The organism is Streptomyces sp. NPDC050617 (assembly GCF_040654795.1).
Classification (GTDB): Bacteria; Actinomycetota; Actinomycetes; order Streptomycetales; family Streptomycetaceae; genus Streptomyces.
In genome coordinates this window covers 1-115,343 of sequence record NZ_JBFAIS010000024.1, presented here as the reverse complement: position 1 = coordinate 115,343, position 115,343 = coordinate 1, and the positions used below count along the sequence as shown (strand labels likewise).

Here is a 115,343-nt window from a genome sequence, read left to right as displayed (position 1 = left end):
CGCGGGGTTCGAGCCGTCGTTCACCGTGGCGGGCGGCGAGATGGACGCGGTACTGGGGTTCGTACGCGCCGGGCTCGGGCTCGCGGTCGTCCCCGGCATGGTGGCCGCCCGCTCGGGGCTGCGCGTCACGCCCTTTGACCCCGCCGAGGACATGCGCCGCACCATCGCCGTCGCCCACCGCAAGGACGTCGCCCCGCCCCGCTCGGCCCGCGAGCTGAGGCGCGTACTGCTGGAGCACCTGCACGCCGCGGAGGGGGCGGGGGCGGGGCTGTGAGGGGGCGCGGCCCTACCGGCTGGAAGCCGTCGCCGCCTTCCAGCGGCCGATGATCTCGCCCTTGGCGGCCTCCAGGGCGGAGTCGAACTCGCCGCCCGCGGGCGCGGGCAGGCAGAAGGTCTCGCCGCCCTTCAGCGTCACCCGGATCCGGTAGAGGGGGATGCCGCGGCGCCAGGGGACCCCGTCCTGCTGCACGTCGGCGGAGATGCTCTGGATGTCGTGCCAGGGAACGAAACGGCGCCGCAGCGGGGTGCTCGTCCGGATGCCGTCGGGTCGGAGGCGGGTGCGGCCGGCGGTGAAGTTGTAGCCCACGAGTGCGGGGACCGCGATGATCAGCCCGATGAGGAGCAGTACGGCGACCTGGTTCTGCGCGCTGCCGCGCGGCCGCTCGGCGACGTGCTCGCCGAGCGCTCCCCAGCCGAGCACGAACGTGACCCAGCAGAAGGAGAACACGCCCGCGGCGGACGCGACGGCGGCGCACCACTGCCACCAGCGGGAGATGGGGCGGTATTCGATCGTTTGCACGCTTTTACCTTACGTGCACCGGCGTCCGCTTCCCGCGCCGGAAGCGCGGGCGGCCCGGCCCCGGCGCGTACGCCGGAGAACCGGGCCGTCACCAGCCGCCCCAGGGGCGTCAGTTCACCTTGATCTCCGGCTTGTGCAGGTCGAACCAGGTGGCCACGTCGAGCGCGCGCTCCATGCGGGTGCGCTCCTGCGAGGTGATCGTCGCCTTGTCGGCGGTCGCCGCGGCGCGGACCTGGCCCTGGTCGAAGAGGTCCAGGGCCGGGTGGCCCGAGGAGAGGAGGTCCATGGTCTGGGACTGGATGGCGGCGACGTAGCGGGGGTCGAAGCTGCCGGGGTAGCCGCTCTTCTTGCGCTGGACGACGGAGTCCGGCAGCAGATCGCGGGTGGCCTCGCGCAGGATGCTCTTCTCCCGGCCGTCGAACGTCTTCAGCGACCAGGGGGTGTTGAAGACGTACTGGACGAGGCGGTGGTCGCAGAACGGGACCCGGACCTCCAGCCCCACCGCCATGCTCATCCGGTCCTTGCGGTCCAGCAGCGTCTGCACCATGCGCGTCAGGTGCAGGTAGCAGACCTGCCGCATGCGCTTCTCGTGGCCGCTCTCGCCGTCCTTGAGCGGGGCCTCGGCGACCGCCGAGGCGTAGCTGTCGTTCAGATAGGTCCGCAGGCCGAGGCTCTCGGTGAGCTCGCCGGAGAGGGCGCCCGAGAGGTCGAGTATCGAGCCCTTGGCCATCCACGGGAAGACGTCCGCCTTGGCGCGCTCGTCGTGGAACCACGGGTAGCCGCCGAACACCTCGTCCGCCGACTCGCCCGACAGCGCCACCGTGGACTGCTCGCGGATCGCGGCGAACAGCAGATAGAGGGAGTTGTCGCGGTCGCCGAGCCCGACCGGCAGGTCGCGCGCGCCGACGGCGGCCCGGCGCACGGCGGGGTCGGACAGCGCCGTGCCGTCCAGCACGATGTCGCTGTGGTCGCAGTTCACGTGGTCCTTGACGGCGTGCACGAAGGGGGTGTCCTGCGTGGGGGCGATGTCCTCGGCCCGGAAGTTCTCGGCCTGGTCGGGGAAGTCGACGGCGAAGCTGCGCACGGTCTCGCCCTGCGCGCCGAGCTGCTTGGCGGCGAGCGCCGTCATCGCGGACGAGTCGAGCCCGCCGGAGAGCAGGGAGCAGCGCGGCACGTCGGCCACCAGCTGCCGGGCGATGATGTCCTCCAGCAGCTCGCGCACGTGCGCGACGGTGGCCTCCTTGCTGTCGGTGTGCTCGGTGGCCTCCAGCTTCCAGTACGCGCGCTCGCGCAGGCCGTTGCGGTCGAGTACGGCCAGGTGACCGGGGCGCAGTTCGCGCATCCCGTCCCAGATGGCGAAGCCGGGGGTCTTGGTGAAGGAGAAGATCTCCCGCAGCCCGTCCGCGCCGACCACGGGGGCGGCCAGCGGGTTGGCCAGGATCGCCTTCGGCTCGGAGCCGAACAGGACGCCGTCGTCGGTCTCGTAGTAGTAGAAGGGCTTGATGCCCATCCGGTCGCGGATCATGACGAGCTTCTCGGTCCGCGGGTCCCAGATGGCGAAGGCGTACATGCCGTTGAGCTTGTCGGGGAGCTCTTCGCCCCACTCCAGGTAGCCGCGGAGCACGACCTCGGTGTCGGAGTCGGTCTCGAACCGGTGGCCGCGGCGGCGCAGTTCGTCGCGCAGCTCGACGTAGTTGTACGCCTCGCCGGAGTACACCATCGCGACCGTGCCGTTCTCGGTGCGCGCCTCCATGGGCTGCGCTCCGCCGGGGAGGTCGATGACGGCGAGCCGGCGGTGGCCGAGGGCGGCGCGCGGGGTGACCCAGGAGCCCTGGGCGTCGGGTCCCCGGCAGGACATCGTCTCGGTCATGGCGTCCACGGACTCCTGGTGAGCCGTCAGATCACGTCGGTAGGAGATCCAGCCAGTGATGCCACACACAGCGATCAACTTCTTTCGCCACGGGTACAGGAGGTTGCCTGTAGCTACCATCTACCTGTCGGCGACGGCTCCACTACCCACCGCAGCGAATCGGCCCTGTGGCGTTTCTCACCGGTAAATTCCTGTTAACGGGACGTTTCGGGACGGGAGTTGGGGGTCCTCGGCACGGTGGCCCCGCTGGTCCCTGGGCGGTTGTTCAGCTCCACAGCGCCTGGGCGAGCGCGGCCCCCGTGAAGGCGGCCCCGAGCCCGGCGACGACACTGGCGACGGCGTTCACGACTGCGAAGAACCGCGCCCCGGTCTCGGCCAGCCGCAGCGTCTCGTACGAGAACGTCGAGTACGTCGTCAGCGCCCCGCACAGCCCCGTGCCGAGCAGCGCCTGCGCCGCGGAGGAGGCGGCCCCGGCCGTCACGGCCCCCGTCACCAGCCCCAGCACCAGGCAGCCCACCACGTTGACGGTGAAGGTGCCCCACGGGAAGAGCGAGTCGTGGCGGCGCTGCACGCTCCGGTCGGTGAGATAGCGCAGCGGGGCCCCGGCCATGGCCCCGACGACGACCAGCAGCCAGTTCACGGACGGCCCTCCTTCGTGTGGCCTTGCTTCGTGTGGCTTTGCTTCGCCCGGCCTTCCTCTGCATGGCTTTGACTCGTGCCGGCCTCCGGCCGTGTCCTGCCGTGTGTCCTTCGGCCGCTATCCGTGATCGCCCGGCGGGTCAGCCGTGCCGCGGCCCAGACCGCCGCCAGGGCAGCGAGCAGGGTGGTGGCCAGATAGGCGAGGCCGGTAGCGGCGCGGCCGCCGTCCACCAGGCGCTGGATGTCCACGGCGTAGGTGGAGAAGGTGGTGAAGCCGCCGAGCACACCGGTCCCGAAGAAGGGCCGTACGAGCGGGTGGGCGGCCCACGCCTCGGTGACCAGCACCAGGAAGACGCCGATCACCGCGCAGCCGGCCACATTGACGCAGAACGTCGTCCAGGGGAACGCGCCCGCCTCCGTGGGCCACAGCAGGGACGCGCCATACCGGGCCGCCGCGCCGACGCCGCCGCCGACGGACACGGCGCAGACGACCGGGAGCTGCCCGCGGGCGCGGGCGCTCGGGTCGCGGTTCCGCACGGGCGGGGCGATGTCGGGATCGACGGGCTCGACGTAGTCATTGACGGGCTCGCCGGACTCGACGAGGTTTACGGGCTCATCGGGGTGCACGGAATCGCTGGGTCCGTCCACCGCCGGGGGCCGTGACTGGCCCATGGGCATGCCTCCTACTCGCCGGGCGTCCGGCCGGGCCGTGGCTCCGGCTCCGGACGCGCTCCATCGCAAGTAGGGACCGTTGGCGGCGTCCGTGCCGCGGTTCGGTACGGCGGGCCCCACCGCCGTGGCGGCGGCCGCCGCACGGATGCGGGCGGCGGTGATCGCTGCCGCTCACCAGCGTACATCGCGCCTTTCGGGGCCGCCCGGCCGCTGTGGAGGGCGCCGCCGGTCAGGGCCGCCCGACCGCTGTGGAGGGCGCTGCGCGTCAGGGCCGGCAGACCGCTGTGAAGGGCGCCGCGCGTCAGGGCTGCCCGACCGCCGCGAGATAGGCCGCGGTGCGCTCCGGGTCCATGATCCACTCCGGGGCGTCGAAGGGGTCGACGTAGACGCCGGCGAGGCGGTGGGCGACCTCGGGGTGCCGGGACGCGGCGTCCAGGGCCCGCGCCACGTACTCGGGCGGTTCGAGCATCAGATTGCTGAACGCCGACGAGTGCCGCGCCCGCTCCCAGAATGCCGCGAAGGCGCCCTGCATCCACGGCCGGTCGAAGGGCTGCTCCCCGTGGTCGAGGATCGAGCGCAGATAACTCGCGGCGCAGTGCGCCGCGTTGTTGGCGCCCTGCCCCGCGATCGGGTCGTTGACGACGACCGTGTCGGCCATGCCCAGCACGTACGAGCCGGGCCCGACCTCGGCGACCGGGTGACGGACGGTCGGCGTGATGGACCCGAACAGCGTGGCCTGCGCGTCCGTCGGCTTCGCGGCCGCGAATCGCTCGTACTCCCAGGGCGCGTGCGTACGCATCAGCTCCAGCGACCGCCCGGTGAGCGCCTCGGCGCCGGGGCGGTCCTGCCAGCAGTCGTACGGACCTCCGGGCGCGGCCTCCCAGAGCAGGATGTCGCACGGGCCGCTCATGGTGAGCGCGGGCATCACTATGCACTCGCCCGCCCCGCGTGACGTGAGCACCCGCATGCGCGGACCTACCGCGTCCGCGGGCCGCTCGGCGGGCGTCACGCCGTGCAGATAGACGCAGGCCAGGACGCGCCGCGGCGCGTCGAACGGGCTGTGCCGCTCGTCGCGCGTGAAGACCTCCGCGAGGTCGCCCCGCCCGGCGGCGACGAGCGTGAGGTCGTACTCGGCGGCGAGGGCGCCGAGGCCGTCGGCCGGGACCGCGCGGTGCTCGACGCGCCCGCCGCGCTCCTCGAAGAGCTCCAGCCAGCGCGCCATCTTCATCCGCTGGTCCACCGACTGGGCGGCCCCGTCGAACGACGTGGAGAAGGAGAGGGACGGGATGCCGGGCTCGGCGGCGAAGCAGAGGTCCAGCCCGTCGATCCTGGGCGCCTGCTCCTCCCACAAGTTCAGCCCGGCCGCCCGCTCCAGGGCGAGCGCCGGCCCGAACATCACCTGCGTGGACAGCACCCGCCCGGCGCGGATCTCCTCCGCCGTACGGGCCGACACCACCGTCACCTCGTAGCCCTCGGCCCGCAGCCCCAGGGCCAGTTGCAGCCCGGCCTGCCCGGCGCCGACGATCGCGATCCTGCGCATCGCTGCCTCCGCGGGCCCGGAGGTCGTTGGCGGATTGGGTCGTCGGTGCTACCGGGCCCTCACCCGTTGTAGCGGCGTGCGCAGGTCGTGTACAGGGCGCGGCCCGGAGAGCGGGGCGCGCCCGGGGAGCTGCCGTTCGGGGAGCGGGGCGCGGCCCCCGGGGCGGGCGAGGGCCGGAGACCGTCCGGGCGCGGTCCGGAGATCGGGACTACTGCTGGGCGCGCCGCCGACGTACCCTCGGCTGATGCGTCAAGGAAAGCTCATGGGCATCAGCGATCTGCACATCGCGCACCAGGACAACCGGCGCATCGTCGAGGAGTTGCGCCCCGACGACCCCGCCGACTGGCTGATCGTCGCGGGCGACGTCGGCGAGCAGCTCGCCGACGTCGAGTGGTCGCTGAAGACGCTGAGCGAGCGGTACGCGCAGGTGGTCTGGGCCCCCGGCAACCACGAGCTGTGGACCGTGCCCAAGGACCCCGTCCAACTGCGCGGCGAGGCCCGCTACCACCGCCTCGTGGAGATCTGCCGCGGCCTCGGGGTGCACACCCCGGAGGACCCCTACCCGGTGTGGTCCGGCCCCGGCGGCCCCGTCGTCGTCGCCCCCCTCTTCGTGCTGTACGACTACACGTTCCGCACCCCCACGGCGGCCACCAAGGAGCAGTCGCTGAAGCAGGCGTACGACGCCGGGGTCGTGTGCACCGACGAGATGCTGCTGCACCCCGACCCGTACCCGACCCGCGACGCCTGGTGCCGCGCGCGCGTCGCCGAGACCGAGCGGCGGCTCGCCGCGATCGACCCCGGGCTGCCGACCGTCCTGGTCAACCACTTCCCGCTGGTACGGCAGCCCACCGACGTGCTGCGCTACCCCGAGTTCGCGCAGTGGTGCGGCACGGAGCGCACCGCCGACTGGCACACCCGCTTCCGGGCCGCGGCCGTCGTGTACGGGCACCTGCACATCCCGCGCACCACGTACTACAACGGGGTCCGTTTCGTGGAGGTCTCGATCGGCTACCCGCGCGAGTGGCGCAACAATCCGCGCCATCCGGGGAAGGTGGCGCGGCAGATCCTCCCGGCGCCGGGCTCCGCTTCCTGACCCCGTCGGCAGCGCGCGAGGGTTCCCTGCCCCCTCCGCCAGTCGCGTGCGAGGGCGAAGGGCCGCCAAGCCGGTCGGGTCAGCCGACCGGTGTCGACGCCCCGCGCGGCCGGACCGCCGGTTCGAGCAGTGACAGCGTCCGCTGTCCCGCGTCGAGACCGGCGCGGATGCCCACCGGCATCGGGAGGTTCGGCCCGGCGTGCCCGAAGTCGACATTGCCCAGTACCGGGATGTCGCGGTCGCCGAGGACATCGAGAATGATCTCGGGGAGGGTCGGCGCGTCGTCGGCCGGGCCCAGTCCGCCGATCGCCGTCGGCACGCCGACGACCATGCCCGCGATCCGGTCGAGGACGCCGCAGTGCCGCAGCACCTGGAGGTCGCTCCAGACCCATGACGCCTCGCCGCCCAACTCCTCCCAGAACAGCACCGCGCCGTCGAACCGGTCGAGCGGCAGCGCGAACCGCGTCGCCTGGGTCCGTACGATGCGATTGAGGACCCCGCCGACCAGCGGCCCTTCGGCGCGTCCGGCACGCCAGCACTCCCACGACGGCCCGGTCGGCAGGCCGCCGATCGGCTCCGAGCCGGTCAGCAGCGCCGAATACAGATCCTCCAGCACCTGCCTGCGCGCGGCGGGCGCGGCCTGCCACGCCTCGCCGAGGCCGGGCGTGGCCACATCGGCGTGGAAACCGACGAGGCCCGTGCGCGAGTGAAGCACCAGATGCAGCAGGGAGATGTCGCTGTACCCGAGAATCGGCTTGGGGTCGGCCGCGATCGCCTCGACGTCGATCAGGTCGAGGTAGCCGAGTACGGTCTGCCCGCCGTCGTGCGCGATCACCGCGCGCACGTCCGGGTCCCGCAGCAGACCGTTGAACTCCTCCGCGATCTCCGCCAGCGGGGCCGAACTCCACCAGTGCCTCCGCCCGGCCTCCAGCAGCGGCGAGCAGCGCACCCGGAACCCCATGCGCTCAAGCGTGGCCACCGCCCGTTCGAGTCCCGGAACTTGACTCTCCTGGAGCGGCCCGGACAGCGCCGCGATGGCGACGAGATCTCCGGAAACCAGGGCATGAGGGCGAAGCAGCGCGGGCGTCTCAGGGGGCATCCGCGCAGTATTCCGGCACCCGCGGCCACGCGGTACTCATTTATCGCCGGTGACAGCCGCTCGGATGACAGCCGCTCGGACGGGGATCGGCGGCACGGACCGTTGGACCGTGCTACTCGGCGATCTCCACGACGACCCCCGCCGACTCCAACTCGGCCATGGTGCTGGGCCAGTCCTCCCAGGTGGCCCGCATCCGGTCGCGGATGCCGGCGCCCGGGATGACCAGCACCCGGATGCCCTCACTCCGCAGGAACGCCGCGATCCCGCCGGACGGCCGCAGGACGGACCACATGTCGTACCCCGGCCGGGCGTACCCGTTGCGCTCCGCCCACTGATGGATCATCGCGAGCTGCGCGTCCCAGTCCTTCTCGAAGTCGGTGTAGAGAGCCGGTCCGTGCTCCGGCTCGTCCACCTCCCGCGCCCCGAACACCCAGCCCCAGGCACGGGGTTCGGCCCCCCACCCCGCGTCGGGCTCCTCGGGGGACGTGTCCGCAACGGACCGGTGTACGTCAGCCATGCCCCGACGCTACTGCCCCGGCGCGGCGCCGTGAATGGGGCTGGTGGGCAGCGGGGCTGAGGGGACGGGGGAGGCAGGGGAGGCATCAGGGCAGCACCTGGGCAGCACCTGGGGCCGCCCGCCGCGCGGCGGCTCGTAAGGCGGCTCGCAAGGTGGCCCGTATGGCGGCTCGCCCGGCGGCTCGTACGGGCCGGTCGGCTGTCGCCCGTACGAGCCCGGCTGTCAACCGTCAGCCGTGAGCCAGCGGCCGTCAGCCGTGGGTCAGCAGGAAGTCGACCTGGCGGACGGCGGTCGGGTCCGGGCCGGCGGGGAGCGTGATCGGGGTGGTGGCGGGGGCGTACCCGGAGGTCAGCACCGTGTACTGGCCATCGGCGAGGTCGGTGAAGGCGAAGCCGCCGCGTTCGTCCGTCACACACCGCGCGACGACGTCGCCCGCCGCGTCGAGCAGGGACACGCGGGCGTCCTCCTGGGGACGCCCGCCCCGGTCCCGTACGGTGCCGCGCACCGTGACCGCGGAGGGCAGCTCGACGTCGATCCGCTGCGTCGCGCCGCCGGTGATCTCGACCTGGACGGCGTACGGGCGGTGGTCGGCGGCGGAGACCGTCAGCGCGTACGGGCCGGGGGCCAGCTGCGGCAGGCCGAAGGCGCCGTCGTCGCCCGTCACCGCCGAGGCCGCCACCTCGCCGCGGGCGTCGGTCGCGGTGACCGCCGCTCCGGCCAGCACCGGCCCGCCCGCGGTCCGTACGGTCCCGTTCACGCCGTCCCCGCCGTCCAGCAGCAGCTCGCAGGCCACGGGCCCGTCGGCCACCGACAGGGTGGTGGCGCGCGGCCGGTGGCCCGCGGCCGAGCCGATGACCACGAAGGAACCGGCCTCGGGGGCGGGCACGGAGTACCGGCCGCCGCCGTCGCTGAGCGTACGGCCGAGCTGCCGGCCCGCCGTGTCGATCAGCGTGACCGCCGCGCCCGGCACCGGCGCGGCGTCCGGGCCGAGGACCCGGCCGTGGATCACGCGGCCGGCCGGGGGAGCGGCCTCGGCCGCCGAATCCGGGGAGGCCGGCGCGTCCGCGATGGTCGCCGTGTTCGCGACGGTCGTCGCATCGCCCACCGCCTCCGCCGGGACCGCCGCCTCGATGGGGTCGGCCGTGACCGTGGCGGCGGCCACGGCCGCCGCCCGCCGGGCCGGGAGGAAGAAGGCGATCAGCAGCCCCAGGACCGCGGCGGCGCAGGCGACCCCGACGGCCGTCCGGAACGCGGTCATGTCCGGCACCTCCACCGACCCCAGCCGCGTCGTCTGGCGCGCCAGGATCACGCCCACCACCGCACTGGACGTGGACGTTCCGATCGACCGCATCAGGGTGTTGAGCCCGTTGGCCGCGCCGGTCTCCCCGGCCGGCACGGCGCTGATGATCAGCGTCGGCATCGCCGAGTACGCGATCCCCACGCCCGTGCCGATGACCGCCGAGCAGATGGCGATCTGCCAGACGGAGTGCAGCATCGCCATCCCGCCGCCGTACCCCGCGCCGATCACGACGAGCCCCGCCATCAGCGAGACCTTCGGCCCCCGGGTCGTGTTGATACGGGCGGACAGCGGCGACACGAGCATCATCGCCGCGCCCATCGGGGCGACGCACAGCCCCGCGACGACCATCGACTGGCCGAGCCCGTATCCGGTGGCCTTGGGCAATTCGAGCAACTGGGGGAAGACCAGCGACATCACGTAGTAGGAGAAACCGACCAGGATCGAGGCGAGGTTGGTCAGCAGCACCTGGCGGCGCGCGGTGGTGCGCAGGTCCACCAGCGGATTGGACGTACGCAGTTCGAGGAAGCCCCAGCCGACCAGGATCACGACGGCCGCGCCGAGCAGCCCGAGCGTGGTGGGGCTGCCCCAGCCCCAGTCGCTGCCCTTGGTGATGGGCAGCAGCAGGGCGACCAGCCCGGCCGACAGACCGATGGCGCCGGCGATGTCGAACCGGCCGGGCGAGCGCAGCGCCGACTCGGGGACGGCCAGCAGGACCAGGACGACCGCGATCGCGCCGAGCCCGGCCGAACCGAAGAACAGGACATGCCAGTCGCTGTGCTGCGCGACGAACGCGGCGGCCGGCATCCCCAGCGCGCCCCCGATGCCGAGCGAGGAGCTCATCAGCGCCATCGCGGAGCCGAGCCGCTTCGGCGGCAGTTCGTCGCGCATGATGCTGATGCCCAGCGGGATCGCGCCCATCGCGCCGCCCTGGACGGCCCGGCCGATCACCATGAGGACGAGGTCGGAGGTGAGCGCGCAGATCAGCGAGCCGACGACGAGCAGGCCCAGGGCCACGATCAGCATGCGGCGCTTGCCGAACATGTCGCCGAGCCGCCCCATCACGGGGGTGGCGACGGCGCCGGCGAGGAGGGTCGCGGTGATGACCCACGACGCGTTGGACGTCGTGGTGTGCAGCAGCTTCGGCAGGTCGGCGACGAGCGGGACGACCAGCGTCTGCATGACCGAGACGACGATGCCGCAGAACGCGAGCACCGTCACGAAGCCGCCGCCCACCTCGGGCTGCTCGTTGTGCGGCGCCTCGGGCGGCGCGGTGCCGGCGGAGTCCTGGGTGTGTGCGGCCCTGGCGTGGGCCGGGGGTATCCGGGACGGCATGCTGGCGCGGTCTCCAAACTGTTCGGGTGCCGGCGGAAGGTCCAACGCACAAGGCGGTGACGGCACGGGCGCTGTGCATCTTACGCACCGCGTGTATCGTGCAAATTTCGTTTCCGGGGTCCTACGGGACCCCAAACGGGGACGAGTTGGGGTGTATCGCAACGGTGCGATGCGGTGCGCGGCGGTGCCGTGCGAGGCCCTGATGCGCGGTGGCGTTCGGGCGGTACTCGGTCGGCTACCCGGCTACCCGGCTACCCGGCTGTACGCGCCTACGACCGCGCTTCCCGCTGGTCGGCGAAGTACGCGGTGGGCGAGGTCCCGAGCGCCCGGCGGAACATGGCGGTGAAGGCGCTGGGCGTGGCGTAGCCGAGCTCCGCGGCGATGGCCGTCACCGGGAGGCCGCGGGCCAGCAGGATGACGGCGTGGATCAGCCGCGCCTGCTGCACCCAGTGGGTCAGCGACATGCCCGTGGCGGCGGCGAACCGGCGCTGGAGGCTGCGCGGGCTCAGATGCGCGTGGGCGGCGGCGGTGGCGGTCGTCCAGTGGCCGCCGGGGTCCCGCTGGATCGCCGAACAGAGCCCGTCGAGCTCCGGGTCGTCGGGGGCGGGCAGATGCAGGGCCGGCACGGGGCGCGGGGCGAGTTCGGTCAGCAGCAGCGCCATGACCTGGCCGTCGCGCCCGTCCGGCGCGTACTCGACGGGGAGCCGGGCGGCTTCGTCGATGAGCTCGCGCAGCAGCGGCGAGACGGAGACGACGGTCGGCTCGGTGGGCAGGGCGGTGGCCGCGGACGGCTCGATGTAGAGGGTGCGCATCCGCACCGCGCCCGTACAGCTCATGGTGTGGGTGACGCCGGGCGGCACCCACACCCCGCGCGTCGCGGGCACCACCCAGGTGCCGTGACCGGTGACGACGGTGATCGCGCCCGTCGTACCGTAGATCAACTGCGCGCGCCGGTGCCGGTGCGCGGGGATGTGGTGGCCGTCGGGGAGATCGCGCGCCATGGCCGCCAACGGCCGCGGGACCTGCTGGTAGTCGTCGCGGTCCTCGCTCTTCCCGTACATTGGCGCACTCTCGATAGGTGATGGCGTAGCAGCGAAAGCATGTCAGGCGGGGGCCGCCATAGCGTGGACCCACGTGATGGAGACCTCGAACGAGAGCCGGCCGGCCCCGGCGCCCCCCGCCGCCCCGGCTCGCACCAGCCCGGCCCGTAAGACCACATACGCACGCTCCGTACCGCTCGTGCCGCGCACGCACGCGCACGCCGTGCCTTTCCCGTACGCGCACCCCGCGACGTACGGGCAGGTGGTGACCCGTCATGGCTGACGCGACGGACACCGCCGACCTGGCCGACCTGACCGAGGAGCCCGGCCGGCTCACCCGCCCCCTGACCGTGCTGCTGGCCGTCACCAGCGCGGTCACCGCGGCCAACGTCTACCTCAACCAGCCGCTGCTGGGGTCGGCCGCCGCGGACCTGCACGTGAGCCCCGAGGCGCTCGGGGCCGTTCCCACGGCCACCCAGTTCGGCTACGCGGCCGGAATCCTGCTGATGGTCCCGGCCGGCGACAGCCACGACCGGCGCCGCCTGATCCTCCGCCTCGGAGCCGCCTCCACCGTCGCCCTGGCCGCGTCCGCCGTGGCGCCCACGGCGTGGTGGCTGATCATCGCGAGCTTCCTGGTCGGCCTGCTCTCCCCGATCCCGCAGCTGGTCGCGCCGCTGGCCGTCGCGCTCGCCGGCGACCAGCGCCGGGGCCGGGTCGTGGGCACCATCCAGGGCGGACTGCTGATCGGCGTACTGGCCTCGCGCGCGTACTCCGGATCGTTCGCCGAACTGGCCGGCTGGCGCGCCGTCTACTGGTGCTCGTGCGCGCTCACGCTGCTGCTCACCTGCGTACTCTGGCGCGTACTCCCCGCGGCGCCGCCCATCAGCACCGTCAGCTACCGCACGACGCTGGCGTCGCTGCCCCGGCTGTTCGCGTCCCACCCGCTGATCCGGCGGGTCACCATCTCCGGCGGGCTGGTGGGTATCGCGTTCGGCGCGTTCTGGACCGCCCTGACCTTCCTGCTCGAACAGGACTACCACTACGGCTCCACGGAGGTCGGCCTCTTCGGCCTGGTCGCCGCCGCCAGCGCGCTCGCCTCGCCGGCCGCCGGACGGCTCGCCGACCGCCTCGGCCCGCGCCTGGGGATGGCCACCCTCATCGTCACCGTGATCGCGGGCTGGTTGCTGCTGCTGCCCGGCGGTACGCACCTGACCTGGCTGATCGCCGGAGTCGTCGTCCTCGACATCGGCGTCTGGGGCAGCCAGGTCGTCTGCCAGACCTCCCTGTTCACGCTGGACAAGTCCGCCCACAACCGCCTCAACACCCTCTACTTCACCCTCCGCTTCCTGGGCATCGCCATCGGCTCGCTCGCGGGCTCGGTGGCCTGGGGGCGCGGTGGCTGGCCCGCTGTGGCCGCCGTGGGCGTCGTCGCGGCCCTGGCGGGTCTCGTCGTGGGTGTTCTCCCCCATTCGAAGGAGCGCGCCAAGGGTAATCGCGTGACTACTCTTGGTGCATGACTGGGTGGGGTGGACCTGTGTGGCGGTCCGCCGCGCGAGCTGCCGCCGCCGCGCTGATCGCCGCACTGCTCGCGCTGTGCGGCGCGGAGCCCCTGGCGGCGCGCGCCGCCGCCACCGGCCCGGCGCAACCCGCCGCCGCGGTGGTGGAGGCCGAGCGGTTCACCGACGAGTGCGCCACGTGCGCGGACGGGCAGCGCCGCGCCGCCTGCCCCGGCCGCGCCGGCCGCCGGACCGCCCCCCGCCCCGCAGACCGGCGCGGCCACGCGCCCGCTTCGCCGCGATCCGGCGCGGCGCCCCGCCCTGACCGGGCCGCTAACCCGGCCGTCCACGCCCGCTGCGTCGTCCTGCGCTGCTGAGAGGACCGCGGCCCCGCCCGTCCCGTACGGACGGAGAAGCCGCCTGCCCCTCGGTTCGACAGGTACGAGAGCAGAAGAGGCAGCATGCCCACCGACCCCTGGCGCCGACTGGACGGCTATCTGCGCGCCCAGTCCTATCTGACCCACCGCCCCGCTTCCCCCACACCACCTCCCCCTTCGCGACCCGAGCCCGAGGAAAACTCAGAGCCGAATCCGGAGCCGCGTCCGGAGCCGAATCCGGAGGCGAATCCGGAGGCGAGTTCGGCGGCGCATCCGGAGCGGAGTTCGGCGGCGCATCCGGAGGCGGAGCCCGAGCCCGCACCTGGACACGTCTCCGGACCCGCAGCCGGATTCGTCTCCGGGCCTGCGGCCGATCCCGTAGCCGTTCCTGCATCCGGGCCTACGGCCGGGGTCGTCTCCAAATCCACGGCCGATTCCGGGACGGATCCCGAAGCAGTTCCCCGAGTCGGGCCGGCTGAGGAAGCACTCGCCTCGGCAGCCGCGCGCCGACCGGGAGCCATGGCCCGGCTCCTGGCCCTCCTCACCTCCCGCCGCACCCGCCCGGCCCCGGAGACGGGCGCCGGGCCCGACCAGTAGCGGAACGCGAGACGGAGCGGGGCGGGGTCGGGGCGCACCCCGGCCCCGCCCCGTCGGGCTCTCGGCCGCGTACGCGTGCGTCCGGCCGCCAGCCCAGGAGACAGCCCCGCACGCCGACCGCGCGGGTTCAGCCCTATACCCAGCCGTGCGGGTTCAGCCGTGCGGCCGCGGGCAGCCGTTCAGCCGTGCGGCCGGGCGAGCAAGGTCCGTACACCCTGGGCGTCGAGGGTCAGGCCGCCGGGCGAACTCGCGTCGATGGCCAGCGAGAGCTCTCCGGCGGGCCACTGCTCGGCGAGCGTGCCGAGCGGCACCATCCGGTAACGGGAGATGGACGGCAGCAGTTCGGCCATGCGCAGCTCCGAGGTGAATACGGGCACCAGCTGCGCCCCGCCCGGCTGCTCCATGATCGGCAGGACCACGTCCCCGGAGTCGGGTTCCTGCGCGTCGCTCAGCTCATCGGGAACGGGGATCAGTACGTCGCTCTCGGCCAGCGCGTCCAGCGCCGCCACGTCCTGGGCGTTCTCGTTGAGGGCGTTGAGCGCCTGCTGGGCGGGGGAGAGGCCGTTGCCGGAGGGGAGATCCATGGGCGTGTTCATGGGAATGTCCTGTCATCGCGTAGGGGGTCGGGGAGCGGTCCTGGGCGAACACCGCACAGGACGGGAAGCCACCCGCGTACCCGCCCTCAGCCCAGACATGCACCCGCACCGCACGTCGCCGCGGCCGGATTCCCCGCGGTGCCGGACGCCCCGCCCCGCCGTCACTTCTGCAAGGCCACGCGCACCAGCGCGGCGGCGAAGACGGCCGGGTCGCCGTCGCCCACCAGCCGGGCGAGGGCCTTCGAACTGTCCGGCAGCCCGAGGCGGCGCGCACCCTGCAGAGCCTTGGCGTCCAGGTAGGGCGCCGCCTCGGGCCAGACGCCCTGGGCCTCGCGCAGAAAGATGTCCGCGCCCACGGGGCCGAGCCCCGGCACTTTGCGCAGCCGCCGCCGCAGCTCGGCGACGTCCCCGTCCGCGGCGTCCCGCAGCCGGCGCAGGTCCCCCTTGTACTCCTCCCTCAGCACCTCCGCGCCGTCCCCGAGCTGCGTCGCGGTGCTCTCGTCATAGCGTCGGTAACCGCCCTTCCCCAGGGCGTCCACCCGCTCCTGCCAACTGGCCTCGGCCATCCGTCGAGGATCGCGCAGCCCCGCCTCGTACAGCGCCCGCGCGGTGTCGACGGCGATGCTGTGGCGGATGCGGGCGCTGAGCAGTACGGAGAGCACGAGCAGCCGGTAGAGCGGCTGCGGCGTGTTCCGGAGCCGGATGCCCGCCTCGTGGGCGAACGTGCGGCCGTGTTCGTCGAGCAGGTCGCGGACGATTTCGCGTTGGGTGGCTCGCGGCATGGTGGGAACTCCTTTCCTCCGTCCCCACCCTTGGTACCCGCCCTATACGGAACATCACCGGCAAAACCCCCACTCGCCGGATAGTCGCCGCGAGACCTCGTTCTCCTCCCTTCTGCGAACTATGCGGAACCCGCCGGTCACCTCGGAGGAACGGTGAGCAGGGTGCGGTAGGTGGCGGCCTCCTCGGGTTCGCCGACGCGCCGGCCGTCCGCCTCGACCCAGGCGTGCGCGGCGAAGGGCGGCGTACGTACGCCCGTACACCAAGTGGGCCAGGTGCCGCCGAGGCGACACAGCAGCGCCGTGGCCAGCGAGCGCTGGAGGCAGTACCGCCCGGAGCACAGGACGCTGACCGCGGTCACGTCCTGGCGGGCCCGCAGCGCGGTGGCGTAGTCCGCGGGCGCCGCGCCCCGCCGCACGGCGCGGAGGACGGCGCGCAGCCGCCGGGGCGGCAGATGGGCCAGCAGCCGGGCCGCGCCGACGGCGGTACGGGCGGCGAGGCGGCGGACCGGGGGCGGGCGGCGCGGCCCGGTGTCGAGGACCTGGCTCACGAGTCCGTCACCACCAGACCGGTGCGCGTGAGGTGGTCGATGAGGGCGGTGACATCGGCGTGCGCGTGCTCCGGGGTGACGGGCCGGGCGGCGGCGAGCCCGTCGGCGATCTGCTGTGGAGTGGCGCCCTTCAGCAGGGCTTGGACGATGGTGGCCCCGGTGGCGTTGAGCTGCCAGTAGCGGCCGTCGCGTTCGTCGAGCAGGACCATGCCGTCCTCGGTGGGACAGCAGGCGACGTCAGTGCGCAGCTGTGTCAACGGAAGGCTCCTCTTGGTGGTGGCGAGGGGCGAGATAGGCGGGCTCGGGATGGGCGGCCACCTCGCGCAGCCACGCCTCCGCGCCCAGCGTGCTCTCCAGTTCGGCGGCGCCGCCCGTGTTCAGGCCGGGGCTGAGCAGGGCCTGCCGCAGGGCGTGCGGGTCGGTGATGCCGGCGGCGGTCAGGAGGGAGGTGTCGGCCCAGGCGGCGAGGTGGCGGCGGTGGGTCTTGAGGCCGCGGTGCCATTCGGCGCTGCAGTGGTCCTTCGAGGTGCGGTCCAGGAGGCGTTCGGGGACCAGGCCGTCCATCGCGGCGGCCAGCAGCGGTTTGTACGACCAGGGACTCCCCGCGTCCTCGGGGCGTACGGCCAGGCAGGCGTCGAGTACGGCGTCGTCGCAGAACGGGCTGTGGGTGGGCAGCCCCGCCTCGGCGCCGGCCTCGTGGAGCAGCGTGGCGACGCGCCCGGCTTCGCGCATCTGGTGGATCCAGGCGTGCCGGCCCGGTTCCGCCGCCAACGGCAGGTCCCGCTCGGCCGCTTGGCCGAGGAGCGCCGCGAACTGCTCGGCGGTCTGCGCGCTCGCCCAGACCGGTAGGCGCGGGTACGGCCCCCATACCTCAGGGGCTCCGCCGGTCGGAGCGGCCTCGCGCAGGCGGCTCCGGGCCGTGGTGAGCCAGGCGGGGTACGAGCGGTGGCCCAGCAGCATGCGCGCGGTGGCGGCGAGCGGCCAGCGCCCGCGCGCCTTGAACCCGGCCGTCTGACGCAGCGCGGCGCGCGGGCTGCGCCGCAGCAGCGTGTGGAGGTAGGACACGGGCGGCACCACCACGTGGTCGCCGCCGTGCCCCGACAGTCGCAGCACAGCGCCCCAGCTGCGCAACTCGCCCGCCAGGCGCTGCTGGACGGCCCGGTCGCGCAGAAGGCAGTTGGGCTCCTCCAGCGGGTGGCGGGGTTCGTCGAGTCCGGTGAAGCAGGCGGGCAGATCCTCGGGCACGAACTCCAGGGGCTCGGCGCCGGGCAGCCGCTCGGCGGCGTAACGCGCGTACTCCCGGTCCTCGTTGCCCGGGGCGCTCCAGTGCAGGGTCGCGGTGACCAGGGACGCACCGGACTCGGCGGCCAGGAAGCACAGGGAGGTGGAGTCCATGCCGCCGGACAGGTCGGCCCCCAGCACTTGGCCCGGCCGCACCCGCAGGGCGACGGCCTCCCGCAGGGCGTCGCGCAGCGCCCGCGCGCCCTCGTCGAGCGGCAGTTCAGCGGGCGGCGCCTGCCACCACCCGGCCGTACGCCCCCTTCCGTCCGGTTCCGTACACAGGGCGTCCCCCGGACTCACGGCCTCCACGCCGGTCCACATCGACGCCCCGGCCAGCGGGTGCGGCAGCTGGGGGAAGGCCAGGTGGGCGGCGACGCGCGCGGTGTCCGGCCGCGCGCCGATGAGCCAGGCCAGGGTTCGGGCGCGGTCCGCGCACACCGTCACCCCGCCGATGTCCGCCCGGTAGAGCCGCCGGGCCCCCGAAGCGCTCCCGCGTACGTACCCATGTCCCGCCAAGGACGCCGCCACATGGAAGCTGCCGTACACGCCGGCCAGCGCACCCTCCAGGTCCGTGAGGCCCCGCACCTTCTTCAGCCGGACCCTCAGCACGGCGGCGCTCGCCGACGCCTCGCCGAACAGGGCCAACAGCCGGCCCCCGGCCCGCGCCAGCGCCATGTCCTCAGCCGCCCAGGAACCCAGCAGCCACGGCCGTCCCGACGGATGATCCACCTCGTCGGCGGCCCGGCCCCGCAACCGCGCCAGCAGACCGGGCGGAAATTCCGCGTCCGGAAGTACTACGAACCAGCACCCCGATGCCGTATTCGACACGTCTCCACTCCTCCCCGGACACCCCCGGCGCCCCGCTGCCCGCATCCCCACCACTACGCGTGCCGTGTGCTCACACGGCCTTCGGCCCATGGCCTTCGGTGCGCCCCGCTCAGGAGACGGGCGCCGATGATCCGTACCGCCGAAGCGGCCGCACACCGGCACCCGCGCCTCAACCGACGGCTACCGAGGCACCGGCTCGGCTACCACCAGCCGCGCCGCGTGCCACCGCCCTCGGGCCAGTCGTACCCGCGGCCCTGGGTGAGTTCGGCGAAGTCGCCGGCCTCGGCCAGCAGGGGGGTCTCGTAGACGTCGGCGGTTTCGATGTGCAGCGTCCCGCTCATCACGGTCACCTTCCGATTCGCACGGGTGGCGGATCCACCCGCTACACAAAGTGACGCACATGGGGGATGTGAAGCGCTAGATCCCCCGGCGAACACCATGCCCACGAGTGACCCTCAAGGGCATAAACTCAGCACGTCAGAGCGGGGAGCCCCTCACTGGCCCCCGTCCCGTCCCAGCCGTGGGTGATCCTGCCCGGACATTGCAGAGAGTAATCATGGGTGGGGCGAGAAATCCAGACCGCGACCCAGCGGATCCGTGTGGCATCGTGCCGGGGCTGGGACCGGGGCCGGGTGCCGCGGCCGTCCGCCAGCGCTCCGGCGATCATCACCGCAGCAGTGTTGAGGGCTGAGGGGCGCGTGGGATGAGGGGCGTGGGGACGAGCATGGGAAAGCGACGAGTGGAAGCCGCCTGGGACCGGGTGGGGAACTGGCTGCGGGACAACACCCGTAACGCACATGCCGGTTGTGAACAGGTCCAGCCGGAGGAGATCGAAGAGGCAGTGCGGAAACTCGGCGTGCCCTTCCCTGAGGAATTGGTCGCCTCCCTCCTGTGCCGGGGAGTGGGCGGTTCCTTCAGCCTTCCGGGCGGGGCGCCGATGGGGCCGGCCGGCATCTGTGAACGCACGCTGATGATGCGCGAATTCCTGGCCGACTTGGACCGTGACGGCGAGGAGCATGACGACTACTGGCATCACGACTACCTCTTCATCACCGATGACGACGTCAACGGCATGGTCATGGACTGCCGACCCGGCGAAACCTTCGGCGGCATCGGCTGGTTCGGCGAATGCGACGGCGTGAGTTTCGGCCGAGCGCCCTCGCTGGGCGCCTACTTGGAAGAAGTAGCGGCCTGCCTGGAGTCCGGGCGCGCACTCGACGGACGCGTCCCCATCGCATTCAATGGAGAACTGCTCTGGGAGCACGACAACAGAGACCGCGAGGAACCGCACCCCGACCCGCGATCGCTACTGGCGATCAGGGCGGCTGCCGTTGCAGAGCCCGAACTCGAAGTCGAACGCGATCCCCTCCCAGGGCCGTGGCATAACACCCGCCAGGACGGGACGTACCGCTACACCTGCCTGACCTTTGTTCACGGCATCGACGAGGATGAACTCCTCTGCCGCTTCGGCGCGTTGGACGAAGCGCCGAACACCTGGCACCGCGACGAAGCGGTAGCAGCTGTGGAGCGGCGCTGCGTGCCCGTCATACGGATCGGCCGGGCGACGGGCGGCTCATGGGTCTTCGCCGCCGAAGAGTGGCAGGACCCCATCGCGCATTCCGGGTACGGCATGCGCGAAGAAACCCTGCGGAGACTGTCGGCGGGCACGCGGGCCGTGTCCCTTCAGATAGCCGATATCCGGATGCACATCTTCGACGACGGGAAGATCGTCAGTGAACTCGGAACCAATCTGCTCGGCCGGGAGATGCGCGAGGACCTCCTCCAAGCCGCCCAGGAACGCGCCGGGCTGACTTTCTCCGGCCCCTCCACCACGCAACAGCAACGCCTCGATGCTCTGCGCGGCATGCTGCGCGTCGAAGTCGGAGTCGACCTCGACGACCAAGCTCTGAACGGCCCCCTGACCACGGCCCACATCCTGCCGTTCCTGGACGACCCGCGAGGCGATTCCTCTCCCGCAGGGGACCTGGCCGACATCATCGCCGGGTTCTCCGACGAACAGCTGAGGTGCGCACTGGCCAAGCAAGTAAGGCGCCTCGCGGACGAGAACGGCCTGACCGTATATCCGGAAGTGGGCCAAGCGCTGGACGACCTTGACCGCGGCTGGACGGGGCCGCTCACGGACGGCTCCCCGCTGGATATGCGGCTGCGCACCGTACTCGCGGAAACCCAGGCCATTCAGCGCCTCAACTTCGGCGGGAGATACGGCGGGGGAGGGGGCAGGCGCGGCGAGCAGCCGACGCTGAACCGCAGCGAGGAGCTGACCTGGTGGCGCCGCAAGGCCGCGGCCGACGCACTACAAAACCTGATACAGCTGCCCCCACGGGCCGCCGCCCAACCGATCCAGTACGCCCGCAGCACACCGCACTGGCGCGCCGAACTCGCAGCCGACCTGGCGTCCGTACGCTGAACTCAATCTCCCCGGGCCACGGCCCACACCTCGTCGAGCAGACGGCGGTAGTCCTCGCCGTAAGCGGTGACAGCGGCGTAGACAGTTTCAAGCGCCGCTGGGAGCGGGTCGGGTTCCGCGGCGGCGAGGAGAGCGGGAACAGCCATGTGCGGCTGCGACATCCGAACCGGCGGAGCCGTCCCCGGCCCACCTGTCGACGACGCCAGCGCGATGGCATGCGTCTTCAGCGAGCCCATCAGATACTCGAAGCCGTGCGAACCAGACGGCCGCGAAGGTGCCTCCTGCCCCGGAGGCACCGCCCGCCGCACAGTCCTCTGCGGAACTCGCTCGTCGGTGTTGATGAGGTCCCAGACGCGCTCACGATCGTCGAAAGGCGCGGGCAACGGCCGCCCCTGGTCGAGAGCGGCAAGCGCAGGGGCAGCCCAGTCGAGCTCAGCCAGGCCGGCCACGTCGTAGGCCCGTCGAGCAGCCAGCCGGGCGACCGCACGCTGACGGTCGCCGCCCGCCGTATCGATCGCGTGCACCAGGCCGGCGTCGAATTCCACCAGGCGCCGCACATTGCCGCCCACTCGACGAAGGTTCTCACTGGGCAGCCAACCGCCCCACGCCGCCTTCTCCGCCGCCACCCGCTCCCTCTCGGCCTCCAGCCGAGCAGCACGCTCCGCCTCCGCCCGTTCCTCCGGCGTCGGGGGCGGAGGCAGTTCCCGCGCGTACTCGTGCCAATAGGCAGCGCTGCTGGAGGTCTGCCTCACGAGCCGCGCAGGTCCCGGCGGGCTCGGCCAGAACTGGAGCAGGTACCGGTCCACCACCGCGGGTCCCTCGTCCAGCCCGGCTTCCGCCTCCCGCGCCTCATCCATGCCGGTGGCGCAGTACCGAACGCGATAGTCGATCTCCTGGAGGTCGAGGTCCCAGGAGTCCTCCCCCGCCCATTGCACCAGCGCGGCCTGCGATGACAGCGGCCGGAAGGAAACCTCGACGGCCTCCTCCCACGAGCTGTCCAACGGCGGCTCCCCCTCGTGCCACTCGACGGTGAACCCGACATTCCCCGTGTGCAGTCCGGTCATCAACCACAGCGCCCCCGGCTCGCCCGCCCCGCACAACCCGGCCTCCTGCCCCGCGAACGCTTCTTCGAGTTCAGGCATGCACCAGTCCGGACCACTTTCCACGTAGATCTGCCCGTAGTGGACGAACGCCTCACCACTGAACAATGTCCTCACCCGACCCCCTCGACCGAAGCGACAACCGACCGCACCCCCACGGCCCGGACAACACAACGCATCATGCCGCCCCCCACTGACAACGCCCCGCCCCAACGCCCACGCCCCGCTCTCCACTGACGGTCGAGCCTCAGCATCCACGCAACTCTGGGGTCTCGCTGAAGCGCTGATGGCGTTGGTTGGGCTTGAGGTCGGTATGTGTAGCTATGCCTTCCTCGTCCCCGCTACTTCGGCGGGATCCCTTGGTGCGCAACGTGGGTGCGTATCCAGCATCGAACCTGTGTCCGGTTCGGGGTGTCTGGCTTTGAAGCGGGGAAAGTGGTTGCGCACTCCGCCATGACTCGGCTGCGGTCGTAAGCGTTCGAAGCGCTTGGCCTATAGGTGACGTACTTACGGCGCTCACACACCCTCACCGGTATTTTCCCAGGTGAGGGGGTTGTTGCGCCCCCGGCAGGACTCGAACCTGCGGCCAAGCGCTTAGAAGGCGCCTGCTCTATCCACTGAGCTACGGGGGCCGGTATGACGGTCTCGGACAGCTGAAGCCCCGGGCTCGGTGGTGCCGTGACCTTGCCGGGGACAAGGATAGGGCTTCGTGCACCTCGTCCCGGTTGCTTCACCTCCGTGACACGTTGTGGAGGTTCGGTGAAGCGGTCCCGATAATCGCAGGCAGGTACGAATTCTGCATCGTTTTTCACGCCTCAGGCGGCGGGTGTTGTGCACTCGTTATGCCTGAGCCCCACTCGCCACGCCTCGCGCACCGATGGCCATACGCTTCAAAAACCCAACGAAATTGGGCATTCTGCACATGTGGCGACCTTGGACGTACGGCCCCGACTGCTCGACGCGCTGTCCGCACTGCGTGACCGTGTAGACGCCGCACGCTTCCCGCTCCCCCTTCCAGGCGCGGCCCGCGCGCGCCTCAGCCGTGTCGAGCTGTTGGCGCAGCTCGACGACTACCTGGTGCCCCGGCTGCGCGCCCCCGAAGCGCCGCTGCTCGCCGTCGTCGGGGGCTCCACGGGAGCCGGGAAGTCCACTCTCGTCAACTCGCTCGTCGGGCGGCGGGTCACGGCGGCCGGAGTGTTGCGACCGACCACGCGTACGCCCGTACTGGTGTGCCACCCCGACGACCACCACTGGTTCGCGGGGCTGCGGGTGCTGCCGCAGCTGAGCCGGGTCTGGATGCCCGCGCAGGACGCGGCAGGCCCCTATGGGCGAGGGGAAGGGCGGCGGCGGGAGCCGGAGCCGTACGACGGCGGTGACGGCGATGGCGATGGCGATGGCGCGTACGAGGAGGTCGGCGCGCCGCCCGCGCTCCGCATCGAGACCGACGCCGCCCTGCCCCGCGGCCTCGCCCTCCTCGACGCCCCCGACATCGACTCCCTCGTCGCCCGCAACCGCGAGCTCGCCGCCGAGCTGATCTGCGCCGCCGACATCTGGGTGCTCGTCACCACGGCCACCCGGTACGCGGACGCCGTGCCCTGGCACCTGCTGCGCACCGCCAAGGAGTACGACGTCACCCTCGTCACCGTCCTGGACCGGGTGCCGCACCAGGTGGCGGCCGACGTGTCGCGGCAGTACGCGGCGATGCTGGCGGCGGCCGGGCTCGGCTCCGTACCCCGCTTCACGATCCCCGAGCTCCCCGAGTCCGCGGGCGGCGGCAGCGGGCTGCTGCCGGCCACCGCCGTGGCCGCGCTCCGCGCCTGGCTCACCCACCGCGCCCAGGACCCCGAGGCCCGTACGGCGGCCGCGGCCCGCACCGCCGCCGGGGTCGTCGCCTCGCTGCGGTCCCGGATGCCCGCCCTCGCCGGGGCCTCCGCCGCACAGCACGCGGCCGCCGTACGGCTGATGCAGCGCGTCGAGAAGGCGTACGAGGCGGCCGGCGAACGGGTGCGGCGGGAGATCGCAGCCGGCGAGACGCTCGCGGGCGACGCGCTGACCCACTGGCGCGGCCACCCCCGGGACAGCGCCCCCGGAGAGCTCCTCGCAGCCCTCACCGAATCCCTCGCCGCGCTACTGTGCTGCGCTGCCGCCGCCGCGGACGAACACGTAGAGGAAGCAGTGGGGGCGGGGCAGGCCGGAACGCTCCCCAAGAGGGCCGCCGCGGCCTCCTCCGCGCTCGCGCCCCGCGACCCCCGCGGCGCCGCGGACCGCGTCGGCGTCGCCGTCCGGCGCTGGCGGCGGTGCCTGGAGGAGACCGCGGAGGACGAGGTACGCGCCGCCGAGCGGCCCGCCGCGACCGACCCCGAACAAGTCGCCGCCCTGCTCGCTGCCGCGCTCCTGGGCGGCCGTCGCGCCCGTACGGCCGGCGAGACGCTCGCCGAGACACTGGGCGCGCAATGCGCCCTGCGGCTGCGCGACCGCGGCGGCGAACTGCTCGACGACTGCCTCGCCCGCGTCCTCGACACGGAACGGGACCTGCGACTCGCGCCCCTGGACGCGCTCGACGTCGCACCGGAGCACCAGTCCGAACTGATCGCCGCCCTGTCCGTACTGCAGAAGGAGAGGTGACCCCGGTGACCGCGACCCCGCCCCGGCCCGCCGCCGCTGACGCCAACGGCGCCAACGGCGCCGACGGCGACGACGGCGACGACAGCCACGGCGTCCACGACAGTCATGGCGTCCACGACAGCCACGACGCCTTCGGCCTCGCCCCCGATTCCGGCGCCGCCCCCTCCGCCCCCCTGGTCCCGCCGCTCGTGATGCGCCGGGCCTCCTGGGACGACGGGCTGATCGCGCGCCGCGCGCAGGGCCCCGGCGTCACGGGCGAGAGCGCTACGAGCGCGGCCACTACGGGTGACGGCGCGCGGTGGCGAGCCCGGCGCAATGCGGTGGCGGACTCCGCACCGCCGGACGCCGAAAACCGAGGGCGCAAGGAGTACGCGCCGGACGACTACGCGGATCATGGGGGCTACCCGTCGACCGCGCGCGGCACAGCTCCGCCCGCCGCCCCCGCCTTCCCCGTCACCAGCACCGACTTCAGCGCCCTGCGGCCCCGTCTCGACGCACTGCGCGAACTCGTCGGGCTGTCCCGGACGCGGCTGGACCGGCGCACCCTGGCCGAGGCGGGCCGGGTCCTGGAGGAGGCCGCCGCGCGGCAGCGGCACTCCCTGGACCACACGGTGGTGGCCCTGGCCGGATCAACCGGCAGCGGGAAGTCGACGCTCTTCAACTGCCTCGTCGGCGCCCGGCTCTCCGAGGCGGGGGTGCGCCGGCCCACCACCTGCGCGCCCGTGGCGTGCGCCTGGACCGACCACGCGGGCGGCCTCCTGGACCGGCTCCGGATCCCGGCCGAGGCGCGGTTGCGGCCGCCGCGGCCGTACGACCCGGAGATGCGCGGGCTCGTACTCATCGACCTGCCCGACCACGACTCGGCCACGGCCGACCACCGGGAACAGGTCGACCGGCTGCTGGGCCTGGTGGACGCGGTGATCTGGGTGGTGGACCCGGAGAAGTACGCGGACGCGGTGCTGCACGAGCGCTATCTGCGCCCCCTGGCCGGCTACGCGGAGGTGACGTTCGTCGTCCTCAACCAGGTGGACCGGCTGCCAGGCGAGGCCGCCGACCAGGTGCTGGACGACCTGCGGCGGCTGCTGGACGAGGACGGGCTGGCGCTCGGCGAATACGGCGATCCGGGCGCGGCCGTACTGGCGCTGTCCGCGCTCACGGGCGAAGGCGTCGGCGAGCTGCGCGAGCTGCTGGGACAGTTCGCCGCCGTGCGCGGCGCCGCCGAGCGGCGGCTGGCCGCGGACGTGGACGGCGCGGCGGAGCGCCTGCGGTCCGCGTACGTCGCGCAGGGGCGCGCGGGGCTCACGGAATCGGCGCGCGAGGAGTTCGAGGAGCGGCTGGCCGAGGCGGTGGGCGCGGCGGCGGCCGGGCAGGCCGCGGAACGGGCGTGGCTGCGCGCCGCCGCACGGGCCTGCGGAACACCGTGGGCGCGGGCCCGCCGCCGGTACGGGCTGAGGCAGGCAACGGCCCAGGCAGGCGCCGGGGGCTGTACGGCCGGAGGCGTGGGAGGCGGCGCAGGGGCCGGAGGCATCGCCGGTGTCGGCAGCGGCAGTGATGTCAGCGGGTTCGGCGGTGACAGCGGGGCCTACCGGGCTGGTGGGGTCGGCAGGCGTCAGAGGGGTCCAGCGGGCGGCGGGACGCGAGGCGGCCGGGCCGTGGCCGGGGGCGCTGCGCGGCCCGCAGTGGGCGCGCGGACGCATGTGCCGCGCCCCGCCGGGCAGCCCTCGCGCACGGCGTCGCGGCCGATGGTCGAGCAGGCCGTACGGACCTTGGTGCACGGAGCCGCCGAGGGGCTGCCCGTCCCCTGGGCGCAGGCCGTGCGCGAGGCGGCCGGACGCGGTGCCGAGGGGCTGGCGGAGGCGCTGGACGAGGTGGGGGCGGCCTGCCATGTCAGAGGCGCTGGGAACGCCGTGAGCCTGGGCGTGGGCAAGGCCGAGGGCGGAGGAAGCGCCAACGGCGGCGCGGACGCCGAGGCCGGTCGGAGTGGCAGGGGGGATAGGGGTGTCAACGGTCGTGCGGCGGTGCGTACAGGCCGGGGGGCGGCCGATGTGACGGCTGGGCTGTCCGTACGGCCGAAGTGGTGGACGGCGGCGGCCGCCGGGCAGTGGGGGCTGTTCGGCCTTCACGTGGCCGGCGTGCTCTGGTTGCTCGGGGCGGTCGCCGGCTGGATCGGCGGCGAATGGTGGGTGCCCGCACTGGTTCTGACGGGTGGTGGGCTCGGCGGGCCCTTGCTGGCGGCCGGCTGCCGGGTCGCGGCGCGGGGCCCGGCGCGACGGCACGGGCTGGACGCCGAACGGCGCCTGCGGCACGCGGCCGCCGGATGCGGGCGGGCGCGGGTGCTGGAGCCGGTCGCCGCCGAGCTGCTGCGCTACCGGGAGGTGCGGGAGCAGTACGTCATCGCGGCGGGGCCGGGGACGGCTGTGGGCGGTGTGTGAGGGCTGAGCCTTCCTGCGGGCTCGTGCGGCCCATACCCGTACCCCTGCCACCCTCCACAGCCCCAGTGGCCTTTGTTGTCCGTGAGGCCCCTGTAGCCCTTGTGAGTGAGCGAGTTGCTCACATTCCTCCTCTCCTTCCACAGGCCCCAGCGGGATTTCGAGAGTGCGGGCAGCATGAATGCACGGGAAGCGGGGAGCGAACGGGGGCGGTCGGGATGAACGAAGCATTGGTGACGGTCGTGGGAAATGTGGCCACGGCGCCGGACTTCAAGCAGGCGGCGACGGGAGCGGCGGTCTCGCGGTTCCGGCTGGCCTCCACGGTGCGGCGCTTCGACCGGGGGCGCGGTGAGTGGGTCGACGGTTCCACGAGTTTCTACACGGTGTGGGCGTGGCGGTCGCTCGCGTCGAATGTGGTGGCGTCGGTATCGGTGGGGGAACCGCTCGTCGTGCAGGGGAAGTTGCGCATCCAGCAAGGGGAGCGCGAGGGCAAGCGATGGTTTTCGGCGGACATCGATGCCATGGCCATCGGACACGATCTCGCACGCGGCACATCGGCGTTCCGGCGGGTAGTTCCCGCCAAACCATTGCGAGTTGAACGAAATGGACCGCCGGGCGAGATGGAGTCCACGGTTCCGGTCGCGGACGGGGGTGCGGTTCCGGCCGTGATCGCTGACGTTCCATCAGGGGCGATGCCTGGAGCGATTCCGGGTGAGATGCCGGAAATGGCCGCGCATGCGAATGTCCCCAATTGGTCGACGGGATCCCCTGTGGCGGGTGTAGAGGTCGGGTCAACATCCGTCTGAAATGGGGGATTTGCCCGGTGGATTTGTCGATAATCCCAGGTCACGGGGGTCTTGGCTGATAACGATTCCGATTCGGATCGGTTATCCGAAGGTATGAGTGGGGACCGCGGTGTGCTCTATCCCTAGGATTCCGTTTCGTACCAACGGGGGCTCCTGAGTTTTGAGTTCGCTGGCGATGCGCAACCAATTGATCTGCGCTCGCCCGGAGGGGAAATCCATGATTTCTGTAAAAAGGCGGGTTCCCGCCCGTCTTGCTGCCGCGACCCTGGCGTCCGGCCTGGTCGCGGCGGGTGCGATGGCCGCGGCCGGTCCGGCCGCCGCGGACGAGGTGCCCCAGAACCAGGGCGGTGGTGCCACCGCCACGCTCGGCGGTCTGACGACCTCCGGCAAGGCGATCGTGCATGACAAGGGCGAGAGCTGGGGCGTCGAGGCCGGCCTCTTCCGGATGAAGGTGAGCGAAGGCGGCGACATCCAGTCGTACTGCATCGACATCCGTAACCCGACGCAGGACGGGGCGCAGTACAAGGAGACCGACTGGGAGCAGTCCTCGCTCCACAACAACCCGGACGCGGGCAAGATCCTCTGGATTCTGGAGCACTCCTACCCGCACGTGAACGACCTCACCGCGCTCGCCAAGACCGCCGGTGTGGCCTCGCTCACCGAGGACCAGGCCGCCGCCGGCACCCAGGTGGCGATCTGGCGCTACTCGGACCATGTGAAGGTCGACGCGAAGAACAAGAGCGCCGAGAAGCTGGCGGACTACCTCACCCAGCACGCCGAGAAGGTCGAGGAGCCCAAGGCGTCCCTGACCCTCACGCCGAACGCGGTCTCCGGCAAGTCGGGCCAGAAGCTCGGCCCGATCACGGTGCACACCAACGCGAAGAGCGTGACCGTGACCCCGGCGGGCGACGCCGCCACCAAGGGCGTCAAGGTCGTCGACAAGACCGGCAAGCCCGCCGCCAGCGCCGTCAACGGCAGCCAGCTGTTCTTCGACGTGCCCGCGGGTGCGGCCGACGGCGCCACCTCGCTGACCGCCTCGGCCACCACCCAGGTGCCGATCGGGCGCGCCTTCACCGGCATCGGCAAGTACGCCAAGAGCCAGACCCAGATCCTGGCCGGTTCCACCGCGAGCGCCGTCTCCGCGCCGGCCACGGCGAACTGGGCGAAGAAGGGCGCCATACCGGCGGTCTCCGCCAAGAAGGACTGCGTCAAGGGCGGCGTGAACGTCACGGCGACCAACAAGGGCGACGAGGCCTTCACCTTCACCCTGGAGGGCAAGAAGGTCACCGTCCAGCCCGGCAAGTCCGAGACCACCTTCGTGAAGGTGGCCGAGGACCAGGCGTACAAGTTCACGATCAACGGCCCGAACGGCTTCTCCAAGACGTTCTCCGGCGTCCTGGACTGCCAGACCGCGGGCACCGGGTCGACCGGCGGCGGCACCCACACCCCCGCCCCGTCCTCGCACCCGAGCCCGGCGTCGGCCGGCGGTTCGACCGGTTCCGGCTCGACCTCGGGTTCCGGCTCCAGCACCACGGGCGGCGGTGACCTGGCCGAGACCGGCAGCAGCAGCGCCACCCCGGTGATCGCGAGCGTCGCGGTCGGCCTGGTCGTGGTCGGCGGCGGAGCGGTCTTCCTCCTCCGCAAGAAGAAGGCGGGCGCGGCCGGCCAGTGAGCCGAGCGTGACCCTCTGAACACGGCTGAACACCGCTGAACACCGCGGCCCCGGAGCACCAAGGCGCTCCGGGGCCGCGGCGCCGCTACTGGTTTCCGCCCGAGGGCGCCCGTACGGCAAGATGGTGTGTAATCTCTGCCCGCTCATCGATTGCCGGACGGTTTCTCTTGGCTGAGTACATCTACACGATGCGCAAGACGCGCAAGGCGCACGGCGACAAGGTCATCCTCGATGACGTGACGCTGAGCTTCCTGCCCGGTGCGAAGATCGGTGTGGTCGGCCCCAACGGCGCCGGTAAGTCCACCGTCCTCAAGATCATGGCAGGGCTGGAGCAGCCCTCCAACGGCGACGCGTTCCTCTCGCCCGGCTACACCGTGGGCATGCTCCTGCAGGAGCCGCCGCTGGACGAGTCCAAGACCGTGCTGGAGAACGTCCAGGACGGCGCGGCCGACACCATGGCCAAGCTCAAGCGCTTCAACGAGGTCGCCGAGCTGATGGCGACCGACTACTCCGACGAGCTGCTCGACGAGATGGGCAAGCTCCAGGAGCAGCTCGACCACGCCAACGCCTGGGACCTCGACACCCAGCTCGAACAGGCCATGGACGCCCTCGGCTGCCCGCCCGGCGACTGGCCCGTCACCAACCTCTCCGGCGGTGAGAAGCGCCGCGTCGCGCTCTGCAAGCTGCTGCTGGAGGCGCCCGACCTGCTGCTCCTCGACGAGCCCACCAACCACCTGGACGCCGAGTCCGTGCAGTGGCTGGAGCAGCACCTCGCCAAGTACCCCGGCACCGTCGTCGCCGTCACCCACGACCGGTACTTCCTCGACCACGTCGCCGGCTGGATCCTGGAGCTCGACCGCGGCCGCGCGATCGGCTACGAGGGCAACTACTCCACGTACCTGGAGACCAAGCAGACCCGTCTGAAGGTCGAGGGCCAGAAGGACGCCAAGCGCGCCAAGCGGCTCAAGGAAGAGCTGGAGTGGGTCCGCTCCAACGCCAAGGGGCGGCAGGCCAAGTCCAAGGCGCGCCTGGCCCGTTACGAGGAGATGGCGGCCGAGGCCGACAAGATGCGGAAGCTGGACTTCGAGGAGATCCAGATCCCGCCGGGCCCGCGCCTGGGCTCCGTCGTCGTCGAGGTCGACAACCTCTCGAAGGCGTTCGGCGACAAGGTCCTCATCGACGACCTGTCCTTCACGCTGCCGCGCAACGGCATCGTGGGCGTCATCGGCCCGAACGGCGCCGGCAAGACCACGCTGTTCAAGATGCTCCAGGGCCTGGAGACCCCGGACTCCGGCACGATCAAGATCGGCGAGACCGTCAAGGTCAGCTACGTCGACCAGAGCCGCGCCAACATCGACCCCAAGAAGACGCTGTGGGCCGTCGTCTCCGACGAGCTCGACTACATCAACGTCGGCCAGGTCGAGATGCCCTCCCGCGCGTACGTCAGTGCCTTCGGCTTCAAGGGCCCGGACCAGCAGAAGCCCGCGGGCGTCCTCTCCGGCGGCGAGCGCAACCGCCTCAACCTGGCGCTCACCCTCAAGGAGGGCGGCAACCTGCTGCTCCTCGACGAGCCGACCAACGACCTCGACGTCGAGACCCTCTCCTCGCTGGAGAACGCGCTGCTGGAGTTCCCCGGCGCCGCGGTGGTCATCTCCCACGACCGCTGGTTCCTCGACCGGGTCGCGACCCACATCCTCGCCTACGAGGGCGAGTCCAAGTGGTACTGGTTCGAGGGCAACTTCGAGTCGTACGAGAAGAACAAGATCGACCGGCTCGGCGCCGACGCGGCCCGTCCGCACCGGGCGACCTACAAGAAGCTGACGCGGGGCTGACCGTGGCGCGCCATCTCTACTCCTGCCCCCTGCGCTGGTCCGACATGGACGCGTTCGGCCATGTGAACAACGCCGTCTTCGTCCGCTATCTGGAAGAGGCGCGGATCGACTTCATGTGGCGGCTCGCGCCGGGGGAGGGGAGCGCCTCGTTCTCGGGCGGGTCCGTCGTGGCCCGGCACGAGATCAACTACCTGCGTCCGCTGGTGCACCGGCATGCTCCGGTGACGGTCGAGACGTGGGTGACGAAGATAACCGCGGCCTCCATGACGGTCGCCTACGAGGTCAAGGACGAGGACGAGGTGTACGTACGGGCCTCGACCGTCGTCGTGCCGTATGACCTGGAGGCCGGTCGGCCGCGGCGGATCACCGCCGAGGAGAAGGCGTTCCTGGAGGAGTACCAGGAACAGCCCGGCGGTGCGCCGGGGGAGGCCGTCGCGGCATGACGGCGCCCCAGCAGCGGCTGCGGTTCGCCGACGCCGGGGAGGCGGCCGATGTGGCCGCCTTCCTCGCCCGGCTGATCCACTACGACCGGGCCGCCGCTGTTCGCCTCCAGGCGGGCGGCGGACCGGGCGTCGGAGCCCTCGCGGTCTTCGGCCGCCCGCCGTCCTTCGAGGTGCTCGCCATCCGTACGGCCAGGCTCGCCGCCGCTCCCGCGCCGTCGCCCGACGGAGGCCCGCTGGACCTCACCGTCTCGGCGGGGCAGCTCGCGGACGCGCTGGACGCCGGCGCCGCCGCGGCGTCCGCCGACGTGCCAGAGGCGGTCACCGGGCCGCCGTGGGCCGGGGTGCTGCCGCCGCGCGGCGGCTGGCGGCGCGTCGAGGGGCTGCCGGGCACGGACGAGGTGCGGGCGGCCGTCGCGGCCGCCGTCGCCGAGTTCCGCGCGCGCGACGAGGCGCTCCCGCAGGAGCGGCGCACGCGCGCCGAGCGCGACCGCATCGGCCGCGAGATCTGGTCCCGGACCCTCGGCGGCACGGGGCTGCCGCTGCGCGCCGTGCACGCCGCGCAGTCGCTGGGTTTCCTGCGGCCCGTGGAGCCCGCCCGGCCCGTACGAGCGGGGCTGCCCGCGCCCCGCACCGGGGCGACCGCCGTCGCGGACGAGCCCCTGACGCTCTTCGCCGCCGGCGGCTGGCTCCGGCTGCGTGCCCCCTACGGCTCGGTGGCCCTGCGCACATCCGATGCCCCGAGCGGCCTCGCCGGTCTCACGGTCACCCCGGCCTGACCTGGGCCCGGGGCGGCCCGCACCGGGCCTGACCGCGCGATGAGCGGGCCCCCGCCCCCCCCCGCCGGGCATGAGCGGCCCGTCAGCCCCGCAGCGGCCTTGTCAGCCCTCGGAGTTGATCATGGAGGCGGCGGCGTAGGTGAGGTAGTTCCAGAGCTGGGTCTCGTGCTCTTCGGACAAGCCGAGGCGGTCGAGGGCCGTGCGCATGTGGCCGAGCCAGGCGTCGTGGGCGGCGCGGTCGACGGTGAACGGGGCGTGGCGCATCCGCAGCCGGGGGTGGCCCCGGTTGTCGCTGTAGGTGCGGGGGCCGCCCCAGTACTGCATGAGGAAGAGCGCGAAGCGCTCCTCGGCCGGTCCGAGATCCTCCTCCGGGTACATCGGCCGGAGCAGCGGGTCCTCGGCGACCCCCTGGTAGAAGTAGTGCACCAGGCGCCGGAAGGTCTCCTCGCCGCCGACCTGCTCGTAGAAGGTCTGCTCCTGAAGCGTGCCGCGCGGAATCTTGTTCACCCCTTCATGGTCTCAGACGCCTCGGCCGAGGACCGGGGATCTAGGACTCCCGTGCGATACAGCGGCTCTGTTCGCCGCCAGTGGTCGCGTCGGCGTGTGCCGCGGCGCACAGTGGACACATGGGCGGTACGGACCGGAGTACGGACCTGCGCGCCGGCCTCGTACGCGAGCTGCTGGCGGGCGGCGCCCTGGCCGACCCCCGGTGGCGGGCCGCGTTCGAGGAGGTGCCGCGCCATGTCTTCGTGCCGTACTTCTACCTCGGCGTCGTCGGCGGGTACGAGCGGCTGTGGGGTGAGGACCCCGATCCGCGGCGGCGCGAGCGCTGGCTCACCGAGGCATACGCGGACGCCCCGCTCGCCACCCGGCTGCGCGACGGCGAACTGGTCTCCTCCAGCAGCCAGCCCTCGCTGATGGCCCGGATGCTGGAGTACCTGGACGTACGCGACGGCCACACCGTCCTGGAGGTCGGCGCGGGCACCGGTTACAACGCGGCCCTCCTCGCCCACCGGCTCGGGGACGAGAACGTCACCACCGTCGACCTCGATCCGGAGATCACCGAGACCGCCCGGAACCACCTCGCGGCGGCCGGCCGCCACCCCGCCGTCGTCACCGGGGACGGCGTGCGCGGCTGCCCCGCGCGCGCCCCCTTCGACCGGATCATGGCCACCTGCGCCATGACGTACGTACCGCCCGCGTGGCTCACCCAGTGCCGCCCCGACGCCCTGGTGCTCGCCCCGCTCGCCACCGGGCTGATCGCGCTGCGCGTCCTCGACGCCGAGCACGCCGCGGGGTCTTTCCTGGCCACCCCGGCCTACTTCGTACCGCTGCGCGGCGGCGGCGCGGCGCCGCCGGTCCGCGGCGACGGCCTGCCGCGCCGCCTGCCGCGGAACGACGATTTCCGGTTCCTGCTCGCCCTCACCGCGGGCCGGCTCGACCCGGTCGAGGCCCTCGACGTATGGCGGAAGGCCGGCGAACCGGGGCGCGAGCGCTTCGGCGTGACCGTGCGCGGCTCCCGGCAGTGGGCATGGCTCGACGACCCCGATGGGCCGTACAACTGGCCGTTGGAGGCTCGCGGTTGACGGCCCCGACTGCTGTCAGGACCGCCTTACCGTGATCGTCGTCCACGCCCCTACGTGCACCCGGTCGCCCGCCCGCAGCGACACCGGCACATACGGCTTGATCGGGTCCTCCGCGCCGTTGATCGTGGTGCCGTTCGTCGAGCCCTGGTCGACGACCGCCCAACTGCCGTCCGACTGGTGCACGAGCATGGCGTGCTGGTGGGAGACGCCCGGGTCCTCGGGCGGCCGGGCCAGGTCGATGTCGGGGGACTCGCCGGTGCTGTGGCGGCGACGGCCGATGGTGACCTGGTGGCCGCTGAGCGGGAGCTGCTGCTCGGGGGAGTACGCGGGCAGGTTGAGCCCGCTGGCCTCGGGGCCGCTGCGGTTCATCATCGCCATGAAGTACTCGCGGTCCGGCGCGATCACGGCGACCCAGCTGTCCGTGCCGCCGGGCGGCGGCCCCTGCTGCTCGTACCCGCCCTGCCCGTACGGATCGGGGGCGGGCTGGGCGGGCTCCGGCTGGTACGGACCGGGCTGCGCCGCTCCCGGCCGGCCGTGTCCGTACGGATCGGCGCCGTACGGATCGGCCCCGTACGGGTCGGTGCCAGGTCGCGGCGGGGCGAGCGGGGTCGAGCCGCCCCGGTAGTCGTCGCCCTCCGCCCCGAAGTCCGGATCGAAGGGCCGGCCCGCCGGCTGCCCTGTCGGCTGGCCGGGGAACGGCGGGGCCTCGTACGGCGGCCGGGCCGGGGGCGCCGCGGCGGGGGGCTGCGCGTGCGTGCTCGGGAAGTCGTCGCCGGCGGGCTGCGGGGCCACCGGCGCCGAGGCGATCGGCGGCGGCAGCACCCAGTCATCACCGCCGCCACCGCCACCGCCACCGCCGTACGCGGGGGCGGGCGGCGGACCCGGCTGCTCCGGTTCGGGCTCCGGGTGCAGCGGCTCGGCCTGGCGGTTGATCTGCGAGGGGCGCGAGCCGTGGTACTCGTAACTCTGCGGCGGCTGCGTCTGATACGGCGTCGGCGGCGCGGGCGGCGGAGCCGACTGGAAGCCCGGCGTCGGCGGCGGCGCGTACGAGGCGGGCGTGTGCGCGGACGGCGTGTGCGTCAGGAAGTTGTAGCGGCACTCCTCGCAGAACGGCGCCTGCTGCTCGCGGGGCGTGCCGCAGCGCGGGCACAGCTCGCCCTGGCCCGAGGCGTCCGGCCCGGCCGCGGGCGGCTGCCCCGGATAGCCGTACCCACCGCCGGGAGGGCCGGGGGAGCCGGGCGGCGGCAGCGGGGTGCCGGGCAGGGGCGGTGGCGGAGGTGGCGGGGCGGCGCCCTCGGGCATCGGTGTCCCCGACATCCGGTGGCCGCACACCTCGCACCAGTCCTCGGCCGCCGACTGGTGACCGTTCGGGCAGGTCGGCATGTCGGTTGATTCCCCCTCTTGTGCCGTTTGTTGCCGTTCTTCTTCGCCGCTGGATTCGGCGGTCGCCGCCGGAGCCGGCGGCTGTCGCCGCAGCCGGCCGTGGTCGCTACTTCTTGACGCGAACCGTTTTGGTGGAGCGGGTCTCCAGCGTCATCTCCGCCTCCTCCGTGACCTTCGCCTTCAGTCGCACAGTACCCGTCGCCGCGTCGACGACGTCCACCACCTTCGCAAGCAATTTCGCCGTTCCCTCGTTCCCGGAAGCGCCGGCCAACTGTACGGCCCGGCCCAGTTTCGCCGTCGCCCCGTCGATGTCGCCGGACTTGCGCAGGTGCAGCCCCTGCTGGATGACGCGGGCCAGTTCGGCCTGGCCCGTGTAGTGCGCGACCTGCGGGTTGATCGAGGTCGACGCCGCCAGGTCGTCCGTCCACACGGCACGTACCAGCCCCTGCGAGAGCGGCCGGGGGCCGCCGCCCTCGCCGGCGTCGGGCAGGATCAGCGAGACGCGCGCGGCCAGCATCTCCTGGCCGACGCCGGCGTCCGGCACCCGCACGCAGAGGTGGTAGTCGCGCGACTCGTCGCCCCACGAACCCGTCGGGTAGTCGCCCGTGCGCGGCCCGGAGTCCGTACGCCGGTCCGTCAGCTCCTGGACGGTCGGCGCGACTTGCTTGACGAAGACGATCTCGGCGCCCTGCGGGGTCCAGAGCCGCAGGCTGACGTCCCCGACCTCCTTGCCCATCGCCGACTCCATCATCCGCGTGAAGTCCGCGGTCAGTTCGGCGGGGTCGGCGACGATGTCGGCGGAGCCGAGCAGCGCCGAGGCTATCCCCGTGACCTCCGCGACCTCCCAGTCCGTGCCGACGCCGCGCGCGTCGCAGGTGAACCGGCCCGCGCACGCGTCCAGCGAGTTGCGCAGGTCCTCCGGCGACTCGTGTTCGTTGCGGCCGTCGGTGAGCAGGATGCCGTGCCGGATCGCGACGTCGGCGGAGCCCAGCAGCCGGTCCGCCAGCCGCAGCCAGGTGCCGATCGCGGTGCCGCCGCCCGCGCTGAGCTTGCGCAGCGCGTCCTTGGCCTGCGCCCGGGTCGCCGCGCTGGCCACCGCGAGCCGGCCGCCGCCCGGATAGACCTCCTTCGCCTGGTGCGTACCGGCGACGACGGCGAAGGCGACGCCGTCGCGCACGGTGCCGATCGCGGCGGCCGTCGCGTCGCGCGCGTTGCGCATCTTGGCCGGCGGGTAGTCCATCGAACCGGAGCAGTCGACCATGATCACGACGGCCGCGTCCGGAGCATGGCCCGCGGCCCCGGTCCCGGTACCCGTATCCGCGGCCGTTCCCGCACCGGGCCCCGTCCCTGCGCCCGTTCCCGTGCGCGCCGGAGGCGCCACCCCGCCGGTGGTGCCGCCGCCCGTGGCGGTGACCGTGGCGATCGCGTTCACCTCGCGGCCGCCCTCGGGGAGGTACTCGTTCTGGTAGACCTCGACCGAGAACTGCGGCACGTTCGATTTGGAGAAGGTGGCCATCTGATCCGCTCCTAGGCTCTCCACCTGCGTAGACAAAGAAAGTAGGCGAGCGGACGGACGCGCCGCACCCCCGGGCGCCGGCGCGCGCTTCCCCCCGTCGGCCCCGGTTGCGGGGCTCAGGCCGATCCTGCCCCCTGCGACGGCCCGGGGAACGGCAGGACCGCCACTGTTACGTTGTCGTGGCCCCCGCCGTCCAAGGCGTGGCCCACCAGGAACCGCGCGCTGTGCAGCGGCCGGGTGCGGGCGTCCGGCGGCACCACGGCGGCCATCTGCTCGGCGGACTCGGCGTAGTTCCACAGCCCGTCGGTGCACACCACCACTACACCCGGCCGGTCGGGCGCGAAGGAAGCGGTGTGCGGGTCGAGTTCGTACGCGTCCGCGCCCAGCCAGCCCGTGATGGCGTGCGCCCGGTCGTCCGCGTACGCCTCGGCCTGCGACATCAGTCCGTTCGCCACCATCTGCTCGGCCCAGGAGTCGTCCTCGGTGAGCCGGGCCGCGCGGGTGGCGCGGTCGTCGGGCACCCAGTACGCGCGGCTGTCGCCGATCCAGCCCACCGTCAGCGTCCCGGCCGCGACCACCGCGCTCACGATGGTGCAGGCCGGGGCGTTCTGGTGGCGGTGCTCGTCGTGCTCGCGCGGCTCGTTCAGGGGCTCGGCGAGGGCCCCCACCGACTCGGCGGCGGCGAGCAGCGCGTCGTGCATGGCCTGCTGGGGGTGGGCGCCCTGGGGCAGCGCCTCGGTCAGCGAGGCGCGCGCGGCGACGGACGCCGCCTCCGACGCCTCGTCGGGCCGGGTCGCCGAGGACACGCCGTCGCAGACGACCGCCACCACGGCGGGCGCGCCGTCCGCGAGGGCCGTCCCGGCCAGCGCGAAAGCGTCCTCGTTGCGGTGGTGGCGCAGCCCGCGGTCGCTGACCGCAGCGACGTCCGCCAGTTCCTGTTCCATGTGGTCCCGTTCGCGCGGCTGGGAGTGCCCGCAGCGCCCGCAGTAGCCGTCCTTGTCGATCACTCCGGCGCGGCACACGCCGCACCGGCGCACTCGCGGGCCGCCGCCGACCATGACGCCTTCCCTCGGGTCGCTCATGCCGTCGGCCGGTCCGGCCGCGGCCGCCTGTCCGTGTGGGCCGTCGGCGCCGGTTCCGGTGCCGGTCCCGTATTCGCCGTTCGCCGCCCCGGGGCCGGGGGCGGCCCCGCTCGCGGGCGCGGCCAGCGGGTAGTCCTCCGCGGCCTGCGCGTAGGCGTCCTGCGCAGAGGCCCCCTGCGCGTGGGAGCCCTGTGCGTAGGCGTCCTGCGCGTGCGAGCCCTGTGCGTAGGCGTCCTGCGCGTGGGCGTTCCGCGGGTACGGCTCCGGGTCCTGCTGTGCGCGGGCGGCGCCGTTCGCCGTGGCGGCAGGGCGCTCACCGGCCGGGCGTGCTCCGGCCGCCGGGACGCCGGCCGACAGGTCGGCCCCGCACCCGCCGCAGAAATTGTCACCCGCCTCCAGCGGTTCCGCGCATTCCGGGCACACCGCCAGCTGCGGGAGTTGCGGCATCTGCGACATCGATCACACCCATGTCCTTGGGCGGAAGCGGTTGGCCCGTTCCACCAGTTCGATCCTCTCCTCGCCGCGCTGGGCGAGGCGCGCGAGCACTCGGTACGAGCGTTCCAGCCCGAACCGTAGCCCGCGCTCGTCCACACCGCAGCCGAGCAGCGTCGGCGCGCCGCGCTCGGCGGGCGGCGCGCCCGGCCGGCCGGACAGCACCCAGTCCAGCGCGCTGCCCAGCACCTCCGTGGAGAGCTGCTCCCGGCGGACCGCGTCGAGCCCGAACTCCCGCAGCCGTTCGACCTGCTCCGCCGCGGCCGTCAGGTCCTCCAGCAGCGGGTCCCGCGCCGCGCGCTGCCGCAGCCGGGCCCGTACGGCCGCGACGCGCGCCGCCGTGTAGTGGATCGACGACTCCGGTACGGACTCCAGCGCGCGCACCGCGCCCGTCCGGTCCCCGGCGGCGAGCCGGACGCGGGCGAGGCCGAACGCGGCGCTGACGTAGCTCGGGTCGGTCGCCCACACCAGGTGGTAGTACTCGGCGGCGTTGTCGAACTGGCCCAGCACCTCCGCGCAGACCCCGAGCGCCAGCTTCGGCGCGGGCTCGCCCGGGAACGCGTCGTAGACGGCGTCGAAGGAGAGCGCCGCCGTCCCGTCGTCGCCGACGGCCAGCGCGTGCAGCCCGCGGTACCAGATGATCCGCCAGTCGTCCGGATGGCCCGCCTCCAGGTCGGCCAGCGCCTCGGACGCCTCCCGCACCTCGCCGAGCTCCAGATGGGCCCGTACGCGCCGCAGCCGCAGCTCCGGGGAGTCGCCGGGGGCGCCCTGGAGCGCCGCGTACAGCTCGCCGGGCTGGGAGGCGAGCAGCCCGGCGAGGAGCCCGGCGTTGGGGTCGCCCGGCGCGACGTGCGGCACGGGCAGCGCGAGCGCCGTGGCGCGCGCGTCGATCCGTGCGACGGCCGGCGCCCCCGCAGCCGCCGGATCCGTCATCGACGGGTCCGCAGCCGAAGGGGCCGGCGCCGACGGGGCCGTCGCCTCCGGGATCGTCACCGACGTGGCGTGCGAGGCGGCCGGGGCGCCCGGATGCGCCCCGGCGGGCGGCAGCTGGGCCGGCAGCGGCGGCGGCGCGGCCACCGCCACCGCCTTGCGTCCCCCACGGGCGCCCGGCCGGGAGCCCAGCACGGAGACGTCGCCGCCCTGCTCGGCGAACAACCGCGTGTCCACGACCCGCAGTTCCGGCCCGAACAGCGAGGACAGCGCGGGCCGCGGCTGCCCCGTCTGGAGGGCCACGACCTCGCGCAGCACCCCCGTCAGCTGGTCCGCCATCTCCTCGGCCGAGGCGAAGCGCCGCCCCGGATCGGGGTCGGTGGCCCGTACGAGCAGCCGGTAGAAGGACTCGTACCGGGAGAACACCTCGATGTGCTCGGGGTCGGGCAGGACGTCCAGGAAGACGCTGGTGTAGCCCTGGAAGTCGAAGGTGAGCACGGCCAGCGTGCGCGCGACCGTGTACAGGTCGGAGGCGACGGACGGGCCGGTCTCCGCGACCTCCGGCGCCTGGTAGCCGACCGTGCCGTAGATCGCGCTGTCCTGGTCGTCCATCCGCCGGACCGCGCCCATGTCGATGAGCTTGAGCTGGTCCTCCTGCTGAATGGCGTTGTCGACCTTGAAGTCGCAGTACAGGAGGTTGCGGCTGTGCAGGTGGCCGAGCGCCTCCAGCGCCTCGATGCCGTACGCGCACGCCTGCCCGACCGGCAGCGGGTCGCGCCGGCCGTCCGCCGCGCGCCGCTCGTTGGCGATCTCCTTGAGCGACTTGCCGCCCACGTACTCCATGACGATGTAGCCGTCCAGGGAGCCGGTGCGCTGGTCGAGGTGTTCCACGAAGTTGTAGATGCGGACGATGTTGGAGTGCTCGATCTCCGCGAGGAAGCGCCGCTCGGAGAGGGCCACGGCCAGCGCGTCCTCGTCGCCGGTGTCGAGCAGGCCCTTGAGCACCACCCAGCGGTCGGAGACGGCGCGGTCTATCGCCAGATAGATCCAGCCGAGGCCGCCGTGCGCCAGGCACCCCGCCACCTCGTACTGGCCGTGCACGATGTCGCCCGGCCGCAGCTTCGGTACGAAGGAGTACGGATGCCCGCATTTGGTGCAGAACCCCTCCGTGCGGCCCGGCCGCGCGCCGCGTGAACGGCCCACCGGCGCGCCGCAGTCGCTCTTGCTACAGAACCGCTTGCGCTCCGGCACCTCCGGGTTCTCCAGCACCGCGGCGTGCGGATCGGGGCGGGGCACCGCCGGCATGGTCACCAGGCCCGCGCCCAGCTTGTTGCGGCCGGACGCGGAGGCGGCCGACTGCGAGCTGCGCACCGACACCGAGCGGGCGGTCGCCTGCCCCGGCAGGGTGCGCGAGAGCCGCCCGGAGACCGAGCGGCGCGATGTCGAGGACCTCGACGTCCCGGAGGAGCGGGATGACTGGGAAGATTGGGAGGACTGGGAAGAGGAGGTCTGGGAGCCCGCGCCGTTCCGGGACGGCGATCCGCTGCCGGGCCCCCAGGAGCCGCCGGGCCCGCCGGAACCGCTGCCCGGCCCGCTGCTCGACCTGCCGCTCGCGACGCCGGTCGCCGGGGAGTTCACCATGCCGTCGGGCGAGACGACCGGCGCGAGCCCGCAGGTGTCGCAGTACAGCTCGCCGCCGCCGACGTCCTCGTACGACCCCTCGCAGCCCGGCCGCTGACAGGCGTTCATATCCGCACTCCGCCCCGCTCGCCCGCCGTCGCGCCCATCCGCGCGCCGCGTCCCTTCACGACGGCTCCCCCCTGTGGTCGGCCCTGTGGTCGGCGTGGTCCGGCTGCTGCGGGACCAGCACTTCCGCCGTGGCCCGCTGGTAGCGGAGCACGGCCTGTTCCGCTGCCAGCAGATCACACGGCGCGCTCCAGAGCATCCGGCGGGCCGCGTCATAGCGCTCCACGAGCAGCGGGTCCTCCGCCATGCCGTGCCGCGCGGCCTTCGCCTTGTACGCGTCGAGCCGGCCGCGCAGCTCGGCCCGTACGGCCAGCGGCGCGGTGACCGCCGTCAGCGACTCGCGGGCGCGCAGCAACTCGTCCTCGGCGCGCCGCTCCAGCGAGTCCAGCAGCGGCGAGAGCCGGTGCCACTGGGCGCGCCGGCGGTAGTCGGCCGCCGCCGCGAGCTGCTCGTGCAGCGCGGTGGGCGGCCCGGTCACGGCGGGCACCACGGACGCGGCGATCTTCGCGAGGACCTCGCCGCGCGCCTGCCGCGCCTCGGTCAGGGTGCGGTCCGCGCGGGAGAGCACGTCGCGCAGGCGCATCAGCCGCTGCTCCGAGTCCTGCCGCACCGCCAGCACGGCCTCGATCTCGCGCCGTACGTCCTCCAGGGCGCGGGCCGCCCGGTTGTACCGCTCGGTGTCGGGGCGGCCGCCGCCGGGCGCGGAGCTCGGGGACGCGCCGGACCAGAAGGAGAGCGGATCGGAGATCACCTCGGCGCGGAGCGCGGTCAGTTCGCCCGTGATGCGCTCCAGGTCGTCGCCGGCCGGGTGCTCGCCGGGGCGCACGCCCACGGAGTGGGCCAGCGAACGGGTGCGGCCCAGCTCGGCGGCGAGCAGGTCTATCCGGGCGGGCAGGGCGGACCACACGGCGTCGGCGGTGACGACGACGTCGAGGGCGCGGGCGTACCAGCCGTTCATCCGGGCGACGAGCTCCTGGAGGCTCAGCCGCTCGCTGAGCAGCGCCGGGCCGGTCGGGGCGCCGGTGTCCGGCAGCGTGACGCACGGGCCGCGCAGCAGCTCGGTGAGGTCGGCCAGCTCGCTCTGGGTGGGCCAGCGCCGCCGGGCGCGCAGCTCGCGGGCCCGGGTCAGGGCCGCCGTGTACGCGTCGAAGCAGGTCCACAGGACGGAGATGAGCGGCTCGGTGGCCTCCCACCGGCTCCTGGTCGCGCCGGTCAGCTCCGCGCCCTCGAGCAGTCTGCGGCCGGCGTGGTCCTGGAGCGCCAGCAGTGAGGTTTCGACGGCCTCGTGTTCGGCGCCGAGCCTGGCCAGCGCGCGGTCCGCCTCCTCACGGCTCAGGGCCGGCCCGGTAGGTCCCGAGACCGCCATCGATCACCTCTCCTGTCCGCGGCGGACGCCGCGCTTCGCCGGTTCATTCCCGTTGGTCCGCTGTGTCGGCTGTGGCAGTTGCTGCTTCCGTGTCCGTTCCTGCTGTGCCCGATCCGCGCCGTGTCCAGTCCTCGTACCTGTGGAGACCGTTCTCGCGGCCGCGGAGTTCAGTCCCCGCGACCGCGGTCAGTCCTTGTAGAGGGGCTTGGGGGGCGCCGGGTTCTTGATCCCGGTGAGATCCTCCGCGAGCCACTTCCGGTAGGCCCGCATCCACCGGCTGTCCTCGCCCCCGCGTTCGTAGTCCTCCAGCACCTTGTTGACCCGGCGGACCAGGTCCGTGTCGCCGAGGTTCATCGCCACCCCGTACGGCTCCGTGGTGAACGGCTTGCCGACCAGCTTCACCGACGGGTCCTGCGCCGCCTGCCCCGCCGCCAGCGCGTTGTCCGTGACCACCGCGTCCACCTGGCCCAACTGGAGCCGCACCAGGCAGTCCAGCTGGTTGGGGACGGTACGGACCTCCGCGCCGTGCGCCTCGTTCTTGAGCTCCGACTCGCCCGTGGACCCCTTGGCCGTGCACACCCTCCGGCCCTTCAGCGTGTCGTCGAAGGCGGTGATCGCCGATCCGTTGGGCACCAGCACCTGCTGGCCGGCCTCGAAGTAGGCGGTGGAGAAGGCGACCTGCTTGATGCGCTCGCAGTTGATCGTCATGGTGCGGGCGACGAGGTCCACCTTCTTGTCGCGCAGCACGTCGATCCGCTTGTTGGTGGGGATGGCGAGCCAGGTGACCTTCTCCGGGTCGCCGAGTATGTCCTTGGCGATGGCCCGTACGAGCTCGATGTCGAAGCCGCTGAGGCGGCCGGTCGCCGGGTCGCGGTATCCCCAGCGGTAGCTGTTCTGGTCCACGCCGGCGATCAGCCGGCCGCGCTCCTTGATCCGCCGCACGGCGGGTCCCGCGTCCCCGGACGGGGAGAGGCTCGCCTCGGGGCGCTCGCACGTCGGCGGCGCCTCGGCGGCGGCCCCGGCCGTCCGCGCGTGAGTCGTACGGGCCCGGTCCCGCTGCCCGCCCGCGTCGCCTCCCGAGGCGCCGGCCAGGACCGTGGCCACGAGCGCGACGGCCGCCGCGAGCGCGCCCGCGACCGGCACGGCCGCGCGACGGGCGCGACCGGCGCCGCCCGTTCCCGATGTCCTGGGGCCGCCGCCCGGCCCCGACCCGTCCGCGCGCATTCCCACGCCCCCTGTCACCGGTACTCCGAGAGCCTGCGGCCGATGCCCAGCACCGTGCCGGCCGCGCCGAGCACGGCCAGCACGACGGCGCCGGCCGCCATCCACTCCAGCGCCCCGCGCCCGTCCCCGGCCGCGCGGTCGAACTCGTCCTGTTCGTGCCGCACGGCGGCCGCCAGCTCGCCGTCCACCCGGTCGAAGGACTCGCCCGTGCTGTCCTTCGCGCCGATCACCTTGGGCAGCGCGTGTTCGTAGTCCCCGCTGTCGTCCGTCGCGCGGGCGTCCGCGTGCCGCCGCTGCCACTCCCGTACGCCGTCGAGGGCGCGGGCCACCGGGGCGCGGCCCTTCGGGTCGTCGGCCAGCTTCCCGGCGCGGTCCAGCAGGCTGTCCCCGGCCGCCGCGCCGTCGGCGCCGGAGCCGACGAGTCTGCGCATGCCCGCCTTGTAGCTGACCTCGTACGCGTCGTCGCCGTCCGGGGTGAGCACCGCGCCGCGGGCCACCAGGGTCAGGTTCTCGTCGCCGCGGGCCTGGAGCGCGCCGATCCGGGCCTCGTTGAGCACATGGAGGGACTGCGCGCCGTGCGTGGAGGATTCGTTGAGCTCCGCGCGGGCCAGGGAATGGCCGACCACCAGCCACAGCAGCACCACCGTGGACGCGCCGGTCGCGGCCAGCAGCCCCCGGTTGAACACCCGGTTCGTACGCCGGTAGTTGCGGCGCTGCGCCCAGCCCAGCGCGCCCAGGGTCAGCAGGCCGACACCGGTCGCCGCCCACGGCCAGGACTTGGCGTCCCCGTAGTCGGAGCCCAGCCGCGCCGTCTCCGTCTCGTACAGCTTGGAGGCGGCGGGCAGCAGCTCGCCGCGCATCGTCTCGCTCGCGTACCGCAGATAGGCGCCGCCGAGCGGCAGGCCCTGCCGGTTGTTGGCCCGCGCGGACTCGATATATCCCGTATAGAAGGGGAGTTGGTGGTTCAGCTTCGCTATCTGGTCGCGGGCGGCCCGCGAGCCGGAGGTGTGCGCCCCGGCCTTCACCAGCAGGTCGGAGGCGCGGCCGATGTCGCGCTCGTACCGGAGGCGGACCGCGCGCGGCTCCTGGCCGCCCGCGAGGAACCCGCCGGCCGCCGTGGCGTCGGCGTCCGCCAGCGAGCGGTAGATGTCCGCGGCGTTCGCGCTGAGCGGCTGGCTGCGGTCCCGCACGGAGTCCGCGGCGGTCGCCCGCTCGGTGACCTGCCAGGCCGTCACCGCCCCGAACGCCAGGACGAGCACGGCCAGCACGGCGCCGATGACGCGCAGCCGCCCCGGCTCGGTGGTCGCCCCCGTCCGCAGCCGGTCGAGCCCCTCGCGCCACGCCGGGCGGCGGGGCGCCGCCTCCGCAGAGGCGGGGACGGCCTGGGCGAGCGGGCCCGTACGGGGGCCGGGGAACCCGGCGGGCCCGGTGCGCCCGGCCGTCGGCGCGGACGCGCGCGCGGGTCCGGGCGGCCGCGGCGCGGCGCTCCCGGTCGGCGGGTTTGACACAAGACCTCCCCCTCGGTGACTGACGGCCGGCGCCGCCCCGCCCGGCGGGACGGGCGACGGAGTACCCGGCCAGTCAGTATGGCCGCAGCCACTGACAACCACACGGGTATTGGCTGGATCTTGTTCCTGACGCGGCCCCCGGACCGGCGCCGCGACCGCCCCTTCCCCTCGTTTCCACGCCGGACGGGCGTGTTCGGTTCCCGTGCGAACGGTGGGGCGGCAGCGGCCGTCCGTGTCACGAGAGCGCCGGGCCCCGCCTCCCCCACGGAGACGGGGCCCGGACAACCAGTGGGGCCGCCGGGCGCGTTACCCCCTCCGCGTCCGCCGCACCCGGTTCGTCCGCTACGCGTAGTGTTCGCGCAGCCGGGCGTAGGCGTCGGCCGGGGCGCCCGCGTGGTCCAGGCCGAGCAGGGCCGCGCCCAGCACCGGCGGGGCCGTGACGACCGTCGGCACGGCCTTCGGCGCCTTGTCGGCCAGCAGCTCCACCACCCGGTCGTGCAGCAGCGGGTGGCGGGCCGCGAGTATCCCGCCGCCCAGGACGACGGGCGCGTCCGCGTCGAGCAGGTCCAGGCGGGTCAGCGCGACCGTGGCCAGCGCGACCACCTCGTCCGCCTGCCGGGCGACGATCGCGCGCGCGACCGGGTCGCCCGCGGCGGCCACCGCGAACAGCACGGGGTTCATCTCGTGCCGCCGCGCCTGCGTGATCGGACCGAGGTGGATCGCCTCGATCAGCTCCAGCATCGTCGTCAGGCCGTAGTGGGCGGGCAGGGCCCGCGCCAGCTCGGTGTCCTCGCCGCGCCCGTCCTCCGCGCGCGCCGCCCACCACAGGGCCTCGTCCGCGAGGTGCCCGCCGCCGCCCCAGTCACCGGATATCCGGCCGATGGCGGGGAACCGCGCGCTGCGGCCGCCGGGCGCCAGCCCCGCGCAGTTGATGCCCGCGCCGCAGACGACCGCGACGCCGGTCGGCTCGGCCTCGTCCGGCAGACCGGCCCGCAGCAGGGCGAAGGTGTCGTTGGCGACGGTGACGGTTCGGGCCCAGCCGTACGAGACGATCTCCGCCTCCAGCTGCGCCTCCTCCACCGGCAGATCCGCGTTGGCCAGGCAGGCGGACACGTGCTCCACGAGGAGCGGCCCGCCCTTTCCGGCCCGCGCCTGCTGGGCGGCGTGCGCGACGAGCGGTGCCAGGCCCGCGACCGCGCGCTCGGGGCCCACCGTCGGCGGCTGGAAGCCGCCGCCGCGGGCGTTGCCGAGCACGCTGCCGTCGGCCCCGATGAGCGCGACGTCGGTCTTGCTGTTGCCCGCGTCGATGGCGAGCGTTGCCCCGGGCCGCAGGGCCTGAGGTGACTGGGCGTCGGTCAGGCCCACGTGAGGTGCTCCCGGTTGTGCGCGATGAGGTCGTCCGTCAGCTTCTGCGCGTACTCGATCTGGCCGACGAGCGGGTGCGCGAGCAGCGCCTCGAAGACCCGGTCGCCGCCGCCCTTGAGGGCGGCCTCCAGCGCCAGGTGCTCGTACGCCGTGACGTTCGCGATCAGTCCCGAGTACAGCGGCTCCAGGGCCGGCACCGGCAGCGGGTGCGTGCCGCGGGCGTCGACGGTCGCCGGGACCTCGATGACCGCGTCGTCGGGGAGGAACGGCAGGGTGCCGTTGTTCAGGGTGTTCACGACCTGCACGTCGCCCGTGTCGCGCAGCAGCGAGGAGGTCAGCGCGACGGCCGCCTCCGAGTAGAACGCGCCGCCGCGCTTGCCCAGCAGCTCCGGCTTCTCGTCCAGCGTCGGGTCGCCGTACATCTGAAGCAGCTGCTTCTCCATCTCGGCCACCTCGGCGGCGCGCGACGGCTTGGTCTTCAGCTCCCGTACGACCTCGTCGTGCTGGTAGAAGTAGCGCAGGTAGTACGAGGGGACGACGCCGAGGCGGTCCACCAGGGAGCGCGGCATGTGCAGGTCCGCCGCGATGGCCTCACCGTGCTCGGCGAGCAGCTTCGGCAGCACGTCCTCGCCGCCGACGCGCACGCCCCGCTCCCACGTGAGGTGGTTGAGGCCCACGTGGTCGAGGGCGACCTCCTCCGGCGTGACGTCGAGCAGCTTGGCGAACTTCCGCTGGAAACCGATGGCGACGTTGCACAGGCCGACGGCCTTGTGGCCGGCCGTCAGCAGCGCGCGGGTGACGATGCCGACGGGGTTGGTGAAGTCGATGATCCACGCGTTCGGGTTGCGGCGGCGCACCCGCTCGGCGATGTCGAGGACCACCGGGACCGTGCGCAGCGCCTTGGCGAGGCCGCCCGCGCCGGTGGTCTCCTGGCCGACGCAGCCGCACTCCAGCGGCCAGGTCTCGTCCTGGTTGCGGGCCGCCTGGCCGCCCACGCGCAGCTGGAGCAGGACGGCGTCCGCGCCGTCGATCCCGGCGTCGACGTCATCGGTCCAGGAGATCCGGCCGGGGTGGCCCTGCTTGGCGAAGATGCGCCGCGCCAGCCCGCCCACCAGCTCCAGCCGGTCGGCGGCCGGGTCGATGAGGACGAGCTCCTCCAGCGGCAGCACGTCGCGTAGCCGCGCGAATCCGTCGATGAGTTCGGGGGTGTAGGTCGAGCCTCCGCCGACCACTGCGAGCTTCACGAGAAATCAGCCCTTTACTCCGGTGAGAGTGACGCCTTCGACGAAGGCCTTTTGTGCGAAGAAGAAAACAATGATGACAGGGGCCATGACGAGGATCGTCGCGGCCATGGTCATGTTCCAGTTGACGCTGTGCGCGCTCTTGAACGATTCGAGCCCGTAACTCAGCGTCCACGCGCCCGGGTTCTGGGCCGCGTAGATCTGCGGGCCGAAGTAGTCGTTCCAGCAGTAGAAGAACTGGAAGAGCGCGACGGCCGCGATGCCGGGCTTCGCCATCGGGACCACGATCCGCAGCAGGGTGCGCATTTCGCCGCAGCCGTCGACCTTCGCCGACTCGATGTATTCCTTGGGGATCGTCAGCAGGAACTGGCGCAGCAGGAATATGGAGTACGCGTCGCCGAACGCCATCGGGATGATGAGCGGCCACAGCGAGCCGGACAGGTGCAGCTGCTGGGCCCACACCAGGTACATCGGGATCACGATGACCTGCGGCGGCAGCATCATCGTGGAGATCACCAGCATCATCGCGGCCCGGCGGCCCCGGAAGCGGAACTTCGCGAGCGCGTACGCCACGGGGATCGACGAGCACACGGTGAAGAGCGTGCCCAGCCCCGCGTACATCAGCGAATTCTTCCACCAGTCCAGGAAACCGGGGGTGTTGATGACGTCGGCGTAATTGGACCAGTTCCATTCGTGCGGCCACAGGTCGCCGCTCATCGCCTGGCCGTCGCTCATCACGGACGTCAGGAAGACGAAGACGAAGGGCAGCACGAAGAACAGCGCGGCGGCGATGGCGACCGAGTGCACCGCGATCCAGTGCAGGGCCCGCTTGCGGCGGATCGCGGCCGGCTGGCGCACGGGAGCCTGGCGCGAGGGGGCCGGCGCGGGCTGCGGGGCGGTCAGGGTGGTCGTGGTCATGGGATCAGTCCTCCGCCGTCAGCAGGCCGGCGCGCTTGCGCATCAGCAGCGAGGTCACGGCCATGGCGATGACGAAGAGTACGAGCGAGAGCACGCACGCCGCGCCGGTGTTGAAGTTCTGGAAGCCGAGCTGGTAGACGAGCTGCGGCACGGTGAGGGTCGAGTGGTCGGGGTAGCCGGGCTGGATGACCGTACCGGGGCCGATGGTCACGCCGGAGGCGAGCTTCCCGGCGACCAGCGCCTGCGTGTAGTACTGCATGGTCTGCACGACGCCCGTGACCACCGCGAACATCACGATCGGCGTGATCGACGGCCAGGTCACGTAGCGGAACTTGGAGAACGCGCCCGCGCCGTCCAGCTCCGCCGCCTCGTACTGCTCCTTCGGCACGTCCAGCAGCGCGGCCATGAAGATGACCATCAGGTCGCCGATGCCCCACAGGGAGAGCATCACCAGCGAGGGCTTGGCCCAGGCCGCGTCGTTGAACCAGTTCGGGGCGTCGATGCCGATCGCCGAGAGGGCCTCGTTGACCGGGCCCGTACCGGGGTTCAGCAGGAAGACGAAGGCGACGGTCGCGGCGACCGGCGGCGCGAGATAGGGAATGTAGAAGGCGGTCCGGAAGAAGCCGACACCGGATTTGATCTTCGTGATGAGCAGCCCGATGCCGAGGCCGAAGACGACGCGCAGCGCGACCATCACGACGACCAGCCACAGCGTGTTCCACAGTGCCGGGCCGAACAGCGGCATCTGGGTCAGCACGTACTTCCAGTTGCGCAGACCCACGAAATCCGGGTTCTGGATCTGGTTGTAGTGCATGAACGAGAAATAGACGGTGGCGAGGAGCGGATAGCCGAAGAAGACGGTGAAACCGACCAGCCACGGGGAGAGGAACCCGAGGGTGCGCAGTCGCTCGCGGGTGTGTTTGCGGCGCAGTTCGGGCGCCTTGGCCGGCCGGGCCGGCTTCTTGAGCGCGGGCGACTGGGTGACAGCTGGGGATATGGCCATGGCGGTACTCCGTCAGTTCTCAGACTGGACGTTGTCGGCGTCGATCTGCTTGTCGAGGTCGCGCAGGCCCTTGTCCAGGTCTGAGACCTTTCCGGCCTCCACGTTGTAGGAGAAGTCCTGGAGCGTGGTGACGTACTGCCCGCCGTTGTTGGAGGGCGGCACGGTCTGGCTGTTCGGGTTCTGCGCGATGTCCAGGAACGTACGGAAGGCGGGATCCGCGTCCAGCTTCGGCGACTTCAGCGCCGCGAAGGTGGACGGCACATTGTGAATGGCGTTCGCGAAGGCGACGACCTGATCGGTGTCGGCCGTCAGGAACTTCACCAGCTCCCATGCCGCGTTCTGGTGCTTGCTGCTGTGCGAGATGCCCGCCACGGTGCCGGTCAGATAGCCGCGCCCGTATTTGTCGGCCTGATCGTCCGGTACGGGCATGGGGGCGGTGCCCCAATCGAACTTGGCCTTGTCCTCCTTGAGCTTCAGCCCGCGCCACTCGCCGTCCATGATCATGGCCAATTTTCCGGTCACGAAGGCGTTCTGCGAGGACATCTCATCACCGAAGCCCGTCCGGTACTTTTCCAGCGCGTCGTATCCGCCGAGCGCCTTGATCATGTCTCGCTGGGTGGTGAAGAACTGCTTCGAGACGGGGTCCTTGGACAGCGCGGCCTTGCCGTCCTTGTCGAAGTAGGTGGGGGCCCACTGGGCGAAGGGCCGGTCCGGGCTGTTCTGGTAGAGCCGGAAGTCGGGCATATAGCCGAGCTGCTTGTACGAGCCGCCCTTGGCCCGCTCCGTCAGCTTCACCGCGTCCTCTTTCAACTCGGACATGGTGCGCGGCGGCCGGGTGATGCCGGCCTTCTCGAAGGCGTCCTTGTTGTAGTAGAGCCCGAAGGAATCGGCGAGCAGCGGCAGCGCGCACTGCTTTCCCTGGTACTGCGTGTAGTCCAGCAGGGTGCTGGGGAAGACCTTCGACTTCTCCATGCCGGACTTCTTCATGAACGGGTCCAGATCCACCCACATGCCCGACGAGCAGTACTGCCCCACATTGTTGGTGGTGAACGACGACACGACGTCCGGGGAGTCGTCGCCCCCTGCCCGCAGCGCCTGGTTGATGGTCTCGTCGGTGACGTTGCCCGTCGATTTCACCGTGATATTGGGGTGCAGCTTCTCGAACCGCTTGATCGACGCGTTGATCGCGGCGACCTCGTTCTTGTCCGACCAGCCGTGCCAGAACCGCAGCGTGACGGGCTTGGTCGGGTCGTCCGTGTCACTTCCGGTACTCGGGTTGGCGCAGCCCGCGAGGAGCAGGCCGGCGGTGGCGAGGACCGAGCCGAGGACGGCCGGCGCGCGGCGACTTCGCGTACGCGGCATGGCGGAACTTCCTTTGTGGCGGGGGCTGGTGGCGGGGCTTATAAGGGGGATGGGAAGGGAGTGGCGGAACTGCTCGCGCGGCGGCGGGCCGTCGCTGCCACGGGGGCCCGGTGGGGTCAGGGGTCAGGCCGTGTCGAAAACCGTGTTGCGCGCCTCGGCGAGCGCGGTCTGCAGCGCGCCGATGAGAATGGGGGAGCCGTCCACGGCGCTCATCCGCAACTGCGGTTCGGGCAGGGCGATTCCGGTCAGCTCGGCCGCCACCAGCTCGCGCAGTCGCTCGCCGCAGGTCTGCGGCAGCGCCCCGGCCAGGACCACCAGCTCCGGGTCGACGACGGCCACCACGGCGGCGATGCCCACCGCGATGCGCCGCGCCAGCTCCGTGAGGACCTCGTCGCCCGCGCCGGGCGTGGTGAGCGCCGCCTCCAGGGCGTCGGCGGCGGTCTCGGCCTCGATGCCGTGCTCGCGGGCGAGGGCGAGCACGGCGGGCGAGCCGACGAGGCTCTGGAACCCGCCGCCGGCGTCCGGCCGCGCGGCCGTTACGGGGCCGCCGCGCGCCAACGGGGCGCCGGGCAGCGGCATATAGCCGATCTCGCCGGCCCCGCCGGTCGCTCCGCGCAGCAGGGTGCCGCCGAGCACGATGGCGGCGCCGACGCCCTCGTCGGCCCAGATGAGCACGTAGTCGTCGAAGTCCTGGGCCGCGCCGTCGTGCTGCTCGGCGATGGCCGCGAGGTTCACGTCGTTCTCGATGACGATGGGCGTGCCGATCACCTTGGCCAGCTCGTCGCGGAGGGTCCGCGAGTGCCAGCCCGGCAGGTGCGGCGCGTACCGCAGGGTCCCGGTCTGCGGGTCGAGCGCGCCGGGCGTCCCGATGACGGTCCGGTGCAGCGCGTCGAGCCCGAGCCCGGCGTCCGCCAGCGCGCGCCCCACGACCTCGGCCACCAGCTCGGCGGTCTGCTCCCGCTGCGGCTCCGGGGTGTCCCGCGCCTCGGCGCGGTGCTCGCCGACGACATGCCCGGTGATGTCGGCGACGACCGCCGTGATCCCCTCGGGGTCCACGGCGAGCGCGGCGACGTGCGCCACCGTCGGATTGACCTCGTACAGCTGCGCGTTCGGCCCCGGCCGCCCCGTCACGTTCCCGGTGGTCCGCACCAGCTGGGCCGCTTCGAGCCGGCTGAGCAGCTGCGACGCCGTGGGCTTGGACAGCCCGGTCAGCTCGCCGAGCCGGGTGCGGGTCAACGGGCCGTGGGCGATGAGCAGATCGAGCGCGGCGCGGTCGTTCATGGCGCGCAGTACGCGCGGGGTACCGGGAGTCCCGGCCATGGTGGTGCACCCGCCCTTCGACATCGCCTTCGACTGTCTGTTAGGAAACTTTCCTATCGGTGAACAGGACGTTAAAGCCGACGTCAGTGGGGCGTCAATGGTCCGAACGCGCTGCTTGTCAAAGTGTTATCAACGCAGAACCGGCCCCCGGGCGGAATGCGCCCGGGGGCCGGTGACGGATGCCGTACGCGCCTACACCCCCGTGACCCCGTCGATGCGCTCCCGGATCAGGTCCGCGTGCCCGTTGTGGCGCGCGTACTCCTCGATCATGTGCACCAGAATCCACCGCAGCGAGATCGTCGATTCCCCGAGGATCTTGGCGAACTGCTCGGTGAGCTCCCCGGAGTCGTCCAACGAGCCCTCGGCGGCTGCCTCGCGGGCCCGCTGGACCTCCGCCCGCCAGTCGGCCAGCGCCTCGTCGATGCCGCGCTCCGGGACGAGCGTGAACCCGTCGCCCGTCGCCTCGTCGTACGGCACGTCCCGCCCGGCCAGCACCTCCTGGAACCACCGCCGCTCGACCACGGTCATGTGCTGCACCAGCCCGAGCAACGTCATGGCCGACGGCTCCACAGCCGCCAGCCGCACCTGACGGTCGTCCAGCCCCGCGCACTTCAGCGCCAGCGTCTCGCGCTGGAACTCCAGCCAGCTCTCCAGCATGGCGCGTTCACCGGCGTGCGCGGGCGGCATGGACCGCCCCATGTGTGTAGTCGACATGCGCGTAACCTTCGCACGCCCGTACGGCCGCTCGACAGCCCCGCGGAGGGGTCTCACTTGCCCAGCGTCGGCGGCGCCGGGGGCTGTTGCGGTATCGGGGTGGTCGCGAGGGACTGGGGTGAGGTCGGGTTGCCGAGGGCGGAGGGGGCGGCGACCGTGGCGGAGGGGTCGGGGGCGGGGTCCTCGTCGGCGGGGGCGGCGGGGGTGCCGATGCGGATGCCCTCGGCGTCCAGGGCCTGCTTGATGCGCCAGCGCAGCTCGCGCTCGACGCCCGCCGCCTTGCCCGGCATCGTCTTGGCCTGGACGCGGACGACGACCGAGTCGAGGGTGACCGAGTCCAGCCCCATCACCTCGACCGGCTCCCACAGCGACTCGTCCCACGGCGCTTCCTTCGCCATGTCCTCGCCCGCCGCCGCGATGACCGTACGGGCCCGGTCGAGGTCTTCGTCGTAGCGGAGGGTGACATCGACCTCCGCGGTGGACCAGCCCTGGCTGAGGTTGCCGATGCGCTTGACCTCGCCGTTGCGCACGTACCAGATGGCGCCGTTCGGGCCGCGCAGCTTGGTGACGCGCAGGCCGACCTCGATGACCGTGCCGGTGGCGACGCCCGCGTCGATCTCGTCGCCGACGCCGTACTGGTCCTCAAGGATCATGAAAACACCGGACAGGAAGTCCGTGACCAGGTTGCGGGCGCCGAAACCGATGGCCACGCCCGCCACGCCCGCGCTGGCCAGCAGCGGGGCCAGGTTGATCTGGAGCACGGAGAGCACCGTCAGCGCCGCCGTCCCCATGATCACGAAGGACGCGACGCTGCGCAGCACCGAACCTATGGCCTCGGAGCGCTGCCGCCGCCGCTCGGCGTTGACGAGCAGGCCGCCCAGCGCCGTGCCGTCCACGGCCTGCGCCGTGCGGTTCATGCGCGCTATCAGCTTGGTGATGCCGCGCCGGATCAGCGACCGGAGCACCACCGCGATCACGATGATCAGGATGATGCGCAGGCCGTTGCCGAGCCAGGTGGACCAGTTCTCCTCCACCCAGCCGGCGGCGTTGTTCGCCGTCTGCGTCGCCTCGTCGAGGGAGGTGACGCGGTGCGGGGTGGTGTCGGCGGCCAGGACAGCGGACCAGGACACAGCAGGGACCCTTCGTGTCGGACATGCCCGCCGGAGCACGGCGCGGACAGCCAACCAGAGTAACGGGAGGGCAACGGTGCCCCGTTGCTGTGTTCGATTGATCACGGGTCTTGACCGGGGCGTGAGCGGGGGATGAAAGAGGTGTGCTGCAAAACACCTGTGGCCCGTTACCTGGTGATGGTGGCGCTCCGACCAGGGAGCGGGGGACACTTGGTGGAGATCGTCCCGGCGCGAGCCACGCGCCGCCGGCGTACAAGGAGGCACCCGTGCCGCATGTCCTGGTCCTCAACGCGTCGTACGAGCCGCTCGGCGTCGTACCGCTCCGACGCGCGCTCGTGCTCGTCCTCAATGAGAAGGCCATCTGCCTTGAGGACTCCGGCGCCTTTATGCACAGTGCGACCCATGTCATACCCGCCCCGAGCGTCGTGCGGCTGAAGCGCTTCGTCCGGGTCCCCTTTCGCGGCCCCGTCCCGCTCACCCGCCGCGCCCTGTTCGCCCGCGACGGCGGGAGATGCGCCTACTGCGGTGGCGTCGCAACCAGCGTCGACCACGTCATTCCGCGCAGCCGCGGCGGCCCCCACGCCTGGGAGAACGTGGTCGCCGCCTGCCGCCGCTGCAACCACGTCAAGGCCGACCGGCACGTCGCCGAGCTCGGCTGGCGGCTGCGCCACCAGCCCGCGCCGCCATCCGGGCTGGCCTGGCGCATCATCGGGACCGGGCATAGGGACCCGCGCTGGCTGCCTTACTTGCAGGCATACGGCGCGGAGGACGCCATGGCCCGGATCGACGGCATTTCCGCCTGAGACCGGGCCTTCGTCGTACCGCGGCGGGAGCACGGGAAGAGCGCGGCAGGGATACGGCCGTACGGGTGCCCGTACGGCCGTACGGGTTTGGTCCCCCGTGCCGCGACGCGTTCGGCATGCCTCTGGGCCCCCTCCCGGACGCCGCCCCGGAGGCGTTCAGAGGCCCGTAGCCGTCCCTGGCGCCGCCGCAAAAAAGCCGCCGAGATGTCCACTTGGTCCGCATTCTCTTCTTCCCGTGCGGCATACGGCCGTGAAATCGCCTGCCGGGAACGTAATGTGACCTGGAGCACGTTCCCCATTTCGACACGTCTGCCCGCGCCGCCAGTGGGTAGGGCAAATGTGTCCCACTGCCATCACCTCCAGGAGGCCCGTGTGGCCGCGTCAGCTCAACTCCTGCTCTCCGCGATCTCCAGCACCTCCGATATCCCGGGGTTCTCCAAACCCGACCTGCCCCCGCGGGAGCCCGACCTGTTCGACGGCGTCTCGGGCCCCGACTCCGGCCTCGACGGCTCCGGCGCGTTCGTCGAGCCGCCGCTGACCTGCGAGCCGCCGCTCGCCGACGCCACCCCGCTCACCAGCGAGTCCCCCAACACCGCCGAGCCGCCGCTCACCAGCGAGCCGACCACCGCCGGTCTCGGCATGGAGTACGTGGAGGTCTGAGTGGCCAGAGCGCGGCTCGCCGAGCTGCACGGCGTCGCCACGTCCTACGAAACCTCGCCGGGCCGCAGCGTCCGGGTGTCCGAGGACACCATCGTCGAGGTGCTCGCCGCGCTCGGAGTCGACGCCTCCACGCCCCGGTCCGTACGGGCCGCCCTGGACGACCACGCGCTCACGGAGCGCAGCCGGCTGCTGCCCGCCACGGTGGTGCTGCGGGCCCCCGTCGCGTCCACTGCCCCCACCCCCCGGCGCACGCCGCCGCTGCCCGTCCTGCCCGAGGGCACCGTGCTGAGCGTCGAGACGGAGAGCGGCGAACGCCTCCCCTGGGACGGCGCCGCGTTCTTCCCCGGCCAGGGCGGTGGAGACGCGGGAGAGCCCACCGCCGACGCGGGCGGGCTGCCGCTCGGCAGCCATGTGCTGCGGGCGCACGCCCCCGACGGCCGGTCCGCCCGCGCCACGCTCCTCGTCGTGCCCGACCGGATGCCCGAGCCCGCCGGCCGCAGCCACGGCTTCATGGTGCAGCTGTACTCCCTGCTCTCCGCGCGCTCCTGGGGCATGGGCGACCTCGGCGACCTCGCCGAGCTGGCGTCCTGGTCCGGGCGGTCCTTCGGCTGCGGCTTCGTGCAGGTCAACCCGTTGCACGCGGCCGTGCCCGGCGCGCCCACCGACCCCTCGCCGTACCGCCCCTCCTCGCGCCGCTTCCCGGACCCGGTGTACCTGCGCGTCGAGCAGGTCCCGGAGTACGCCCACCTCGCCGGGCAGGCCCGCGAGGACGCCGCGGCGCTGCTCGCGCGCGCCGCGGTGCTGCGCTCCGCCGTGCTCGACGGCAGCGGGCTGATCGACCGGGACGCGGTATGGGCGCTCAAGCGGGAGGCCCTGGAGCTCGTACGGGCCGTGCCGCTCCCGCCCGGCCGCCGCGCCGCGTACTGCGACTTCCTCGCCGAGCAGGGCCGGGCCCTGGACGACCACGCCACGTGGTGCGCGCTGGCCGAGGTGTACGGCCCCGACTGGCACGCGTGGCCGGAGGGGCTCAGGGACCCCCGCTCGACCCGCACCGCCCGCGCCCGCGGCGAACTGCTCGACCGCGTCGACTTCTACTGCCGGCTGGCCTGGCTCACGGACCAGCAGCTCGCCGCCGCACAGCGCTCCGCGCGCGACGCCGGGATGCCGGTGGGGCTCGTACACGACCTGGCGGTCGGCGTCCATCCGGGCGGCGCGGACGCCTGGGCGCAGCAGGACGCGTTCGCCTCCGGCATGTCGGTCGGCGCGCCCCCGGACGCCTTCAACCCGCGCGGCCAGGACTGGGGGCTCCCGCCGTGGCGCCCGGACGCCCTGGCCGCCGCCGGCTACGCGCCCTACCGGGGGCTGCTGCGCGGCATGCTGCGGCACGCGGGCGCGCTGCGCGTCGACCATGTGATGGGCCTCTTCAGGCTCTGGTGGATCCCGGCGGGCCGCGCGCCGACCGAGGGCGCGTACGTGCGCTACGACGCGGAGGCGATGCTCGGCGTCCTCGCCCTGGAGGCGCACCGCGCGGGCGCGGTCGTCATAGGCGAGGACCTGGGCACGGTGGAGCCGGGCGTGCGCCGGGCCCTGGCGGAGCGGGGGGCGCTGGGCACGTCGGTGCTGTGGTTCGAGCGTGATTACGGGGCCGGGGCGGAGTCCGGGACTGGGGCGGAGCTTGGGGATGGGGATGGGGCTGGGGTCGAGTCCGTGTCCGGGGCCGAGTCCGCGCCTGGGGCCGGGGGCGAATCCGTGCCCGTGTCCGAGGGAGAGCCGGTGGCGGAGGCGGTCCCCGTGGCCCCCGGCCGCCCCCGGCCGCTGCTCCCCGAGGCGTGGCGCGCCGGCTGCCTCGCCACCGTCACCACGCACGACCTGCCGAGCACGGCGGCCCGCCTCACCGGCGAGCACGTGGAACTCCGGCACCGGCTCGGGCTGTTGACCCGGCCGCTCGCGCAGGAGCGCGGCCAGGACGCGATCGAGGTCGCGGAGTGGATGGCGCTGCTCGGCCAGTTGGGGCTGCTGCCGGAGGGGCCGGGCAACGAGGAGGCGGCGATCAAGGCCGTACACCGCTTCCTGCTGCGCACGCCGGCGCGGATGGTCGGGGTGTGGCTCCCGGACGCCGTGGGCGACCGGCGGCCGCAGAACCTGCCGGGGACGTGGCGGCAGTACCCCAACTGGCGGCTGCCGATCGCCGACGCGCGCGGCCGGCCGGTCTCCTTCGAGGAACTGGCGGCATCACCGCGCCTGCACGCGCTCATGAGCGAGCTGCGGGGGGCTCCGCGGCACAGGGAGCGGCAGGGGCGGGAGGGGCGGGAGGGGCGTCAGGGGTGAGAAGGACGCGGGCGGGGGCGCGGAGCGGAGGCGTGAGCCCCCGCGGCCATTACCGGCCATACGCCACCTCGGCCATCCATAAGCCACCCCGAGCGCGCGGGGTGTTCGCACGTCCGATACGTTGACTCCGTGAGCAACAAGGTCAACAAGAACGCCCTGCGCGCCGGCACGATCACCGCCGGCGTGACACTGGTGCTGCTGATGTCGTCCCCCGCCTTCGCGCTCGTCCGCGACGACGGCGACGACCCGGGTCCGGGCCTCAGCGTCATTCAGACGCTCGGCCTCTATGTCGCCGCGCCGATCGTCCTCTTCCTGGTCATCGCCGGCCTGGTCATGGTGGGCTCCAAGAAGTCGGACTGGCACTACAGCAAGAAGTGACGCCGACGGCCACACGGCCGTCCCGCGCCTTCGTCGTGGCCTTATGCATGCCGCGCATCCCTCCTCAGGGGTGCGCGGTTTTTCTTTGCGCCCTGTGAGCTCCGTGAGTCCCCGTGTACCTTGTGCGCCCTGTGCGTCTACGGAACCGGTCCGCGGCGGCCCGTAGTTGGCCGATTTCCCGGCCCCGCTCCGGAATGGCCCCCTCCGAATCAGCGGAGGGGGCCCTTGCTGTTTATGGCCGGCTTAACCTACGGTGGCGTAACCTACGGAACCGTAAGTATCGATCATACGATCGTTCCCAGACGTCCCCTGGAGCCCGCTGTGACCATCGCCCCCTCCCGCCACCACGGCCAGGCCGCGTGGAGTGACAGCCAGCTGCTGTACGCGCTGGAAGAAGTCGTCGAGACCGAGCTCAACCGCCATCTCGGCGTCGCGAAGGACTGGATGCCGCACGAGTACGTGCCGTGGAGCGACGCCCGTGACTTCGACGGGATCATGGGCGGCGAGGCGTGGGCCGTCGAGCAGTCGAAGGTCACCGCCATCGGCCGTACCGCGCTCGTCGTCAACCTCCTCACCGAGGACAACCTCCCCAGCTACCACCACGAGATCGCGACGCTCTTCGGGCGCGACGGCGCGTGGGGCACCTGGGTGCACCGCTGGACGGCCGAGGAGGGCCGGCACGGCATCGTCATGCGCGACTACCTGCTCGCCTCGCGCGCCGTCGACCCGGTCGCGCTCGAGAACTTCCGCATGCAGCACATGTCGGAGGGGTTCGAGTCCGACAACCGCCACAGCATGCTGCACTCGGTCGCCTACGTCGCCTTCCAGGAACTGGCCACCCGCATCTCGCACCGCAACACCGGACACCACTCCGGCGACCCGGTCTGCGACCGCATGCTGGCCCGCATCGCCACCGACGAGAACCTGCACATGGTCTTCTACCGCAATCTCCTCGGAAAGGCGTTCGAACTGGCCCCCGACCAGACCATGAGCGCCGTACGGGACGTGGTCGTCGGCTTCCGCATGCCCGGCCACGGCATCCCCGGCTTCGAGCGGGCCGCCGCCCAGATGGCCATCGGCGGCATCTACAACCTCCGCATCCACCACGACGACGTGCTCCAGCCCGTCCTGCGCTTCCTCAAGGTCCTCGACATCGGCGGCCTCGGCCCGGAGGGGCTCAAGGCGCAGGAGGAGCTGGGCCTGTACATGGGCGGCCTCGACGACCAGGCCGTCAAGTTCGACGAACGGCGCGCCGCCCTGCTGGCCCGCCGCCAGGCGCGCGCCGAGAGCGCCTGAGAAAGCCGAGCGGGAGCCGGCCGGGTCAGCAGCCGGGGCCCGGCGGCGGGGCGGCGGTCAGGGCGAGCGCGGCGGCCCGCAGCCCGGCCGCCCACGCCTGTTCGCCGAGCCCCAGCGTGTACTCGATACAGCACTCGCACGGCGGGATCAGCGCCAGGAACGCCCGTTCCTCCGCGGTCTCCGGCTCCGTCTCGCACCAGTCGTCCCGGGCCAGGTCGGCGGGGCCGATGCCGCCGCCGACGAGCTGCTCCGCCCGGCGGCGCAGGGCGTGGCGCAGCGCCACATCGGGGCCGGGCAGCCCGATTCCGCACTCTGCGAGCGCCTGCTCGAAGGCGTCGTGGATATCGCGGGCGTCGGCGTTGCGGGACCAGCCCGCGAGGTCGCACAGCGCCGGCGAGTCCAGCCCGGCCGCGAGCGCCTCGGCGGCGGCCATCGGCAGGTCCTCCGGCCGCACCTCGTCCGCCTGGTACCGGCAGGCCACCTCCCCCAGAGCCGCACGGCCGTTCGCTGTTCCCATGTCCTTCATGACTTCTGCGGGGCCGCCGTTGTTCCCGGTTCCCCGCTGATCACTGCCCGGGTACGAGGCTCATCACGGGCTCCCGCGGCCGTGCACAACGGAATCCTCGGCCACACACGCGGAAGGGCCCCGCCGCGCGTTTCCGCGCCGCGGGGGCCCCTGTCCGTACGGCCGTCAGCCGGGTGCGTCAGCGCCCGGCGTCCGCCGCCTGCGCCTTCAGCGAGCGCTCGACGCTCGCGCGCGACTCGGTGACCAGGCGGCGCAGCGCCGCGCTCGGCTCGGCCGAGGCGAGCCAGGCGTCCGTGGCGTCCAGGGTGGCCTGGGAGACCTGGAAGCCCGGGTAGAGGCCGACCGCGATCTGCTGCGCCATCTCGTGGCTGCGGGTGTCCCAGGCGCCCTTCACCGCGGCGAAGTACTTCTCCGCGTACGGGGCCAGCAGCTCGCGCTGGTCGGGCTGGAGGAAGCCGCCGATGACGGCCTCCTGTACGGAGTTGGGCAGCTTGTCGGACTCGACGACCGACGCCCACGCCTCGGCCTTGGCCTCGGCGGTGGGCCGGGCGGCGCGCGCCGTGGCGGCGTGCAGTTCGCCCGCGGAGGTGCGGTCGCGCTCCAGCTCGGCCGCGATGGCCTGCTCGTCGGCGCGGCCGGTGGCGGCGAGGCGCGACAGCAGGGCCCAGCGCAGCTCCGCGTCGACGGTCAGCCCCTCGATGGTCTCGGTCCCGTCCAGCACCCCGGCGAGCAGGTCGAGCTGCGCGTCCGTACGGGCCGTCACGGCGAACGCCCGCGCCCACGCCAGCTGGTGGTCGCTGCCGGGGGCCGCGGCCCGCAGCTGCTCCAGCGCGGCGTCGGTCCACTTGGCGAGGCCCTCCGCGCGCCAGTCGGGGGCGGCGAAGAGGTCGAGCGCGAGCTTGACCTGGCGGTGCAGCGACTGCACCACGCCGATGTCCGTCTCCTTGGCGATGTTGGACAGCACCAGGTCGAGGTAGTCGCGGGTGGCCAGCTCGCCGTCGCGCGTCATGTCCCAGGCCGAGGCCCAGGACAGGGCGCGCGGCAGGGACTCGGTGAAGTCGCCCAGGTGCCGGGTGACGGCCGCGAGGGACTCGGTGTCCAGGCGCACCTTCGCGTACGAGAGGTCATCGTCGTTGAGCAGCACGACGGCGGGGCGCTTCTTGCCGACGAGGGCCTCCACCGCGGTCAGCTCGCCGTCCACGTCCAGCTCGACCCGGTCCGTACGGACGAGCTTGCCGTCCTGGAGGTCGTAGCAGCCGATGGCGATCCGGTGCGGGCGGAGCGTCGAGACGCCCTTGGCGCCGGCCGGCAGCGCCGGGGCCTCCTGCTTGACGGCGAAGGAGGTGATGGTGCCGGCGATGTCGACGTCGATCACCGGGCGCAGGATGTTGATGCCGGCGGTCTCCAGCCACGCCTTCGACCAGGTCTTCAGGTCGCGCCCGGAGGTCTCCTCCAGCGCGCCCAGCAGGTCGGCGAGGCGGGTGTTGCCGAACGCGTGCCGCTTGAAGTACGCCTGCACGCCGCGGAAGAACTCGTCCATGCCGACGTAGGCGACGAGCTGCTTGAGCACGGACGCGCCCTTGGCGTACGTGATGCCGTCGAAGTTGACCAGGACGTCGTCCAGGTCGCGGATCTCCGCCATGATCGGGTGCGTGGAGGGCAGCTGGTCCTGCCGGTACGCCCAGGTCTTCTCGGAGTTGGCGAAGGTCGTCCACGAGTGCGGCCAGCGGCTGCCCGGCGCGTACGCCTGGCAGGCGACGGAGGTGTACGTGGCGAACGACTCGTTCAGCCACAGGTCGTTCCACCACTCCATGGTCACCAGGTCGCCGAACCACATGTGGGCCAGCTCGTGGAGGATGGTCTCGGCGCGCCGCTCGTACGCCGCGTCGGTGGTCCGGGAGCGGAAGACGTACTGGTCGCGGATGGTCACCGCGCCCGCGTTCTCCATCGCGCCCGCGTTGAACTCCGGCACGAAGAGCTGGTCGTACTTGGCGAAGGGGTAGGCGTAGTCGAACTTCTCCTGGAACCAGTCGAAGCCCTGCCGCGTCACCTCGAAGATCGCGTCCGCGTCGAGGTGCTCGGCGAGCGAGGGGCGGCAGTAGATGCCGAGCGGCACGCTGCGGCCGTTCCCCTCCCAGCTGCTGTGCACCGAGTGGTACGGGCCGACGATCAGCGCCGTGATGTACGAGGAGATGCGCGGCGTCGGCTCGAAGCTCCAGACGTTGCCGGCGGGCTCGGGCGTGGGGGAGTTCGAGATCACGGTCCAGCCCTCGGGGGCCGTCACGGTGAACTGGAACGTCGCCTTCAGGTCGGGCTGCTCGAACGAGGCGAACACCCGGCGCGCGTCCGGCACCTCGAACTGCGTGTAGAGGTACGCCTGCTGGTCCACGGGGTCCACGAAGCGGTGCAGGCCCTCGCCGGTGTTCGTGTACGCGCAGTCCGCGACGACCTTCAGCTCGTTGCGCCCCGCCAGCAGGCCCGGCAGCGCGATCCGCGAGTCAGCGAAGACCTCGGCGGCGTCCAGCGCGGTCCCGTTGAGCACGACCTCGCGCACGGACGGGGCCACCAGGTCGATGAACGACTCGGCGCCGGCCTCGGCGGCGTCGAAGCGCACGACGGTCTGCGACCGGTAGGTGCCGCCCTCCTGCGCGCCGGAGAGATCCAGGTCGATCTCGTACGAGTCGACGGTGAGCAGGCGCGCCCGCCGCTGCGCCTCTTCGCGGGTCAGGTTCGTACCAGGCACCGGGGCATCTCCTTGTGTCGCGACTATTCCGGCCATCCTTCCACGTCGGGCAAGCGAATAAAGGGCGGGGCGGAGGCCCGTGCGAGCCGTCCGCCCCGCTGGTGCGCCCGTGCGCCGGGGGGCTCAGCCGCGCAGCTCCGCGGCGACCAGTTCCGCGATCTGGACGGCGTTGAGGGCCGCGCCCTTGCGCAGGTTGTCGTTGGAGAGGAACAGGGCCAGGCTGTTCGGGGCGGTCTCGTCGACGCGGATGCGGCCCACGTAGCTGGCGTCGCGGCCGGCGGCCTCCAGCGGGGTGGGGATCTCGGACAGCTCGACGCCGGGGGCCTCGCCCAGCAGCTCGTACGCGCGCCCGACGGTGAGCGGGCGCTCGAAGCGGGCGTTGACCTGGATCGAGTGGCCGGTGAAGACGGGGACGCGCACGCAGGTGCCGGAGACCTTGAGGCCGGGGATCTCCAGGATCTTGCGGGACTCGTTGCGGAGCTTCTGCTCCTCGTCGGTCTCGAAGCTGCCGTCGTCGACGATGGCGCCGGCCAGCGGCAGCACGTTGAAGGCGATGGGGCGCTTGTAGACGCCCGGCTCGGGGAATTCGACGGCCGAGCCGTCGTGGGTCAGCGCGGTGGCGTCGTCGGCGGCCTTGCGGACCTGCCCGTCCAGCTCCTCGACCCCGGCGAGCCCGGACCCGGACACGGCCTGGTAGGTGGTGGCGACCAGCGCGGTCAGCCCCGCCTCGGCGTGCAGCGGGCGCAGCACGGGCATGGCGGCCATCGTGGTGCAGTTCGGGTTGGCGATGATGCCCTTGGGACGGTCGGCCACGGCGTGCGGGTTGACCTCGGAGACGACGAGCGGCACCTCGGGGTCGAGCCGCCAGGCCGACGAGTTGTCGATCACGACGGGGCCCTGGGCGGCGACCTTCTCCGCGAGCGCGCGGGAGGTGGCGCCGCCGGCCGAGAACAGCACGATGTCCAGGCCGGAGTAGTCCGCGGTGGCGGCGTCCTCGACGGCGATCTCGGTCCCGCCCCACGGCAGCATCCGGCCGGCGGACCGGGCGGAGGCGAAGAGACGCAGTTCCTCGACGGGGAAGTCGCGCTCGGCGAGCACCTTGCGCATGACCCCGCCGACCTGGCCGGTGGCTCCGACGATTCCGATCCTCACGCTGACTCCTTCGCACGATCTGCTGCGGTCTGGCTGTGACCTGGACGACTCTGGCCTGGACAAGCCGCTCCATCATGCGTCGGGGTGCAGCCGCTTTGTCCAATCTGCTGAAGGGGGAGGGGGATCGGGGTGACGTGGATCACGGTGGGCCGGACGCGCCGCCCTGCGAGATCGCTCTCAGAGGTCCAGCACGGAACGGACCGCGCGTTCGACGCGCTCCATCGTCTCCGAGGGGATCCGGCCGAGCGGTTTCGCGTTCTCGAAGCGGTGGGCCGCGTACTGGGTGAGGTTCACCGGTACGGCCACTGCCCGTACCGGGTCGGTGATGGGCACGGACAGCAGCGTGTCGGGGTAGGCGCCGGAGGGGTGGAGGAGCAGGCATACGGCCGCGCGGTAGCTGTCGTTGGCCTCGTCGATGGAGAGCACCAGGACGGTGCGGGTGGCGTCGGCGAGCGGGAGTTCCCAGACGGTTCCGCGCTTCACCGGATGTCACCGGCGGGGTCCGGGCCGCCGTCGTCGACGAGGAGGACGCCGCCCAGGGCGGCTTGGGCCTCGGCGGCCTCCTTGACCATCTGCCGCCGCAGCGTGCGCACCATGTACGCGTTCAGCGAGAGGCCGGTGTCGGCAGCGGCCTTGCGGACGTCGGCGTCGAGGTCATCCGGTATGCGCACGGTGAATACACTCATGCCACCAATTTAGTCGTCGCCAGGTGCACCGTGTAGGGCGTAGCGGTGTGTACCGGAGCGCGTACGGGCGTGGCGGCGCGTAACAGCCGGGGCGGGCGCCCCTGCGCGCGCCCGCCCCGGCCTCACTCAGTGCGTCACCCCACCACCTTCTCGATCTTCACCGCGCCGCTCCCGGCCACCGTGCCCGAGGCGGTCAGGAGCTGGACCTCGCCGAAGAGGGCGCGGCCGGCGGGCGGGGCGGCCGCCGCGATGACCTCGGCGCTCACCTCGGCCTTGGCGCCGGACGCCAGGCGGACCGGCCTGGTCTCGTCCGTGCGCAGCTCGCCCAGCGACGGGGCGTAGTAGACGTCGCGGTAGTCGTACGCGGTGGAGCCGGACGGCACCGAGTAGCCGGATATCTCGATGGTGTACTCGCCGGCGGGCGGCTTGGGAAGGGAGACGGACTCCTCGGAGTCGCCCTTGGTGGAGGACGCCACGACCTTGCCGTCCTTGTAGACGCTGAGGTCGAGGTCGGCCTTGGCGTCGGAGACGCGGCCGATCGACGCGTCGAGGCGGGTGACGCCCTCGCCCAGGGTGACCTTGGTGGTCCGCGTCTCGCCCTGCTTGATCGTCGGCCGGTCGGTCACCGAGGAGCCGAGCTTGCCGCCGCGCAGCTTGCCGTCGATGGCGGCGAAGCCGTTGGCGGCGGTCCAGGAGACGGCGGCCGGCGTGCCGGCCTTGACCTCGGGGAGCGTGCGCTCCGCCGGGTCGAAGGCGGCGCCCAGCGCCGTGGCCGTCAGCGTGAACGGGTTGTCCAGGTGCGGTGACGTGCGCCGGGACTCGACCTCGAACTCCCAGACGCCGGGCAGCGGGTCGGGGTACGAGCGCAGCTCCGGGCGGCAGGTGTTGGCCGGGTTCGGGTAGTTCGGGTAGCAGTTCGGCGTGGACGTGGGGTCGGCCGGGACGCCGTACGGGCTGATGGCGATCCACCGGGTCTGGCTGCCGGACCGCAGGCCGCTCATCGCGACCTCCAGCGACTTGGCGCCCTTCGGCACGTTCACGAAGTACGACGTGGTGGCGTTGCGCTGGACGGAGCCGGACTCCTTGACCGCGTACGACGGCTGCGCGAGGGGCTGCGCGGCGACGACCGTCGTCAGGATCTGCTTGTCGACGGGCCACGTGTGGTCGTCGTTCACGGTCAGGATCGCGCTGTGCACCCCGGCGGTACGGGCCTTGGCGCGCACCTTGACGGTGACCGGCCGGTTCAGCGGCAGCTTGACCTCGTCGTCGCCGACGATGCGGAACGTGCCGTCGTTGTTCTTCCACTCCAGCTCGTGCCAGATGGGGCGGTCGGGCCCGGTGGTGCGGGTGATGCTGATGTCGTACGTCCGGTTCTCACCCGTCTTCAGGCCGCCCTCGCGGTCGTAGAGCCCGGTGCCGAACCCCGGCGTCTTGAGCGAACCGGCCAGCGAGGTCTTCACCGGCGCCTTCACCGCGTACTCCTGGACGCTCACGCCGTCCCGGATCGCCTCCCACGCCTCGTTCACGTCGATGAGGCCGGCGCCCTGCGCGTACGCCTGGACGCCCTTGATCTTCTTGGCGGTCGAGGTCAGCGCCGTGCGCAGCTCGGCCGGCGGCAGCGCATGGCGGCGCTCCTTGGCGGCGGAGATCAGCAGCGCGGCAGCGCCCGTGGCCTGCGGGGACGCCATCGAGGTGCCCTGGAGCATCGCGTAGCCGGGCGGCAGGTCGTAGCCGGCCTCGGCGACCGGCGCTCCCGGCTCCCAGGTGGGCACGGTGTTGACGGACGCGCCCGGCGCGGTGAGGGTCGGCGTGAAGCCGCCGTCCTCGCGCGGGCCGCGCGAGGAGAACGGCATCATCGCGTTCTTCGTCTCGACCACGGACCCGTAGTCGGCGGCCCAGGTGTCCTTCGACACGGACGCGCCGACGCTGATCACCTTGTCCGCCACGGCCGGGTCGCCGATGGTGTTGACGCCGGGCCCGTCGTTGCCCGCGGAGATGACGAGCTGGACGCCGTAGGTGTCGATGAGCCGGGTGTACAGCTCGGCGCGCGCGTTGTTGCCGTCGTTCAGCGGCGGCAGCCCGCCGATCGACATGTTGACGATGTCCACGCCCCGGTTCACGACCAGGTCGATCATGCCCTCGGTGAGCGCGACGGTGGTGCAGCCGCCGCTCCACGTGCAGGCGCGCGAGGAGACGAGCTTCGCGCCGGGGGCGGCGCCGTTCATCCGGCCGCCGAACAGCCCGTTCGCCGCGGTGATGCCCGCGACGTGCGTACCGTGCTCGGACTCGACCACGCCGATGTTGACGAAGTCGGCCTTCTTCCCCGTCCAGTCCCCGCCGTACGGGTCCATCGGCACGTCCTTGCGGATCTCCACCACGAAGGGGATGCGCTCGGCGATCGGGGTGGCCGGGTCGTCCTTGCCGAAGTAGCCGACCTGGTGGTCCTCCTTGTACGGCCGCATCTCCTCGTCGTCGCCGAAGTCGCCGTCGTCGTCGAGGTCCACGCGGACGGTGCCCTTGGCCGGGTCGTAGAGCACGGCCCAGGAGTCGGTGGTGTCGCCGTCCCGGTTCAGGTCGCCCTTCATGTCGCCGCCGGCCGTCGCGCTCTCCCGGAAGAGGCTGACCTTGTACGAGCCTTCGGGCGCCCGGTACGTACGGCCGTTGAAGGAGAAGGCGGGGCCCTTGACGGACGTCGTCATGGGCCGCCAGGTGCCGTCCTGGTCCACTATCGGGTCGGTCGCCGTCACCCAGTCGGTGATCTTGCGCTCGCCGGTGGTGGTCTTCGCGAGCGCCGGGTGGCCGAGATCGACGCCCGAGTCGAGGATGCCGATGGTCACGCCCCGCCCGTCGGCTTTGGGGTGCTCCTGCACGAAGTCCACGGCGCCCGTCTCGTGGGCGGGCTGGTACGGGTTCTTCGCCGGAGTGTGCTTGCCGGGCGCCGGGTACGCGGCCTTGCCGCCGGTCCGCGCTGCCTTCATCCCCGTCGCCTCGTCGCCGCGCGGCGACGGGTCCGGGAGCTTGATCTCCTGCTTGAGGTCGATGCCGTGCACCGAGTCGAGCTTCTGCGCCTTGGCGATGACGGCGTCCGCCTGCGAGGTCGGCACGGTGGCCCGTACGTAGCCGAGCTTGTCGTACGTACGCCCCACCGAGCCGCCCTTGACCGCGTCCAGTTCCCCGGCGACCTGCGCGGTGCGGCCGGGGGCGGTGGCGATCATCAGCGTGACGTTCTTGTCGCCGTCCGCCTTGGCGTCGGCGAGCAGCTGGGCGTCGTGCGGGCCGAGCTTGGCCGCCGCGGCCGTCTTGGCGGGGCCGGCGCCGGGGTCCGACCCCGGTCCGTGGTCCGCGGCCAGCGCGGGGATCGGCGCGGCGAGCGCGGCCACCAGGCCCGCGGCTACCGCTATTCGGGCCGTGCGTCTCGCGCCGCCGGCGGACGGGGCTTGAGGATCAGAGGTCATCGCGTCCTTCTTCGGTCTTCGGTGCTGAAGGTCCGGAATCCGAGAATCGACACCGGATGACCGATCACTTTCACGCAAGTGATGGCTGTTTGGGGAGGGTTGTCGGTGCCCAAAGTAATGATGGCGTAAATCCGCCATGTGCCACAGGTGAGGAAACGGCAATAAAGCCGTCAAGCGGTCAGCCCCTGTGACCCCGTTGACCGCCTTCGAAGAGCGCTCCTACTGTCGTCAGGAACGGGCGGCCGGGAGCGGCCCGGTCCCCGGCGGGAGGGGAACCCCATGGCCTCGGCCACACTGCGCACCGGGCACGTCGGCCTCAACGTCACCGACATCGACCGCTCGATCGCCTTCTACACGCGGGTGTTCGGCTTCGAGGTGCTCCGCGAGGGCGCGGCCGACGCGGGGGAGGGCCGCCGCTTCGCGTTCCTCGGCCGCGACGGGGAGCTCGCGGTCACCCTCTGGCAGCAGGCCGGCAGCCCGTACGACGGCGACCGCTCCGGCCTGCACCACCTCGCCTTCGAGGTCGACCGGATCCAGGACGTACGGGCCGCCGAGGCCGTCCTGCGCTCCATCGGCGCGGACTTCCACTACGAGGGCGTCGTACCGCACGGGCAGGGCACGCCGTCCGGCGGCGTCTTCTTCCACGACCCGGACGGCATCCGGCTGGAACTCTTCGCCCCCTACGGCGCGGAGGGGCTCGCGGCGCCGGTGATGGAAGCGCCTACGTGCGGGTTCTTCTGAAGCCCGTGGTGAACGGGCGGCTGCCCGCGGTCCGGCTGTGGTGAACGGGCGGCTGCCCGCGGGCCGGTAGTGCGCCGGGCGCGTCGCGCCCCTTATGCGCCGGGCGCGTTCCCGCGCCCGGTGAACTGCGAGTGAGCGCCGGCGCTCCATTCGGCGATTCCCGCATGGCGATTCGCAACAGCCAAGATCCATGTGAAGCGATCGGCGGCGGCCGTTGCCGTCGAGTTAACGCCCAGGTCATCCCCGATGCCAACGATCCTCTGTGACAGGTCGGCCACGGCCGCCCGCCACATTCGCGTTCGCACTCGGGGAGACAGGCATGTCACGCAGGTCCCGTATCCGCTCCGCAGCCGCCGCCCTCGACCGCCGTACGTTCCTCACCGCCACGGGCGCCGTCGGCGCCGCCACCGGCCTCGGCCTCGCGTTCGGGCCGGGCGGAGGCTCGGCGACCGCTTCCCCGACCGCCGCCCCCGGCGCGGCCGAGAGCGTCGGGGCAGCCGCCCGCGAGGTCCCAGCCGTCCCCGCCGCCCCCTCGGCGAAGGGCACCACCCTCGCCTCCGCCGCCGCCCCGCGCGGCTCCGGCCCCTTCCGGCGGCTCGGCGACGGCCCCGGCTGGCCCCGGCAGACCCGCACCGAACTCGCCGCCGCCAAGAAGGGCCGCGCGGACCGCCGCACCACCGTCGCCTCCTTCGTGCACTTCACCGACCTGCACCTCACCGACGTCCAGCACCCGCTGCGCTACGAGTTCTTCCGGGCCGGCAACATCGGCTCCTGGCGGCCCCACGAGGCGCTGACCATGCCCGGCGTCGTCTCGCTCATCGAGCGCGTCAACGCGCTGCGCACCGGCCCCGCCACCGGCTCCCCGCTCTCCTTCGTGATGACCACCGGGGACAACGGCGACAACAACTCGAAGGCCGAACTGGACTGGTTCCTCACCGCCATGGCCGGCGGCCGGATCACCCCCAACACCGGCGACCCCCGCCACTACGAAGGCGTGCAGAACTCCGGACTCAAGCTCTTCTGGAACCCCGAGAGCACGCTGCGCGACGCCGACAAACAGCACGGCTTCCCGCACCTGCCGGGCTATCTCGCCGCCGCCACCCGCACCGTCAACAGCCCCGGCCTCGCCGTCCCCTGGTACTCCACCTACGGCAACCACGACGGGCTCTCCGGCGGCTGCTACCCGGGCGTCGGCAGCTTCATCGCGGACGTCGCCACCGGGAACCGCAAGCTCCAGTCCATCGGCGCCGCCGAGGCCAAGCGCATCCTCGACGGCGAGGCCGGCGGCGTGGACCCCAAGGGCAAGCACATCGAGGAGCTGCTGCGCGCGCACCGCAAGGACATGCGCACCATCACCCCCGACCCGCGCCGCGCCCCCACCACCACCCGCGACTACCTGGCCGCGCACCTCGACCCGGCGCACACCGGCGCGGGCCCCATAGGCCACGGCTACGGCAAGGACAACCTCGACGCGGGCACCCTCTACTACTCCTTCCGGATCTCCGACCGCGTCATCGGCATCAGCCTCGACTCCACCGATCCTGGCGGCCACTACCAGGGCTCCCTGGGCACCGCCCAGCTCCGCTGGCTGGAGCGGACCCTGACCGAGCACAAGGACCAGTACGCGCTCGTCTTCAGCCACCACCCGAGCTGGAGCATGAACAACGCGACCCCCGACCCGGCCCGCCCCGGCGAGGCCCGGCACCAGGGCGACGAGCTGATCGCCGTGCTCCGCCGCCACCGCAACGTGCTCGCCTGGATCAACGGCCACAGCCACAAGAACAAGATCGAGCCGCGCGGCACGTTCTGGGAGGTCTCCACCGCCTCGCACGTCGACTACCCGCAGCTCGCGCGCGTCATCGAGGTGACGGACAACCACGACGGCACCGTCTCGCTCTTCACCACCCTCGTCGAGTCGGCCGCCCCGCACCGCACCGACTTCCACGACCTCTCCCAGACCGGCCTCGCCGCCCTCTACCGCGAACTGGCCTTCAACGCGCCGGGCGCGAGCACGGACCTCGTCGGCCGGTTGGGGGACCGCAACACCGAACTGCTGCTGCCGCGGCGCTGATCCGCGGCCCCGCGCCGGTACGCGCGTACGCCCTGTGGCCCGAACTCATCGCAGTGGCGGGGGCGGAGCAACGGTGCGGGCCGTGCCGGAGTCCTCTCGGGTGCATGTCCGCGACCGTTGGAGGAATCGCCATGACCACTCGCACGGCAAGGAACGGACTGATAGGGGCGGCGGTGAGCGCCGCGCTGACCGTGGCGGCGCTCGCCGCCCCCGCCCAGGCGGAGACGGGCCGGGGGCACGGCCACACCGCCACGCAGCAGGCCATGGACGCCCAGGTGGCGGCCGGGGTTCCGGGGGCACTGGGGCAGGCGCGGGACGAGAACGGGACCTGGAACGGGTCCGTCGGCGTCGCCGACCTCAGAACGGAGCGCCCCCGCAAGACCGCCGACCGCTTCCGGGCCGGCAGCATCACCAAGGGATTCGTCTCCACCGTCCTGCTGCAACTGGAGGCGGAGGGGGAGCTCAGCCTCGACGACACCGTGGAGCACTGGCTGCCCGGCGTGGTCAAGGGCCACGGCAACGACGGCTCCAAGATCAAGATCCGCCAGCTCCTCAACCACACCAGCGGGCTCTTCAACTACACCGCCGACCCCGAGGTGGCCCACGCGCTCTCCGACGGCTTCTTCAAGCACCGCTACGACACGAAAACCCCCGAGCAGCTGGTGTCCGTCGCCATGTCGCACAAGCCGGACTTCGAGCCCGGCACCGCCTGGAACTACTCCAACACCAACTACGTCCTCGCCGGAATGATCGTGGGCGAGGCGACCGGCCACTCGTACGCCGCCGAGATCGAGCGGCGGATCATCGAGCCGCTGGGCCTGCACGGCACCTCGCTGCCCGGCACCTCGGCGCGGATGCCGAACCCGCACGGACGCGCGTACAGCCCGCTCACCGCCGAGCCGAACGCCGAGATCCACGACGTCACCGAGCTGAACCCCTCGTGGGCCGGCGCGGCCGGCGAGATCATCTCGACGACGGGCGACCTCAACCGCTTCTACCGGGCGCTGATCGGCGGCCGCCTCCTGGAGCCGAAGCAGCAGAAGGAACTGCTGACCGGCGTGGCCGTCGACCCCACCGACACCACCTTCCGCTACGGCCTCGGCGTCATGTGGACGAAGCTCTCGTGCGGCCAGGAGATCTGGCTGCACGACGGCGGCATCCACGGCTCGCTCTCCCTGGCGACCGCCACCCCGGACGGCCGCCACACCGCCGCCTTCAACCTCAACGGCGACTGGGCGGGCGAATGGGACTCCGTGATGGAGGCCGAGTACTGCGGCAAGGTCCCCGCGCCCGGCGCCCGGACGCCGCTGGACAAGGCGCTCGGCGCACTGCGCTGACCCACCCCGTGAGCCCCAGGGCTCACCTCGGCATGACCACCACATAAGCGGCCGGGTCGCGGTCGTCCGCCGCCATCAGGGCGGTACGGACCACCGCGGCCTGCTGCTCCGCCGCCTCCCGCAGCTTCACCGGCGACAGCTGGACGACCGTGATGCCGAGCCGCTCCAGGAGCTGCCGCCGGCGAGCGCGGTCGAGGCGGACGGCGTCCGCGTCCGCCTCGGCGCACGGCGAGCGCACATCGATCTCCACCGCCACGGCCTGCTCGGGCCAGTACGCGTCCACGCCGCCCAGCGACGGGCCGCCCGCCGCCCGGAGCTCGACGTTCCACACCGGCTCGGGCAGCCGGTGCCCGCGCACCATGGCGTACAGCGCGGTCTCCGCGAGCGCCCGCCCCTCCGCGACCAGCGTGTCGACCGCGTCCACGACGTGCGGACGGGTCAGCAGCCGGGCCCGGCCCAGCTCCCGCATCGCGGCCCCCGCGTCGCAGTGCCCGCCGCGCACCGCCTCCGTCAGCAGCCGCCGCACCGCGACCGGCTCGCCGAGCTGCGCCACGGCGTCGGCGAGAGCGCGCTCCACGGGGGCCACCGGCACCCCCGTGGCCTCCTGCGGCTCCGGCAGCTCCACCGCCCGTACGACCTGCACGAATCCGGTGGAGCGCAGCCGGCGGGTGCGCGGCACGAGGACGCCGATCCGGTCGAGGGAGAGCAGCGGGGGAGCGGCGGCGAACCGGCGCAGGGCGAGCGCCGCCAGCCCGGTGATCATCACCTCGCCGTACGGGCCCGGCCCGGCCGCCCGGCCCGCGCGCCGGGACTGCGACGGCACGCCCTGGGGGCGGTACGCGGTGTACAGCAGCGCGGCATGCAGCCGCTCCTCGCTGGTGGGCGGTCCGGGGTGGAGCAGGAAGACCCCCGGCAGCAGCTGCTGCCAGGGGCCGCCGGGGCGGCAGCGGTCGGCGGCGTCGGCGCCGCCGACGCCGTGCTCGCGCAGCTGCCGGGTGGTCAGCACCCGCAGCCGTACCCCGTCGAGAGGGAGCGGAGGGCGCGCGGGGAGCGGGGTGTCGTGGTCCATGCCCCGGCCATTCCCGCGCCCCGTCCGCCTCCTAACCGCTGTTACACGCTCGTCGGCAAATCAGGACAAGGCAGCCCTAAAGTACGGACGTTCGACTGCCGAAAACGCCCCGTCGGCGGACGCGCCCCGTACGGCCCGTACGGACGGCCGCGTACCGCCCGGCAGCCGTACGGACGGCCCCGTACCGTACGGGCGTCCGTACCGAAGGCCCGTACGGCGTACCCCCGCGGCCCGTACGGACGCCGGGCGGCTCAGTGGTCCCCGGCCGCCGTGTCGCACTCCTGCGCGCGCAGCGCCCGCGCCAGGTCGTCGCGCTCCTCCAGGACCAGGCGGCGCAGCGCCGCCGGGGTGCCGCCGCCGGCGGGGTGCTCCGCCAGCCAGGCGTCGGCCGCCGCCAGCGTCGCCGGGTCGTCCTGGAGCGCCGGGAACAGCCCGCGGACGATCGCCATGCCGATCTCGATGGAACGGTCCCGCCAGACGCGGTCGATGGCCGCGAAGTACTTCGGCGCGTACGGCGCGAGGAGCTCGCGCTGACCGGACTGGTCGAAGCCGGAGATAGTGGCCTCGACCAGCGCGTTGGAGAGCGCGTCGGACTCCACGACCGTCGCCCACGCCTGGTCCTTGACCGCCGCCGAGGGGCGCGCCGCCAGGCAGCGCACCTGGTGCCGCTTGCCGGAGGCGGTGTCGTCGCGCGCCAGCTCGGCCGCGATCAGCGCCTCGTCGGCCGCGCCGTGCGCGGCCAGCGGCTCCAGCAGCGTCCAGCGCAGCTCCTGGTCCACGTCGAGCCCGTCGATCTTCGCGGTCCCCTCCAGCAGGCCGCGCAGCAGCTGCAGATCCGCGTCCTCGCCCGCGACCTGGGCGAAGAACCGCGCCCACGCGAGCTGGTGGCCGCTGCCCGGCTCGGCGAGCCGCAGCTCGCTCAGCGCCGCCTCGGCGAGCAGCCGGGAGCCCTCGGTCCGCCACCGCGGCGCGGCGTAGTGGGTGAGCGCGGTCTTCGCCCACGCGTGCAGCATCTGGAGCACGCCGATGTCGGACTCGGCCCCGCCGAACCGGCGCACCAGGTCGAGGAAGTCGCGGGCGGGCATCAGAGCGTCGCGGGTCAGGTTCCACAGCGCGGACCAGCACAGCGCGCGGGCCAGAGGATCGGTCAGCTCGTCCAGGTGCGCCCGCAGGGTGGCGAGCGACCCCTCGTCGAAGCGGACCTTGCAGTACGTCAGGTCGTCGTCGTTGACCAGGATCAGCTCGGGGCGCTCGGCCCCGGCCAGCTCCGCCACGACCGTACGGGGCCCGGCGACGTCCACCTCGGCGCGGGCGTAGCGCACCAGCCTGCCGTCGGCGTTCTCCCGGCGGTAGAGGCCCACGGCGACGCGGTGCGGGCGCAGCTCGGGGTGCGACTCGGCGGCCTCCTGGAGCACGGCGAGCTCCGTGACGCGCCCGGCGGCGTCGTAGGTGGCCTGCGGGGTGAGCGAGTTGACGCCCGCGGTCTGGAGCCAGGAGCGCGCCCAGCCGGCCATGTCGCGGCCGGAGGTCTCGGCCAGCACGGAGAGCAGGTCGTCCAGGGTGGTGTTGCCGTACGCGTGGCGCTTGAAGTAGCGCCGCGCGCCCTCCAGGAACGCGTCGCGCCCCACGTACGCCACGAGCTGCTTGAGCACGGACGCGCCCTTGGCATACGTGATGCCGTCGAAGTTGAGCTTGGCGTCCTGGAGGTCGTCGATGTCGGCGGTGACCGGGTGCGTGGAGGGCAGCTGGTCGGCGCGGTACGCCCAGGACTTGCGGCGGTTGGCGAAGGTGATCCAGCCGTCCTTGAACCGGGTCGCCTCGACCAGCGCGAACGCCCCCATGAAGTCGGCGAACGACTCCTTGAGCCACAGGTCGTCCCACCACCGCATGGTCACCAGGTCGCCGAACCACATGTGCGCCATCTCGTGCAGGATGACGTTGGCCCGGCCCTCGTATGACGCCTGCGTCACCTTGCCGCGGAAGACGAACTCCTCCCGGAAGGTCACACAGCCCGGGTTCTCCATCGCCCCGATGTTGTACTCCGGCACGAACGCCTGGTCGTACTTGCCGAACGGGTACGGGTAGTCGAAGTTGTCGTGGAAGAAGTCCAGGCCCTGCTTGGTGACGGTGAAGATGTCGTCCGCGTCGAAGTGCCTGGCCAGCCCCTTGCGGCAGAGCGCGCCCAGCGGGATCTCCAGCGTGGTGCCGTCGTCGAGGGCGCGGCTGTAGTGGTCGCGGACGTAGTGGTACGGGCCGGCGACGACGGCCGTGATGTACGTCGAGATCGGCTGCGTACGGGCGAAGCGCCAGGTGGCGGCCGCCGTGCCGTCCGCCGCGGCCTCCGCCGGGGCCGGCTCGCCGTCCTGCGCGCCGTTGCTCAGCACGGTCCACTCGGCCGGGGCGGTCACCTCGAAGGCGAACGGGGCCTTCAGGTCGGGCTGCTCGAAGCAGGCGAAGACGCGCCGGGAGTCGGCGGGCTCGTACTGCGTGTAGAGGTAGACCTCGCCGTCCTCGGGGTCGGTGAAGCGGTGCATGCCCTCGCCGGTCCGGCTGTACGCGCACCGCGCGTCCACCACCAGCACGTTCTTCGCGGCCAGCCCCTCCAGCGCGACGCGCGAGCCGTCGAAGACGGCGGCCGGGTCCAGCTCCGTGCCGTTCAGCTCCACCCGGGTCACGGACGGCGCGAGCAGGTCCACGAAGGTCGCGGCGCCGGGCTCGGCGCAGTCGAAGCGGATGGTGGAGACGGAGCGGAAGACGCGTGGCGCGCCCGGCTCGGCGCCGCCGCCCGGCCCGACGGCGGACCGCAGGTCGAGCGCCACGTCGTAGCCCTCCACGGTCAGCAGGCGGGCCCGCTCGCGGGCCTCGTCACGGGTCAGGTTCTCACCGGGCACGACGTGTCTCCCTCTGCTGCGTCTCTGTGTCTTCTGTGTGTCGTATGTCGAACACTTGGAATCATGGCACGGTGCCCGATTGTTGAATCGCTGACCGAGGTCCCCTGGCGCCCGACGGCGCCACGACGAGGAGAGAACCCGTGTCCGAGACCGTAAAGACTCCCGCCGATTTCTGGTTCGACCCGCTCTGCCCCTGGGCCTGGATGACCTCCCGCTGGATGCTGGAGGTGGAGAAGGTCCGTCCGGTCGAGGTCCGCTGGCATGTGATGAGCCTGTCGGTGCTCAACGAGAACCGGCTCGACGAACTGCCCGAGAAGTACGCCGAACTCACCAAGACGGGCTGGGGCCCGGTGCGCGTGTGCGTCGCGGCCGCCCAGCGGTTCGGCGACGAGGTGCTGGCCCCGCTCTACACCGCGCTCGGCACCCGCATCCACCTCCAGAAGATGGGGCGCGGCCGCGACATGATCCTGGCGGCGCTCGGGGACGCGGGGCTGCCGGCGGACCTCGCCGACGCCATGGACTCCGACGCGTACGACGACGCGGTGCGCGCCTCGCACCAGGAGGGCATCGACCTGGTCGGCCAGGACGTCGGCACGCCGGTCATCGCCGTGCCGGGCGACGGCGGCGAGCGGATCGCCTTCTTCGGCCCGGTCGTCACCCCGGCCCCCAAGGGCGAGGAGGCGGCGAAGCTGTGGGACGGCACGCTGCTGGTCGCGTCGGTCAAGGGCTTCTACGAGCTCAAGCGCAGCCGCACCGAGGGCCCGAACTTCGACTGAGTCAGCGCAGGGACTCGGGGAGGGTGAACCCCTTTCCGAACTTGAAGTAGTGCTGGACGCGCCGGCAGTGTCCGTTGTCGCAGCGCCGGTAGTTCCCGGCCTCGGCGCGTCCTACCTGTGCGAGGACGTAGTCGAACTCGTCGTCCGTGAGCCTGCGGAAGTTCTGCATGCGGTCGCCGCAGTTCTTGCAGCGTTTGGATGGGTCGGCCATAACGTCAGAGTCGGCCGGAACCGGGCATACCGAAAGGCCCCCGCGAGTCACGTCCTCGCGGGGGCCTTTCCTCTATCCGCCTGCCAAGCGAAGGTTGAGAAGACGATCACGAGGCAGGACGCTCTCCGCTACGGCGCCAGCAGCAGGTTGTTGGCCCGCTCCTTGGCGGCGGTGTAGCGCTTGGCCACGTCCTGCCAGTTGACGACCTGCCACATGGCCTCGATGAAGTCCACCTTCTGGTTCTTGTACTGAAGGTAGAAGGCGTGCTCCCAGGCGTCGAAGACCAGGATCGGGACCGAGCCCTGGCCGACGTTGCCCTGGTGGTCGTAGATCTGCTCGACGATGAGGCGGCCGGTGACCGGCTCGTACGCGAGGACGCCCCAGCCCGAGCCCTGCGTGGTGGCCGACGCCTTGGTGAGCTGGGCCTTGAACTTGGCGAAGGAGCCGAAGGACTCCGCGATGGCGTCCGCGAGGCCGCCCACGCCGTCCTTGTCCAGCGGCTCGCCGCCGCCGTCACCGGTCATGTTGTGCCAGTAGATGGAGTGCAGGATGTGGCCGGAGAGGTGGAAGGCCAGGTTCTTCTCCAGGCCGTTGATCGACCCCCACTGGTCCTTGTCCCGAGCCTCCTCGAGCTGCTCCAGGGTGTCGTTCGCACCCTTGACGTACGCCGCGTGGTGCTTGTCGTGGTGCAGTTCGATGATCTCGGGGCTGATGACCGGAGCCAGCGCCGAGTAGTCGTACGGGAGTTCAGGAAGTGTGTAGATGGCCATGCCGAGCCCTCTCCGACTGCGTGTTGCAATTAACTTGCAGGTAGACGCTACCAGCAGGAGCAATCCAAACGCGGGAAAGGGTGGCGGCCTGCGACAAAAGACCGAGGCGGGGTAGGTCCTGAAGATCAGGACCCGCCCCGCCCCGGCCGGGAGCGTGCGCCGCGTCAGTTCCTGGCGGCTACCGCCCGCTGCCGCACGTACCCGCCGAGTGCCAGTACGGCCGTCAGCCCGGCGGTGAAGTACAGCTGCAGCCGGGTGTCCTCCTCACGGAGCATCAGCGCCAGCACGCCGAGGATGGCGAACAGCGCGATCCACGTCAGATACGGGAAGAACCACATCCGCACGACCAGCCGCTCGGGCGCCTCACGCTGGAGGCGGCTGCGCGACAGCAGCTGGGTGGCGGCGATGAACGCCCACACCACGAGCACGGCGGCGCCGGTCATGTACAGCAGCCACTTGAAGACGGTGTCCGGCCACCAGTAGCTGAGCAGCACCGCGAAGAAGCCGAAGGCGGAGGAGGCGAGCACGGTCAGCCGGGGGACGCCGCCGAAGGTCTTGCCGAGGAACTTGGGGCCCTGGCCGCGGGCCACGAGCGAGTACGACATCCGGGACGCGCCGTAGATATTGGCGTTCATCGCGGAGAGCAGGGCGATCAGCACGATGACGTTCATGATCTGGCCGGCCGCCGGGATGTCCAGGTGGTTCAGGACCGCGACGTACGGGCCGTCCTTGACCACCGACTTGTCGTCCCACGGGATCAGCGTGACGACCACCAGCATCGAGCCGACGTAGAAGAGGGCGATGCGCCACATCGCGGTACGGACCGCCTTGGCGACGCCCCGCACCGGGTGCTCCGACTCGGCCGCCGCGATCGTCACCGTCTCCAGGCCGCCGTAGGCGAACACGGACGCCAGCAGGCCGATGATCAGGCCGTTCAGGCCGTTCGGCAGGAAGCCGCCCGCGCCGGTGAGGTTGTCGCCGCCGGGCGAGCTGGTGCCCGGCAGCAGGCCGAGGACGGCGAGCACGCCCAGCACCAGGAAGATCCCGATCGCGCCGACCTTCAGCGTCGCGAACCAGAACTCGAACTCGCCGAAATTGCCGACGGCCGCGAGGTTCGTACCGCAGAAGAGGATCATGAACAGCAGGACCCACATCCAGGAGGACGTGGCCGGGAACCACGAGACCATGATGGCCGCCGCGCCGATCGCCTCGACCGCGATGCCCACGCACAGCTCGACCCAGAACATCCACCCCGCGGTGAACCCCGCCCACGGGCCTATCGCGCGCTCCGCGTGCACGGAGAAGGTGCCCGACGCCGGATTGGCCGCGGACAGCTCGCCGAGCATCCGCATCACGAGCATCACCAGCAGACCGGAGACCGCGTACGCGAGCACGATGCCCGGCCCGGCCTTGGCGATGCCGGCGCCCGAACCCACGAAGAGGCCCGCGCCGATCACACCGCCCAGCGCGATCATCGACAGGTGGCGCTGTTTGAGGCCGTTCGACAGCGATGCGTCGCCGGGCGCGATCGGGGCGCTTGGCGCGCCGGAGACCTCGCGCTCATGCGCGGAGGACGCAGGTGTCCGAGTCATGGTCGTGGCAGTCCTCAGGCGTGAGATCGGTAAGGAGGGACCTCAGTGTGGGGCGCGTGTTCGCTCAGGACAACAGGCGTGACAGAGGTGTTCGATATTCAGTCCTGATCGTGACTGTGTGTACCTGACTCATCGTCAGAAATATCTCTGTGCGCCATCGTGCGCTGTGCGTTACCGGACTCCGTGCGTCCGAATTCCGCGTTACGGGCGGTGGCTGCGTACGTCCGCGAAGCGCGCTGCGGGGGCGGGGGCGTACGTCCGTGCATCGCCTTGCTTAGGCCCGCGCTACCGCGCCGCGCGCTGCCGCCACTCCCTGAGCAGGGCCACCACCAGCACCACGCCCGTCGCCCCCGCCGACCACAGCAGCTGCGGCCGCGCCGAGTCGTCGAACAGCATCAGCACCAGCACCGTCGCCATCGCGGCCAGCGCCGCCCACGTCAGCCAGGGGAACCCCCACATCCGCAGCGTCAGCCGCTCCGGGTGTTCGCGCTCCAGTTGCCGCCGCAGCCGCAGCTGCGAGGCGGCGATCAGCCCCCAGACGAAGAGCAGCACCGCGCCCACCGCGTTCAGCAGGTACTGGAAGATCGAATCCGGCCATTTCAGGTTCAGCAGCACGGAGACGAAGCCGAAGGCGACCGAGGCGAGCACGGCCCGCCGCGGCACCCCGCCGCCGGCCACCGCCAGCAGCGAGCGCGGCGCCTCCTTGCGCTCCGCCAGCGAGAAGACCATCCGGGACGAGCCGTAGAGATTGGCGTTGAGCGCGGAGAGCAGCGCCACGAACACCACGATGTTCATGATCTGCCCGGCGGCCGGCACCCCGATCGAGTCCAGCACCGCCACGTACGGGCTCTTCCCCGGCCGCATCGAGGACCAGGGGAGGAGGGCGACGATGACGAGCATCGAGCCGACGTAGAAGAAGAGGATGCGCCACACGGCGCTGCGGACCGCGCGGCCCACCGCGCGCCCCGGATCGTCCGACTCGGCGGCGGCGATCGTGACGACCTCCAGGCCGCCGAAGGCGAAGACCACGGCGAGCACGCCGGAGACGACCCCGCTCCAGCCGTTCGGCAGGAACCCGCCCTGCCCCGTGAGGTTGGTGAGACCCACCGCGTGGGTGTCGGGCAGCACGCCGAAGATCGCCAGCAGGCTCAGCGCCAGGAACAGGATGATCGCCGTGACCTTGAGCGTGGCGAACCAGAACTCGAACTCGCCGAAGTTGCGCACCGACGCGAGGTTGGCGCCGGTGAACACCACCATGAACAGCAGCACCCACGCCCACTGCGGCACCGCCGGCACCCAGCCGTTGGCGATCTGCGCCGCGCCCGTCGCCTCCACCGCCAACACGACGACCAGCAGGAACCAGTACAGCCAGCCCACCGAGAAGCCGGCCCACCGCCCGAGCGCCCGCTCGGCGTGCACCGAGAACGCGCCCGAGGCGGGCATGGCCGCGGACATCTCGCCGAGCATCCGCATCACCAGCATCGCGAGCGCGCCCGCGATCAGATACGAGACGACGATGCCGGGTCCCGCGACGGCGATGCCCGCGCCCGAGCCCACGAACAGCCCGGCGCCGATCACCCCGCCCAGCCCGAGCATCGTCATATGGCGCTGCTTGAGCCCGGCGGCGAGGGACTTTCTCGGACCGTCGGCACGGGACTCGACGGGAGGGGGTGCGTCCTGCTGCATAACGCTCGTGACTCCCGAGGCGAGGTGTGGTCAGAGGGGTCGATGTGTGGTCAGAAGGACCACAGTGTCCCCGCGCCCGGCCGCGCCGCGCAAACCCCCGGCGCCGCGTGACAAGCCTCACGCGCCGGGCGGGAACGCGCGAAACCCCAGGCAGGCCGGGAAACCACGGTCCCGATCGGAACTCTCCAAGACCGGCCGCGCGGCTTTGTCACCGCCATACGGTGATCGCGGAGAGCCCCTCCGCTAACGTCGCACTGTCCTCAACCGCCCTTGACCCCGCGGAGTACCGATGGCCACCGCCGCCGCCACAGCTTCCCGGACCGGTACGGTCCTCGCCGATTTGCTCCCCGCCTCGACCGGCGCACGGGCCCGCGTCCGCGACGCCGCCCTCGTCCTCGGCGGGGCCGCCCTCACCGGCGTCGCCGCCCAGATAGCCGTCCCGGTCCCGGGCTCCCCGGTCCCGGTCACCGGCCAGACCTTCGCCGCCCTGCTGGTCGGCACCGCCCTCGGCGCCCGCCGCGGCTTCCTCTCCCTCGCGCTGTACGCCCTGGTCGGCATGGCCGGCATGCCCTGGTTCGCGAACGGCGCCGCGGGCGCGGGCGGCGCGACCTTCGGCTATGTGCTGGGCATGCTGCTCGCCGCGACCGTCGTCGGCTCGCTGGCCCGCCGCGGCGCCGACCGCTCCCCGCTGCGCACCGCGGGCGCCATGGCGCTCGGCTCCGCGCTGATCTACGGAATCGGCGTCCCCTACCTCGCGCTGAGCACGCACATCTCGCTCTCCGCCGCCGTCGCCGCCGGTCTGACCCCGTTCCTCATCGGTGACGCGCTCAAGGCCGCGCTCGCGATGGGCGCGCTGCCCGCCGCGTGGAAGCTGCTCGGCCGCCGAGGCTGATCACGGGGCACACGCTCGTACGGGCCGGGGCCCGCGTCCGACAGGGATCGGACGCGGGCCCCGGCGCTGTCCGCGGGGGGTCCCGCGCGCTGACGCGCCGGACCCGCGCGGTCCGTTCCGCGCTGTACTTCGGTGACGCTCCGGCGCGCCGCGCTCAGCGGCGGCCGTGCTTGCGGGTCGTGAACCAGATCCCCGCCGCGCCCGTGACCAGCAGCACCACGGCGATCCCGCCGGTCAGCGGGAGGGACGACGGCGTGCCCGTACTGGGCAGCTCGCTCTGGCCCGGGTCCGGAGCCGGGCTCTTCCCCGACGAGCCGGCCGGCACGTTCCGCGTGCCGAGCAGCAGCGGGGTGTCGGGCGCGTCGGAGCTGGTGTCGGTGGTGCCGAACTGGACCGGGCCCTGCTGCCACAGCAGCGTCTTGGTGTCGCCCAGGGTGACCGGGAGGCAGATCTGCCCGGCCTTGTTCAGATCGAAGCTCGCGTCGACCTGGTAGCTGCGGCTCTTTCCCGTGGCCAGTTTATCGATGGCGCAGACGAATCCGCTGTTCGAGCCCGTGGGCAATTGTGCGGTCGGGATGGCGGTGCAGCCCTTGACGGCCTCGATGCGCATCCCCTGGTACCCCACGACGCTGAGCCGGATCGCGTCGGTGTCCTTGGCACCCTTGTTGGTGACCTTCGCGGTCAGAGCGGTTTTCCCGGTCTTTTTGTCGACGGAGATCTTGGCCGGCAGCTCCGTGGTGATCTTGTAGCCGGCCGGGGCGCTCGCCCCCGGACTGCCGCCCTCGCTGCTGCCGGGCGACGGCTCGGCGGCCAGCGCCTCGAAGGGCAGCAGCAGCACCGCACCGGTGACGGCCACCACCCATAAGGATCGTCGCTGATTACTTCGTCGCATTTTCGTTCCCCCCTATCTGTAGTCTCTACAGAAGTATTTGAATAGGTACCACAAGATTGCGTTCGCGAGGGGTACGGGAAGTCATTTCCGTAATGGGGGCGGGCCTGGTGGTAAACGAGAGCGGCGAGGTGCGGGGGCGATTGGTGGTCGATCGCTACCGGCTGCTGGAATTGATCGGGCGGGGCGGAATGGGCCGCGTGTGGCGCGCCTACGACGACGTGCTCGGCCGGCCCGTGGCCGTCAAGGAGATACGGCTCGACGAACTCGTCGGCGAGGACAGCGCCGTGGCGCGCGAACGCAGTCTGCGCGAGGCGCGGGCCACCGCCCGTATCGACCACCCCAACGTCGTGCGGGTCTACGACGTGGTGGACGAGGACGACCGGCTGTGGATCGTGATGGAGCTGGTGGACGCCCGGTCGATGGAACAGGTTCTGACGGGGGACGGCCCGGTGACGCCGCGCGAGGCCGCGCGGATCGGGCTCGGCCTGACCCGCGCGCTGCGCTCGGTGCACGCCGTCGGCGTGCTGCACCGCGACATCAAACCGGGCAACGTCCTGCTCACGGTGCGCGGCCGGATCGTCCTCACGGACTTCGGCATCGCCGCGATGCAGGACGCGGCGGCGCTGACCATGGCCGGCACGCTGGTCGGCTCGCCGGAGTACATGGCCCCGGAGCGCATCGAGGGCCGCGAGCAGGGGCCGCCCTCGGACCTGTGGTCGCTCGGGGCCACGCTGTGCGCGGCGGTCGGCGGCCGGTCGCCGTTCATGCGGGCGACGACGCTGGCCACGCTGCACGCCGTGCTGTACGAGGAGCCGCAGATCCCGGACGCGGCGGGCCCGCTGCGTCCGCTGCTGACGGAGCTGCTGAGGAAGGAGCCGGCGCGCCGGCCGACGCTCGACGAGACCGAGGAGAGGCTCGCGCCCCTGGCCGAGCCGGAGCCCGAGCCGCGGCCGCACCCGCCGACCGTCCTCGCCGAGCAGCCGCCGCTCGTGTCGCCCCCGCGGGAGCGGCCCGTGCCGCCCCGGCGGCAGCGGCGGGAACAGCGGCACCCCGCCCCGGCCCACGACCCCACCGTGGCCGACGCGCCCGTGCGCGACGCCCCGCCCCGCACCGCGCGGCGCAGGACGGTGATGATGGCGGCCGCCGCCGTGGCGGCGGTCTCGGTGGTGACGGCCGGGGGGGTCTTCGCCCTCCAGGGGCCGGACACCGGCGGTGCGGCGTCCCCCGGCTCCTCGGCCGCGCGGAGCGGCGCGGCCTCCTCGCGGGAGACGCCGCCGACCGGTTCGGCGAGCGGTTCCGCGGCTGGTTCTGCGACTGGTTCGGCGAGCGGTTCGCAGGCGGCGGACACCGCCGCGGCGCAGCGCGAGGAGGACGGTTTCAGCTGGGCCCCGCCCGCCGGCTGGAACCGCACCCAGCGCAGCCCGAGCGACATCAGCTACAGCCCGAAGGACGGCACCGTCGAACTGTCGGCCTCCCAGGGCCGTACGACGGAGGACCTGCTGACGCACTGGCAGCGCTTCGAGCGGGACTACCAGGGCCGGCCGGGTTACGAGAAGCAGCGGCTGGAACGCACCACGTTCCACGGCAACCCGGCCGTGATCTGGGAGTACGCCTTCCTCCAGGGCGGTCAGCCGGGCCACGGCCGGCAGCTCGGCTTCACGCACGGGGGCCGTACGTACCAGGTCAGCGTCTGGTACCTCGACCCCGCGCGCGCCACCGCCCTCGACGTCTACTCGCGGGCCAAGGACTCGTTCCGCACCCGGTGACGGCGGCGGTCCAGGATCAGGCCGACGGCCAGCACCAGCACGCCCACGACCACGGACATGATCATCTGCTTGCGGCCCGTGTCGTCGTAGAACATGTAGCCCACCACGAAGATGATCAGCGCGATGGTCGCGTAGGTCAGATACGGGAAGAGCCACATCTTGACCGTGTGCCGCTCGGGCATCTCGCGCTCGATGACCCGGCGCATCCGCAGCTGCGAGAAGCAGATGACGAGCCAGACGAAGAGCGCGACCGCGCCGGACGAGTTGAGCAGGAAGTTGAAGACGGTGTCCGGCGAGGTGTAGTTGAAGATGACGGCGACGAAGCCGAAGGCCACCGAGGACCAGATCGCGACGGCGGGCACGCCCCGCTTGTCGACCTGGCCGAAGGACTTGGGCGCGTCACCGCGCCGGCCGAGCGAGAAGGCCATGCGCGAGGCGGTGTAGAGGCCGGAGTTGAGACAGGAGAGCACGGCGGTCAGCACGATCACGTCCATGACGGTGCCGGCGTGCGGGATGCCGATCTGGTTGAGCACGGCGACGTACGGGCCGACCTTGACGATCTCCGGGTCGTTCCACGGCAGCAGCGTCACGACGAGGAGGATCGAGCCCAGGTAGAAGATGCCGATGCGCCAGATCACGCTGTTGGTGGCCTTGGCGACCATCTTCTCGGGGTTCTCGGACTCGCCCGCCGCCAGGGTGACGATCTCGCTGCCCATGAAGGAGAAGACGACGAGCAGCATGCCGGAGAGGATGGTGCCCGGCCCGTTCGGCAGGAAGCCGCCCTGCCCGGTCAGGTTCCCCAGGCCCACCGCGTGGGTGTCCGGCAGCACGCCGAAGACGGCGAGGGCCGCGACGAGGATGAACACGCCGATCGCCACGACCTTGATGCCGGCGAACCAGAACTCGAACTCGCCGTACGAGCCGACGGAGACGAGGTTGGTCGCGGTCAGGAGGATCATCACGATCAGCGACCAGCCCCACTGCGGGACGGCCGGTATCCACCCGTTGAGGATGGTCGCGCCGGCGGTCGCCTCGACGGCGAGGACGACGGCCCAGAAGAACCAGTACAGCCAGCCGATGGTGAACCCGGCCCAGCGGCCGAGCGCGCGGTCCGCGTAGGCGGAGAAGGACCCGGAGACCGGGTCGGCGGCCGCCATCTCGCCGAGCATCCGCATCACGAGGACGACCAGGAGGCCGGCGAGCGCGTACGAGATGAGGATGCCGGGTCCCGCCTTGGCGATGCCGGCGCCGGAGCCGACGAACAGGCCCGCCCCGATGACGCCGCCGATGGCGATCATCGAAAGGTGTCGATTTTTCAATCCGGCCTTGAGGCTGTCTTGAGGTTCATGAGAATCTGAGGTGCTGCTCGGATCACCGGTGGCCGACGCCTTTGTCGTGATCGGTGGTGTCGCGCTCATATTTGTGCACGTTCCTTAGCTGCAGTCTTTGGCAGGACGGCGTCCCGCAACCGGTATGCAGGCGGTTACGGGTCCAGGCATTACAGCTTTTCGAAGGCGTCTTATGGAAGCCCCTGATCCGTAATGCTGTATTCACCCTCGGTAGCAGCACCCTGAAGCGTCTGCCCGCTCTCCGGCGTGCCACACTCGACGCCATGCGCGTGTACCTCGGCTCCGACCATGCCGGTTACGAACTCAAGAACCACCTCGTCGAGTGGCTCAAGGCCCACGGCCACGACCCCGTCGACGTCGGTCCGCACCTCTACGACGCCCAGGACGACTACCCGCCGTTCTGCCTGCGGGCGGCGGAGCGGACCGCCGCGGACCCGGAGAGCCTGGGCATCGTGATCGGCGGCTCCGGCAACGGCGAGCAGATCGCCGCCAACAAGGTCAAGGGCGTACGGGCCGCACTGGCCTGGAGCGAGCAGACCGCCCAGCTCGGGCGCGAGCACAACGACGCCAACGTGCTGTCCGTGGGCGGCCGGATGCACACCGAGGAGGAGGCGACCCGGTTCGTCGAGATCTTCCTCAACACCCCGTACTCCGGCGAGGAGCGGCACACCCGCCGCATCGAGATGCTGAGCGCGTACGAGGCCACGGGCGAGCTGCCGCCCATCCCGGCCCACCACCCCCAGCCGTAACACCGGCCCTCCGGACGGCCGGACCGTCGCCGCGACAACGGCGACGGTCCGGCCGTCCGGCGCGCCGTCTCCCCGCCGCCGCCTCAGTCCCCGAAGGACGGACCGTGCCCGAGGGTCACACCATCCACCGCCTCGCCGAGGACCACCGCGAACTCTTCGCGGGCCGGCCGGTGCGGGCGAGCAGCCCGCAGGGCAAGTTCTCCGACAGCGCCGCGCTGATCGACGGCCGGAAGCTGACCGCGGCCGAGGCGCACGGCAAACACCTCTTCCTGGGCTTCGGCGCGACCGGCTGGGTCCATATCCACCTCGGGCTCTTCGGCAAGCTGGGCTTCGGCGACGCGCCCGCGCCGCCGCCGACCGCGACCGTACGGCTGCGGCTCGCGAACCCCGGCGCGTACGCGGACCTGCGCGGGCCCACCACCTGTGCGCTGATCACCGATGGCGAGAAAGCGGCCATACACGAGCGGCTGGGGCCCGACCCGCTGCGGGCGGCCGACGACGGCGAGCGCGCCTGGGCCCGGATCTCCCGCAGCCGTACGAGCGTCGCCGCGCTGCTCATGGACCAGAAGGTGATCGCGGGCGTCGGCAACGTCTACCGCGCCGAGGTCCTGTTCCGGCACGGCATCGATCCGTACCGGCCGGGCCGCGATCTCACCCGCGCCGAATGGGACGCCGTCTGGTCGGACCTGGTCGCCCTGATGCGGCAGGGCGTGCGCAACAACCGCATCGACACCGTGCGTCCGGAACACGAGCCCGAGGCCATGGGCCGCCCGCCGCGCGTCGACGACCACGGCGGCGAGGTCTACGTCTACCGGCGCGCCGCGCAGCCGTGCCACATCTGCGGCAGCGAGATCCGCACCGCCGACCTCGCCGCCCGCAACCTCTTCTGGTGCCCCGCCTGCCAGGCGAGGTAGACCGCTCAGAAACTGTGCGGCAGCCAGGGGGCCACCGCGCTCCCGAACGCCGTCGCCGCCTCCCCGAGCGCGCCCTCCCGGACCTCCCGCACCCGGCCGGCCGCGGCGAGCGCCGTCAGCGACACCCCGCCCAGATAGGCCGCGCCCAGCTCCCGCACGGACAGCTCCAGATCCGCCGGGTCCCCGGTCCGCTCGCAGGACGCGCCCTTGGCGTCGCCGGTCAGCCGCCAACGCCCCTCGTTCCAGGGACAGAAGGGGTCCGCGACGTCGAACACCACGTCCACCGGCGTCTGGTACGTACGCGCCGCCAGCGCCTCCCCGACATCCACCAGCCGTACGAACAGCGACTCCCGCACCCCGAGCCGGCACCGCCGGTCATCGCTCACCAAATGCCACAACGGATCATCGACCGGTCGGCTCTGGACGGAAATCTTCGTCGTCAGGTCGATGCCGAACAGATAGCGCCACAGGGCGGCGTACGCGGCCGGGGTCAGCGCCTCGATGCCGCGCAGCAGCACCGTTCCGTCCGGCCCGGCCGGCGTCCACCCCGGACGGACCGCGTAGCGCGCGTACCCCACGGTCTCGCCGTCGACCTCCGCCAGCACGCACTTGAGGGGCGACGCGCCCTCCCGTCCGGACTCCAGATCGAACGTCATCAGCCGGTCCCAGCCCGGCTGCCGCGCCAGCATCCCGGGCCGCAGGCGCGTACGGGCGGGAGGGGGCGGGGCGGTGGGGGCTCGTAGGAGGCGTAAAGCGTGATTTGCGGGCCCAAGATGAGGGCACCTGAGGCAACATCTCGCACGGGCCCGTAAATCATGCAGCCCCGGAGGGCCCCCACCGCCCCGCACCCGACCCGACACCGCACCCTGCGCGCCCCCGACCCCCCGGCACCCGCAGCCGTACGTCATCGGCGCCCTCCGGCACCGCGAGCCGCACCAGAGCGGCGTCGATCTCGGCGCTGACCGCCCGGGTCGCGCCGCCCGGCACCGTCAGCCGGAACGCGACGGCCCCGGCCGTCCCGACCACCTCGCCGTCCTCCCACGCCCCGATGGGCCGACCGGTGTCGAACAGTTCCCGCCACAGCTCCTGCTTCTCCACAGGCACCGGGACACCCCCGAAGGCCAGCTCCAACGCCCCGAACCACTGGTCCCAGTCGGCGGGCGCGAGGGCCCGTATTTCTGTCGTCATCGTCCATGCCTAGCAGCGCTTCCCCGCCCGAGCGAACGGGTTTCGCATACGATTGCCCTCCCGGCGGACGCGGCACCGGTTCCGCTCGTATCACGAATCGACGCACCGCCGAAGGGGTGGATAGGGTCCCGATGCAATGACTGGCGCTGCCGACACCCCGACGGCCCGGATGCGCAAAGCACTGCACCGGGCCCGCGTCGGCGTGCGCAAGGCCGGGGTCGACTACTTCCGAGGCGACGGCTCCGACTGGATCGCGCTCGCCGCCCTGCTCCTCTCCGTCCCCGCCATCGCCGCCGCCACCGTCGCCCAGCCCGCCTGGTGCGCGCCCTCCGCCCTCGTCCTGCCGATCGTCGCCGGCGGGCTGCTGCTGCGCCCCGCCAGCCTGCTCGCGCTGTACGCCGCCGCGGCCACCGCCCTCATCGTGGAGTCCGCGATCCTCGGCCCGTACACCGACGGCGCGGACCGGGTCACCCCCGGCACCATCCTGGTGGTCGCCGCCGTGGGCTTCTTCGGGCTGCTCATCGCCCAGTTCCGCAGCCGCGTCGGCGTCCCCTGGAGACGCGGCGGCACCATGCTCTTCGACCTCCGAGAACGCATCCGGGTGCAGAGCAAACTGCCCCAACTGCCGCGCGGCTGGCACCGCGAGATGGCGCTGCGCCCGGCCGGCGGCCAGTCGTTCTCCGGCGACTTCGTCGTCGCGGCCCGTACGAACGGCGGCCGCACGCTCGAAGTCGTCCTCACCGACGTCTCCGGCAAGGGCATGGACGCGGCCTCCCGCGCCCTGCTGCTCTCCGGGGCCTTCGGCGGCCTGCTCGGCTCGCTGCCGCCGCACGCCTTCCTGCCCGCCGCCAACGGCTATCTGCTGCGCCAGGACTGGGACGAGGGCTTCGCCACCTCGATCCATCTCGTCCTCGACCTCGACAGCGGCGACTACGAACTGCTCTCCGCGGGCCACCTGCCCGCCCTCCAGCTCTCCGCGGGCACCGGCCGCTGGGAGGAGATGGCCGCCGAGGGGCCGCTGCTCGGGGTCTACGACGGCGCGCAGTTCGACCCGATCAAGGGCACGCTGCGCCCCGGCGACGTGCTGATGCTCTTCACCGACGGGCTGGTCGAGACGGCGGAGCGGGACCTCACCGAGGGGATGGACCGGCTGACGGGGGAGGCCGACCGCTATGTGTCCTCCGGCTTCCACGGCGCGGCCTGGCATCTGATCGAGGCCGTGGCGAAGGACGTCAACGACGACCGGGCGCTGCTGCTCATCTGCCGGGACTGAGCGCCGGCCGCCCGGTCGCGCCCTGGTCGGCTGCGGTCGGCGATGCTCGCCCATCAGCTTGCGGGGCAGGCCCCGCGTCGCCGGAGAATGGCGGGACGAGGCGGGGCGCCGACCGCATGGGGTTCTCCGCTTGCTCGGGTCAGGAAGGCCGCTATGTGCCCCTCGAACGTCGCTTCACCTTCGAACAGCGGGGCGCACACGCCCCGTTTCGATGAATTGCTGGGTACGGACTTCGACGGCGAGCCGACCGGCGACCCGGACGACGTGATCTGCGAGGGGCTGGACGACGCCCGCCACCGCGAACGCGTACCCGCGCTCGTGGAGTTGATGAACGACCCGGCGGCCCCCGCGCGCGAACGCCTCCTCTCCTGCCTGGCCCTGACGACCTGGGCGGAACCGGCCGGGTACGAAGCCGTCATCACGGCCGCCGAAGCGCCGCGCGCGACGCCCTGGTACGGGGTCCTCACCGGCCGCGCGCTGCCGGTGGACAGCACCTTCGCCCATCTCGTGGTCGCCGTCGCCGACAGCGACGACATGGCCGGGCAGAAGGGCACGGCGGCACTGCGGACCGAGGCGTTCCGGGCCCTGGTGCGGATCGCCGACGGCGAATACCTCGGCTACCTGGGCAGCGGGCCGGGCGAACCGCTGGACCCCGTCGTGGCCGGGGCCGTCGCCCAGGACATGGCCGACGCCGTGGCCCGCGGCGCGGCGTCGCTCGCCGCCGCCCGCGCCCGTGCCCGTACGCCGCTCGGCTTCGGCTTCGACTTCGACGTGCTCGCGCAGCTCACGGCCCTGGCGGACGCGGTGGCGGCCGTCGACGCACGGCTGGGGGCGGACCTGGCCGGGCGGCTGGCGGAGGCGGGGCGGGCGGCGGACCGCGACGTCCGGGCGGGCCGTCCGATGCCCGCACTTCGGGGCGACGGGCTGGCGGGCTGACGTGCTGACGGGCTGACGTGATGACGGCCGACTGCGTGCGGCGGACGCGGCAGGGGCCGTCGTCGCTGCCGGGCCGGTACGGCGGCGGGCGGCTCTGGCGGCGCTTCGCCGGGCCCGGGTGCGGCGGCGGCTCGATGATAGGTTCGGCCGGTGGTGAGCGTGGGGGCGGGGCAGCGTACAGGACTGAGCCGGGTCACTCTGGTCGGCGACCGTCGACGGGTTGACCTGCTGCTTCCCTCGACCGACCCCGTCGGCCGGCTTCTGCCGGACATCCTCCGGCTCCTCGACGACCAGAACTCCGGCCCGGCCGCGGCACGGCACCTCGTGACCGTCGACGGCACCGTGCTCGCCCCGGACGCCACGCTCGGCGGGGCCGCCGTGCCGGACGGCTCCGTGCTGCGGCTCGTACGGGCCGACGACGCGTCGCCCGCGCCTCTCGCCCCCACCGCCGCGGACGTACGGACCGTGCGCTGGCGGCCCGCCGTGCGCCGCCGGACGGCGGGCGCGGCGACGTTCGTCCTGGCCGTCGCCGTGGGCGTGCTGACGCGTACGAGCGTCGACCACGCCACCGCGGCGGCGGCGCTGGCGGGGGCCGGGCTGGTGGCGGCCCTGCTCGGAGCGGTCGCGGGACGGTCCCGCGGCCATGAACCGGGCGCCGCCCTCATGCTCAGCGGCGGGGCCCTCGGCCTGATCGCCGCGTGGACGGCGGCGGACGCGTACGCCTGGCCGTGGCCGGGGCGGCTGGCGATGGTGGCGGGGGCGCTGGGGCTGACGCTGCTGCTCCTGGGCCTCTGCTCGCCCGTGGGGCGCGGCGGGTTGACCGGGGCGGGGGCGGTCGCGGCGACGGCGGCCGTCTGGGAGGCGGTCGCCGCCGTGGAGGGCGATACGGCGCGGCTCGGCGCGGTGCTGGCCGTCGTCTCGGTGGCGGCGCTGGGTGTGCTGCCGCGGCTGGCCCTGACAGCGGCCGGGCTCACCGCCCTGGACGACCACCGCTCGGGCGGCGCGTCCGTGAGCCGCCACGAGGTGGACATCGCCCTGGCCGCGACGCACCGGCACTTGACGCTTCCGACGGTGGTCACCGCGGCCTCCGCCACGGCGGCCGGCCTGCTGGCCGTCACCACGGCCACGTGGTGGACGGTGCCGCTGACGTGTGTCCTGGTGGTCGTCCTGTTGGCGCGCGCTCGGGCCTTCCCGCTGGCGGCGGAGGTGGTAGCCCTGCTGACGGCCGCCGCCGTCCTGCTCGTACGCCTGACGGCGCTGTGGCTCACCGATACGGACGTCTCGCCCTACGCCCCGTTGGCCGCCCTGACCGTGGTCGCCGTTCTCCCCCTGGCCGCCCTGACGCCCGGCCCGCCGCAGCGGCTGCGGACCCGCCTCCGCCGTCTGACCGACCTGGCCGAGACCGCCGGCGTCATCGTCCTGTTCCCGCTGGTGATCGGGGCGCTGGGCGGGTACGCGCTCCTGCTCGACGTGCTCTGAGAGGCGGAGAAGAAACGATATGGCTGACGACGGTATCGCGCGCGGCGGCGGACGCCCGTCCCTCCGGGGAGGCGAGGGCTCGGGCCCGCCCCCGGCGGCGAGCGGGCCGGCCGGCCGGGGGTCCGTACCGGCGGAGCCGCCCGCACCGGGCAGTGAGCCGCCGGTGCGGCCTGTTCCGTCGCAGGGCGCAGGCGCACAGGGCGCAGGCGCACAGGTCGCACCGTCCGTACCGGTCGCACCGGGCGTGGGGCCGGACGTCGGGTCGCCCGTGCAGGCTCCCGACGCTTCGCGCGGCGCCCGGCCGCCGGGGCAGGCGGTCGGCTTCCCCGCGCCGCCGCCCGGCGGACCGCCTTCGTACGCCGCCGCCCCGGCGACACAGGCGTTCACCACCCCGTACGCCCTCCCGCTTCCCCCGAATGCCCCCGGTGCTCCACGCGCCGGTCAGATGCCTCCGTACGCCGTGCCGCCCCGGCCTCGCACCGCGCCCGGCGGACGGGGGCGCGGCGCCGGGGTCGAGGACCTGGTCAAGGGGCGGCCGCGCAGCGGGGATTCGGCCGCGAAGCGGACCGGGCGGGCCGTGCGGCGGATGGTGGGCGCGTCGGCCGCGCGGGAAGTGGCCGAGGCCACGCGGGTGGCGCAGGCGGTGCAGCAGCCGGTCGCCGGCGGGCGGCAGATCGTCGTGACCAGCATCCGCGGCGGCGCGGGCAAGACCACCGTCGCGGCCCTGCTCGGGCGTACGTACGCGCACTACCGGCAGGACCCGGTGCTGATGCTGGAGGCCGATCCGGCGCTCGGCACGCTGCCGGTGCGGCTCGCGGCGCCCGCCGTGCGGTGGACCTGCGGGGACCTCGCGCAGATCATCGAGCCGACCATGCAGCTCACCGACATCACGGGGTACCTGGTCCAGCTGCCCGACCGGGGCTGGCTGCTCCCCGGCAGCCAGGGCCGGGTCGGCGCCCGGCTGGAACTGGCCGAATACCGCTCGGTGATGGTGGCGCTGCGCCGCTACTTCGGCGTCACGGTCGTGGACTGCGAGACGCTGCCCAGCGAGCTGTCCCGCACCGCCCTGGCCGCCGCCCAGGCGCGGGTGCTCGTCGCGCCCGCCACCGTCGAGGGCGTCACCAGCACCCGCGCCGTACTGGACTGGATGGCCTCGCTGCCCCGGCCGCTGATGCTGCCGGGCACCGTCGTGGTGCTCGCCGCGTCCTCCCCGCACATGGCGCTCGACGTGGCGGCGGCCGGCGCGCACCTCCAACTGGACGGCGTGCGCGTGCTGATGCTCCCGTACGACCGCCACCTCGCCGCCGGCGGTCCGATCCGTACGGATCTGCTCGGCGAAGCCACTCGCGAGGCCGCCGTCCGGCTCGCCGCCGACGTGCTCGACCGGGCGGTGAACGAGACGCGGTGACCGGCGATCGGCGCGTCGGCCACCGCGCCACGCGACCGATTCGCCTCCTTTTCATCCTCCGCGATTTCCCGAAAGATAGGGAAAGGCAGGGGCTTTCCCGGAAAGTCCCACCTGTCCAGGGAGGAATCCGCGATGACCTCGAACGTGAACCCGAAGGACGCAGGCAAGGAAGCCAGGGAAGCCGGGGCGGCCCAGGCGGTGCGGCGCGGCCCCGAGGAGATCACCGCGCTGCTCGCCGCGGCCGCCGACCCGGAACAGCGGCTCGCCGTCCACCAGGAGCTGTACCCCGAGGTGGTCAACCTCGCGACGGCGGAGAACGTCCTGGTCTATCCGTCGCTGCGGGACAACGTATTCGAACGGCTCGGCGTCCTGGAGCAGCGGGACGTCAAGTACGCCCCCTCGTACGGGAGTGCGGAAATCCGCGCCGATATCGCGGCGATGCTGCGCCCGGCGCTCTCCCAGGACCTCACCGCCGACGACGTCTTCGGCACCGCGGGCGTATCGGCCGCCCTGGAATGCCTGGCATTCGCGCTCCGGGAAGGCGGCGTCCTCCGCGACGGCGACCGCGTGCTGCTCCCCGCCCCCTACTGGCAGGGCTTCAACTGGTGTTTCGAGCAGCGCCCCGAGCTGGTCTGCGTCCCCGTACACCTCCGTGAGCTGGGCGAAGAGCACTTCGACCTCACACTGGAGGACATCCAGCACTTCTACCGGACCCAGCCGGAACCCCCGAAGCTGCTCGTCCTCACCAACCCCAACAACCCCTTGGGCGACAACTACAGCAAGGACCTGCTGGAGAGCGTCTACCGGTGGGTCCTCAACGAGACGGGGATGCACATCATCTCCGACGAGATGTACGCGCATTCCCAGCTCACCGGCGCCGTACCGGAGTTCGTCAGCGCCCTGTCCCTGGCCGCGTACAAGAACAATCCGGAGGCGCGGGACCGCGTCCACGTCGTCTGGGGATTCGCCAAGGACTTCGGAATGTCGGGCCTCAAGGCCGGAATCGTGATCTCACGGTCGCCGATGGTCCAACTGGCCATGAAGGGAATCAAGGACAAGCAGAACAGCTACTCCTGGTTCACTCCGTTCGACTCGCTCAAACACTTCGTCATCGGCAAGATGCTGAAGACCACGATCGGCGGAAAGAGCTACCCCCTCGAATTGATGCGGCAATACCGGGGTTGGCTGACGACCGCGTTCGAGGAAACCCGCGCCGCGCTCGACAGTGGCCGCCTCCCGTACCGCTACCGCGAAGGGCAGAACGCCGCGCAGTTCTTCTGGCTCGACCTGCGCGCCTATCTGCCTCCGCGGGGCACCGCCGTGATCCCGCCGGAGATCGGGCCGCACTTCCCGCAGCCCGAGCGCGTACCGGAGCCGTTCGCCGCCGACGCCGAGAAGCAGGGGACGGCGGCCCTGCCGATCCTGTTCCCGAACATCTCCAGCGAGGAGGAGTGGCTGCGCTGGTACATCGCCACCTACGCCCAAGTGCAGTTGCTGCCGGGCCAGTTGCTGTCCTGCGCCGAGCCGGGCTACTTCCGGCTGTGCTACACCGCCGTCGACACCGCGGACGTCGTCGCGTCCGTACAGCGGGTCGCCGACCTCCTCGCGCCATGGTCGAACGGCGCCCGCTGACGCGCCGGGCCCGTCCCCGGCCCGGTCCATGGACGGGCCGGGGGAGGCCGCGCCGCCCCGGAAAGCGCGGCGAGGGTCCGCGCCGACGGGCGCCACCCCTTCCGGCAGCCGTCAGCCGGCCGGTTCGTCGGGGATCTCGGTGACCAGTTCCGCCAGCGGCAGCCGCCCGGTGGGGATCGCCGACTTCCCGGCCGGCGCCGGAGCCGGATACCCGAGGGACAGGGCGGTGCGTACCCGCCACGGGGGCGCGACCCGGCACAGCGGCCCGGCCCGGTCGGCGTTCGCGGCGGGGAAGAACGACGCGGGGCAGCTGCCCAGCCCCTGGACGTGGGCGGCCAGCATCATGTTCTGCGCCGCGCGCCCGGCGTCGAACTGCGCGTCCTCCCCGCCCGCGGTCTCCTCCACCGCGAGCGCGATCACCACGGGCGCGGCGGCGAGATGCCCCGCGTACGCGCCCAGGCGCGCCAGCTGCCGGCGGATCGCTCCGCTGCGCACCACCACGAACCGCCACGGCTGCCGGTTGCGCGCCGAGCCGGTCCAGCGCCCGGCCTCCAGCACCGCACGCAACTGCTCCTCGCGTACGGGTTCGTCGGTGAACCACCGGGTCGCCCGCAGCGACGTCAGCGCCGGGGTCAGGGGGTCGGTCGGTACGGGCATCACGAGTCCTCAAGGGGGAGAGACGCGGGGCGGGGAGCCATCCAACCTAAGCATTTTAAGTGTTTGCCTAATAGAAATAGGCGCTGTTAGCGTCCGAACCATGAGGGCAGTGAGTGAGCAGGACATCCGCGCGTCGTTCGTCAATTGCTCCAAAGGAGAGGCGAAGCGGCTCGCGGTCCCCCGTGACCTCGACGAGCGGCGCTGGGACGACCTGGACTTCCTGGGCTGGCGCGACCAGGGAGCCCCCGACCGCGGCTACCTCGTCGCCGAGCGCGGCGGCGAACTGACCGGCGTGGCGCTGCGCGCCTCCGCCGGCCGGCGCGGCCTGCTCCACCGCGGCATGTGCTCGCTCTGCCTGACCACGCACCCCGGCGACGGCGTGTCGTTGATGGCGGCCCGCAAGGTCGGCCCGGCAGGGCGGCAGGGCGACTCGGTCGGCGAGTACATCTGCTCCGACCTCGCCTGCTCCCTCTACATCCGGGGTAAGAAGACGCCGCAGGCGGGCGGGCGCTTCGAGGAGTCTCTGACGGTGGAGGAACAGGTCGCGCGCATGCGCGGCAACCTGTTCGCCTTCCTGGACAAGCTCACCGGCTGAGCCCGCGACAGGAGCCGAGCCGCGTACGGGCCCGCCGGCAGTCCCCGGCCGGCCCGCGCGAACTCGTCGGTCGGCCCGCGCGACCCGTCGGCCGGCCGGTGTGCGTCACACCCGCTCCGAGGCCGGTGACGACAGCGCCCCGCCGCCGCCCGGCGGCTGTGCGGGACCGCCCGGCAGCAGCCGCGCGAGCCACTCCGAGCGGCCGGCGGCCAGCGGGCCGAGTACGGCCAGGACGAGCACGTACCCCGCGATGAACGGGGAGAGCTGCGGATCGAGCCCCGCCCCGGCGGCCATCGTGGCGAGGATCAGCGCGAACTCGCCGCGCGCCAGCAGCGTCGTGGAGATGTTCGCTGCGGGCTGCGGGCCGAAGCCGTAGAGGCGGGCGGCCACGAGCCCCGCGGCCACGTTCATCACCAGCGTCACCGCGACCGCGATCAGCACCGGCGCGAGCACGCCCGGCAGGTCGCCCGGGTCGATCGAGAGCCCGAACGCGAAGAAGAAGATCGCCCCGAACGCGTCGCGCAGCGGGTGCACCAGCGTCCGGATGCGGTCGCCCGAGCTCGTACTGCCGAGCATCAGACCCACCATGAACGCGCCGATGGCGTCCGCGACCCCGAACCACTCGGAGACGCCCGCGACGAGGACGGCGACGCCCAGGAACGAGATGACGAGCAGCTCGTCGTCCTTGGTGTGCATCAGCTTGCCGATGAGCCGGGTGCCCCAGCGGGCCGCGACCGCGAGCAGCAGCAGGAAGCCGAACGCCTTGGCCGCGTCTCCCGCCGCCGACGCCAGGCTGTCCGCGCCCGACAGGATCGGCTGGAGGGCGGCCAGGTAGAGGGCCAAAAAGATGTCCTCGACCACGATGATGCCGAGGATCGGCTTGGTCTCGCCGTTGCCGAGCCGGCCGAGGTCGACGAGGACCTTGGTGACGATCGCGGACGAGGAGATGCCGAGCACACCGGCGAGGACCAGCGCCTCGGAGGTGCCCCAGCCGGTGGCGAAGCCGAAGGCCAGGCCCGCGCCGACGTTCAGCGCCAGATACGCGCCGCCCGCCAGGGCCATCTTGCGGCCGCCGGTCTTGAGGTCGTCCAGGTGGAATTCGAGCCCGAGGTAGAAGAGGAGCAGGACCAGGCCGAGCGCGGAGAGCATCTCCAGGTCGTGCGGGTCCGCGACCAGCACGATGCCGGGCGTGTGCGGGCCGAGGAGGATCCCGGCCAGGATGAAGAGGGGGATGGTCGGCAGGCCGATGCGGCCTCCGACGCGGGCGAGGACGGCTGCCGCCAGAAAAGCGCCGCCCATGGCGATGAGGGTGTCTGCGTGTCCGATGGCTCCTCCAGAGTTCGGCCGGACGGTGTTCATTCGGTCAAGGGGGAGTCAAGAAAAGGCGAGTAGTTAGTTTACCAAACGATTCTGGGGTGGTTACGCCCAGCGCCTCTGGTGGTGCTGCCCCCACCCCCGGTCCACCGGTCGGCGCCATGGCCTTGACCTGCGCCGGAACCGTAGGTTTCCGATGTCGACCACAGTGCGGGAACCACGAGACGAGAGGCGGGGCCATGGGGCTGCGCGGCAAGCGACAGAGTGACGACCGGGCCGGGGGCGGTGCGCCGGGGGCGGCGGACGTCACCGCGGGCACCGGCGACTGGGCCGTCGAACTGCGCGGGGTCTCCCGCCGCTACGGCCGCGGGACATCCGCCGTCCACGCCCTGCGCTCCCTCGACCTCGCCCTCCCGCGCGGCAGCTTCACCGCCGTGATGGGGCCCTCCGGCTCGGGCAAGTCGACCTTCCTCCAGTGCGCGGCCGGGCTCGACCGCCCGTCCGAGGGTTCCGTACGGCTCGGCGGCACCGAGATCACCGGCATGAACGAGAACAAGCTGACCGAGCTGCGCCGCAGCCGCCTCGGCTTCGTCTTCCAGTCGTTCAACCTGCTCCCGTCGCTGACCGTCGAGCAGAACGTAGTCCTCCCGATGCGTCTCGCGGGGGAGCGGGCCGACCGACGGCGCGCCGCGGAGGTGCTCTCCCAGGTGGGCCTCGGCGACAAGAGCGCCCGCCGCCCCGGCGAGCTCTCCGGCGGCCAGCAGCAGCGCGTCGCCATCGCCCGCGCCCTGATCACCCGCCCGGACGTCGTCTTCGCGGACGAGCCCACCGGCGCGCTCGACACCGGCACCGCGGCCGAGGTGCTCGGCCTGCTCCGGCACGCCGTCGACACCCTGGGCGCCACCGTCGTCATGGTCACCCACGACCCGGTCGCCGCCGCCTGGTCCGACCGCGTCCTCTTCCTCGCGGACGGCTCCATCGCCGACAGCCTCCACCGCGCCTCCGCCGACCAGATCGCCGGCCGGATGGTCTCGCTCACCGCCCGGCCGGGCTCCTTCGAGGGCGCGGCGGCGTGAACAAGCAGGCAAACGCCCCCAAGGCGGGCACCAACGGACTGGCCCGCGCGGCCGTCCGCTTCAAACCCGCGTCCTTCGTGGGGACCTTCGTCGCCCTGCTGATGGCCGCGATGATCGTCTCGGCCTGCGGCATCCTCCTGGAGACCGGCATACGGGCCTCCGCGCCGCCCGAGCGGTACGCCGGGGCCCCCGTGGTGGCCGCCGCCGACCAGAAGGCGCACTACGTGACCGGGCACGGCGAGGACCGCGAGAAGGAGTCCGAGCCGCTCCCGGACACGGCCCGCCTCGACGCCTCGCTCACCCGCACGATCGCGCAGGCCCCCGGCGTCTCGGCGGCGATCGCGGATGTCACCTACCCCGCGCACCTCAAGGCTGCCGGGAGCACCGCCCCCGTCACCGCCCACGGCTGGGGCTCGACCGCCTTCACCCACACCGAACTCGCCACCGGCAGTGCCCCGCGCCCCGGGCAGGTCGTCCTCGACGAGGCCACCGCCCGCGCCGCGCACGCCGAGACCGGTGACCGCGTCACCCTGGACACCCCCGGCGGCGCCCGCGACCTCACCGTCGCCGGTACGGCCCGTACGACACGTACCGCCCATACGGCCGCGCCCACCGCCTGGCTCGCCGACGCCCAGGCCGTCCAACTCTCCGGCCACCCCGGCAAGATCGACGCGGTCGCCGTGCTGCCCGCGGACGGCACCTCCGCGGGCCGTCTCGCGCACTCCGTCGAGCAGGCCGTCGGCAAGGCCGCCCAGGTGCACACCGGCGACGACCGCGGCGCCGTCGAACAGCCCGCGCTCGCCCAGTCCAAGGAAATGCTGATCGCGCTCGGCGGCTCCTTCGGCGGCATCGCGACCATGGTCGCGATCTTCACCGCGGCCGGGACCGTCGCCCTCTCCGTCGGCCAGCGGGCCCGCGAGTTCGCGCTGCTGCGCGCCATCGGCGCCACCCCGCGCCAGATCCGCCGTTCCGTCGCCGCCGAGGCGCTGCTCGTCGCGCCCCTCGCCGGAGCGCTCGGCTGCCTGCCCGGCATCGCCCTCGCGCGCTGGTGGTTCGGGCAGCTGAAGGAGAAGGGCGCGGTCCCGGACGCCGTGCACCTCGCCGTCTCCGGCATCCCGCTCGCCGCCGCCGTCGGCGTGGGCCTGCTCACCGCGCTCGGCGCCGGGGCCGCCGCCGCCCGCCGACCCGCCCGCATCAAGCCCGGCCAGGCCCTCGGCGAAGCCGCCGTGGAACGCTCCCGCCCCGGCGCCGTCCGTACGGTCCTCGGCGTCGCGGCCCTCGCCGGCGGCGTCGCCCTGGCCATCGTCGCGGCCACCCTGACCGGCGACGACGCGGCCAACACCGCCTCCGGCATCGTCATGCTCTTCATGCTCGGCGTCGGGCTGCTCGGCCCGCTCGTGGCCCGCCTGTGCGCCTGCCTCATCGGCCTGCCGATGCGGGCCGGACCCGCCGCCGCGCACCTCGCCTCCGTCAACTCCCGCGCCAACTCGCGCCGCCTGGCCTCCGCGATCACCCCGATCGTGCTGGCCATGGCCTTCGCCTCGACGCTGGTGTTCATGCACACCAGCGAGGACCACGCCCGCCAGGCGCAGCAGCGCGCCGGCATCACCGCCGACCATGTGATCTCCGCGCCCGGCGGGCTGCCGGCCGGCACGGCGGCGAAGGCCGCGGCGGTCCCCGGCGTCGAGACGGCCGTCGGCCTGCTCCGCACGAGCGTGCTCTACACGTCCTCGGCGACCGACGGGCCGCTGACCGCCTCCGCGCAGGGCGTCGGCGGCACCGGCGCCGACCTGCGCGCCGTCCAGGACCTCGACGTCCGCGGCGGCAGCCTCGACGCCCTGGGCCCGGGCAAGGCCGCGATCGACGCCAACCTCGCCTCCAGCGCCGAAGTGCAGGTCGGCGACCGGATCTCCCTGGTCCTGCCGGACGGCACGAAGGCCCGCCCCGAGATCGTCGCGACCTACGGCCGGGGGCTCGGCGTCTCCCAGGTCACCATGGACCGTACGGCCCTGGCCCCGCACGTCACCGCGGGCTTCGACAGCGGCGTGCTGGTACGGGACGCGCGCGGCGCCGACGCGCGGCAGGTCGCCGGGAAGCTCGCGCCCCTCGGCGACGTGACGGACCGCGCGGGGTACGCGGCCGCCGAGGACCGGGACCGCGAGGTCTCCGCCTGGGCCAACACCCTGATGGCCGCGGTGCTCGGCGGCTTCGCGGCCGTCGCCGCCGTCAACACCCTGGTGATGACCGTCTTCGACCGCCGCCGCGAACTCGGCACGCTGCGGCTCATCGGCTCCACCCGCCGCCAGGTGCTCGGCATGGTCCGCTGGGAGGCGCTGCTGGTGGCTCTCGCGGGCATCGTGCTCGGCACGGCGATCGCGCTCGCCACGCTCGTACCGATGATGCGCGGCCTCACCGGCGCGGGCCCCTACATACCGCCGGCCCTCTATGGGAGCTTCGCGGGAGCGGCCGTGGTGCTGGGCCTCGCGGCGACCTCGCTGCCCGCCCGCGCGGTGCTGCGCCGGCGCTGACCGGCGGCGGTACGGACGTAAGTCTCAGGAGCCGGTACGCACGTACGAGTCAGGAGCCGGTACGGGTACGGGCCCGTGCCGGCTCCGCGGCGTCCTTCCGGAACGCCCACGCCATCTTCGGCTCCATGGCGAACCGGAACACCTTCCGCACCGGCGGCGAGCACAGCACTGTGATCATCGCGATCGCGAGGACCGTCACCACGATCTCGCCCAGCGGGGTGCGCACCCACGGGTGCTCGTCGTACCAGCCCCACCAGCGGGACAGCTTGATCACGAAGCCGTGCAGCAGATACCCGTACAGGGTCCCCGCGCCGAGCGCCGTGAACCATGTCCGCCGCCTCGGGACCAGGGCCAGGAAGGCGGCCGTGAGCACCATGGCGCAGCCGAAGAGGGCCAGCTCCATGACGGGCGCGGTCCACATGGAGACGCCCAGGTCCTGCACGGCCGAATTGTGGTAGAACCACGCGCTGTTCATCCGGGGCGCGGCCCAGTAGGCGAAGACGACCGCGCAGAGCGCCACCGGCACGGCCGCGATCCGCACCGCTCTGCGCCGGACCAACTGGAAGTGCTCCGGCTTGAGATGGAGCCCTATCACGAAGAACGGCAGGAACTGGAGCACCCGCTTCATGTCGAAGTCGCTGCCGACGTGCGGGGACATGGCGGCGAGCACCGCGATCACCAGCGACAGCGGCACCGGCCAGCGGACGAGCTTCCAGATGGGCGTGGTCAGCCGCCAGATGAAGAGCGCGGCCAGGAACCAGTTCAGATACCAGGGGTTGGTGAGGCTGATGGCCTCCGGAGGGGAGTCGTCCGCCCAGTGCTGGAAGAGCGTGTACGCGACCTCGAAGATCACGTACGGCACGGCCACCCCGGTGATCAGCCGCTTGAGCTTGGCCGGGCTGAGGTCGAAACTCCGGGAGAAATAGCCGGAGATGAGGATGAAGGCCGGCATATGGAAGGCGTAGACGGTCATATAGAGCGCCATGGCCGCGCGGCCGCCGTGCGTGAGGGGCTCCCACGCGTGGCCCATGGCGACGAGAACTATCGCCAGATACTTCGCGTTGTCGAAGAAGGGGTCGCGCTGCCCGGCCTTCGGAGCCGCGGGCGGCGCGGGGGCGTTCTGCCTTTCGGGCGTCGAGTCCACTGTGCGTACGGGGGGCATGGCCGCGTGGAACATTTGAGGCACCCTAGTGGCGAAACCCCGAATGCGTAAAACTTTGTCCAGGGATATTCACCGGGTATTCATCAATTCCCCGCACGGCGGCTAGATCTCGTCCGTTCCGGGCCCTTTGAGGCGGCCCGTCCTCCCCAAAAGGGGCAAAAGATCAGCTTGTTCGGTATCAGGAATATCCCGCTGTGTTCGAGAACGTCATGGTTTGCGAAGCGAAATGATCAGGCCGATCTGAGTCAATGCGCCAGGTCGGCCGAATACCGTCCCATGGGCCGGCGCCCGTACGGCCCATGGGTTCGCGCCATCCGGAACCGCGACACGCGGATGGCCGACCTTCCGTCACCCGACTCCAACGGCGGGCAAGTTGGTGGCACCATGGTTGCCGCGGGGGCTGTGCGGGGCAGTATGTCTCCCGGGCCGGCGTGACGGATTCCGACCGAGGGTGTGATCAGTTGTGGCCATTTCGCTATCTGTGGTGCTTCTGTTGGCAATTGTCCTGGTAGTGCTCATGCGTGGGGGCTCCCTCAAGGCCGGGCCGGCGATCGTCGCGATGCTCTTCGGCTTCTTCCTCGCCTCCACGGGGATGGCGCCGTCGATACAGAAGTTCCTCAACTCCATCGCCGAGACCGTCAACGGCATCAAGTTCTGACCAGCCGCCCCGCCGCCCTTACGGCTGCCGGGAGAGCACGTCCCTTACGGTCTCCGCGTCCCGCGCCACGGCCGCGCTGCCGTCGTCCGCGGTGATGATGGGCCGCTGGATCAGCTTCGGGTGCGCGGCCAGCGCCTCGATCCACCGGTCGCGCCGATCCGCCTCGCGCGGCCAGTCGGCGAGCCCCAGCTCCTTCGCGGCCGCCTCCTGCGTGCGCGTGATGTCCCACGGCTCCAGCCCGAGCCGCCCCAGTACCTCCCGCAGCTCCGCCGCGCTCGGCGGGTCCTCCAGATAGCGGCGCACGGTGTAGTCCGCGCCTTCCTCGTCGAGCAGCCGCACCGCCGAACGGCACTTCGAGCACGCGGGATTGAGCCAGATCTCCATACAGCCACCCTAATGAGGCGCGCCGCGGGCCCCGGCGATTCACGCCACCCGCACACCGCCCGGCCACGGCGTGCCGACCCCTCTTCTCCTCGTTGCCCGGAAACCCGCCCGCAAACCTGACCGCAAATCTGTCCGCGACCTGTCCGCGGCCTGTTCGCGCACGAGCCGCGAAACGACTCCGGCCCGGACCGCGAACGCATCGCGGACCGGGCCGGGGATCGAATGGAGCGGGCGACGGGAATCGAACCCGCGTAGCCAGTTTGGAAGACTGGGGCTCTACCATTGAGCTACGCCCGCGAGCGCCGCCGAACCCTCCGGGGAGGCCGGTCCCGAAAGACCGTGCGGCACGCAGTGCATCCTAGCGGGTCCGGAGCCCGCCTCGCACACGCCCCCGCGCACGGGGCGACGCGTGCCGCGGACCCCGCGCGAATAAGCGGCGTCCGACGCCCCCGCGGGCATGTACCCTACGTGTCGCACCGACGGGGTGTGGCGCAGCTTGGTAGCGCGTCCGCTTTGGGAGCGGAAGGTCGTCGGTTCGAATCCGGCCACCCCGACCAGCAAGATCACATTATGGGCGCCCAGGCGCTTGCGGTTACTATGCAAGCTGCGCGTCCGTGTGTCTCTATCCCGGGCGCGATCAGCTGAACCCAGCAGAATCGCTGAACCTCAGCAGAACCCCAGAAGTCAGCCCCAAGGAGACCGAACCGTGAAGAGCGCCGTGGAGACCCTGAACCCGACTCGGGTTCGGCTCACTGTCGAGGTGCCCTTCGAGGAGCTCAAGGACAGCCTCGACGCGGCGTACAAGAAGATCAACCAGCAGGTCACGGTGAAGGGCTTCCGTCAGGGCAAGATCCCGGCCCGCGTCATCGACCAGCGGTTCGGCCGCGGTGCGGTGCTGGAGGAGGCCGTCAACGACGCCCTCCCGAAGTTCTACACCGAGGCGGTCAACGAGGGTGAGCTCAACCCCCTCGGCCAGCCGGAGGTCGACATCACCGAGCTGAAGGACGGCGAGCTGCTGGCCTTCACCGCCGAGGTGGACATCCGCCCGGCCATCGAGATCCCGGACTACTCCGGCATCGAGGTCACCGTCGACGCCGTCGAGGTCTCGGACGACGACGTCGACAAGTCGGTCGAGCAGCTCCGCGAGCGCTTCGCCACGACCTCCCCGGTCGAGCGCGCCGCCGCCGAGGGCGACATCGTCGTGGTGGACCTGGAGGCCAAGGTCGACGGCGAGGTGCTGGAGGACGGCGTCGCGCAGGGCGTCGACTACACCATCGGCTCCGGCCAGCTGCTGGACGGCATCGACGAGGCCGTCACGGGCCTTGAGGCCGGCGGCTCCGCGACCTTCACCTCCGAGCTCAAGGGCGGCAGCGCCGAGGGCAAGGAGGCCGAGGTCAAGGTCGACGTCACCGCCGTCAAGTCCCGCGAACTGCCCGCGCTGGACGACGACTTCGCCCAGCTGGCGAGCGAGTTCGACACGCTGGAGGAGCTGCGCGCCGACAGCCGCAAGCGCCTTGAGCAGATGAAGAAGTACGACCAGGCCACCCAGGCCCAGGAGAAGGTCCTGGACGAGCTGCTCGGGCTCGCCGAGGTGCCGATCCCCGAGAAGCTGCTCGCGGACGAGATCGAGACCCGCAAGCACAACCTCGTGAACCACCAGCTCGGCCAGATGGGCCTCGACCTCGCCAAGTACCTGGAGATCCAGGGCAAGACCGAGGAAGAGTTCGACGCCGAGACCAAGGAGCAGGCCGAGAAGGGCATCAAGACCCAGTTCATCCTGGACGAGCTCGTCAACAAGGAGAAGCTGTCGGTCGGCCAGGAGGAGCTCACCGAGCACCTGATGCGCCGTGCGCAGTCCTCCGGCATGAGCCCCGACCAGTTCGCCCAGGCCGTCGTCGAGGGCGGCCAGGTGCCGATGCTCGTCGGCGAGGTCGCCCGCGGCAAGGCCCTCGCGGTCGTCGTCGAGGCCGCCACGGTCAAGGACAGCAACGGCGAGACCGTGGACCTGGACGACGAGGACGAGACGGCCGAAACCGTCGAAGGCACCGAAGGTGCTGACGCCGCCGACGAGGCCGCGGAGACCGACGCCCCGGCCGAGGCCAAGTCCGAGGGCTGAGCCCCGCTGGCCCACAGCTCGTACGTACGGGTCCGGACGTGTTCGCGCGTTCGGGCCCGTACGTATAGGGCGGGGCGGAACGGCCCCGTGAGGGCTCTGGAACCTGCGCTCAGAGCGAACAGTTCCTGATGCGGGATGGCCGCCGCCGACCAGCGCGTTAGGGTCCGTAGATACGCGGGCAGGGGAGTCCACGGAAGCGCGGCGCGGAGCACCGAACGGCCGGCCCGACCCCCGCCCGAGAAGAAGAGACGCTGAGACGGCACGCGGCCGTCGAACAACGAGCAGGTGGATACGTGACGAATCTGATGCCTTCCGCCGCCGCCGGCGAGCCGAGCTTCGGTGGCCTCGGCGACCAGGTCTACAACCGACTGCTCGGGGAACGGATCATCTTCCTCGGCCAGCCGGTCGACGACGACATCGCCAACAAGATCACGGCGCAGCTGCTCCTCCTTGCCGCGGACCCGGACAAGGACATCTTCCTCTACATCAACAGTCCGGGCGGTTCGATCTCGGCCGGCATGGCGATCTACGACACCATGCAGTACATCAAGAACGACGTGGTCACCATCGCCATGGGCCTCGCCGCCTCGATGGGCCAGTTCCTGCTCAGCGCCGGCACGCCGGGCAAGCGGTTCGCGCTGCCCAACGCCGAGATCCTGATCCACCAGCCCTCCGCGGGCCTCGCGGGCTCCGCCTCGGACATCAAGATCCACGCCGAGCGGCTGCTGCACACCAAGAAGCGGATGGCGGAGCTCACCGCCCTCCACACCGGCCAGACCGTCGAGCAGGTCACGCGCGACTCCGACCGCGACCGCTGGTTCTCCGCCGAGGAGGCCAAGGAGTACGGCCTGATCGACGGCGTCTACCAGGCCGCGGCGAACATTCCGGGCGGGGGCGGCACCGGGGCCTGAGCACCCGGACGCCTGACAGCCGACCTCCAGCCCACCGAACGCCACCAGGATGGTGAACACGCAGATGAACAGCAACCCCGGCAGCGGCCTGTACACCGGCCCCGCGGCGGAGTCCCGCTATATCGTTCCGCGCTTCGTGGAGCGCACCTCGCAGGGCGTGCGCGAGTACGACCCGTACGCGAAGCTCTTCGAGGAGCGGGTGATCTTCCTCGGCGTCCAGATCGACGACGCCTCCGCCAACGACGTCATGGCGCAGCTGCTGTGCCTGGAGTCGATGGACCCGGACCGCGACATCTCGATCTACATCAACTCGCCCGGCGGCTCGTTCACCGCGCTGACCGCCATCTACGACACGATGCAGTTCGTGAAGCCGGACATCCAGACGGTCTGCATGGGCCAGGCGGCGTCCGCCGCGGCCGTGCTGCTCGCCGCGGGCACGCCGGGCAAGCGGATGGCGCTGCCCAACGCCCGTATCCTGATCCACCAGCCGTACAGCGAGACCGGCCGCGGCCAGGTCTCCGACCTGGAGATCGCGGCCAACGAAATCCTGCGGATGCGTGCGCAGCTGGAGGATCTGCTGGCCAAGCACTCGACGACGCCGATCGAGAAGATCCGCGACGACATCGAGCGCGACAAGATCCTCACGGCCGAGGAGTGCCTCGCGTACGGTCTGGTCGACCAGATCGTCTCGACCCGGAAGAGTTCCGTTTCCGTTTGATCGCTGTGCCGCTGGTATCCCCCTTGGACCGAGTCGGTCCAAGGGGGGCCCGCACGGGGGGCCCGGCAAGGTACCGTCGATAGGCAAGCACCCGGGTCCGCAGAACAGGGCGGATCCCAGGCGAAGGGGAAGCACCTCGTGGCACGCATTGGTGACGGCGGCGACCTGCTCAAGTGCTCGTTCTGCGGAAAGAGCCAGAAGCAGGTGAAGAAGCTCATCGCGGGTCCTGGTGTGTACATCTGCGACGAGTGCATCGACCTCTGCAACGAGATCATCGAGGAAGAGCTCGCTGAGACCTCCGAGGTGCGGTGGGAGGAGCTCCCCAAACCGCGCGAGATCTACGAGTTCCTCGAGGGTTACGTCGTCGGCCAGGAGCCGGCGAAGAAGGCACTGTCAGTCGCGGTCTACAACCACTACAAGCGGGTTCAGGCGGGCGAGAACGCGGGCAACCGGGACGACGGCATCGAGCTGTCGAAGTCCAACATCCTGCTGCTCGGACCCACCGGCTCCGGCAAGACCCTGCTCGCACAGACGCTGGCCCGGATGCTCAACGTCCCGTTCGCGATCGCCGACGCGACCGCGCTCACGGAGGCCGGCTATGTCGGCGAGGACGTCGAGAACATCCTGCTCAAGCTGATCCAGGCCGCCGACTACGACGTCAAGAAGGCCGAGACCGGCATCATCTACATCGACGAGATCGACAAGGTCGCCCGCAAGAGCGAGAACCCGTCGATCACCCGCGATGTCTCCGGCGAGGGCGTCCAGCAGGCCCTGCTGAAGATCCTGGAGGGCACCACCGCCTCGGTTCCGCCTCAGGGCGGCCGCAAGCACCCGCACCAGGAATTCATCCAGATCGACACCACGAACGTGCTCTTCATCGTGGGCGGCGCGTTCGCCGGTCTGGAGAAGATCATCGAGTCGCGGGCGGGCGCCAAGGGCATCGGCTTCGGCGCCACCATCCGCTCGAAGCGCGAGATCGAGGCCAGCGACCAGTTCCAGGAGGTCATGCCGGAGGACCTGGTGAAGTTCGGGATGATCCCCGAGTTCATCGGCCGGCTGCCGGTCATCACCTCCGTGCACAACCTCGACCGCGAGGCGCTGCTCCAGATTCTCGTCGAGCCGCGTAACGCCCTCATCAAGCAGTATCAACGGCTGTTCGAACTCGACGGTGTGGAGCTGGAGTTCGACCGGCCCGCGCTGGAGGCCATCGCCGACCAGGCGATCCTGCGCGGCACCGGCGCGCGCGGGCTGCGCGCCATCATGGAGGAGGTCCTCCAGTCGGTGATGTACGAGGTGCCGTCCCGCAAGGACGTGGCCCGCGTCGTCATCACCGAAGAGGTCGTGCACTCCAACGTGAACCCCACGCTGGTGCCCCGCGAGCCGCGCATCATCGGCAAGGACGAGCGCCACGAGAAGAGCGCGTAGCGCGCGCCGCCTGCCAGTACAGCCGAAAGGGGCGCCCGGTCCGACGGACCGGGCGCCCCTTCGTCATGCGCCGTCGCGTCAGGCGGGCTTGCGAGTGTCCTTGTAGATGCTCGCGGTGGTCTTCGCGAACGCCTTGAGGTCCACGGAGTCCTCGCTGACGTTCTTGGTATCGACCGACAGGACCATCGCCGCGTTCGACTTCTCGGCCCATACGCAGGCCGGGGCGTAGACCCGGCTCTGGATCTTGACGACCTCGCACTCGACGGTCGGGCCGTCCGAGCCGTTCGGGGTGAACTTCTGGCGATCCTGCACCACGGTCGTGCCCATCATCCCGCCCTCGAAGCCCTTGAACATTCCGTCCTTGACCTTCTCGGGGCTGCCGATGGTGCCGTACGCGCCGGAGAACGACAGCGAGGCCGTGGGGTTGTCGGCGGGCTTGTAGCTGCCGAGGACGGAGGTGGCGCCCTTGGGCATGCTGTCCTGAACGCTCCTGCCCTGCGCCTTGAGCGCATCGGTGTCGGCGTTCAGCTTGTACGCGCCGCCGTCCAGCGTCTGCGGGGTGACGAGCTTCATCGCCTGACCGCCGCCGCTGTCATCGCCGCCCATCAGCAGGACGGCCGCGGCCACGCCGCCGCCGACGACCACCACGGCGCCGATCGCGACCATGGCGATCAGCTTGTTCTTGTTGCGCGGCGGAGGCGGCGGCGGGAACGGCGGCTGCCCGTACTGCGGCTGGCCGCCGTACGGGGGCTGTCCGTACGGGGGCTGCTGCCCGTAAGGCTGCTGCTGGGGCGGCTGACCGTACGGGCCCGGCTGCTGCTGCGGCGGGTAGCCGTAACCCGGCTGCGGCGGCTGCTGCGCGTAGGGGTTGGGCTGCTGAGGGGGCTGCTGGCCGCCCCCGTACGGATTGGGCTGCCCACCTCCGTACGGTCCGGGCTGCTGCGGCGGCGGCTGGTTGAAGCTCATCTGATTCCCCCTCAGGGCTGGTGTCGGCTGCTAGCTGATCTCGGCGCGGGCGTCCGTGCGGAACGTGGCGGCGAGTTCGGCGACGTCTTCGAGCGGCTTGCCGCCGCTCAGGCCGCTCACCTGATCGGCGAGGATGACCTCGCCGATCGTGCTGGAGTCCGCCCAGACGCAGATCGGGAGCGACACCGTCTTCGTGCTCCCGGTCTTGGTGAGCTTGTACGCCTGGCACTTCATGACAGCATCGTCGGCGCCGTTCGGGGTGAACTTCTCGGGGCTGCCCTGCGGCGTGAACTTCACCGAGGTGGAGCCCTTCGTGTTCTTCTCCTCCAGGGCGAAGGTGTAGTCGACGGCGGCCTCCGGGTTGCTGATCTGCCCGTACTGGCCGTTGAACGACACCTTCTCCGAGCCGCGCTGGTACTCGGCGGCCACCGGATGGCTGTCGGTCATTCCCGGTATCCGGTTCTTCTGCGCCTCGCGCTGCGCCGGAGGCATGTCGCTCTCGTCCTTGCCGGCGCCCTCCCGCTCGTAGCCGCCGGCGACCGTCGCCGGGGTCGTCAGCTTGTACTGCTTGCCGCTGTCCGAGCCGAGCCCCTTGGAGCCGGAGCCGGAGCCAGAGCTCGGGCCGGCGCTGGAGCTGCTGCCCTTGTCGCCGCCCTTGCCCTTCGCCTCGCTGCCGCCCTTGTCGTCGTCACCGCCGTTGAGCAGGACGATGCCCCCGACGATGGCCGCCACCACGACGACCGCGCCGACGGCCAGGGCTATCGCCTTGCCCTTGTTCCGGCCGCCGCCCGGAGGCTGCTGGTACGGGCCCGGCATGCCCGGAGGGCCGTACGGGGGCTGCTGCCCGTACTGCGGCTGGCCGTATGGCTGCTGCGGCGGCTGGCCGTAGGGCCCCGGCTGCTGCTGCGGCGGGGGCGGCGGCGTCGCGCCGTTCTGCGGCGGGTAGCCGTAACCCGGCTGCTGCGCGTAGGGGTTGGGCTGCTGAGGGGGCTGCTGGCCGCCCCCGTACGGATTGGGCTGCCCGCCCCCGTGCGGTCCGGGCTGCGGCGGCGGCTGGTTGAAGCTCATCTGATTCCCCGTGTGGATCGACTGGATTGGCGCAGGTGGTTAGGTGATTTCGGCGCGGACGTCGGAGCGGACCTTGGCGCTGAGCGCGCCGACGGTCTCAAGAGGGACCTCGCCGAGCATGGACGCGGTGTGCGAGTGGACCAGGATGCCCACGGTGGTGTGGTCGGCCCAGACACAGTTGGGCATGGACATGCCCTTGCGTCCCGCCGCCTCGTCCTTGCCCGACGTGTACGTGACGTTCTGGCACTTCAGGACGGCGTCGTCGTCGAGACCAGGGACGGAGAGGCGCGTCGGGCTGCCCTTCCACTCCGACTTCACGCTCTTGTCCGACGCGGTGTTTTTGCCCCCGGCGGACGCCATGGAGGCGAAGTACCGGTCCACCGTCTTCTCGGGGTCTGCCACATCCCCGTAGACGCCGGTGAACTTGAGCCATTTGCTGCCGAGGTTCTCGCCGCCCTTGTAGCTGGCGCCGACGCCCTGCGCCTTCGACACGCCCAGCTTCTCGAAGACCGAGAGGAAGGCGGCGCCGGGCGCGTTCTCGTTCTCGCTGCCCGACTCCTTCTTGAGGCCGTCGGCCACGGTCTCCGGCGTCGTCAGCCGGTACCGCTTGCCCTCGTACTTCGCGGGCTCGCCCTTCTTCGCCTCGTCCTTCGCCTCGTCCTTCTTCTTTCCGCTGTCCGCCGTGGCGCTCGCGGAGTCCTCGGCCTTGTCGTCTCCGCTGTTCAGCAGGACGATGCCGCCGACGATCGCCGCGACCACGACGACCGCGCCGGCTGCCAGTGCGACCGTCCGGCCCTTCCTGCCGCTGCCGGCAGGCTGCTGCTCGGGGCCCGACTGGTCGGACGGTCTCGGCTGGGTGCTGCTCATCGTTGTTCTCACTTCGTGCACGTGACAGATGAGCCTCATCCTCCCCGACGGCTTACACGGCCTTTACCGCGGGGCAGTAACTGGTTCGTAACGGCGCACCGGCGGCCCGTAGAATTGCCCCGTGACCGACAACACTCAGCAGCGCCCCGACAGCGGGCCGAACAGCACCCCTGAACTGCCGACCCAGTACGCGCCGGCCGATGTAGAGGGGAAGCTGTACGAGCGCTGGGTAGAACGCGGTTACTTCGAGGCGGACGCGAAGAGCGACAAGCCGCCGTACACGGTCGTCATCCCGCCGCCCAACGTCACCGGCTCCCTCCACCTCGGCCACGCCTTCGAGCACACGCTGATCGACGCCCTCACCCGCCGCAAGCGCATGCAGGGCTTCGAGACGCTGTGGCAGCCCGGCATGGACCACGCCGGCATCGCCACGCAGAACGTCGTGGAGCGCGAGCTGGCCAAGGAGGGCAAGTCCCGCCACGACCTCGGGCGCGAGGCGTTCGTCGAGCGCGTCTGGCAGTGGAAGAACGAGTCCGGCGGCCAGATCTCCGGCCAGATGAAGCGGCTCGGCGACGGCGTCGCCTGGTCCCGCGAGCGCTTCACGATGGACGACGGCCTCTCCACGGCCGTCCAGACCATCTTCAAGCGGCTCTACGACGACGAGCTGATCTACCGCGCCGAGCGCATCATCAACTGGTGCCCCCGCTGCCTGACCGCGATCTCCGACATCGAGGTCGAGTACCAGGACGACGACGGCGAGCTGGTCTCCATCCGCTACGGCGAGGGCGAGAACGCCATCGTCGTCGCGACGACCCGCGCCGAGACGATGCTCGGCGACACCGCCGTCGCCGTCCACCCCGACGACGACCGCTACCGCCACCTGGTCGGCACGGAGATCGAGCTGCCGCTGACCGGCCGCCGCATCCCGATCGTCGCCGACGAGCACGTCGACCCGGAGTTCGGCACGGGCGCCGTGAAGGTCACCCCGGCCCACGACCCGAACGACTTCGAGATCGGCCGCCGCCACGACCTGCCGAACCTCGCCGTCCTCGACGAGCGCGGCGTGATCACCGCCGCCGGTCCGTTCGAGGGGCTGGACCGCTTCGAGGCCCGCAGCGCCATCGTCGGCGCGCTGCGCGCCGAGGGCCGGATCGTCGCGGAGAAGCGCCCGTACACCCACTCGGTCGGCCACTGCTCGCGGTGCAAGACGACCATCGAGCCGCGGCTGTCCATGCAGTGGTGGGTCAAGGTCGGCCCGCTCGCGGAGGCCGCGAGCAGGTCCGTCCGCGACGGCGAGGTGACGATCCACCCGCAGGAGATGGAGTCCCGCTACTTCGGCTGGGTCGACAACCTCCACGACTGGTGCATCTCCCGGCAGCTCTGGTGGGGCCACCGCATCCCCGTCTGGTACGGGCCGAACGGCGAGATGGTCTGCGTCGGCCCCGGCGAGGAGCCGCCGTCCGGCGAGGGCTGGCACCAGGAGACGGACGTCCTGGACACCTGGTTCTCCTCCGGGCTGTGGCCGTTCTCCACGCTCGGCTGGCCCGAGAAGACCGAGAGCGTCGAGAAGTTCTATCCGAACTCGGTCCTGGTCACCGGCTACGACATCCTGTTCTTCTGGGTCGTGCGGATGATGATGTTTGGGCTGTACGCGATGGACGGCACCCCGCCGTTCCGCGCCATCGTGCTGCACGGAATGGTCCGCGATGAGCGCGGCAAGAAGATGTCGAAGTCCTTCGGCAACGCGGTGAACCCGCTGGACTGGATGGACAAGTACGGCTCCGACGCCGTCCGCTTCACGCTGGCCCGCGGCGCCAACCCCGGCACGGACGTGCCGATCGGCGAGGACTGGGTCCAGGGGTCCCGGAACTTCGCCAACAAGATCTGGAACGCCACGCGCTTCGCGCTGATGAACGGCGCGACCGTCGAGGGCGACCTGCCGCCCGTCGAGCAGCTGTCGGCGCCGGACCGGTGGATCCTCTCCCGGCTGGGCACCGTCGTCGCCGAGGTGGACGCCTACTACGACGACTACCAGTTCGCGAAGCTCTCGGACTCCCTCTTCCACTTCGCGTGGGACGAGGTCTTCGACTGGTACGTCGAGATGTCCAAGACCACCTTCCAGGCGGGCGGCCCGGCGGCCGACGTCTCGCGGCGCGTGCTGGGCGAGGTGCTGGACGTCACGCTGCGGCTGCTGCACCCGATCGTCCCGTTCGTCACCGAGTCGCTGTGGACCGCGCTGACCGGGCGCGAGTCGATCGTCGTCGCCGAGTGGCCCGCCGACTCCGGCTTCCGGGACGCGGCGGCCGAGCGGGAGATCGAGCTCGTCCAGCAGGTCGTCACGGAGGTCCGCCGGTTCCGCGCCGACCAGGGCCTCCAGCCGGGCCAGAAGGTCCCGGCCCAACTGGAGCTGGCGGGGACGGCGCTGGTCGCGCACGAGGCGGCGATGCGTTCGCTGCTGCGCCTCCAGCCCGCGGGCGAGGGCTTCGCCGCCACCGCCTCCCTGCCGGTGGCCGGCGCGAGCGTGGCCCTGGACCTGTCCGGCACGATCGACGTCGAGGCGGAGCGCAAGCGGCTGACGAAGGACCTCGCGGCGGCGGAGAAGGAGAAGGCGCAGGCCACGGGGAAGCTCGGCAACGAGGCGTTCCTGGCCAAGGCGCCCGACCAGGTCGTCGAGAAGATCCGTACGCGGCTGGCCAAGGCGGACGCGGACATCGAGCGGATCTCCGCGCAGCTGGCGGGTCTGCCGAAGGGCCCGTCCGCCACGGCCTCGTCCACCTCTACGGAGGTCACGTTCCGCTCTCCGGCGCGGTGGGCCATGAGCGCCGCCGTCCACCCCGAGCCGGTAC

General features: G+C 72.2%; 93 protein-coding genes, 3 tRNA genes and 1 pseudogene (1 of these 97 running past the window's edge). 41 read left to right on the top strand and 56 right to left on the bottom strand.

Annotated elements, in window-relative coordinates; translation table 11 throughout:
• Positions 1-274, top strand: the final stretch of a protein-coding gene (locus AB0I49_RS27970; protein ID WP_363229877.1) for a LysR substrate-binding domain-containing protein. Its footprint begins 635 nt before the window's first position; only the last 274 of its 909 coding nucleotides appear in the window; its start codon lies off the left edge, out of view; the stop codon is at positions 272-274.
• 12 nt (positions 275-286) lie between these two features.
• Here AB0I49_RS27970 and AB0I49_RS27965 read toward each other — a convergent pair whose 3' ends face one another.
• From AB0I49_RS27965 to AB0I49_RS27945, 5 genes are all read right to left on the bottom strand, one after another.
• Positions 287-799 (bottom strand): PH domain-containing protein, encoded by a 513-nt coding sequence (locus AB0I49_RS27965; RefSeq protein WP_363229876.1) that lies wholly within the window; start codon positions 797-799, stop codon positions 287-289.
• 109 nt (positions 800-908) lie between these two features.
• Complete coding sequence (gene asnB, locus AB0I49_RS27960) at positions 909-2,738, bottom strand: asparagine synthase (glutamine-hydrolyzing) (protein WP_363229875.1); 1,830 nt, start codon at positions 2,736-2,738, stop codon at positions 909-911.
• Between the two features lie 196 nt (positions 2,739-2,934).
• Complete coding sequence (crcB, locus tag AB0I49_RS27955) at positions 2,935-3,309, bottom strand: fluoride efflux transporter CrcB (protein WP_363229874.1); 375 nt, start codon at positions 3,307-3,309, stop codon at positions 2,935-2,937.
• Positions 3,306-3,857, bottom strand: a complete 552-nt coding sequence (crcB, locus tag AB0I49_RS27950) for a fluoride efflux transporter CrcB (protein WP_363229892.1) — start codon at positions 3,855-3,857, stop codon at positions 3,306-3,308. Before crcB (AB0I49_RS27950) ends, crcB (AB0I49_RS27955) begins: the two co-directional genes overlap by 4 nt.
• A gap of 424 nt (positions 3,858-4,281) precedes the next feature.
• The gene (locus tag AB0I49_RS27945; protein WP_363229873.1) at positions 4,282-5,520 is read right to left on the bottom strand and encodes a styrene monooxygenase/indole monooxygenase family protein; all 1,239 of its coding nucleotides are present in this window, start codon (positions 5,518-5,520) and stop codon (positions 4,282-4,284) included.
• A 244-nt stretch (positions 5,521-5,764) separates the two neighbouring features.
• Here AB0I49_RS27945 and AB0I49_RS27940 point away from each other — a divergent pair, with 244 nt between their 5' ends.
• Positions 5,765-6,613, top strand: a complete 849-nt coding sequence (locus AB0I49_RS27940; RefSeq protein WP_363229872.1) for a metallophosphoesterase — start codon at positions 5,765-5,767, stop codon at positions 6,611-6,613.
• A gap of 79 nt (positions 6,614-6,692) precedes the next feature.
• On the opposite strand, the gene AB0I49_RS27935 is transcribed toward AB0I49_RS27940, so the two are convergent.
• The 4 genes from AB0I49_RS27935 to AB0I49_RS27920 form a co-directional block, all read right to left on the bottom strand.
• Positions 6,693-7,712, bottom strand: coding sequence for an LD-carboxypeptidase (locus AB0I49_RS27935; RefSeq protein ID WP_363229871.1), 1,020 nt, complete (start codon positions 7,710-7,712; stop codon positions 6,693-6,695).
• A gap of 112 nt (positions 7,713-7,824) precedes the next feature.
• Positions 7,825-8,229, bottom strand: a complete 405-nt coding sequence (locus AB0I49_RS27930; RefSeq protein ID WP_363229870.1) for a hypothetical protein — start codon at positions 8,227-8,229, stop codon at positions 7,825-7,827.
• Positions 8,230-8,479: 250 nt separating this feature from the next.
• Positions 8,480-10,861: an MFS transporter gene (locus AB0I49_RS27925; protein WP_363229869.1), complete on the bottom strand. Its 2,382-nt coding sequence runs from the start codon at positions 10,859-10,861 to the stop codon at positions 8,480-8,482.
• A 269-nt stretch (positions 10,862-11,130) separates the two neighbouring features.
• Positions 11,131-11,922 carry a helix-turn-helix transcriptional regulator gene (locus AB0I49_RS27920; protein ID WP_363229868.1) on the bottom strand — a complete coding sequence of 264 codons (792 nt, stop codon included), beginning with the start codon at positions 11,920-11,922 and terminating at the stop codon, positions 11,131-11,133.
• 254 nt (positions 11,923-12,176) lie between these two features.
• Between AB0I49_RS27920 and AB0I49_RS27915 the strand changes: the two genes are divergently transcribed.
• Together AB0I49_RS27915 and AB0I49_RS27910 are read left to right on the top strand one after the other, a co-directional pair.
• Entirely contained in the window at positions 12,177-13,418 is a 1,242-nt protein-coding gene (locus AB0I49_RS27915; protein WP_363229867.1) for an MFS transporter, read from the top strand.
• Positions 13,415-13,774, top strand: coding sequence for a hypothetical protein (locus AB0I49_RS27910; RefSeq protein WP_363229866.1), 360 nt, complete (start codon positions 13,415-13,417; stop codon positions 13,772-13,774). Before AB0I49_RS27915 ends, AB0I49_RS27910 begins: the two co-directional genes overlap by 4 nt.
• 776 nt (positions 13,775-14,550) lie before the next feature.
• Here the strand turns inward: AB0I49_RS27910 and AB0I49_RS27905 are convergent.
• The 6 genes from AB0I49_RS27905 to AB0I49_RS27880 all read right to left on the bottom strand — a co-directional run bounded on the left by AB0I49_RS27905 (position 14,551) and on the right by AB0I49_RS27880 (position 18,747).
• Entirely contained in the window at positions 14,551-14,967 is a 417-nt protein-coding gene (locus tag AB0I49_RS27905) for an SseB family protein (protein ID WP_363229865.1), read from the bottom strand.
• A gap of 161 nt (positions 14,968-15,128) precedes the next feature.
• Positions 15,129-15,749, bottom strand: coding sequence for an endonuclease (locus tag AB0I49_RS27900; RefSeq protein WP_363229864.1), 621 nt, complete (start codon positions 15,747-15,749; stop codon positions 15,129-15,131).
• A gap of 137 nt (positions 15,750-15,886) precedes the next feature.
• Positions 15,887-16,297, bottom strand: coding sequence for a lasso peptide biosynthesis B2 protein (locus AB0I49_RS27895; RefSeq protein WP_363229863.1), 411 nt, complete (start codon positions 16,295-16,297; stop codon positions 15,887-15,889).
• Positions 16,294-16,554, bottom strand: a complete 261-nt coding sequence (locus tag AB0I49_RS27890; protein WP_363229862.1) for a lasso peptide biosynthesis PqqD family chaperone — start codon at positions 16,552-16,554, stop codon at positions 16,294-16,296. Before AB0I49_RS27890 ends, AB0I49_RS27895 begins: the two co-directional genes overlap by 4 nt.
• A complete protein-coding gene (locus tag AB0I49_RS27885) occupies positions 16,535-18,406 on the bottom strand; it encodes an asparagine synthase-related protein (protein WP_363229861.1) in 1,872 nt (623 codons plus the stop codon). The genes AB0I49_RS27890 and AB0I49_RS27885 overlap by 20 nt, the downstream gene beginning before the upstream one ends.
• 200 nt (positions 18,407-18,606) lie before the next feature.
• Complete coding sequence (locus tag AB0I49_RS27880) at positions 18,607-18,747, bottom strand: lasso RiPP family leader peptide-containing protein (RefSeq protein ID WP_363229860.1); 141 nt, start codon at positions 18,745-18,747, stop codon at positions 18,607-18,609.
• 419 nt (positions 18,748-19,166) lie between these two features.
• Between AB0I49_RS27880 and AB0I49_RS27875 the strand changes: the two genes are divergently transcribed.
• Positions 19,167-20,834 (top strand): SMI1/KNR4 family protein, encoded by a 1,668-nt coding sequence (locus AB0I49_RS27875; protein WP_363229859.1) that lies wholly within the window; start codon positions 19,167-19,169, stop codon positions 20,832-20,834.
• A 2-nt stretch (positions 20,835-20,836) separates the two neighbouring features.
• Here AB0I49_RS27875 and AB0I49_RS27870 read toward each other — a convergent pair whose 3' ends face one another.
• A complete protein-coding gene (locus tag AB0I49_RS27870) occupies positions 20,837-22,051 on the bottom strand; it encodes a hypothetical protein (RefSeq protein ID WP_363229858.1) in 1,215 nt (404 codons plus the stop codon).
• Positions 22,052-22,493: 442 nt separating this feature from the next.
• A tRNA-Arg gene (locus AB0I49_RS27865) sits at positions 22,494-22,566 on the bottom strand.
• A 301-nt stretch (positions 22,567-22,867) separates the two neighbouring features.
• Here AB0I49_RS27865 and AB0I49_RS27860 point away from each other — a divergent pair.
• The 7 genes from AB0I49_RS27860 to AB0I49_RS27830 all read left to right on the top strand — a co-directional run bounded on the left by AB0I49_RS27860 (position 22,868) and on the right by AB0I49_RS27830 (position 32,517).
• Positions 22,868-24,559 (top strand): dynamin family protein, encoded by a 1,692-nt coding sequence (locus AB0I49_RS27860; RefSeq protein WP_363229891.1) that lies wholly within the window; start codon positions 22,868-22,870, stop codon positions 24,557-24,559.
• 5 nt (positions 24,560-24,564) lie between these two features.
• On the top strand, positions 24,565-26,991 hold the full coding sequence (locus AB0I49_RS27855) for a GTPase (protein WP_363229856.1): 2,427 nt from the start codon (positions 24,565-24,567) through the stop codon (positions 26,989-26,991).
• A 215-nt stretch (positions 26,992-27,206) separates the two neighbouring features.
• Entirely contained in the window at positions 27,207-27,794 is a 588-nt protein-coding gene (locus AB0I49_RS27850) for a single-stranded DNA-binding protein (protein WP_363229855.1), read from the top strand.
• Between the two features lie 217 nt (positions 27,795-28,011).
• Positions 28,012-29,466 (top strand): Cys-Gln thioester bond-forming surface protein, encoded by a 1,455-nt coding sequence (locus tag AB0I49_RS27845; protein ID WP_363229854.1) that lies wholly within the window; start codon positions 28,012-28,014, stop codon positions 29,464-29,466.
• A gap of 167 nt (positions 29,467-29,633) precedes the next feature.
• Positions 29,634-31,298 (top strand): energy-dependent translational throttle protein EttA, encoded by a 1,665-nt coding sequence (ettA, locus tag AB0I49_RS27840; RefSeq protein ID WP_363229853.1) that lies wholly within the window; start codon positions 29,634-29,636, stop codon positions 31,296-31,298.
• A gap of 2 nt (positions 31,299-31,300) precedes the next feature.
• Complete coding sequence (locus tag AB0I49_RS27835) at positions 31,301-31,741, top strand: thioesterase family protein (RefSeq protein ID WP_363229852.1); 441 nt, start codon at positions 31,301-31,303, stop codon at positions 31,739-31,741.
• On the top strand, positions 31,738-32,517 hold the full coding sequence (locus AB0I49_RS27830) for a hypothetical protein (RefSeq protein WP_363229851.1): 780 nt from the start codon (positions 31,738-31,740) through the stop codon (positions 32,515-32,517). The genes AB0I49_RS27835 and AB0I49_RS27830 overlap by 4 nt, the downstream gene beginning before the upstream one ends.
• A gap of 102 nt (positions 32,518-32,619) precedes the next feature.
• Here the strand turns inward: AB0I49_RS27830 and AB0I49_RS27825 are convergent, their stop codons facing one another.
• Positions 32,620-33,024, bottom strand: a complete 405-nt coding sequence (locus AB0I49_RS27825; RefSeq protein WP_363229850.1) for a globin — start codon at positions 33,022-33,024, stop codon at positions 32,620-32,622.
• Between the two features lie 119 nt (positions 33,025-33,143).
• On the opposite strand from AB0I49_RS27825, the gene AB0I49_RS27820 reads away from it, so the two are divergent.
• The gene (locus tag AB0I49_RS27820) at positions 33,144-34,103 is read left to right on the top strand and encodes a methyltransferase domain-containing protein (protein WP_363229849.1); all 960 of its coding nucleotides are present in this window, start codon (positions 33,144-33,146) and stop codon (positions 34,101-34,103) included.
• 15 nt (positions 34,104-34,118) lie between these two features.
• Here AB0I49_RS27820 and AB0I49_RS27815 read toward each other — a convergent pair whose 3' ends face one another.
• The 15 genes from AB0I49_RS27815 to AB0I49_RS27745 form a co-directional block, all read right to left on the bottom strand.
• On the bottom strand, positions 34,119-35,486 hold the full coding sequence (locus tag AB0I49_RS27815) for an FHA domain-containing protein (protein ID WP_363229848.1): 1,368 nt from the start codon (positions 35,484-35,486) through the stop codon (positions 34,119-34,121).
• 106 nt (positions 35,487-35,592) lie between these two features.
• Positions 35,593-37,002 (bottom strand): VWA domain-containing protein, encoded by a 1,410-nt coding sequence (locus tag AB0I49_RS27810; RefSeq protein ID WP_363229847.1) that lies wholly within the window; start codon positions 37,000-37,002, stop codon positions 35,593-35,595.
• 116 nt (positions 37,003-37,118) lie between these two features.
• Complete coding sequence (locus AB0I49_RS27805) at positions 37,119-38,540, bottom strand: PP2C family serine/threonine-protein phosphatase (protein WP_363229846.1); 1,422 nt, start codon at positions 38,538-38,540, stop codon at positions 37,119-37,121.
• A 3-nt stretch (positions 38,541-38,543) separates the two neighbouring features.
• A complete protein-coding gene (locus AB0I49_RS27800) occupies positions 38,544-41,255 on the bottom strand; it encodes a tetratricopeptide repeat protein (protein WP_363229845.1) in 2,712 nt (903 codons plus the stop codon).
• 55 nt (positions 41,256-41,310) lie between these two features.
• Positions 41,311-42,618 (bottom strand): hypothetical protein, encoded by a 1,308-nt coding sequence (locus tag AB0I49_RS27795; protein WP_363229844.1) that lies wholly within the window; start codon positions 42,616-42,618, stop codon positions 41,311-41,313.
• A gap of 186 nt (positions 42,619-42,804) precedes the next feature.
• A complete protein-coding gene (locus AB0I49_RS27790; RefSeq protein ID WP_363229843.1) occupies positions 42,805-43,842 on the bottom strand; it encodes a glutamate ABC transporter substrate-binding protein in 1,038 nt (345 codons plus the stop codon).
• A 14-nt stretch (positions 43,843-43,856) separates the two neighbouring features.
• A complete protein-coding gene (locus tag AB0I49_RS27785) occupies positions 43,857-45,350 on the bottom strand; it encodes a hypothetical protein (protein ID WP_363229842.1) in 1,494 nt (497 codons plus the stop codon).
• Between the two features lie 342 nt (positions 45,351-45,692).
• Entirely contained in the window at positions 45,693-46,715 is a 1,023-nt protein-coding gene (locus tag AB0I49_RS27780) for a BadF/BadG/BcrA/BcrD ATPase family protein (protein WP_363229841.1), read from the bottom strand.
• Positions 46,706-47,959: a 6-phospho-beta-glucosidase gene (locus AB0I49_RS27775; protein WP_363229840.1), complete on the bottom strand. Its 1,254-nt coding sequence runs from the start codon at positions 47,957-47,959 to the stop codon at positions 46,706-46,708. Before AB0I49_RS27775 ends, AB0I49_RS27780 begins: the two co-directional genes overlap by 10 nt.
• A gap of 6 nt (positions 47,960-47,965) precedes the next feature.
• Positions 47,966-48,874 carry a carbohydrate ABC transporter permease gene (locus tag AB0I49_RS27770; RefSeq protein ID WP_363229839.1) on the bottom strand — a complete coding sequence of 303 codons (909 nt, stop codon included), beginning with the start codon at positions 48,872-48,874 and terminating at the stop codon, positions 47,966-47,968.
• Positions 48,875-48,878: 4 nt separating this feature from the next.
• Positions 48,879-49,877, bottom strand: coding sequence for a sugar ABC transporter permease (locus tag AB0I49_RS27765; RefSeq protein WP_363229837.1), 999 nt, complete (start codon positions 49,875-49,877; stop codon positions 48,879-48,881).
• Between the two features lie 12 nt (positions 49,878-49,889).
• Complete coding sequence (locus AB0I49_RS27760) at positions 49,890-51,239, bottom strand: ABC transporter substrate-binding protein (protein WP_363229836.1); 1,350 nt, start codon at positions 51,237-51,239, stop codon at positions 49,890-49,892.
• A 123-nt stretch (positions 51,240-51,362) separates the two neighbouring features.
• On the bottom strand, positions 51,363-52,520 hold the full coding sequence (locus AB0I49_RS27755) for an ROK family transcriptional regulator (protein WP_363229890.1): 1,158 nt from the start codon (positions 52,518-52,520) through the stop codon (positions 51,363-51,365).
• Positions 52,521-52,751: 231 nt separating this feature from the next.
• On the bottom strand, positions 52,752-53,273 hold the full coding sequence (locus AB0I49_RS27750) for a DinB family protein (RefSeq protein ID WP_363229835.1): 522 nt from the start codon (positions 53,271-53,273) through the stop codon (positions 52,752-52,754).
• Between the two features lie 53 nt (positions 53,274-53,326).
• The gene (locus AB0I49_RS27745) at positions 53,327-54,403 is read right to left on the bottom strand and encodes a mechanosensitive ion channel family protein (RefSeq protein ID WP_363229834.1); all 1,077 of its coding nucleotides are present in this window, start codon (positions 54,401-54,403) and stop codon (positions 53,327-53,329) included.
• A gap of 266 nt (positions 54,404-54,669) precedes the next feature.
• On the opposite strand from AB0I49_RS27745, the gene AB0I49_RS27740 reads away from it, so the two are divergent.
• The 5 genes from AB0I49_RS27740 (at position 54,670) to AB0I49_RS27720 (ending at position 59,868) form a co-directional block, all read left to right on the top strand.
• On the top strand, positions 54,670-55,206 hold the full coding sequence (locus AB0I49_RS27740; RefSeq protein ID WP_030889939.1) for an HNH endonuclease: 537 nt from the start codon (positions 54,670-54,672) through the stop codon (positions 55,204-55,206).
• A 372-nt stretch (positions 55,207-55,578) separates the two neighbouring features.
• Entirely contained in the window at positions 55,579-55,866 is a 288-nt protein-coding gene (locus AB0I49_RS27735; RefSeq protein ID WP_363229833.1) for a hypothetical protein, read from the top strand.
• Positions 55,867-58,194, top strand: coding sequence for a 4-alpha-glucanotransferase (gene malQ / locus AB0I49_RS27730; protein WP_363229832.1), 2,328 nt, complete (start codon positions 55,867-55,869; stop codon positions 58,192-58,194).
• Between the two features lie 129 nt (positions 58,195-58,323).
• Positions 58,324-58,572: a hypothetical protein gene (locus AB0I49_RS27725; protein WP_363229831.1), complete on the top strand. Its 249-nt coding sequence runs from the start codon at positions 58,324-58,326 to the stop codon at positions 58,570-58,572.
• A gap of 321 nt (positions 58,573-58,893) precedes the next feature.
• Entirely contained in the window at positions 58,894-59,868 is a 975-nt protein-coding gene (locus tag AB0I49_RS27720; protein ID WP_363229830.1) for an acyl-ACP desaturase, read from the top strand.
• Between the two features lie 25 nt (positions 59,869-59,893).
• Here AB0I49_RS27720 and AB0I49_RS27715 read toward each other — a convergent pair whose 3' ends face one another.
• From AB0I49_RS27715 to AB0I49_RS27690, 6 genes are all read right to left on the bottom strand, one after another.
• Positions 59,894-60,385 carry a hypothetical protein gene (locus AB0I49_RS27715; RefSeq protein ID WP_363229829.1) on the bottom strand — a complete coding sequence of 164 codons (492 nt, stop codon included), beginning with the start codon at positions 60,383-60,385 and terminating at the stop codon, positions 59,894-59,896.
• A 187-nt stretch (positions 60,386-60,572) separates the two neighbouring features.
• Entirely contained in the window at positions 60,573-63,137 is a 2,565-nt protein-coding gene (pepN, locus tag AB0I49_RS27710) for an aminopeptidase N (RefSeq protein WP_363229828.1), read from the bottom strand.
• A gap of 123 nt (positions 63,138-63,260) precedes the next feature.
• Positions 63,261-64,289 carry an aspartate-semialdehyde dehydrogenase gene (locus AB0I49_RS27705; protein WP_363229827.1) on the bottom strand — a complete coding sequence of 343 codons (1,029 nt, stop codon included), beginning with the start codon at positions 64,287-64,289 and terminating at the stop codon, positions 63,261-63,263.
• A 177-nt stretch (positions 64,290-64,466) separates the two neighbouring features.
• Positions 64,467-64,772, bottom strand: coding sequence for a type II toxin-antitoxin system PemK/MazF family toxin (locus tag AB0I49_RS27700; RefSeq protein ID WP_363229826.1), 306 nt, complete (start codon positions 64,770-64,772; stop codon positions 64,467-64,469).
• The gene (locus tag AB0I49_RS27695; RefSeq protein WP_363229825.1) at positions 64,769-64,975 is read right to left on the bottom strand and encodes a toxin-antitoxin system HicB family antitoxin; all 207 of its coding nucleotides are present in this window, start codon (positions 64,973-64,975) and stop codon (positions 64,769-64,771) included. Before AB0I49_RS27695 ends, AB0I49_RS27700 begins: the two co-directional genes overlap by 4 nt.
• Positions 64,976-65,109: 134 nt before the next feature.
• Positions 65,110-68,430 (bottom strand): S8 family serine peptidase, encoded by a 3,321-nt coding sequence (locus tag AB0I49_RS27690; RefSeq protein WP_363229824.1) that lies wholly within the window; start codon positions 68,428-68,430, stop codon positions 65,110-65,112.
• 279 nt (positions 68,431-68,709) lie between these two features.
• Between AB0I49_RS27690 and AB0I49_RS27685 the strand changes: the two genes are divergently transcribed.
• The 3 genes from AB0I49_RS27685 (at position 68,710) to AB0I49_RS27675 (ending at position 72,579) form a co-directional block, all read left to right on the top strand.
• Positions 68,710-69,171, top strand: coding sequence for a VOC family protein (locus tag AB0I49_RS27685; RefSeq protein ID WP_363229823.1), 462 nt, complete (start codon positions 68,710-68,712; stop codon positions 69,169-69,171).
• Between the two features lie 319 nt (positions 69,172-69,490).
• Positions 69,491-71,242, top strand: coding sequence for a TIGR03767 family metallophosphoesterase (locus AB0I49_RS27680; RefSeq protein ID WP_363229822.1), 1,752 nt, complete (start codon positions 69,491-69,493; stop codon positions 71,240-71,242).
• A 131-nt stretch (positions 71,243-71,373) separates the two neighbouring features.
• Positions 71,374-72,579 (top strand): serine hydrolase domain-containing protein, encoded by a 1,206-nt coding sequence (locus AB0I49_RS27675; RefSeq protein WP_363229821.1) that lies wholly within the window; start codon positions 71,374-71,376, stop codon positions 72,577-72,579.
• A 22-nt stretch (positions 72,580-72,601) separates the two neighbouring features.
• Here AB0I49_RS27675 and AB0I49_RS27670 read toward each other — a convergent pair whose 3' ends face one another.
• Positions 72,602-73,648, bottom strand: a complete 1,047-nt coding sequence (locus AB0I49_RS27670; protein ID WP_363229820.1) for a hypothetical protein — start codon at positions 73,646-73,648, stop codon at positions 72,602-72,604.
• Positions 73,649-73,899: 251 nt separating this feature from the next.
• Positions 73,900-76,539, bottom strand: coding sequence for an aminopeptidase N (gene pepN / locus AB0I49_RS27665; RefSeq protein ID WP_363229819.1), 2,640 nt, complete (start codon positions 76,537-76,539; stop codon positions 73,900-73,902).
• 140 nt (positions 76,540-76,679) lie between these two features.
• Here pepN (AB0I49_RS27665) and AB0I49_RS27660 point away from each other — a divergent pair, with 140 nt between their 5' ends.
• Positions 76,680-77,315, top strand: coding sequence for a disulfide bond formation protein DsbA (locus AB0I49_RS27660; RefSeq protein ID WP_363229818.1), 636 nt, complete (start codon positions 76,680-76,682; stop codon positions 77,313-77,315).
• Between the two features lies 1 nt (position 77,316).
• On the opposite strand, the gene AB0I49_RS27655 is transcribed toward AB0I49_RS27660, so the two are convergent.
• The 4 genes from AB0I49_RS27655 to AB0I49_RS27640 all read right to left on the bottom strand — a co-directional run bounded on the left by AB0I49_RS27655 (position 77,317) and on the right by AB0I49_RS27640 (position 81,574).
• Positions 77,317-77,526, bottom strand: a complete 210-nt coding sequence (locus tag AB0I49_RS27655; protein ID WP_363229817.1) for a hypothetical protein — start codon at positions 77,524-77,526, stop codon at positions 77,317-77,319.
• Between the two features lie 128 nt (positions 77,527-77,654).
• A complete protein-coding gene (locus tag AB0I49_RS27650) occupies positions 77,655-78,296 on the bottom strand; it encodes a superoxide dismutase (protein WP_363229816.1) in 642 nt (213 codons plus the stop codon).
• Positions 78,297-78,460: 164 nt separating this feature from the next.
• Positions 78,461-79,888 (bottom strand): amino acid permease, encoded by a 1,428-nt coding sequence (locus AB0I49_RS27645; RefSeq protein ID WP_363229815.1) that lies wholly within the window; start codon positions 79,886-79,888, stop codon positions 78,461-78,463.
• 285 nt (positions 79,889-80,173) lie between these two features.
• A complete protein-coding gene (locus AB0I49_RS27640; protein WP_363229814.1) occupies positions 80,174-81,574 on the bottom strand; it encodes an amino acid permease in 1,401 nt (466 codons plus the stop codon).
• Positions 81,575-81,863: 289 nt separating this feature from the next.
• On the opposite strand from AB0I49_RS27640, the gene AB0I49_RS27635 reads away from it, so the two are divergent.
• Positions 81,864-82,466: a biotin transporter BioY gene (locus AB0I49_RS27635; RefSeq protein WP_363229813.1), complete on the top strand. Its 603-nt coding sequence runs from the start codon at positions 81,864-81,866 to the stop codon at positions 82,464-82,466.
• A gap of 154 nt (positions 82,467-82,620) precedes the next feature.
• On the opposite strand, the gene AB0I49_RS27630 is transcribed toward AB0I49_RS27635, so the two are convergent.
• Positions 82,621-83,322, bottom strand: coding sequence for an LPXTG cell wall anchor domain-containing protein (locus tag AB0I49_RS27630; protein ID WP_363229812.1), 702 nt, complete (start codon positions 83,320-83,322; stop codon positions 82,621-82,623).
• Between the two features lie 143 nt (positions 83,323-83,465).
• On the opposite strand from AB0I49_RS27630, the gene AB0I49_RS27625 reads away from it, so the two are divergent.
• Positions 83,466-85,124, top strand: coding sequence for a serine/threonine-protein kinase (locus tag AB0I49_RS27625; RefSeq protein ID WP_363229811.1), 1,659 nt, complete (start codon positions 83,466-83,468; stop codon positions 85,122-85,124).
• On the opposite strand, the gene AB0I49_RS27620 is transcribed toward AB0I49_RS27625, so the two are convergent.
• The gene (locus AB0I49_RS27620; protein ID WP_363229810.1) at positions 85,088-86,542 is read right to left on the bottom strand and encodes an amino acid permease; all 1,455 of its coding nucleotides are present in this window, start codon (positions 86,540-86,542) and stop codon (positions 85,088-85,090) included. The two genes, AB0I49_RS27625 and AB0I49_RS27620, sit on opposite strands and share 37 nt — an antisense overlap.
• A 194-nt stretch (positions 86,543-86,736) precedes the next feature.
• Between AB0I49_RS27620 and AB0I49_RS27615 the strand changes: the two genes are divergently transcribed.
• Both AB0I49_RS27615 and AB0I49_RS27610 read left to right on the top strand, forming a co-directional pair.
• Positions 86,737-87,222: a ribose-5-phosphate isomerase gene (locus AB0I49_RS27615; protein ID WP_363229809.1), complete on the top strand. Its 486-nt coding sequence runs from the start codon at positions 86,737-86,739 to the stop codon at positions 87,220-87,222.
• A gap of 104 nt (positions 87,223-87,326) precedes the next feature.
• Positions 87,327-88,136: a DNA-formamidopyrimidine glycosylase family protein gene (locus AB0I49_RS27610; RefSeq protein WP_363229808.1), complete on the top strand. Its 810-nt coding sequence runs from the start codon at positions 87,327-87,329 to the stop codon at positions 88,134-88,136.
• 5 nt (positions 88,137-88,141) lie between these two features.
• Here AB0I49_RS27610 and AB0I49_RS27605 read toward each other — a convergent pair.
• Positions 88,142-89,324: pseudogene (locus AB0I49_RS27605) on the bottom strand (GNAT family N-acetyltransferase).
• Positions 89,325-89,460: 136 nt separating this feature from the next.
• Between AB0I49_RS27605 and AB0I49_RS27600 the strand changes: the two are divergent.
• From AB0I49_RS27600 to AB0I49_RS27580, 5 genes are all read left to right on the top strand, one after another.
• Positions 89,461-90,597: a PP2C family protein-serine/threonine phosphatase gene (locus AB0I49_RS27600; RefSeq protein ID WP_363229807.1), complete on the top strand. Its 1,137-nt coding sequence runs from the start codon at positions 89,461-89,463 to the stop codon at positions 90,595-90,597.
• Positions 90,598-90,750: 153 nt separating this feature from the next.
• Positions 90,751-91,533 carry a hypothetical protein gene (locus AB0I49_RS27595; protein WP_363229806.1) on the top strand — a complete coding sequence of 261 codons (783 nt, stop codon included), beginning with the start codon at positions 90,751-90,753 and terminating at the stop codon, positions 91,531-91,533.
• Positions 91,534-91,683: 150 nt separating this feature from the next.
• Positions 91,684-93,012: an EsaB/YukD family protein gene (locus AB0I49_RS27590; RefSeq protein ID WP_363229805.1), complete on the top strand. Its 1,329-nt coding sequence runs from the start codon at positions 91,684-91,686 to the stop codon at positions 93,010-93,012.
• Positions 93,013-93,457: 445 nt separating this feature from the next.
• Complete coding sequence (locus tag AB0I49_RS27585) at positions 93,458-94,420, top strand: hypothetical protein (RefSeq protein ID WP_363229804.1); 963 nt, start codon at positions 93,458-93,460, stop codon at positions 94,418-94,420.
• A 132-nt stretch (positions 94,421-94,552) separates the two neighbouring features.
• Positions 94,553-96,052 (top strand): pyridoxal phosphate-dependent aminotransferase, encoded by a 1,500-nt coding sequence (locus AB0I49_RS27580; protein ID WP_363229803.1) that lies wholly within the window; start codon positions 94,553-94,555, stop codon positions 96,050-96,052.
• Positions 96,053-96,163: 111 nt separating this feature from the next.
• Here the strand turns inward: AB0I49_RS27580 and AB0I49_RS27575 are convergent, their stop codons facing one another.
• On the bottom strand, positions 96,164-96,709 hold the full coding sequence (locus AB0I49_RS27575; RefSeq protein ID WP_363229802.1) for a nitroreductase family protein: 546 nt from the start codon (positions 96,707-96,709) through the stop codon (positions 96,164-96,166).
• A gap of 100 nt (positions 96,710-96,809) precedes the next feature.
• Here AB0I49_RS27575 and AB0I49_RS27570 point away from each other — a divergent pair, with 100 nt between their 5' ends.
• The gene (locus tag AB0I49_RS27570) at positions 96,810-97,304 is read left to right on the top strand and encodes an FBP domain-containing protein (RefSeq protein ID WP_363229801.1); all 495 of its coding nucleotides are present in this window, start codon (positions 96,810-96,812) and stop codon (positions 97,302-97,304) included.
• A 105-nt stretch (positions 97,305-97,409) separates the two neighbouring features.
• Here the strand turns inward: AB0I49_RS27570 and AB0I49_RS27565 are convergent, their stop codons facing one another.
• Positions 97,410-98,603: a cation:proton antiporter gene (locus AB0I49_RS27565; RefSeq protein ID WP_363229800.1), complete on the bottom strand. Its 1,194-nt coding sequence runs from the start codon at positions 98,601-98,603 to the stop codon at positions 97,410-97,412.
• Positions 98,604-98,857: 254 nt separating this feature from the next.
• Between AB0I49_RS27565 and AB0I49_RS27560 the strand changes: the two genes are divergently transcribed.
• The gene (locus tag AB0I49_RS27560) at positions 98,858-99,694 is read left to right on the top strand and encodes an ABC transporter ATP-binding protein (protein ID WP_363229799.1); all 837 of its coding nucleotides are present in this window, start codon (positions 98,858-98,860) and stop codon (positions 99,692-99,694) included.
• Positions 99,691-102,222, top strand: coding sequence for an FtsX-like permease family protein (locus AB0I49_RS27555; protein WP_363229798.1), 2,532 nt, complete (start codon positions 99,691-99,693; stop codon positions 102,220-102,222). Before AB0I49_RS27560 ends, AB0I49_RS27555 begins: the two co-directional genes overlap by 4 nt.
• A gap of 49 nt (positions 102,223-102,271) precedes the next feature.
• Here the strand turns inward: AB0I49_RS27555 and AB0I49_RS27550 are convergent, their stop codons facing one another.
• Entirely contained in the window at positions 102,272-103,399 is a 1,128-nt protein-coding gene (locus AB0I49_RS27550) for an acyltransferase family protein (RefSeq protein WP_363229797.1), read from the bottom strand.
• Between the two features lie 448 nt (positions 103,400-103,847).
• Between AB0I49_RS27550 and AB0I49_RS27545 the strand changes: the two genes are divergently transcribed.
• The gene (locus AB0I49_RS27545) at positions 103,848-104,042 is read left to right on the top strand and encodes a hypothetical protein (protein WP_363229796.1); all 195 of its coding nucleotides are present in this window, start codon (positions 103,848-103,850) and stop codon (positions 104,040-104,042) included.
• An 18-nt stretch (positions 104,043-104,060) separates the two neighbouring features.
• On the opposite strand, the gene AB0I49_RS27540 is transcribed toward AB0I49_RS27545, so the two are convergent.
• Positions 104,061-104,426, bottom strand: a complete 366-nt coding sequence (locus AB0I49_RS27540; protein WP_363229795.1) for an arsenate reductase family protein — start codon at positions 104,424-104,426, stop codon at positions 104,061-104,063.
• 223 nt (positions 104,427-104,649) lie between these two features.
• Positions 104,650-104,723: transfer RNA gene (locus AB0I49_RS27535), tRNA-Gly, on the bottom strand.
• 183 nt (positions 104,724-104,906) lie between these two features.
• On the opposite strand from AB0I49_RS27535, the gene AB0I49_RS27530 reads away from it, so the two are divergent.
• The 5 genes from AB0I49_RS27530 to clpX all read left to right on the top strand — a co-directional run bounded on the left by AB0I49_RS27530 (position 104,907) and on the right by clpX (position 109,596).
• A tRNA-Pro gene (locus tag AB0I49_RS27530) sits at positions 104,907-104,983 on the top strand.
• Between the two features lie 149 nt (positions 104,984-105,132).
• Entirely contained in the window at positions 105,133-106,542 is a 1,410-nt protein-coding gene (gene tig, locus AB0I49_RS27525; RefSeq protein ID WP_363229794.1) for a trigger factor, read from the top strand.
• A gap of 293 nt (positions 106,543-106,835) precedes the next feature.
• Complete coding sequence (locus tag AB0I49_RS27520) at positions 106,836-107,453, top strand: ATP-dependent Clp protease proteolytic subunit (RefSeq protein ID WP_363229793.1); 618 nt, start codon at positions 106,836-106,838, stop codon at positions 107,451-107,453.
• Positions 107,454-107,502: 49 nt separating this feature from the next.
• Entirely contained in the window at positions 107,503-108,171 is a 669-nt protein-coding gene (locus AB0I49_RS27515; RefSeq protein ID WP_363229792.1) for an ATP-dependent Clp protease proteolytic subunit, read from the top strand.
• A 138-nt stretch (positions 108,172-108,309) separates the two neighbouring features.
• Positions 108,310-109,596: an ATP-dependent Clp protease ATP-binding subunit ClpX gene (clpX, locus tag AB0I49_RS27510; RefSeq protein ID WP_363131806.1), complete on the top strand. Its 1,287-nt coding sequence runs from the start codon at positions 108,310-108,312 to the stop codon at positions 109,594-109,596.
• A gap of 78 nt (positions 109,597-109,674) precedes the next feature.
• On the opposite strand, the gene AB0I49_RS27505 is transcribed toward clpX, so the two are convergent.
• From AB0I49_RS27505 to AB0I49_RS27495, 3 genes are read right to left on the bottom strand one after another with little or no spacing between them, the layout of a single operon-like run.
• A complete protein-coding gene (locus tag AB0I49_RS27505) occupies positions 109,675-110,562 on the bottom strand; it encodes a hypothetical protein (RefSeq protein WP_363229791.1) in 888 nt (295 codons plus the stop codon).
• 30 nt (positions 110,563-110,592) lie between these two features.
• Positions 110,593-111,630: a hypothetical protein gene (locus tag AB0I49_RS27500; RefSeq protein ID WP_363229790.1), complete on the bottom strand. Its 1,038-nt coding sequence runs from the start codon at positions 111,628-111,630 to the stop codon at positions 110,593-110,595.
• A 39-nt stretch (positions 111,631-111,669) separates the two neighbouring features.
• Positions 111,670-112,497, bottom strand: coding sequence for a hypothetical protein (locus AB0I49_RS27495; RefSeq protein WP_363229789.1), 828 nt, complete (start codon positions 112,495-112,497; stop codon positions 111,670-111,672).
• Positions 112,498-112,618: 121 nt separating this feature from the next.
• Between AB0I49_RS27495 and AB0I49_RS27490 the strand changes: the two genes are divergently transcribed.
• The coding region (locus tag AB0I49_RS27490) for a valine--tRNA ligase (protein ID WP_363229788.1) at positions 112,619-115,343 on the top strand (2,725 nt) is incomplete at its 3' end.

Excerpts from the sequence above, each read along its gene's own strand:
- AB0I49_RS27910 (WP_363229866.1), top strand. The coding sequence starts at position 13,415 with ATGACTGGGTGGGGTGGACCTGTGTGGCGGTCCGCCGCGCGAGCTGCC.
- AB0I49_RS27945 (WP_363229873.1), bottom strand. The coding sequence starts at position 5,520 with ATGCGCAGGATCGCGATCGTCGGCGCCGGGCAGGCCGGGCTGCAACTG.
- AB0I49_RS27550 (WP_363229797.1), bottom strand. The coding sequence starts at position 103,399 with ATGTTCCACGCGGCCATGCCCCCCGTACGCACAGTGGACTCGACGCCC.
- AB0I49_RS27845 (WP_363229854.1), top strand. The coding sequence starts at position 28,012 with ATGATTTCTGTAAAAAGGCGGGTTCCCGCCCGTCTTGCTGCCGCGACC.
- AB0I49_RS27765 (WP_363229837.1), bottom strand. The coding sequence starts at position 49,877 with ATGGCCATATCCCCAGCTGTCACCCAGTCGCCCGCGCTCAAGAAGCCG.
- AB0I49_RS27505 (WP_363229791.1), bottom strand. The coding sequence starts at position 110,562 with ATGAGCTTCAACCAGCCGCCGCCGCAGCAGCCCGGACCGTACGGAGGT.
- AB0I49_RS27560 (WP_363229799.1), top strand. The coding sequence starts at position 98,858 with ATGGGGCTGCGCGGCAAGCGACAGAGTGACGACCGGGCCGGGGGCGGT.
- AB0I49_RS27920 (WP_363229868.1), bottom strand. The coding sequence starts at position 11,922 with ATGTACGGGAAGAGCGAGGACCGCGACGACTACCAGCAGGTCCCGCGG.
- AB0I49_RS27670 (WP_363229820.1), bottom strand. The coding sequence starts at position 73,648 with ATGGACCACGACACCCCGCTCCCCGCGCGCCCTCCGCTCCCTCTCGAC.
- AB0I49_RS27880 (WP_363229860.1), bottom strand. The coding sequence starts at position 18,747 with ATGAGCGGGACGCTGCACATCGAAACCGCCGACGTCTACGAGACCCCC.
- AB0I49_RS27790 (WP_363229843.1), bottom strand. The coding sequence starts at position 43,842 with ATGCGCGCGGACGGGTCGGGGCCGGGCGGCGGCCCCAGGACATCGGGA.
- AB0I49_RS27685 (WP_363229823.1), top strand. The coding sequence starts at position 68,710 with ATGGCCTCGGCCACACTGCGCACCGGGCACGTCGGCCTCAACGTCACC.
- AB0I49_RS27575 (WP_363229802.1), bottom strand. The coding sequence starts at position 96,709 with ATGCCCGTACCGACCGACCCCCTGACCCCGGCGCTGACGTCGCTGCGG.
- AB0I49_RS27650 (WP_363229816.1), bottom strand. The coding sequence starts at position 78,296 with ATGGCCATCTACACACTTCCTGAACTCCCGTACGACTACTCGGCGCTG.
- AB0I49_RS27925 (WP_363229869.1), bottom strand. The coding sequence starts at position 10,861 with ATGCCGTCCCGGATACCCCCGGCCCACGCCAGGGCCGCACACACCCAG.
- AB0I49_RS27900 (WP_363229864.1), bottom strand. The coding sequence starts at position 15,749 with ATGCCGCGAGCCACCCAACGCGAAATCGTCCGCGACCTGCTCGACGAA.
- AB0I49_RS27935 (WP_363229871.1), bottom strand. The coding sequence starts at position 7,712 with ATGCCCCCTGAGACGCCCGCGCTGCTTCGCCCTCATGCCCTGGTTTCC.
- AB0I49_RS27695 (WP_363229825.1), bottom strand. The coding sequence starts at position 64,975 with ATGAGTGTATTCACCGTGCGCATACCGGATGACCTCGACGCCGACGTC.
- AB0I49_RS27905 (WP_363229865.1), bottom strand. The coding sequence starts at position 14,967 with ATGAACACGCCCATGGATCTCCCCTCCGGCAACGGCCTCTCCCCCGCC.
- AB0I49_RS27585 (WP_363229804.1), top strand. The coding sequence starts at position 93,458 with ATGCCTCCGTACGCCGTGCCGCCCCGGCCTCGCACCGCGCCCGGCGGA.
- AB0I49_RS27820 (WP_363229849.1), top strand. The coding sequence starts at position 33,144 with ATGGGCGGTACGGACCGGAGTACGGACCTGCGCGCCGGCCTCGTACGC.
- AB0I49_RS27805 (WP_363229846.1), bottom strand. The coding sequence starts at position 38,540 with ATGTCGCAGATGCCGCAACTCCCGCAGCTGGCGGTGTGCCCGGAATGC.
- AB0I49_RS27495 (WP_363229789.1), bottom strand. The coding sequence starts at position 112,497 with ATGAGCAGCACCCAGCCGAGACCGTCCGACCAGTCGGGCCCCGAGCAG.
- AB0I49_RS27810 (WP_363229847.1), bottom strand. The coding sequence starts at position 37,002 with ATGGCCACCTTCTCCAAATCGAACGTGCCGCAGTTCTCGGTCGAGGTC.
- AB0I49_RS27815 (WP_363229848.1), bottom strand. The coding sequence starts at position 35,486 with ATGCCGACCTGCCCGAACGGTCACCAGTCGGCGGCCGAGGACTGGTGC.
- AB0I49_RS27615 (WP_363229809.1), top strand. The coding sequence starts at position 86,737 with ATGCGCGTGTACCTCGGCTCCGACCATGCCGGTTACGAACTCAAGAAC.
- AB0I49_RS27645 (WP_363229815.1), bottom strand. The coding sequence starts at position 79,888 with ATGACTCGGACACCTGCGTCCTCCGCGCATGAGCGCGAGGTCTCCGGC.
- AB0I49_RS27565 (WP_363229800.1), bottom strand. The coding sequence starts at position 98,603 with ATGGGCGGCGCTTTTCTGGCGGCAGCCGTCCTCGCCCGCGTCGGAGGC.
- AB0I49_RS27500 (WP_363229790.1), bottom strand. The coding sequence starts at position 111,630 with ATGAGCTTCAACCAGCCGCCGCCGCAGCCCGGACCGCACGGGGGCGGG.
- AB0I49_RS27640 (WP_363229814.1), bottom strand. The coding sequence starts at position 81,574 with ATGCAGCAGGACGCACCCCCTCCCGTCGAGTCCCGTGCCGACGGTCCG.
- AB0I49_RS27760 (WP_363229836.1), bottom strand. The coding sequence starts at position 51,239 with ATGCCGCGTACGCGAAGTCGCCGCGCGCCGGCCGTCCTCGGCTCGGTC.
- AB0I49_RS27515 (WP_363229792.1), top strand. The coding sequence starts at position 107,503 with ATGGTGAACACGCAGATGAACAGCAACCCCGGCAGCGGCCTGTACACC.
- AB0I49_RS27800 (WP_363229845.1), bottom strand. The coding sequence starts at position 41,255 with ATGAACGCCTGTCAGCGGCCGGGCTGCGAGGGGTCGTACGAGGACGTC.
- AB0I49_RS27770 (WP_363229839.1), bottom strand. The coding sequence starts at position 48,874 with ATGACCACGACCACCCTGACCGCCCCGCAGCCCGCGCCGGCCCCCTCG.
- AB0I49_RS27580 (WP_363229803.1), top strand. The coding sequence starts at position 94,553 with ATGACCTCGAACGTGAACCCGAAGGACGCAGGCAAGGAAGCCAGGGAA.
- AB0I49_RS27680 (WP_363229822.1), top strand. The coding sequence starts at position 69,491 with ATGTCACGCAGGTCCCGTATCCGCTCCGCAGCCGCCGCCCTCGACCGC.
- AB0I49_RS27690 (WP_363229824.1), bottom strand. The coding sequence starts at position 68,430 with ATGACCTCTGATCCTCAAGCCCCGTCCGCCGGCGGCGCGAGACGCACG.
- AB0I49_RS27540 (WP_363229795.1), bottom strand. The coding sequence starts at position 104,426 with ATGGAGATCTGGCTCAATCCCGCGTGCTCGAAGTGCCGTTCGGCGGTG.
- AB0I49_RS27620 (WP_363229810.1), bottom strand. The coding sequence starts at position 86,542 with ATGAGCGCGACACCACCGATCACGACAAAGGCGTCGGCCACCGGTGAT.
- AB0I49_RS27750 (WP_363229835.1), bottom strand. The coding sequence starts at position 53,273 with ATGTCGACTACACACATGGGGCGGTCCATGCCGCCCGCGCACGCCGGT.
- AB0I49_RS27715 (WP_363229829.1), bottom strand. The coding sequence starts at position 60,385 with ATGGGAACAGCGAACGGCCGTGCGGCTCTGGGGGAGGTGGCCTGCCGG.
- AB0I49_RS27675 (WP_363229821.1), top strand. The coding sequence starts at position 71,374 with ATGACCACTCGCACGGCAAGGAACGGACTGATAGGGGCGGCGGTGAGC.
- AB0I49_RS27635 (WP_363229813.1), top strand. The coding sequence starts at position 81,864 with ATGGCCACCGCCGCCGCCACAGCTTCCCGGACCGGTACGGTCCTCGCC.
- AB0I49_RS27930 (WP_363229870.1), bottom strand. The coding sequence starts at position 8,229 with ATGGCTGACGTACACCGGTCCGTTGCGGACACGTCCCCCGAGGAGCCC.
- AB0I49_RS27795 (WP_363229844.1), bottom strand. The coding sequence starts at position 42,618 with ATGGCGGTCTCGGGACCTACCGGGCCGGCCCTGAGCCGTGAGGAGGCG.
- AB0I49_RS27850 (WP_363229855.1), top strand. The coding sequence starts at position 27,207 with ATGAACGAAGCATTGGTGACGGTCGTGGGAAATGTGGCCACGGCGCCG.
- AB0I49_RS27655 (WP_363229817.1), bottom strand. The coding sequence starts at position 77,526 with ATGGCCGACCCATCCAAACGCTGCAAGAACTGCGGCGACCGCATGCAG.
- AB0I49_RS27600 (WP_363229807.1), top strand. The coding sequence starts at position 89,461 with ATGACTGGCGCTGCCGACACCCCGACGGCCCGGATGCGCAAAGCACTG.
- AB0I49_RS27755 (WP_363229890.1), bottom strand. The coding sequence starts at position 52,520 with ATGAACGACCGCGCCGCGCTCGATCTGCTCATCGCCCACGGCCCGTTG.
- AB0I49_RS27940 (WP_363229872.1), top strand. The coding sequence starts at position 5,765 with ATGCGTCAAGGAAAGCTCATGGGCATCAGCGATCTGCACATCGCGCAC.
- AB0I49_RS27915 (WP_363229867.1), top strand. The coding sequence starts at position 12,177 with ATGGCTGACGCGACGGACACCGCCGACCTGGCCGACCTGACCGAGGAG.
- AB0I49_RS27595 (WP_363229806.1), top strand. The coding sequence starts at position 90,751 with ATGTGCCCCTCGAACGTCGCTTCACCTTCGAACAGCGGGGCGCACACG.
- AB0I49_RS27570 (WP_363229801.1), top strand. The coding sequence starts at position 96,810 with ATGAGGGCAGTGAGTGAGCAGGACATCCGCGCGTCGTTCGTCAATTGC.
- AB0I49_RS27830 (WP_363229851.1), top strand. The coding sequence starts at position 31,738 with ATGACGGCGCCCCAGCAGCGGCTGCGGTTCGCCGACGCCGGGGAGGCG.